The 109,715-nt window shown below is 63.6% G+C and carries 118 protein-coding genes (1 of these 118 running past the window's edge); 58 read left to right on the forward strand and 60 right to left on the reverse strand.

The window, feature by feature from the left end; translation table 11 throughout:
* Window positions 1-79 precede the first annotated feature (79 nt).
* From GGQ99_RS00300 to chrA, 3 genes are all read left to right on the forward strand, one after another.
* A complete protein-coding gene (locus GGQ99_RS00300; RefSeq protein ID WP_183259878.1) occupies window positions 80-844 on the forward strand; it encodes a sulfite exporter TauE/SafE family protein in 765 nt (254 codons plus the stop codon).
* 121 nt (window positions 845-965) lie between these two features.
* Complete coding sequence (locus GGQ99_RS00305) at window positions 966-1,769, forward strand: chromate resistance protein ChrB domain-containing protein (protein WP_425486786.1); 804 nt, start codon at window positions 966-968, stop codon at window positions 1,767-1,769.
* A gap of 1 nt (window position 1,770) precedes the next feature.
* Window positions 1,771-3,108 carry a chromate efflux transporter gene (gene chrA / locus GGQ99_RS00310; protein ID WP_183259881.1) on the forward strand — a complete coding sequence of 446 codons (1,338 nt, stop codon included), beginning with the start codon at window positions 1,771-1,773 and terminating at the stop codon, window positions 3,106-3,108.
* A gap of 88 nt (window positions 3,109-3,196) precedes the next feature.
* Here the strand turns inward: chrA and GGQ99_RS00315 are convergent, their stop codons facing one another.
* From GGQ99_RS00315 to GGQ99_RS00350, 8 genes are all read right to left on the reverse strand, one after another.
* Complete coding sequence (locus tag GGQ99_RS00315) at window positions 3,197-4,132, reverse strand: ribose-phosphate pyrophosphokinase (protein WP_108607316.1); 936 nt, start codon at window positions 4,130-4,132, stop codon at window positions 3,197-3,199.
* A gap of 113 nt (window positions 4,133-4,245) precedes the next feature.
* The gene (locus GGQ99_RS00320) at window positions 4,246-4,836 is read right to left on the reverse strand and encodes a hypothetical protein (protein ID WP_183259883.1); all 591 of its coding nucleotides are present in this window, start codon (window positions 4,834-4,836) and stop codon (window positions 4,246-4,248) included.
* Window positions 4,837-4,879: 43 nt separating this feature from the next.
* A complete protein-coding gene (locus GGQ99_RS00325) occupies window positions 4,880-6,031 on the reverse strand; it encodes a M24 family metallopeptidase (protein WP_183259885.1) in 1,152 nt (383 codons plus the stop codon).
* Window positions 6,032-6,035: 4 nt separating this feature from the next.
* Complete coding sequence (gene pgeF / locus GGQ99_RS00330; protein ID WP_183259888.1) at window positions 6,036-6,827, reverse strand: peptidoglycan editing factor PgeF; 792 nt, start codon at window positions 6,825-6,827, stop codon at window positions 6,036-6,038.
* A 106-nt stretch (window positions 6,828-6,933) separates the two neighbouring features.
* Entirely contained in the window at window positions 6,934-8,013 is a 1,080-nt protein-coding gene (locus GGQ99_RS00335; protein WP_183259890.1) for a class I SAM-dependent methyltransferase, read from the reverse strand.
* Window positions 8,010-8,864 carry a prolipoprotein diacylglyceryl transferase gene (gene lgt, locus GGQ99_RS00340; protein WP_183259891.1) on the reverse strand — a complete coding sequence of 285 codons (855 nt, stop codon included), beginning with the start codon at window positions 8,862-8,864 and terminating at the stop codon, window positions 8,010-8,012. The genes GGQ99_RS00335 and lgt overlap by 4 nt, the downstream gene beginning before the upstream one ends.
* A gap of 85 nt (window positions 8,865-8,949) precedes the next feature.
* Window positions 8,950-9,249 carry a type II toxin-antitoxin system RelE/ParE family toxin gene (locus tag GGQ99_RS00345; protein ID WP_183259893.1) on the reverse strand — a complete coding sequence of 100 codons (300 nt, stop codon included), beginning with the start codon at window positions 9,247-9,249 and terminating at the stop codon, window positions 8,950-8,952.
* A 7-nt stretch (window positions 9,250-9,256) separates the two neighbouring features.
* On the reverse strand, window positions 9,257-9,505 hold the full coding sequence (locus GGQ99_RS00350) for a type II toxin-antitoxin system ParD family antitoxin (protein WP_183259895.1): 249 nt from the start codon (window positions 9,503-9,505) through the stop codon (window positions 9,257-9,259).
* Window positions 9,506-9,665: 160 nt separating this feature from the next.
* On the opposite strand from GGQ99_RS00350, the gene GGQ99_RS00355 reads away from it, so the two are divergent.
* The 3 genes from GGQ99_RS00355 (at window position 9,666) to GGQ99_RS00365 (ending at window position 11,170) form a co-directional block, all read left to right on the forward strand.
* Entirely contained in the window at window positions 9,666-9,980 is a 315-nt protein-coding gene (locus GGQ99_RS00355) for an accessory factor UbiK family protein (RefSeq protein ID WP_108607321.1), read from the forward strand.
* A gap of 320 nt (window positions 9,981-10,300) precedes the next feature.
* A complete protein-coding gene (locus GGQ99_RS00360) occupies window positions 10,301-10,801 on the forward strand; it encodes a type III secretion system chaperone family protein (RefSeq protein ID WP_055970456.1) in 501 nt (166 codons plus the stop codon).
* A gap of 9 nt (window positions 10,802-10,810) precedes the next feature.
* Complete coding sequence (locus GGQ99_RS00365) at window positions 10,811-11,170, forward strand: tRNA-binding protein (RefSeq protein WP_183259897.1); 360 nt, start codon at window positions 10,811-10,813, stop codon at window positions 11,168-11,170.
* Between the two features lie 151 nt (window positions 11,171-11,321).
* On the opposite strand, the gene GGQ99_RS00370 is transcribed toward GGQ99_RS00365, so the two are convergent.
* Window positions 11,322-12,326, reverse strand: a complete 1,005-nt coding sequence (locus GGQ99_RS00370; RefSeq protein WP_183259899.1) for a glycosyltransferase family 4 protein — start codon at window positions 12,324-12,326, stop codon at window positions 11,322-11,324.
* A gap of 299 nt (window positions 12,327-12,625) precedes the next feature.
* On the opposite strand from GGQ99_RS00370, the gene GGQ99_RS00375 reads away from it, so the two are divergent.
* The 3 genes from GGQ99_RS00375 (at window position 12,626) to GGQ99_RS00385 (ending at window position 15,266) form a co-directional block, all read left to right on the forward strand.
* On the forward strand, window positions 12,626-13,474 hold the full coding sequence (locus GGQ99_RS00375; protein WP_183259901.1) for a MetQ/NlpA family ABC transporter substrate-binding protein: 849 nt from the start codon (window positions 12,626-12,628) through the stop codon (window positions 13,472-13,474).
* Between the two features lie 69 nt (window positions 13,475-13,543).
* The gene (locus tag GGQ99_RS00380; protein ID WP_183259903.1) at window positions 13,544-14,629 is read left to right on the forward strand and encodes a methionine ABC transporter ATP-binding protein; all 1,086 of its coding nucleotides are present in this window, start codon (window positions 13,544-13,546) and stop codon (window positions 14,627-14,629) included.
* Window positions 14,610-15,266 carry a methionine ABC transporter permease gene (locus tag GGQ99_RS00385; RefSeq protein ID WP_183259905.1) on the forward strand — a complete coding sequence of 219 codons (657 nt, stop codon included), beginning with the start codon at window positions 14,610-14,612 and terminating at the stop codon, window positions 15,264-15,266. The genes GGQ99_RS00380 and GGQ99_RS00385 overlap by 20 nt, the downstream gene beginning before the upstream one ends.
* A 7-nt stretch (window positions 15,267-15,273) precedes the next feature.
* On the opposite strand, the gene GGQ99_RS00390 is transcribed toward GGQ99_RS00385, so the two are convergent.
* The 4 genes from GGQ99_RS00390 to GGQ99_RS00405 all read right to left on the reverse strand — a co-directional run bounded on the left by GGQ99_RS00390 (window position 15,274) and on the right by GGQ99_RS00405 (window position 18,721).
* On the reverse strand, window positions 15,274-16,686 hold the full coding sequence (locus tag GGQ99_RS00390) for an ATP-binding protein (protein ID WP_108607326.1): 1,413 nt from the start codon (window positions 16,684-16,686) through the stop codon (window positions 15,274-15,276).
* A 426-nt stretch (window positions 16,687-17,112) separates the two neighbouring features.
* Window positions 17,113-17,352 (reverse strand): hypothetical protein, encoded by a 240-nt coding sequence (locus GGQ99_RS00395; protein WP_108607327.1) that lies wholly within the window; start codon window positions 17,350-17,352, stop codon window positions 17,113-17,115.
* 129 nt (window positions 17,353-17,481) lie between these two features.
* Window positions 17,482-18,201, reverse strand: a complete 720-nt coding sequence (locus GGQ99_RS00400) for a response regulator (protein WP_108607328.1) — start codon at window positions 18,199-18,201, stop codon at window positions 17,482-17,484.
* Window positions 18,191-18,721, reverse strand: coding sequence for a MarR family winged helix-turn-helix transcriptional regulator (locus GGQ99_RS00405; RefSeq protein WP_055970444.1), 531 nt, complete (start codon window positions 18,719-18,721; stop codon window positions 18,191-18,193). Before GGQ99_RS00405 ends, GGQ99_RS00400 begins: the two co-directional genes overlap by 11 nt.
* A 239-nt stretch (window positions 18,722-18,960) precedes the next feature.
* Between GGQ99_RS00405 and GGQ99_RS00410 the strand changes: the two genes are divergently transcribed.
* The 3 genes from GGQ99_RS00410 to GGQ99_RS00420 all read left to right on the forward strand — a co-directional run bounded on the left by GGQ99_RS00410 (window position 18,961) and on the right by GGQ99_RS00420 (window position 21,174).
* Complete coding sequence (locus tag GGQ99_RS00410) at window positions 18,961-19,854, forward strand: branched-chain amino acid aminotransferase (protein ID WP_108607329.1); 894 nt, start codon at window positions 18,961-18,963, stop codon at window positions 19,852-19,854.
* Window positions 19,855-20,005: 151 nt separating this feature from the next.
* On the forward strand, window positions 20,006-20,296 hold the full coding sequence (locus tag GGQ99_RS00415) for a hypothetical protein (RefSeq protein WP_108607330.1): 291 nt from the start codon (window positions 20,006-20,008) through the stop codon (window positions 20,294-20,296).
* 236 nt (window positions 20,297-20,532) lie between these two features.
* Window positions 20,533-21,174 carry an MBL fold metallo-hydrolase gene (locus GGQ99_RS00420; protein ID WP_108607331.1) on the forward strand — a complete coding sequence of 214 codons (642 nt, stop codon included), beginning with the start codon at window positions 20,533-20,535 and terminating at the stop codon, window positions 21,172-21,174.
* Between the two features lie 135 nt (window positions 21,175-21,309).
* On the opposite strand, the gene GGQ99_RS00425 is transcribed toward GGQ99_RS00420, so the two are convergent.
* The 4 genes from GGQ99_RS00425 to GGQ99_RS00440 form a co-directional block, all read right to left on the reverse strand.
* Window positions 21,310-21,738, reverse strand: a complete 429-nt coding sequence (locus tag GGQ99_RS00425) for a BA14K family protein (protein WP_108607332.1) — start codon at window positions 21,736-21,738, stop codon at window positions 21,310-21,312.
* 206 nt (window positions 21,739-21,944) lie between these two features.
* Window positions 21,945-22,157, reverse strand: coding sequence for a cold-shock protein (locus tag GGQ99_RS00430; protein WP_018428999.1), 213 nt, complete (start codon window positions 22,155-22,157; stop codon window positions 21,945-21,947).
* Between the two features lie 181 nt (window positions 22,158-22,338).
* Window positions 22,339-22,749, reverse strand: a complete 411-nt coding sequence (locus GGQ99_RS00435; protein ID WP_108607333.1) for a hypothetical protein — start codon at window positions 22,747-22,749, stop codon at window positions 22,339-22,341.
* A 207-nt stretch (window positions 22,750-22,956) separates the two neighbouring features.
* Window positions 22,957-23,169 (reverse strand): cold-shock protein, encoded by a 213-nt coding sequence (locus GGQ99_RS00440; protein ID WP_006202520.1) that lies wholly within the window; start codon window positions 23,167-23,169, stop codon window positions 22,957-22,959.
* A 435-nt stretch (window positions 23,170-23,604) separates the two neighbouring features.
* Between GGQ99_RS00440 and GGQ99_RS00445 the strand changes: the two genes are divergently transcribed.
* On the forward strand, window positions 23,605-24,054 hold the full coding sequence (locus tag GGQ99_RS00445; RefSeq protein ID WP_108607334.1) for a Kazal-type serine protease inhibitor family protein: 450 nt from the start codon (window positions 23,605-23,607) through the stop codon (window positions 24,052-24,054).
* Between the two features lie 52 nt (window positions 24,055-24,106).
* On the opposite strand, the gene GGQ99_RS00450 is transcribed toward GGQ99_RS00445, so the two are convergent.
* A complete protein-coding gene (locus GGQ99_RS00450; RefSeq protein WP_108607335.1) occupies window positions 24,107-24,475 on the reverse strand; it encodes a hypothetical protein in 369 nt (122 codons plus the stop codon).
* 411 nt (window positions 24,476-24,886) lie between these two features.
* Between GGQ99_RS00450 and GGQ99_RS00455 the strand changes: the two genes are divergently transcribed.
* From GGQ99_RS00455 to GGQ99_RS00480, 6 genes are all read left to right on the forward strand, one after another.
* Window positions 24,887-25,630, forward strand: a complete 744-nt coding sequence (locus GGQ99_RS00455; protein ID WP_183259906.1) for an outer membrane protein — start codon at window positions 24,887-24,889, stop codon at window positions 25,628-25,630.
* Between the two features lie 263 nt (window positions 25,631-25,893).
* A complete protein-coding gene (gene gfa / locus GGQ99_RS00460) occupies window positions 25,894-26,466 on the forward strand; it encodes an S-(hydroxymethyl)glutathione synthase (RefSeq protein ID WP_183259908.1) in 573 nt (190 codons plus the stop codon).
* 165 nt (window positions 26,467-26,631) lie between these two features.
* Complete coding sequence (locus tag GGQ99_RS00465; RefSeq protein ID WP_183259910.1) at window positions 26,632-26,925, forward strand: GYD domain-containing protein; 294 nt, start codon at window positions 26,632-26,634, stop codon at window positions 26,923-26,925.
* Window positions 26,926-27,087: 162 nt separating this feature from the next.
* On the forward strand, window positions 27,088-27,738 hold the full coding sequence (locus GGQ99_RS00470; protein WP_183262306.1) for a class I SAM-dependent methyltransferase: 651 nt from the start codon (window positions 27,088-27,090) through the stop codon (window positions 27,736-27,738).
* A gap of 104 nt (window positions 27,739-27,842) precedes the next feature.
* The gene (locus GGQ99_RS00475; RefSeq protein ID WP_183259913.1) at window positions 27,843-28,415 is read left to right on the forward strand and encodes a helix-turn-helix domain-containing protein; all 573 of its coding nucleotides are present in this window, start codon (window positions 27,843-27,845) and stop codon (window positions 28,413-28,415) included.
* 6 nt (window positions 28,416-28,421) lie between these two features.
* Entirely contained in the window at window positions 28,422-28,949 is a 528-nt protein-coding gene (locus tag GGQ99_RS00480) for a GNAT family N-acetyltransferase (RefSeq protein WP_183259915.1), read from the forward strand.
* Here the strand turns inward: GGQ99_RS00480 and GGQ99_RS00485 are convergent.
* Complete coding sequence (locus GGQ99_RS00485) at window positions 28,946-29,776, reverse strand: DUF2182 domain-containing protein (protein WP_183259917.1); 831 nt, start codon at window positions 29,774-29,776, stop codon at window positions 28,946-28,948. The two genes, GGQ99_RS00480 and GGQ99_RS00485, sit on opposite strands and share 4 nt — an antisense overlap.
* Window positions 29,773-30,417 carry a DUF1326 domain-containing protein gene (locus tag GGQ99_RS00490; RefSeq protein ID WP_108607342.1) on the reverse strand — a complete coding sequence of 215 codons (645 nt, stop codon included), beginning with the start codon at window positions 30,415-30,417 and terminating at the stop codon, window positions 29,773-29,775. The genes GGQ99_RS00485 and GGQ99_RS00490 overlap by 4 nt, the downstream gene beginning before the upstream one ends.
* Before the next feature lie 367 nt (window positions 30,418-30,784).
* On the opposite strand from GGQ99_RS00490, the gene GGQ99_RS00495 reads away from it, so the two are divergent.
* The 3 genes from GGQ99_RS00495 (at window position 30,785) to GGQ99_RS00505 (ending at window position 35,844) form a co-directional block, all read left to right on the forward strand.
* Entirely contained in the window at window positions 30,785-31,390 is a 606-nt protein-coding gene (locus GGQ99_RS00495) for a TetR/AcrR family transcriptional regulator (RefSeq protein WP_183259918.1), read from the forward strand.
* Between the two features lie 53 nt (window positions 31,391-31,443).
* Window positions 31,444-32,589: an efflux RND transporter periplasmic adaptor subunit gene (locus tag GGQ99_RS00500; RefSeq protein ID WP_183259920.1), complete on the forward strand. Its 1,146-nt coding sequence runs from the start codon at window positions 31,444-31,446 to the stop codon at window positions 32,587-32,589.
* Window positions 32,590-32,700: 111 nt separating this feature from the next.
* Window positions 32,701-35,844, forward strand: a complete 3,144-nt coding sequence (locus GGQ99_RS00505; RefSeq protein ID WP_183259922.1) for an efflux RND transporter permease subunit — start codon at window positions 32,701-32,703, stop codon at window positions 35,842-35,844.
* Window positions 35,845-35,849: 5 nt separating this feature from the next.
* Here GGQ99_RS00505 and GGQ99_RS00510 read toward each other — a convergent pair whose 3' ends face one another.
* From GGQ99_RS00510 to GGQ99_RS00520, 3 genes are all read right to left on the reverse strand, one after another.
* The gene (locus GGQ99_RS00510; RefSeq protein WP_425486767.1) at window positions 35,850-36,668 is read right to left on the reverse strand and encodes an alpha/beta fold hydrolase; all 819 of its coding nucleotides are present in this window, start codon (window positions 36,666-36,668) and stop codon (window positions 35,850-35,852) included.
* Between the two features lie 71 nt (window positions 36,669-36,739).
* Window positions 36,740-38,098 carry a serine hydrolase gene (locus GGQ99_RS00515; RefSeq protein ID WP_183259925.1) on the reverse strand — a complete coding sequence of 453 codons (1,359 nt, stop codon included), beginning with the start codon at window positions 38,096-38,098 and terminating at the stop codon, window positions 36,740-36,742.
* A 106-nt stretch (window positions 38,099-38,204) separates the two neighbouring features.
* Window positions 38,205-39,401: a diaminopropionate ammonia-lyase gene (locus GGQ99_RS00520; protein WP_183259927.1), complete on the reverse strand. Its 1,197-nt coding sequence runs from the start codon at window positions 39,399-39,401 to the stop codon at window positions 38,205-38,207.
* A gap of 99 nt (window positions 39,402-39,500) precedes the next feature.
* Here GGQ99_RS00520 and GGQ99_RS00525 point away from each other — a divergent pair, with 99 nt between their 5' ends.
* Window positions 39,501-39,980: an Lrp/AsnC family transcriptional regulator gene (locus tag GGQ99_RS00525; protein ID WP_183259929.1), complete on the forward strand. Its 480-nt coding sequence runs from the start codon at window positions 39,501-39,503 to the stop codon at window positions 39,978-39,980.
* A gap of 46 nt (window positions 39,981-40,026) precedes the next feature.
* On the opposite strand, the gene GGQ99_RS00530 is transcribed toward GGQ99_RS00525, so the two are convergent.
* Window positions 40,027-40,449, reverse strand: a complete 423-nt coding sequence (locus GGQ99_RS00530) for a VOC family protein (protein ID WP_108607349.1) — start codon at window positions 40,447-40,449, stop codon at window positions 40,027-40,029.
* A 244-nt stretch (window positions 40,450-40,693) separates the two neighbouring features.
* On the opposite strand from GGQ99_RS00530, the gene GGQ99_RS00535 reads away from it, so the two are divergent.
* A complete protein-coding gene (locus GGQ99_RS00535) occupies window positions 40,694-41,068 on the forward strand; it encodes a hypothetical protein (RefSeq protein WP_183259931.1) in 375 nt (124 codons plus the stop codon).
* Between the two features lie 50 nt (window positions 41,069-41,118).
* On the opposite strand, the gene GGQ99_RS00540 is transcribed toward GGQ99_RS00535, so the two are convergent.
* From GGQ99_RS00540 to GGQ99_RS00555, 4 genes are all read right to left on the reverse strand, one after another.
* On the reverse strand, window positions 41,119-41,373 hold the full coding sequence (locus GGQ99_RS00540) for a ParE family toxin-like protein (RefSeq protein WP_183259933.1): 255 nt from the start codon (window positions 41,371-41,373) through the stop codon (window positions 41,119-41,121).
* Window positions 41,370-41,570 carry a hypothetical protein gene (locus GGQ99_RS00545; protein WP_108607352.1) on the reverse strand — a complete coding sequence of 67 codons (201 nt, stop codon included), beginning with the start codon at window positions 41,568-41,570 and terminating at the stop codon, window positions 41,370-41,372. The genes GGQ99_RS00540 and GGQ99_RS00545 overlap by 4 nt, the downstream gene beginning before the upstream one ends.
* 42 nt (window positions 41,571-41,612) lie before the next feature.
* Window positions 41,613-44,666, reverse strand: coding sequence for an excinuclease ABC subunit UvrB (gene uvrB, locus GGQ99_RS00550; RefSeq protein WP_183259935.1), 3,054 nt, complete (start codon window positions 44,664-44,666; stop codon window positions 41,613-41,615).
* Between the two features lie 109 nt (window positions 44,667-44,775).
* Window positions 44,776-45,210 carry an SH3 domain-containing protein gene (locus GGQ99_RS00555; protein WP_183259937.1) on the reverse strand — a complete coding sequence of 145 codons (435 nt, stop codon included), beginning with the start codon at window positions 45,208-45,210 and terminating at the stop codon, window positions 44,776-44,778.
* Between the two features lie 284 nt (window positions 45,211-45,494).
* On the opposite strand from GGQ99_RS00555, the gene GGQ99_RS00560 reads away from it, so the two are divergent.
* The 3 genes from GGQ99_RS00560 (at window position 45,495) to GGQ99_RS00570 (ending at window position 48,843) form a co-directional block, all read left to right on the forward strand.
* Complete coding sequence (locus GGQ99_RS00560; RefSeq protein WP_183259940.1) at window positions 45,495-46,595, forward strand: glycosyltransferase family 4 protein; 1,101 nt, start codon at window positions 45,495-45,497, stop codon at window positions 46,593-46,595.
* 76 nt (window positions 46,596-46,671) lie between these two features.
* Complete coding sequence (locus GGQ99_RS00565) at window positions 46,672-47,718, forward strand: CapA family protein (RefSeq protein WP_343061622.1); 1,047 nt, start codon at window positions 46,672-46,674, stop codon at window positions 47,716-47,718.
* Window positions 47,719-47,895: 177 nt separating this feature from the next.
* Window positions 47,896-48,843: a DUF3137 domain-containing protein gene (locus tag GGQ99_RS00570; RefSeq protein ID WP_183259942.1), complete on the forward strand. Its 948-nt coding sequence runs from the start codon at window positions 47,896-47,898 to the stop codon at window positions 48,841-48,843.
* A gap of 16 nt (window positions 48,844-48,859) precedes the next feature.
* On the opposite strand, the gene GGQ99_RS00575 is transcribed toward GGQ99_RS00570, so the two are convergent.
* Window positions 48,860-49,117, reverse strand: a complete 258-nt coding sequence (locus GGQ99_RS00575) for a SemiSWEET family sugar transporter (RefSeq protein WP_108607358.1) — start codon at window positions 49,115-49,117, stop codon at window positions 48,860-48,862.
* Window positions 49,118-49,561: 444 nt separating this feature from the next.
* Here GGQ99_RS00575 and GGQ99_RS00580 point away from each other — a divergent pair, with 444 nt between their 5' ends.
* Window positions 49,562-49,804, forward strand: coding sequence for a DUF1344 domain-containing protein (locus tag GGQ99_RS00580; protein ID WP_183259943.1), 243 nt, complete (start codon window positions 49,562-49,564; stop codon window positions 49,802-49,804).
* A gap of 135 nt (window positions 49,805-49,939) precedes the next feature.
* Here GGQ99_RS00580 and GGQ99_RS00585 read toward each other — a convergent pair whose 3' ends face one another.
* The 3 genes from GGQ99_RS00585 to GGQ99_RS00595 all read right to left on the reverse strand — a co-directional run bounded on the left by GGQ99_RS00585 (window position 49,940) and on the right by GGQ99_RS00595 (window position 51,198).
* On the reverse strand, window positions 49,940-50,359 hold the full coding sequence (locus GGQ99_RS00585; RefSeq protein WP_183259945.1) for a hypothetical protein: 420 nt from the start codon (window positions 50,357-50,359) through the stop codon (window positions 49,940-49,942).
* 133 nt (window positions 50,360-50,492) lie between these two features.
* Window positions 50,493-50,807 (reverse strand): BrnA antitoxin family protein, encoded by a 315-nt coding sequence (locus tag GGQ99_RS00590; RefSeq protein ID WP_246389356.1) that lies wholly within the window; start codon window positions 50,805-50,807, stop codon window positions 50,493-50,495.
* The gene (locus GGQ99_RS00595) at window positions 50,791-51,198 is read right to left on the reverse strand and encodes a BrnT family toxin (RefSeq protein WP_210307717.1); all 408 of its coding nucleotides are present in this window, start codon (window positions 51,196-51,198) and stop codon (window positions 50,791-50,793) included. The genes GGQ99_RS00590 and GGQ99_RS00595 overlap by 17 nt, the downstream gene beginning before the upstream one ends.
* A gap of 49 nt (window positions 51,199-51,247) precedes the next feature.
* Here GGQ99_RS00595 and GGQ99_RS00600 point away from each other — a divergent pair, with 49 nt between their 5' ends.
* Window positions 51,248-52,186, forward strand: a complete 939-nt coding sequence (locus tag GGQ99_RS00600; protein WP_183262312.1) for a YegS/Rv2252/BmrU family lipid kinase — start codon at window positions 51,248-51,250, stop codon at window positions 52,184-52,186.
* A gap of 64 nt (window positions 52,187-52,250) precedes the next feature.
* Here GGQ99_RS00600 and GGQ99_RS00605 read toward each other — a convergent pair whose 3' ends face one another.
* The 4 genes from GGQ99_RS00605 to GGQ99_RS00620 form a co-directional block, all read right to left on the reverse strand.
* On the reverse strand, window positions 52,251-52,472 hold the full coding sequence (locus GGQ99_RS00605; protein WP_108607363.1) for a DUF6500 family protein: 222 nt from the start codon (window positions 52,470-52,472) through the stop codon (window positions 52,251-52,253).
* A 226-nt stretch (window positions 52,473-52,698) separates the two neighbouring features.
* Complete coding sequence (locus tag GGQ99_RS00610) at window positions 52,699-53,616, reverse strand: NAD(P)-binding domain-containing protein (protein ID WP_183259947.1); 918 nt, start codon at window positions 53,614-53,616, stop codon at window positions 52,699-52,701.
* Window positions 53,617-53,624: 8 nt separating this feature from the next.
* On the reverse strand, window positions 53,625-54,836 hold the full coding sequence (locus tag GGQ99_RS00615) for a mandelate racemase/muconate lactonizing enzyme family protein (RefSeq protein ID WP_183259949.1): 1,212 nt from the start codon (window positions 54,834-54,836) through the stop codon (window positions 53,625-53,627).
* Between the two features lie 178 nt (window positions 54,837-55,014).
* A complete protein-coding gene (locus GGQ99_RS00620; protein ID WP_183259951.1) occupies window positions 55,015-56,631 on the reverse strand; it encodes a GMC family oxidoreductase in 1,617 nt (538 codons plus the stop codon).
* A gap of 181 nt (window positions 56,632-56,812) precedes the next feature.
* Between GGQ99_RS00620 and GGQ99_RS00625 the strand changes: the two genes are divergently transcribed.
* A complete protein-coding gene (locus tag GGQ99_RS00625) occupies window positions 56,813-57,205 on the forward strand; it encodes an acyl-CoA thioesterase (protein ID WP_183262313.1) in 393 nt (130 codons plus the stop codon).
* 45 nt (window positions 57,206-57,250) lie between these two features.
* On the opposite strand, the gene GGQ99_RS00630 is transcribed toward GGQ99_RS00625, so the two are convergent.
* Window positions 57,251-57,619: a winged helix-turn-helix transcriptional regulator gene (locus GGQ99_RS00630; RefSeq protein ID WP_108607368.1), complete on the reverse strand. Its 369-nt coding sequence runs from the start codon at window positions 57,617-57,619 to the stop codon at window positions 57,251-57,253.
* Window positions 57,620-57,721: 102 nt separating this feature from the next.
* On the opposite strand from GGQ99_RS00630, the gene GGQ99_RS00635 reads away from it, so the two are divergent.
* Window positions 57,722-58,327 carry an NADPH-dependent FMN reductase gene (locus GGQ99_RS00635; RefSeq protein ID WP_183259953.1) on the forward strand — a complete coding sequence of 202 codons (606 nt, stop codon included), beginning with the start codon at window positions 57,722-57,724 and terminating at the stop codon, window positions 58,325-58,327.
* A gap of 69 nt (window positions 58,328-58,396) precedes the next feature.
* Here the strand turns inward: GGQ99_RS00635 and GGQ99_RS00640 are convergent, their stop codons facing one another.
* From GGQ99_RS00640 to GGQ99_RS00660, 5 genes are all read right to left on the reverse strand, one after another.
* Window positions 58,397-59,707 (reverse strand): hemolysin family protein, encoded by a 1,311-nt coding sequence (locus GGQ99_RS00640; protein WP_108607370.1) that lies wholly within the window; start codon window positions 59,705-59,707, stop codon window positions 58,397-58,399.
* Window positions 59,708-59,789: 82 nt separating this feature from the next.
* Window positions 59,790-60,497, reverse strand: a complete 708-nt coding sequence (locus GGQ99_RS00645; protein ID WP_183259955.1) for an LssY C-terminal domain-containing protein — start codon at window positions 60,495-60,497, stop codon at window positions 59,790-59,792.
* Between the two features lie 89 nt (window positions 60,498-60,586).
* Window positions 60,587-61,612 carry an extensin-like domain-containing protein gene (locus tag GGQ99_RS00650; RefSeq protein WP_245439757.1) on the reverse strand — a complete coding sequence of 342 codons (1,026 nt, stop codon included), beginning with the start codon at window positions 61,610-61,612 and terminating at the stop codon, window positions 60,587-60,589.
* A gap of 100 nt (window positions 61,613-61,712) precedes the next feature.
* A complete protein-coding gene (locus GGQ99_RS00655; RefSeq protein WP_183259957.1) occupies window positions 61,713-62,684 on the reverse strand; it encodes an extensin-like domain-containing protein in 972 nt (323 codons plus the stop codon).
* A 103-nt stretch (window positions 62,685-62,787) separates the two neighbouring features.
* Complete coding sequence (locus GGQ99_RS00660; RefSeq protein WP_108609800.1) at window positions 62,788-63,213, reverse strand: DUF3775 domain-containing protein; 426 nt, start codon at window positions 63,211-63,213, stop codon at window positions 62,788-62,790.
* Between the two features lie 154 nt (window positions 63,214-63,367).
* Here GGQ99_RS00660 and GGQ99_RS00665 point away from each other — a divergent pair, with 154 nt between their 5' ends.
* The 3 genes from GGQ99_RS00665 (at window position 63,368) to GGQ99_RS00675 (ending at window position 65,017) form a co-directional block, all read left to right on the forward strand.
* Entirely contained in the window at window positions 63,368-63,718 is a 351-nt protein-coding gene (locus GGQ99_RS00665; protein ID WP_108607373.1) for a DMT family protein, read from the forward strand.
* 63 nt (window positions 63,719-63,781) lie between these two features.
* Window positions 63,782-64,369 (forward strand): tetratricopeptide repeat protein, encoded by a 588-nt coding sequence (locus GGQ99_RS00670; protein WP_183259960.1) that lies wholly within the window; start codon window positions 63,782-63,784, stop codon window positions 64,367-64,369.
* A gap of 111 nt (window positions 64,370-64,480) precedes the next feature.
* Window positions 64,481-65,017, forward strand: a complete 537-nt coding sequence (locus tag GGQ99_RS00675; protein ID WP_183259962.1) for a tetratricopeptide repeat protein — start codon at window positions 64,481-64,483, stop codon at window positions 65,015-65,017.
* Window positions 65,018-65,092: 75 nt separating this feature from the next.
* Here the strand turns inward: GGQ99_RS00675 and GGQ99_RS00680 are convergent, their stop codons facing one another.
* On the reverse strand, window positions 65,093-66,226 hold the full coding sequence (locus tag GGQ99_RS00680) for a PQQ-dependent sugar dehydrogenase (protein ID WP_183259964.1): 1,134 nt from the start codon (window positions 66,224-66,226) through the stop codon (window positions 65,093-65,095).
* A 275-nt stretch (window positions 66,227-66,501) separates the two neighbouring features.
* Here GGQ99_RS00680 and greA point away from each other — a divergent pair, with 275 nt between their 5' ends.
* From greA to GGQ99_RS00695, 3 genes are all read left to right on the forward strand, one after another.
* Complete coding sequence (gene greA, locus GGQ99_RS00685) at window positions 66,502-66,975, forward strand: transcription elongation factor GreA (protein ID WP_055970348.1); 474 nt, start codon at window positions 66,502-66,504, stop codon at window positions 66,973-66,975.
* A gap of 43 nt (window positions 66,976-67,018) precedes the next feature.
* Window positions 67,019-68,107, forward strand: a complete 1,089-nt coding sequence (locus tag GGQ99_RS00690) for a glycosyltransferase family 4 protein (protein WP_246389358.1) — start codon at window positions 67,019-67,021, stop codon at window positions 68,105-68,107.
* Window positions 68,108-68,321: 214 nt separating this feature from the next.
* Window positions 68,322-69,281 (forward strand): glycosyltransferase family protein, encoded by a 960-nt coding sequence (locus GGQ99_RS00695; RefSeq protein WP_183259965.1) that lies wholly within the window; start codon window positions 68,322-68,324, stop codon window positions 69,279-69,281.
* Between the two features lie 77 nt (window positions 69,282-69,358).
* Here GGQ99_RS00695 and GGQ99_RS00700 read toward each other — a convergent pair whose 3' ends face one another.
* The 4 genes from GGQ99_RS00700 to GGQ99_RS00715 all read right to left on the reverse strand — a co-directional run bounded on the left by GGQ99_RS00700 (window position 69,359) and on the right by GGQ99_RS00715 (window position 72,611).
* Complete coding sequence (locus GGQ99_RS00700; protein ID WP_183259967.1) at window positions 69,359-70,225, reverse strand: glycosyltransferase family 2 protein; 867 nt, start codon at window positions 70,223-70,225, stop codon at window positions 69,359-69,361.
* Window positions 70,226-70,254: 29 nt separating this feature from the next.
* Window positions 70,255-71,136: a hypothetical protein gene (locus GGQ99_RS00705; RefSeq protein ID WP_210307720.1), complete on the reverse strand. Its 882-nt coding sequence runs from the start codon at window positions 71,134-71,136 to the stop codon at window positions 70,255-70,257.
* On the reverse strand, window positions 71,109-71,900 hold the full coding sequence (locus GGQ99_RS00710; RefSeq protein WP_199914593.1) for a hypothetical protein: 792 nt from the start codon (window positions 71,898-71,900) through the stop codon (window positions 71,109-71,111). The genes GGQ99_RS00705 and GGQ99_RS00710 overlap by 28 nt, the downstream gene beginning before the upstream one ends.
* A gap of 240 nt (window positions 71,901-72,140) precedes the next feature.
* Window positions 72,141-72,611 (reverse strand): Lrp/AsnC family transcriptional regulator, encoded by a 471-nt coding sequence (locus GGQ99_RS00715; RefSeq protein WP_055970335.1) that lies wholly within the window; start codon window positions 72,609-72,611, stop codon window positions 72,141-72,143.
* Between the two features lie 242 nt (window positions 72,612-72,853).
* Here GGQ99_RS00715 and trxB point away from each other — a divergent pair, with 242 nt between their 5' ends.
* Both trxB and GGQ99_RS00725 read left to right on the forward strand, forming a co-directional pair.
* A complete protein-coding gene (gene trxB, locus GGQ99_RS00720) occupies window positions 72,854-73,828 on the forward strand; it encodes a thioredoxin-disulfide reductase (protein ID WP_183259969.1) in 975 nt (324 codons plus the stop codon).
* A gap of 32 nt (window positions 73,829-73,860) precedes the next feature.
* Entirely contained in the window at window positions 73,861-74,757 is an 897-nt protein-coding gene (locus GGQ99_RS00725) for a LysR family transcriptional regulator (protein ID WP_108607380.1), read from the forward strand.
* A 22-nt stretch (window positions 74,758-74,779) separates the two neighbouring features.
* Here the strand turns inward: GGQ99_RS00725 and GGQ99_RS00730 are convergent, their stop codons facing one another.
* Window positions 74,780-75,280 (reverse strand): methyltransferase family protein, encoded by a 501-nt coding sequence (locus GGQ99_RS00730; protein WP_183259972.1) that lies wholly within the window; start codon window positions 75,278-75,280, stop codon window positions 74,780-74,782.
* A 786-nt stretch (window positions 75,281-76,066) separates the two neighbouring features.
* Here GGQ99_RS00730 and GGQ99_RS00735 point away from each other — a divergent pair.
* Window positions 76,067-76,474: a GFA family protein gene (locus GGQ99_RS00735; RefSeq protein WP_183259973.1), complete on the forward strand. Its 408-nt coding sequence runs from the start codon at window positions 76,067-76,069 to the stop codon at window positions 76,472-76,474.
* A 3-nt stretch (window positions 76,475-76,477) separates the two neighbouring features.
* Here the strand turns inward: GGQ99_RS00735 and msrP are convergent, their stop codons facing one another.
* From msrP to GGQ99_RS00765, 6 genes are all read right to left on the reverse strand, one after another.
* A complete protein-coding gene (msrP, locus tag GGQ99_RS00740; RefSeq protein WP_183259975.1) occupies window positions 76,478-77,437 on the reverse strand; it encodes a protein-methionine-sulfoxide reductase catalytic subunit MsrP in 960 nt (319 codons plus the stop codon).
* 178 nt (window positions 77,438-77,615) lie between these two features.
* Complete coding sequence (locus GGQ99_RS00745; protein WP_183259978.1) at window positions 77,616-79,667, reverse strand: elongation factor G; 2,052 nt, start codon at window positions 79,665-79,667, stop codon at window positions 77,616-77,618.
* A 273-nt stretch (window positions 79,668-79,940) separates the two neighbouring features.
* Window positions 79,941-81,830, reverse strand: coding sequence for an MFS transporter (locus tag GGQ99_RS00750; RefSeq protein ID WP_183259979.1), 1,890 nt, complete (start codon window positions 81,828-81,830; stop codon window positions 79,941-79,943).
* 322 nt (window positions 81,831-82,152) lie between these two features.
* Entirely contained in the window at window positions 82,153-82,323 is a 171-nt protein-coding gene (locus GGQ99_RS00755; RefSeq protein ID WP_018428911.1) for a type II toxin-antitoxin system antitoxin, read from the reverse strand.
* A gap of 120 nt (window positions 82,324-82,443) precedes the next feature.
* Window positions 82,444-82,791, reverse strand: a complete 348-nt coding sequence (locus GGQ99_RS00760) for a hypothetical protein (protein WP_183259981.1) — start codon at window positions 82,789-82,791, stop codon at window positions 82,444-82,446.
* Between the two features lie 267 nt (window positions 82,792-83,058).
* Complete coding sequence (locus GGQ99_RS00765) at window positions 83,059-84,261, reverse strand: pyridoxal phosphate-dependent aminotransferase (protein WP_108607386.1); 1,203 nt, start codon at window positions 84,259-84,261, stop codon at window positions 83,059-83,061.
* A 281-nt stretch (window positions 84,262-84,542) separates the two neighbouring features.
* On the opposite strand from GGQ99_RS00765, the gene GGQ99_RS00770 reads away from it, so the two are divergent.
* The 3 genes from GGQ99_RS00770 (at window position 84,543) to GGQ99_RS00780 (ending at window position 87,020) form a co-directional block, all read left to right on the forward strand.
* Entirely contained in the window at window positions 84,543-85,445 is a 903-nt protein-coding gene (locus tag GGQ99_RS00770) for an EAL domain-containing protein (RefSeq protein ID WP_183259983.1), read from the forward strand.
* Window positions 85,445-86,284, forward strand: coding sequence for an EAL domain-containing protein (locus GGQ99_RS00775; protein ID WP_183259984.1), 840 nt, complete (start codon window positions 85,445-85,447; stop codon window positions 86,282-86,284). Before GGQ99_RS00770 ends, GGQ99_RS00775 begins: the two co-directional genes overlap by 1 nt.
* 124 nt (window positions 86,285-86,408) lie before the next feature.
* The gene (locus GGQ99_RS00780) at window positions 86,409-87,020 is read left to right on the forward strand and encodes a glutathione S-transferase family protein (protein ID WP_183259986.1); all 612 of its coding nucleotides are present in this window, start codon (window positions 86,409-86,411) and stop codon (window positions 87,018-87,020) included.
* A 300-nt stretch (window positions 87,021-87,320) separates the two neighbouring features.
* On the opposite strand, the gene GGQ99_RS00785 is transcribed toward GGQ99_RS00780, so the two are convergent.
* Entirely contained in the window at window positions 87,321-87,530 is a 210-nt protein-coding gene (locus GGQ99_RS00785) for a cold-shock protein (RefSeq protein WP_055970634.1), read from the reverse strand.
* 383 nt (window positions 87,531-87,913) lie between these two features.
* Here GGQ99_RS00785 and GGQ99_RS00790 point away from each other — a divergent pair, with 383 nt between their 5' ends.
* A complete protein-coding gene (locus tag GGQ99_RS00790; protein ID WP_183259988.1) occupies window positions 87,914-88,243 on the forward strand; it encodes a hypothetical protein in 330 nt (109 codons plus the stop codon).
* Window positions 88,244-88,333: 90 nt separating this feature from the next.
* On the opposite strand, the gene GGQ99_RS00795 is transcribed toward GGQ99_RS00790, so the two are convergent.
* Window positions 88,334-88,858: a methylated-DNA--[protein]-cysteine S-methyltransferase gene (locus GGQ99_RS00795; protein ID WP_246389469.1), complete on the reverse strand. Its 525-nt coding sequence runs from the start codon at window positions 88,856-88,858 to the stop codon at window positions 88,334-88,336.
* A 236-nt stretch (window positions 88,859-89,094) separates the two neighbouring features.
* Here GGQ99_RS00795 and GGQ99_RS26040 point away from each other — a divergent pair, with 236 nt between their 5' ends.
* The 5 genes from GGQ99_RS26040 (at window position 89,095) to GGQ99_RS00820 (ending at window position 94,962) form a co-directional block, all read left to right on the forward strand.
* A complete protein-coding gene (locus GGQ99_RS26040) occupies window positions 89,095-90,105 on the forward strand; it encodes a lytic transglycosylase domain-containing protein (protein ID WP_246389360.1) in 1,011 nt (336 codons plus the stop codon).
* Window positions 90,106-90,108: 3 nt separating this feature from the next.
* Window positions 90,109-90,594, forward strand: coding sequence for a GNAT family N-acetyltransferase (locus tag GGQ99_RS00805; RefSeq protein WP_108607392.1), 486 nt, complete (start codon window positions 90,109-90,111; stop codon window positions 90,592-90,594).
* 107 nt (window positions 90,595-90,701) lie between these two features.
* Entirely contained in the window at window positions 90,702-92,348 is a 1,647-nt protein-coding gene (locus GGQ99_RS00810; protein WP_183259991.1) for a peroxidase family protein, read from the forward strand.
* An 833-nt stretch (window positions 92,349-93,181) separates the two neighbouring features.
* Window positions 93,182-93,778 (forward strand): hypothetical protein, encoded by a 597-nt coding sequence (locus GGQ99_RS00815; protein ID WP_183259993.1) that lies wholly within the window; start codon window positions 93,182-93,184, stop codon window positions 93,776-93,778.
* A gap of 65 nt (window positions 93,779-93,843) precedes the next feature.
* A complete protein-coding gene (locus GGQ99_RS00820) occupies window positions 93,844-94,962 on the forward strand; it encodes a helix-turn-helix domain-containing protein (protein ID WP_183259995.1) in 1,119 nt (372 codons plus the stop codon).
* A 16-nt stretch (window positions 94,963-94,978) separates the two neighbouring features.
* Here GGQ99_RS00820 and GGQ99_RS00825 read toward each other — a convergent pair whose 3' ends face one another.
* Window positions 94,979-95,362, reverse strand: a complete 384-nt coding sequence (locus GGQ99_RS00825; RefSeq protein WP_246389362.1) for a hypothetical protein — start codon at window positions 95,360-95,362, stop codon at window positions 94,979-94,981.
* 328 nt (window positions 95,363-95,690) lie between these two features.
* Between GGQ99_RS00825 and GGQ99_RS00830 the strand changes: the two genes are divergently transcribed.
* A complete protein-coding gene (locus tag GGQ99_RS00830; protein ID WP_108609806.1) occupies window positions 95,691-96,200 on the forward strand; it encodes a GrpB family protein in 510 nt (169 codons plus the stop codon).
* A 296-nt stretch (window positions 96,201-96,496) separates the two neighbouring features.
* On the opposite strand, the gene GGQ99_RS00835 is transcribed toward GGQ99_RS00830, so the two are convergent.
* From GGQ99_RS00835 to GGQ99_RS00845, 3 genes are all read right to left on the reverse strand, one after another.
* Window positions 96,497-96,871 carry a hypothetical protein gene (locus GGQ99_RS00835; protein ID WP_183259996.1) on the reverse strand — a complete coding sequence of 125 codons (375 nt, stop codon included), beginning with the start codon at window positions 96,869-96,871 and terminating at the stop codon, window positions 96,497-96,499.
* A 384-nt stretch (window positions 96,872-97,255) separates the two neighbouring features.
* Window positions 97,256-100,741 carry a carbamoyl-phosphate synthase large subunit gene (gene carB, locus GGQ99_RS00840; RefSeq protein ID WP_183260005.1) on the reverse strand — a complete coding sequence of 1,162 codons (3,486 nt, stop codon included), beginning with the start codon at window positions 100,739-100,741 and terminating at the stop codon, window positions 97,256-97,258.
* A 243-nt stretch (window positions 100,742-100,984) separates the two neighbouring features.
* On the reverse strand, window positions 100,985-101,326 hold the full coding sequence (locus tag GGQ99_RS00845; protein WP_108609807.1) for an ArsR/SmtB family transcription factor: 342 nt from the start codon (window positions 101,324-101,326) through the stop codon (window positions 100,985-100,987).
* Between the two features lie 145 nt (window positions 101,327-101,471).
* Between GGQ99_RS00845 and GGQ99_RS00850 the strand changes: the two genes are divergently transcribed.
* The 8 genes from GGQ99_RS00850 to GGQ99_RS00885 form a co-directional block, all read left to right on the forward strand.
* The gene (locus tag GGQ99_RS00850) at window positions 101,472-102,644 is read left to right on the forward strand and encodes an MFS transporter (RefSeq protein WP_183260007.1); all 1,173 of its coding nucleotides are present in this window, start codon (window positions 101,472-101,474) and stop codon (window positions 102,642-102,644) included.
* Window positions 102,645-102,719: 75 nt separating this feature from the next.
* Complete coding sequence (locus tag GGQ99_RS00855; protein ID WP_183260009.1) at window positions 102,720-103,469, forward strand: class I SAM-dependent methyltransferase; 750 nt, start codon at window positions 102,720-102,722, stop codon at window positions 103,467-103,469.
* A gap of 118 nt (window positions 103,470-103,587) precedes the next feature.
* On the forward strand, window positions 103,588-106,149 hold the full coding sequence (locus GGQ99_RS00860) for an AMP-binding protein (RefSeq protein WP_183260011.1): 2,562 nt from the start codon (window positions 103,588-103,590) through the stop codon (window positions 106,147-106,149).
* Window positions 106,150-106,252: 103 nt separating this feature from the next.
* Window positions 106,253-106,879 carry a TetR/AcrR family transcriptional regulator gene (locus GGQ99_RS00865; protein WP_108607401.1) on the forward strand — a complete coding sequence of 209 codons (627 nt, stop codon included), beginning with the start codon at window positions 106,253-106,255 and terminating at the stop codon, window positions 106,877-106,879.
* A gap of 5 nt (window positions 106,880-106,884) precedes the next feature.
* On the forward strand, window positions 106,885-108,084 hold the full coding sequence (locus GGQ99_RS00870) for a DUF418 domain-containing protein (protein ID WP_183260014.1): 1,200 nt from the start codon (window positions 106,885-106,887) through the stop codon (window positions 108,082-108,084).
* Between the two features lie 79 nt (window positions 108,085-108,163).
* Entirely contained in the window at window positions 108,164-108,352 is a 189-nt protein-coding gene (locus tag GGQ99_RS00875) for a hypothetical protein (protein WP_108607402.1), read from the forward strand.
* 122 nt (window positions 108,353-108,474) lie between these two features.
* The gene (ypfJ, locus tag GGQ99_RS00880; RefSeq protein WP_108607403.1) at window positions 108,475-109,380 is read left to right on the forward strand and encodes a KPN_02809 family neutral zinc metallopeptidase; all 906 of its coding nucleotides are present in this window, start codon (window positions 108,475-108,477) and stop codon (window positions 109,378-109,380) included.
* Window positions 109,380-109,715: the 5' end (the start) of an aldo/keto reductase gene (locus tag GGQ99_RS00885; protein ID WP_183260016.1), read on the forward strand. The gene runs 585 nt beyond the window's last position; 336 of the gene's 921 nt are visible here — the first part of the coding sequence; the start codon lies at window positions 109,380-109,382; its stop codon lies off the right edge, out of view. The genes ypfJ and GGQ99_RS00885 overlap by 1 nt, the downstream gene beginning before the upstream one ends.

Raw genomic sequence — 109,715 nt, forward strand, 5'->3', positions numbered from 1 at the left:
GGTGCCGCCGTGGCTGCTCGCGAAAACACCGCAGTGCCTGTATCACGCCCGTTCGAATCGTTCACGGTCGCAATCAGCCATGCAAGAATTTCTCCTGCTCGATCTCCCGGTGGGCACAATCCTGGTCCTCGTCGTCGTCGCCTTCGTCGCCGGCTGCGCGCGCGGCTTCTCGGGTTTCGGCGGTGCCCTGATCTTCGTGCCGGTGGCAAGCTCGCTGGTCGGTGCGAAGCTCGCCGTGCCGTTGCTGCTGATCGTCGACCTCGTGCTGACCCCGGGCCTCATCCCCAATGCCTGGCGCAACGCCGACCGCGCCAATGTCGGCGTCATGGCGCTCGGGGCGGCGGTTGGCGTGCCCACTGGCACCTACCTGCTCACCCAGCTCGACGGCGTGGTGATCCGCTGGGCCATCGTCGCCATCGTGGTTGCGCTGCTCGCGCTGCTGATGTCGGGATGGCGCTACCACGGCCGTCCCCACGCCACCATGACTGCCGCCGTCGGCATGACCTCGGGGCTGTTTTCCGGTGCGGCACAGGTCGGCGGGCCGCCGGTCGTTGCATACTGGCTCGGCGGCGCCTTCCTGCCGCAGACGGTGCGTGCCAACATCGTGCTCTATTTCGCGATTTCGAGCGTGCTGTCGATCGTGAGTTATCTTATCGCCGGGCTCCTGACCCTGGAGACGGTGGGGCTGTCGCTGACGATCGGGCCGACTTTCGCGCTGGGACTGTATATCGGCTCGCGCCTGTTCAGCCGCGCCAATGAGGCCACGTTCCGCCGCATCTGCTACGGGCTGATCGCGACGGCTGCGATCGTCGGCCTGCCCGCCCTGGATGGCGTGTTGAGATGATTGCAGCTGGCGCCGCTTTCAAATAGAATTCACGTATCGGGGGCATGGTGGACTCCCCGTGAGGCCAGGTGGCCCAAGTTCCGCCTTCGCCCATTTGTGCGGAGGAATTGCCATGCCCAGAATGATCTCATCGCAAGAATTGATCCGCCTCGTCGGCACTGACCGGTGCCCGACGGTCGTCGACGTGCGCAGGGAGACGGTCTTTGCTGCTGCTCCGACACGGATCGCCGGCGCGCTATGGCGCGACCACATGAGGGTCGACGACTGGCTGCCGCAACTGCCTGCAGGGCGCCGGATCGCCGTCTATTGCGCGCACGGCCACAATGTCAGCGAGATAGCGCTCGCCAAGCTGCTGGCCGCTGGCGCTGACACATCGATGCTTGAAGGCGGAATGGATGCCTGGCTGGCTGCCGGCGGTCCTGTCGTGGCACGCGAGGCGCCTGGTCTGGAGCCGGGGCTGCCGCGACCAAGCGAATGGGTGACGCGCGCGCGCCCCAAGATCGACCGCATCGCCTGTCCCTGGCTGATCCGGCGCTTCATCGATCCGCTGGCGGTTTTCCATTTCGTCTCGGCCGAATGGGTCAAGGACGTCGCCGACGAAACGGGTGCGATCCCCTATGACATCAAGGACGTGCACTATTCGCATCGCGGCGACGAGTGCACCTTCGATACCCTGATCTCGGAGTTCGGCCTGACCGATCCCGCACTTCTGCACCTCGCCCGCATCGTGCGCGGCGCCGACACGGCCCGGCTTGATCTCGAGCCGCAGGCGGCAGGACTGCTTGCGATATCGCTCGGCCTGTCGGCACTCGAAGAGGACGACCTCGCCCAGCTTGAGAAGGGCATGGCGATTTACGATGCGCTCTATGGCTGGTGCCGTTATGCAACTGGTGAAACCCACAACTGGCCGGCAAAGGCGATCTGACATGGACACGACGCCTCTGCGGGCCGCGCCTCCTTCATTCGCGGAGGCGACGCGGACCTTCGCCAGGATCGGCCTGTTGTCCTTCGGCGGGCCGGCCGGCCAGATCGCGCTGATGCACAAGATCCTCGTCGACGAGAAGCGCTGGCTCGACGAGCCGCGCTTCCTGCATGCGCTCAACTACTGCATGCTCTTGCCCGGGCCTGAGGCGATGCAGCTTGCGACCTATGCCGGCTGGCTCATGCACGGCGTCAAAGGCGGGCTGGTAGCCGGGCTGCTGTTCGTGTTGCCGGGGGCGCTGGTCATCACCGCACTGTCGGCGATCTATCTGACCGTCGGTCACGTCACGCTGGTGCAAGGGCTGCTGTTCGGGCTCAAGGCGGCGGTGCTTGCCGTCGTGCTCGAAGCGCTGATCAAGGTGTCGAAGCGGGCGCTGAAGAACGGCAGCATGGTCATCCTAGCCATCGCAGCATTCGTTGCCATTGCCTTCCTCAAGCTGCCGTTCCCGCTGATCGTGCTTGCTGCGGCCGCGATAGGGACACTGCTGCATCTGACGGGCTTTGCCGGCAATGCCGGCGCCAAGGCCGCCGACGAGGATGACGTCGCCTATGCCATGCCCGAATGGACGAAGCCGAGTGCGCGGCGCTTCATCACCACGTTGTCGATATGGCTCGCCATCTGGTTCGTGCCGCTGGTCCTGATGTGGCAACTTCTCGGACACGGCCACGTCTTCACCGCCGAAGCGACGTTCTTTTCCAAGATGGCGGCGGTGACCTTCGGCGGCGCCTATGCGGTGCTGGCCTATGTCGCCCAGCAGGCTGTCGAGGTGCATGGCTGGCTCAAGCCGGACGAGATGCTGACCGGCCTCGGCCTCGCCGAAACGACGCCGGGGCCGCTGATCCTGGTGCTGGTCTTCGTCGGGTTTCTCGGCGGGGCGCGATTGTCCAGCCTCGCCCCGCTGGCCGGAGGAATCGCAGGCGCGGCGGTGACGCTGTGGTTCACCTTCGTGCCCTGCTTCCTGTGGATCTTCGTCGGTGCGCCCTATGTCGAAACGGTGCGCAACGTGCGCTGGCTGGCCAGCGCGCTATCCGCAGTAACCGCTGCCGTCGTCGGCATCATCGCCAACCTTGCGGTGTGGTTCGCGCTTCACGTGCTGTTCGGCAATGTCGGGGAGACGGTGGTTGGGCCATTCTCGCTGCCGGTGCTGGATTTCGGCAGTTTCGACTGGCTTGCTGCGGTCATCGCCATCGTTGCGGGCGTGGCGCTGATCCGCTTCCACGCCAACATGATCGCCGTGCTGGCCGTCTCGGCGCTTGCCGGCATGGCCTGGCAGCTGACCTGAAACAGCGCCGGCGACATTGCGCGCACGAAAAAGCCCCGCCTGGGATTGCCGGGCGGGGCTTTGAAGTGGTCTGCACGGGGCAGAAGGCTCAGTCGAACAGGCTGGATACCGATTCCTCGGTTGCCGTGCGCGAGATCGCTTCGCCGATCAGATCGCCGATCGAGACGACGCGAATGTTGTGGGCGTCCATCACCGACTGGGTCGGCTGGATCGAGTCGGTGATGACCAGTTCCTGCAACTGCGAGCCGGCGATGCGGGCAGCAGCACCGCCTGAAAGCACGCCGTGGGTGATGTAGGCCGTAACGCTGGTGGCGCCTTTGGCCAGCAGTGCATCGGCTGCGTTGCACAGCGTGCCGCCGGAATCGACGATGTCGTCGATCAGCAGGCAGTCTTTGCCGTGGACTTCGCCGATGACGTTCATTACCTCGGATTCACCGGGGCGCTCGCGGCGCTTGTCGACGATGGCGAGCTGGGCGTCGATGCGCTTGGCCAGCGCACGGGCGCGAACCACGCCGCCGACGTCGGGCGAGACCACCATGACGTTGCCAAGTTGCTTGTACTTGGCCTTGACGTCGCGGGCCATGACCGGAACCGAGAACAGGTTGTCGGTCGGGATGTCGAAGAAGCCCTGGATCTGGCCGGCATGCAGGTCGAGCGTCAGCACGCGGTTGGCGCCGGCGCGGGCGATCATGTTGGCGACCAGCTTGGCCGAGATAGGCGTGCGGCCCGAAGCACGGCGATCCTGCCGGGCGTAGCCGAAATAGGGGATGACCGCCGTGATGCGCCGTGCCGACGAGCGCATGAAGGCGTCGATCATGATGAGCAGTTCCATCAGGTGATCGTTGGTCGGAAACGAGGTCGACTGGAGGATGAAGACATCCTCGCCGCGCACGTTCTCTTGAATCTCGACAAAGATCTCCTGGTCGGCGAAGCGCCTGACGCTGGCCTTGCCCAGGGGAATGTTGAGATAGCGAGCGACAGCTTCTGCTAGCACCCGGTTGGAATTGCCCGCGAAGAGTTTCATACGCCGATCCTGGAAGTGAATATGAGCGGGCTTTTAGCGGCCTTGAGCCGTATTGCAAGCGGACTCGCCGTTGAATCCCAAAAAAGCGACATCTTGGAACGGAATGTCGCGGCTCAGCCCGGTTTTGCCGCCAGCCAGTCGGTGAGCTGGTCGATGGTGCTGTCGGCTATCGACTGCATGGTTGCGGGCGCCACGACCGGCCAGCCGTCGCCGCTGCCGATGGAAGGCGCAGTCTGCTGGCCGTTGATGCGGTGGAGCCGGGTGCCTGCCGGGTCGTAGACGTCCCAGACATAGACGACAGTCGTATCCTTGCCTTCGGTCATGGCGGAGAAATAGCCGCGCATGATGATGCCGGGCGGCGTGGTGTCGGTGCTTCCGGCCAGCGTAATGCCGCGTTCGCGGGCGCGGATGCCGAGCCGCTGGGTGAGCGGGGTTGCCGCCTCGACCGGGGTGCCGACAATGGGGGCGAACTGGACGCGCGTCTTTGCGACGATTGCGGCAGCCTGGGGCGACAGTGGCGCAGGCGCTGTGGCAGCGGGGGCGATTGTTGGCGCGCCGACGTCCGTGCCTTCCGCATTGGCCAGCTCGTTCGACTGGTCCGTCGGGGCGATGGCCGAGGGCTCGAGCACGTCCTTGGAGCTGTTGCAGGCCGAAAGTGCGACGAGCGCGGCCAAGCTTGCCGCGGCCACAAACCAACGTTTCATCTGCCTGTACTCCATGGCAAACGCCCCCCAGCGCCCATCGCAGTCACCGCACGATCAAGTCGAGATCATGGCGGGAAAGTGGCTTGGGCAAAGAATCGGTGGTCAAGTAGGTGCGTCCCAGGGTCATCGCGGTTTCGGTTTCCGAATCCATGATGATCATGTGGGCGAACAAGGTCATGTTGGGCGCGATCGGCTCGGGATTGCCCTGGTAGAACATCGGCATGTCCATCCAGGACGGCGTGAATCGCGCGCCGACCGAATAGCCGCAGGCGTTGAGCCGGTGCTTGGTCAGCCCATGCGCCTCCAGTGTGCGGGCGTGGGCGTCGAAGACGTCGCCGAACGTGTTGCCCGGCGTCATCGCCTTTTCCACGCTGAGCAAGGCGTCGAGGGAGGCGTCGTAGAGCTCCTGGTGCCGCTTGGAGACTTTGCCGGTCAGGGCGGTCCGCATCATCGGCGCATGGTAATGGTTGAAGACGCCGGCCCATTCGAGCGTCAACTGGTCGTTCTTGTTGAGCTTGCGGCGTCCTGACTTGTAGCGGCAGAGCAGGGCATCGGCACCGGAGCCGATGATGAATTCGTTGGCCGGGTAGTCGCCGCCGCCGGAAAAGATAGCGCCCTGCATGGCGGCCAGGATCTTGGCCTCGTCGCCGCCCTGCTTGATCAGCGGTAGCGCCGCGTCGAGCGCGTCGTCGCCGAGGCTGGCGGCCTTTTCGGCCTTTTCGATCTCGGCCGGGCTCTTGAACAGGCGCAGCCGGCCGACAAGGCCCGAGGCATCGACGATCTGTCCGAAGGTCTGGAGCTGCTCGTCGAGGCGGCGGCCGTTGAAGGCGGTGAGGCCATGCGTGTCGTATTCGACGCCGATGCGCATGCCGAGCAGGCCAAGGTCGTTGAGCAGGTTGCGCAGGTCGAGCGTCGGGTTGGCGTTGTCGCGGTCGGTCCACAGGACGATATTTTCGATGATCGAGGTGTGGCGGGCCTGGCGCAGGTCGGCCGAACGCGTCAGCAGCGTCATCGAACCGTCGGCCTTGACGATCAGCGACTGGAAGAAGCAGAAGCCGAAGGTGTCGTAGCCGGTCAGCCAGTACATGCTCTCCTGCGCGAACAGCAGCACCGCATCGAGCTTCTTTTCGGCCATCTCGATCATCAGCCGGTCGCGTCGGGCGTCGAATTCGGTTCGTTCGAAATGCAGCGCCATGCTGTCAGTCCTCCAGTGCAATTGCCGAAATCTGCCGCCCGTAATCAGCTTCCTTGCGATGCGTGGTGCGCCGATAGGAATAGAAGAGGTCTTCTTCCGCATAGGTGCAGCGGTTCAGCGCCTCGGCCGTCACGCCCGCGCGCCGTAGCCTGTCGACGGTGTAGAGGTTGAGGTCGAACGTCGAATGGCCGGGGTTTTCGGACGGCGCGAAATAGCGCGCATTGTCGCCGTCAGCCTCGGTGAAGCGGGCGACGAACTCCGGGCCAACCTCGTAGTTGGCAGCACTGATCGACGGGCCGAGCACGGCCAGGATGCGCTCGCGCCTGGCACCGAGGCCCTCCATGGCGGTGACGGTGTTTTCGAGCACGCCTGACAAGGCGCCCTTCCAGCCGGCATGGGCAGCGCCGATGACGCGCGCCTCAGGATCGGCGAACAGTACCGGTCCGCAATCTGCCGACGAGGCGCCAAGGGCGATGCCGGGCCGGTCGGTGACGATGGCGTCGGCCTTGGGCCTGTCGCCGGAAAACGGGCCGGTGGCGACGATCACATCGGGCGAATGGACCTGGTAAAGGCTGAGCAGATGGTCTGCCGCAACGCCCATCCAACTGGCGACGCGGCGGCGATTCTCGGCCACGCGGACCTGGTCGTCGTCCGATCCGACACCGATGTTGAGGCCTTGGTAGATGCCTTCGGATACCCCGCCGATGCGGGTGAAATAACCGTGGCGGATGCCTTTGGCCTCCGCGCTGGCGAGCAAGTTGGACCGGATCGGGTCCGGTTTCGAGTCGTTCAGCATTGCCGCCTTGTCATCCCCGCATGCGATTTCGTCAAGGCCGGGCGCGGCGTCGCCGTTCCGCCTTGCTGTTGCGAGCGCGGACAGTGGGGCAGCGGCAAGCGTGCTGTCAACTGACGGCGGGGAAGGGAAGTTTTGTGCCAGCGGAAGCAATCGCGAGCACCTTGAACAGTGTGCCCATGGCATCGGGTCCGGCGAGGCGCTCGACTTCGCTGCCGATCTTTTCGCGCGTCGCCGCGTCCGCCGAAGCGCCGAGCCTGCCGGCGCGCTCGATCAGTCCAAGCGCCAGCAGGAACTCACCCTGCGCCGCCATATGCGCGTCGAGACCGTGCAGGCGGGCGGCAGTGGCAAGAGCGGCGAAATCGACATGCGAGGTCAGGTCCGCTTCGCCGGGATGGGCGAGCACGTCGTCATACTTGTGCTTGCGCAGGGCCTGCAGCGTGTCGCCGATGCCCGGCTCGATGTGGCCGTAGTCGAAGAACAGGCCGGCACCGCCCGAGGCTTCGATGCGCTCGGCCATTGCTTCCATGGTGGCGGTCCTTGCCGGGGCAAACTCGAAGATCGCGCCTTCGGGAGCCGTCGCGGCCTCGGCCGGCAGCAAGGTCGCCGCGATGGTCGCCGGACCGGCAACGAAGGCCAGTTCGCCGTCCTCGCCGATGCCGACGGCGCGCTCGTGCCAGGCGGCGCCGATCTTGACGAACTGGCGCGTCGGGATGGCGTCGAACAACTCGTTGCCTACGATGAACAAAGGAGCCTGGGGCAGGGTGGCGACGCTTTCGTGCCAGGCGATGTTCGTGCCGCTGGCGGCCAGCGTCTGCTTCTGGACTTTACGCAGCCGCGGGCTTGTCTCGATCATGGCGACATCGGCGGCGAAGGCCGGGTCGAGCTTCTGCAGCACCCGCAGCATGTCCTTCATCAGCGTGCCGCGACCGGGGCCGATCTCGGCGAGCAGCGCACCTCGTGGGCTGCCGGCGGCCTGCCAGGCCGCGTAGAGCCAGACGGCGACGAGTTCGCCGAACATCTGGCTGATCTCTGGCGCGGTGGTGAAGTCACCGACCGCGCCGAAGGGTTCACGCGTGGTGTAGTAGCCGTCCGCGGGATCGAACAGGCACAGCGCCATGTAGTCGGCGATACCAATCGGCCCCGATGCGGCGATCAGGTTTGAAATGCGCTTCTTGAGCGCGGTCATGCCGGCTTTGCGGCTTGGGTCACCTGTTTGGCCGACAGCATCGCCCATACCCCGATCAGCACCATCGGCACCGACAGCACCATGCCCATGGTCAGCCAGCCGCCAAGGAGATAGCCGATCTGCTGGTCGGGTTCGCGGAAGAACTCGACGATGATGCGCGACAGGCCGTAACCGCAGACGAAGGCGCCGGCGACGAAGCGCGGCGTCTTGAGCTTCAGCCCGGAGTGGGTAAGGAAGCGCAGCACGAGGAACAGCACCAGGCCTTCGAGCAGGGCTTCGTAGATCTGGCTCGGATGGCGCAGGAACGGTCCCCCGGTGGGAAACTCGACCGCCCAGGGCACGTCTGTGACCCGCCCCCACAGCTCGGAATTGATGAAGTTGGCGACACGAACGAGCCCCAGGCCGACCGGCACGCCGGCGGCAACCACGTCGATCAGCGACCAGACAAGGATGCCGTGCTTGCGGGCGAACAGGAACATGGCGATCGTCACGCCGAGCAGGCCGCCATGGAACGACATGCCGCCTTGCCAGACGGCGAGTATGTCGAGCGGATTGGAGATGTAGCGGGCGAGGTCGTAAAACAGGATGTAGCCGATGCGGCCGCCAAGCACGACGCCGGCCGCAGCCCAGACCAGGAAGTCGTCGAGGGCTTCTGGCTTCATCGGCAGGATGCCGTTCGGCCACAGGCGGGAGTTGGTCACAAGCCGCTTGCCATACCACCAGGCAAACAGGATGCCGACGACATAACCCAGCCCATACCAGTGGATGGCGAGCGGCCCGATCTGGACGATGACCGGATCGATGTTCGGAAAGGACAGGGCTGCCAGAGGCAGGGCAAGATATTCAGTCAATTCTATCTCCGGTCGAAGCGGTGGCGCAGACCATGCGGCAGCGCTTTGGCAGGGTCAAGGCAAGGGGCAGCCGCTCACCGAGATGTCATTCGTCTGCGGCAAACAGGCGTTCGTAGTCCATCGCGCCGTGGAGGATACGCAGAACCTCGATCCGCTCATCCTGCACACGGTAGAAGATCAGGTAGTTGCCATGGACGCGGCGCCGAATGTCGCTGCCAGAAAGCCTTCTAGCGACTGCATAGCCGAATGGCAGTTCGGCAAGTCCAACGCAGCTTTCGCGCAGTTCCAGAACAAAGCTCAGCGCTCTGGATGGATTGTCTTGTGCGATGTGATCGACAATGGCTTCGAGGTCGGTTTCGGCTGCGTGCGCGAAAACGACCTGCATGATACCATCAGCCTTGGGCGCGGAGCTTGGATTTAAGGCGAGCGAATACGTCTTCGGCGGGCACCAGACGGCCAGCGTCGGCGTCGCTGAGCCCCTGGGCCAGCGCTGCATCCAGTGCGGCAAGGCGCTTTTCGCGTTCTTCAACGAGGCGGATCCCTTCGCGCAGGACCTCGCTCTTGGAGTTGTAGCGCCCGGTACTGACGAGTTGGTTCACGACCTCTTCGAGGTGTGCACCGAGATCGGCACTGATGGCCATGGCGATGCTCCTGAATTCAGCGTCTTCAATCTAATAATAGTTATTGGTTGCTGCAAGCCCGGAATGCGGCGCGATGGCGCAAACAGAGCGGCAAGGACTTCACGCCCTTGCATTCGGGCCTTTGCCCTACTACGTCGAATGGACAACGCGAGGGTTTGCCATGACGACCGGACCGAACCGCATCCTGGATGAGTTTGCCAAGCTGATGACCGATGCCGCGGGTGCCGCGCAGGGCGTCAAGCGCGAGGTCGAGACCGCGTTCCGTTCGCAAGCCGAACGGGCGATGAATACGCTTGAGCTGGTGCAGCGCGAGGAGTTCGAAGCGGTCCGCGACATGGCGATCAAGGCGCGCGCCGAGAACAAGGCGATGGCCGTCCGCATCGAGGCACTCGAGTCGAAGCTCGCAGCCCTTGGCGGCGAAGATGCCGGCAAGGCCTCACCGGCGGCGTCGCCGAAGCCTCGTACAAAGAAATAATTCGTTAACTTTTCCACAAAGCGCCATCCGAAAAAGTGCTTTGTCGTGAATCGCTTACCGGCGCTTGATGAATGTGCGCCGCAGCCAGTTTCCACACCCGAATGCGGCAGTGCGAAAAATTGGGCTGTTCACGCGACTCCTGATCAATACACTGAATTTGTTGCATGATTCTTAGTGGGGTCACGCACCGGATGGCGCGGTCCGGCTGGGGGGTATTGAGTCCGGCAGCGCTGGTCGTCCGAGTTCAAGAATAAGTTTGTTCGTCGTGTGTGCCCTTTGCGCGGAGCGCGATGGCGCTCCCGGAACGACAGGAAGCATTTATGGAACTTCTCGAACTCGAGTTCTCGCGCGAAATCCATCCGGTGGATGTTATCGAGCAGGTGGCTCACAACAACGACTGGTCATTCGAGCGTGCCGGCGACGACGAAATCTCGATCTCTGTCGTCGGCAACTGGACCGACTACCAGATTTCCTTCTCCTGGATGGAAGACTTCGAGGCCCTGCACTTGGCCTGCGCCTTCGACATCAAGGTGCCGGAAAGCCGTACGCTGGAGATCCTGCGGCTGCTGTCGCTGATCAACGAGCAGATGCTGTTCGGCCATTTCGACCTGTGGGAGCAGGAGGGCGCAATCATGTTCCGCCAGTCGCTGCTGCTCGCCGGCGGCGTCGAGCCGACCAGCCAGCAGGTTGAGGTGCTGTTGTCTTCGGCGCTCGAAGCCTGCGAATGCTACTTCCAGGCATTCCAGTTCGTCGTCTGGTCGGGCACCTCGGCCAAGGATGCGCTGGCCAGCGTCCTGTTCGAGACGCACGGAAACGCCTGAGACTGCCGCATGAGTTCGCATCACGAGCGCAAGCCCGAAATCACCTTTGCCGACTTCGACAAGGTGGACATCCGCACCGGTACGATCGTCGAGGTCGAGCCGTTTCCCGAGGCGCGCAAACCGGCGTTCAAGCTGAAGATCGATTTCGGCGCCGGGATCGGCATCAAGAAATCCTCGGCGCAGATCACCAAATATTATGCGCCGGAGACGCTTCTGGGCCGGCAGGTGTTTGCCGTGGTCAATTTCCCGCCGCGCCAGATCGGGCCGTTCATGTCGGAAGTGCTGACGCTCGGCTTCCCGGATGCCGAAGGCGACGTCGTGCTCGGCGCTATCGAGCGCAAGGTTCCCGACGGCGGCCGCCTGTTTTAGGACACGCCGCAATTCAGGGTGATGCCGGCCTGCAAATGGCGATTTCCTGCGCTTCCGGTACTCACGTACCCAAATGTGCGCTCTGTTCCGGTTCTCGGAACTCACCATTTTCGACTCGGCCTGACCTGAATTGTCGACGTGTCCTGGCCGTCTACGCGGTGTACGCCGCCTTCACATTGTCCAGGAACATCTCGGCACAGGCCGTCCAGGTGTAGCGCATGGCGCGTTCGCGCGCTTCGGCACGGTCGACCTTGAGCGCGGCGAGCGCGGCTTGCTGCAAGTCCTCCGAAACCACGCCGCCGACACCGTCGCCGACGATGTCGATCGGGCCCGTGACTGGATAAGCGGCAACAGGCGTGCCGCTGGCCAGCGCTTCGATGATGACATTGCCGAAGGTGTCGGTGCGGCTCGGGAAGACGAAGACGTCGGCCGAGGCATAAATCTCGGCCAGTTCGTCGCTCGGGCGCCGGCCGAGGAAATGCGCCTCGGGGTACTTTGCCTTCAGCCGTTCGATCTCGGGCCCGTCGCCGACCAGCACCTTGGAGCCGGGCAGGTCGAGGTCGAGGAAGGCGGGCAGGTTCTTTTCCACTGCGATGCGGCCGACGCAGAGGAATATCGGCCGGGGCAGGTCGAGATCGACCTTCTTGCCGGGGTGGAAGTGGTTGATGTCGACACCGCGTGTCCAGGGCCGGAGCTTCTCGAAGCCGCGCGAGGCAAGATCGTCGGCGAGCGACTTGGTCGCCACCATGCAGCCCTGGCCGGAATTGTGGAAGCTGCGCAGCAGGCCGTAAGTCCAGCTTTCGGGCAGCGGCAGGCGGGCGCTGACATATTCGGGAAACCGCGTGTGGTAGCTGGTGGTGAAGGGGCGGCCGTTGGCCCGGCAATAGCGTCGCGCCATCATGCCGAGCGGCCCTTCGGTGACGATGTGGACATGATCGGGTCGGCGCTGTTCGATGATGCGCGCGATGTTGCCGGGCGTGGTCAGCGCGAGACGGATATCGGGATAGGTCGGCATCGGCAGCGTGCGGAAGAGGTTCGGGGTCAGGAAATCGGCCTCGGCACCGAAGTCGCCAAGTGTTTCGGCAAGCCGTTCGAGTGTGTGCACGACGCCGTTGATCTGCGGTTTCCAGGCGTCGGTGACCATCAGGATGCGCAAGAGATGTCTTCCCTGTTGCCCGTATCTCGATCAGCCAGGAATCGGCGAGCTTCCCGTTCGATGCGGCCGCCTTTGAGCAGATTGGCATGACACGCCGATGACGCCCGTTCTTCTCGCAGTTGCGAGGACGAGGTTGCTTCTGCCCGAACAAGCATTTTCTTTGAGACGATTTTCCTGCCCACGCGCTCGGCGCGAAATCCGATCCTTTGTCGAAGCGGGAGTGTTTGCCGAGGATATGGCCAAGCTTCGCATGTCGCGGAGCGAGCCATCCTCCCAACGGCTCTCAGCGAGACACCGAAATGACCGAGACCATCAATTCGATTTCCCACCGCAGCGCGATCAGCCGGCGCACGGCCTTTGCAGCCCTTTTCGCCTCCGTCGTCACCGTCATCAGCTTCACCGTCCCGCACCAGGCCTTTGCCGAGGACAAGTCCGCGATCAAGGTCGGCATCATCTCCGGCGAGGACGAGGATGTCTGGCGCGTGGTCAAGGCCGAGGCGGCCAAGCAGGGGCTGAGCGTCGAGACGGTCGTTTTCAACGACTATACCCAGCCGAACGAGGCGCTGGAGCGCGGCGAGATCGACGCCAATGCCTTCCAGCACCAGCCCTATCTCGACAACCAGATCAAGACGCAGGGCTACCACATCACTCCGGTCGGCTACACCGGGCTGTGGCCGATCGGGCTCTACTCCAAGAAGCACGCCAAGATCGAGGACCTGCCGGAAGCGGCGGTCATCGGCGTGCCCAACGATCCGTCCAACGAGGGCAGGGCGCTGCGGGTGCTGGCCGATGCCGGCCTGATCAAGCTCAAGGACGGCACCGGCATCCTGGCGACCGTCACTGATGTCGTCGACAATCCGAAGAAGTTCGAGATCAAGGAACTCGACGCCGGCATCGTCGGCCGTTCGGTCGAGGACCTCGACGCCGCTGTCGTCAACACCGACTGGGCGCTGAAGAGTGGACTGAGCGCCGACAACCGCATTGCCCAGGAACCCGTGGCCGACAATCCCTACCGCAACTTCATCGCGGTCAAGACCGGCAACGAGAACGAGGCTTGGGTCAAAAAGCTGGTCGCCGCCTACCAGAACGAGACGGTCAAGGCCGAGTTCGACCGCGTCTACAAAGGCACCGGCGTCGCCGCCTACTGAGCGCGGGGGGCCATCGACAACAGGCGGCTCGCTCATGGCGGGCCGCCTTCCGCTTTGCGGGGAGATTTCATGAACCAGCATTTCAGTTCCGCCGGCGCGACGTTGCCACCTGGCGATGTTGCGCCCGCCGGCGATGTCGTGCGCATTGTCGACCTCAAGCGTCGGTTCGGCCGGACGCCGGCGGTCGACGGCGTGTCGCTGACGGTGCGCAAGGGCGAGATCCTCGGCATCATCGGCCGCAGCGGCGCTGGCAAGTCGACACTGATTCGCTGCCTCAACGGGCTGGAGCGTCCCGACGCCGGGCAGATCTTCGTCGAGGGGCGCGAGATCACCGGGTTGAGCGAGCGCGATCTGCAGCCGCTGCGCCGTCGCATCGGCATGATTTTCCAGCACTTCAACCTGCTCTCGGCGAAAACCGTCGAGGACAATGTCGCCCTGCCGCTGAAAATCGAGGGCAGGTCGAAGGCCGAGCGGCTCGCCCGTGCCGCCGAATTGCTCGACCTCGTCGGCCTCGCCGACAAGACCAAGGCCTATCCGGCGTCGCTGTCCGGCGGGCAGAAGCAGCGCGTCGGCATCGCGCGCGCGCTTGCCGCGCGTCCGGCGCTGCTGCTCTCCGACGAGGCGACGTCGGCGCTCGACCCGGAAACGACGCGCTCGATTCTTTCGTTGCTCAAGGACATCAACCAGAAGCTCGGCCTGACGATCCTGCTGATCACCCACGAAATGGAAGTGATCCGCACCATTGCCGACCGCATCGCCGTTCTCGATGCCGGCCGCATCATCGAGGAGGGGCCGGTGTGGTCCGTCTTTGCCGACCCGCAGTCGGAGGTGACGCGCAGCCTGCTCGGGGGCATCCGGCCGCAACTGCCCGCAGCGATCGCCGGACGCTTCGCGCGTTCAGGGCGCGAGGCGATCCTGCGCATCGACATTGCAGGAGAGGCGGCGCGGCGTCCGCTGTTGCAGGAACTCGCCGCGGCCGTTCCCGGCCGCTACCGCCTTGTCCATGGCGGCATCGACCACATCCAGGGCGAGCCGGTCGGAACGCTTTTCCTCGGTGCCGCGACACCGGCCGGCCGTCTCGCCGAAGTCGTCGATTTTCTCAATGCCCGGGGCGCCCGGGTCGAGGTGCTTGGCCATGTCACCGATGATGTTTGAACTTCTCCTGCGCTCGCTTTGGGAAACGGTGCTGATGACGGCGGCATCGGGCCTGATCTCGCTGATCTTCGGCCTGCCGCTCGGCCTGGCGCTTGTCGCCACCGATCGCGGTGGCATCGCCGAGCAACTGTGGCTGAACCGTATCCTCGGCGGCATCGTCAACGGCTTCCGCTCGGTGCCGTTCATCATCCTGCTCGTCGCGCTGATCCCGCTGACGCGGCTTATCGTCGGCACCTCAATCGGCACCTGGGCGGCGATCGTGCCGCTGGCGATTGCCGCGACGCCCTATTATGCGCGCATCGCCGAAGTGTCGTTGCGCGAGGTCGACCGGGGCCTGATCGAGGCCGTGCGCGCCATGGGCGGCGGACGCTGGGCGATCATCCGCGAGGTGCTGGTGCCGGAGGCGCTGCCGGGCATCGTCGCCGGCTTCACCGTCACTTTGGTGACGTTGGTCGGCGCCTCGGCCATGGCGGGCGCGATCGGTGCCGGCGGTCTCGGCGACCTCGCCATCCGCTACGGCTACCAGCGTTTCGAGACGGCGGTGATGGTTGCAGTGGTGATCGTGCTCATCGTGCTCGTCTGCGGCATCCAATGGGTCGGCGACAGGCTGGTGACGCGGCTCGACCGGCGCGGCTGAAGTCCGGTCAGGCCGGCACGCGGATCATGGCGCGCAGGCCGCCAAGCGGGCTGTCGCTCAACTTGATGTCGCCGCCATGGCTGCGGGCGATGTCGCGGGCGACCGCCAGCCCGAGCCCGGTGCCGGTCGAATCGAGGTTGCGCGCCTCATCGAGGCGATAGAACGGCTTGAACACCTCTTCGCGCTTCTCTTCCGGGATACCGGGGCCGTTGTCGTCGACCATGACCACCAGCATGCCGCGGTCATGGACGGCCTTGACCTCGACTTCCTTGGCATAGCGGAAAGCGTTGCCGACGACGTTCTGCAGCAGGCGGGCGAAGGCGTTGGGGCGGACATGCACTTCGGGCTCGCCGACCAGCGTGACCTTGAGCTTGCGCTTGCGCAGCTTGGCTTCCTCGCCAAGCTTGTCGAGATAACTGGTGAGATCGAAGCGCCCCGGATCCTCGGCCGCCTCGCCGCGGGCGAAGGCGAGATAGGCCTCGAGCATCGATTGCATGTCGTCGATGTCCTGGCTGAGCGCCTCGCGATCGATCTTGTTGCCCGACAGCGCAAGCTGCAGCTTGAAGCGGGTCAGGATAGTGCGAAGGTCGTGGCTGACACCGGTCAGCATCGCTGTACGCTGGTCGATCTGGCGCTCGATGCGCTCGCGCATCTGGATGAAGGCAAAGCCGGCGCGGCGCACTTCCTCGGCACCGCGCGGACGGAAATTCGCAGGCATCGGCCGCCCCTTGCCGAAGCTCTCCGCCGCCTCGGTCAGTTGCAGGATCGGGCGGATCTGGTTGCGCAGGAAGGGGATGGCGATGGTCAGCAGCACCAGCGAGGTGCCGACCATCCACAACAGGAAGATGTGGGTGTTCGAGGCGTAGGCCTGGCTGCGGCGAACGAAGATGCGCAGCACCTTGTCGTCGAGCTGGACGCGCACTTCGACGACGTTCGAGTTGCCGACCGTATCGAGCCAGAACGGCTTGTTGATCTGCCTGCGGATTTCAGTTGAGAGCGCCTGGTCGAGAATGGAGAAGAACGGTTTGGGGCCGGGCGGGGGTAGCGGTTCGGGCGGCAGCAGGTCGATCTTCAGCAGCATGCGCTCCTGGGCGATGCGGATGATCTGGGCGTAGTTCTCCGGCTGCGGGAAGGTGTCGAGCAGGTCGATGATGCCGGCAATGTCGCGGGTCACCGCTTGCGACAGGCGCACCGTCACCGTCTGCCAGTGGCGCTCCATGAAGACGAAGGCGACGACCGACTGCAAGAGGATCATCGGGGTGATGACGATGAGCAGGGAGCGGGCGTAGAGCCGCTTCGGCATGTAGAGCGCAACCCGCCGCCAGAAGCGGTTCCAGCTTCTCGGCACGGCCGTCAGCGCACGCCATGCACGTGTGCCGATACCGCCTCCGCCGGGCCCTTCCATGTCGGTGGTTGCCATCCGCCCTTCCGTTTCGCCGCCAGCCGGACTTCGTCCCGCTCGGCCTGCGTTGATCCTAGTGCACGCTCGACAGTTCTGAAACTGTCTTTGAAGTTCAACAGCTTACGTTGTCAAACGTTGCGTTGTCCCGTGCTGAAAACATAGGGATTTTTCTTGAGTTTCCAAATGTCAGGCCGTTCGTCGTCGCCGAAAGACGATTGACGGGAACTGCGCCGACACTATGTCGGGTCACTTGCGTGGAGATGATCAAGGCACGCCCCGGCGTCCCGCGTCCAAGCGGGCGCGGCACCGCGGGTTGTAGCCGGTGCCGGCGGCTTGGCCGAGGGTTTTCGCAGGCCACGAGCCGAGCCGCGCACGGCAAATCCGGGCCAGGCGTCGCCTTTGCAGCGGCGCCTGGAGGATGAACGAGGACGACGAAGCGGTCGCTTAGATGCCGAGCAACGTCTTGGCTTCGTTGAGCGCAGCCTCCGATCCGGCGTGATCTCCGGCGGCATGCAGTTGCTCGCCCTTGGTGCGCAACTCCTTGACCTTTGTCATGTCCGCCTCCGCGAGTGTCGAAGCGGGCAGCGCTGCGTCGATCGCAGCCATGATGCTCGGGCAGGAATTGGCGAAAGCGGTTGCTGGAAAGACTGACAGGGCAAATGCAAGCGTAATTGCGCGTAACATGGCTGTTTCTCCCATGCCGGGCCGCGGAATGCGGCACGTCTGTCGCCGGCGCGCGCGATACTACAATGGAGGGGCCGGTCTCAACAACCGGCCGATGCTCGGAAGGTTCGCTGCGCAGGCTGGAGACCGTTATTCCACGCTCAGCCGATAGCCGATGCCGCGCACCGTCTGCAGCCAGACGGGGTTGGCCGGGTCGCGCTCGATCTTGCGCCGCAGGCGATTGATCTGGACGTCGATGGTGCGCTCGCCGACTTCGGAATCGCCGGTCACCAACTCGTGGCGGGGGATGGTCTCGCCGGCGCGCGCGGCAAAGATGGCAAGGATTTCCTGTTCGCGGTCGGTCAGCTTGAGGGCTTCGCCGCCACGCTTGAGTTCGCGGCGCGCGATCTGGAAGGTGTAGGGGCCGAACACCAGCTGCTCGACCTTCGGCGTCGTTGCCGGCCCGCCTCGGCGCAGGATGTTGTTGATCCTGAGGATCAGCTCGCGCGGGTCGAATGGCTTGGGCAGGTAGTCGTCGGCGCCGGCCTCCAGGCCGGTGATGCGGCTGTCTGTCTCGGAAAGTGCGGTCAGCATCAGGATCGGCACGTCCTTCTGGTCGCGCAGCGATCTGGTCAGTTCGACGCCGGTCTCGCCCGGCATCATCACGTCGAGGATGAGAAGGTCGAAGTCGAGGCCCGCCAGCTTGCGGCGTGCCTCGTCGGCATTGCCGGCGACCGTCACGCGAAAGCCGTTCTCGGTCAGGTATTGCTTGAGCAGGTTTCGGATGCGCGTGTCGTCGTCGACCACGAGCAGGTGCGGAGCATCATCGCCCAGCGTGGCCGGATTGGCCGTCTTGTCGTTATTCTCCATGGTCTTTCCCCGGCGTGTTTCCGGGCAGATGATCAATCTGCGCCCTTAATTCGGGATTGACCATCGCCTTGAGGAATCGTTCGATCCAGGCGCGTTCGGTCTCTCCCGCGCCCTCCAGTGCCGCATCGATGCGGCGTGACTGTGGCCGCGCCAGCGCCAGGGTCAGCGTCCGGCCTTTCGGCGTGGGATAAAGCTCGCGCTGACGGCGGTCGCGCGGACCCTGGACCTGGACGATATAGCCCGCATCGATCAGCTGCTTGAGAACCCGCGCAAGGCTCTGCTTGGTGATCTTCAGCACGTCGAGCAACTCGGCGACGGTCAGCCCCGGCATGCGGTTGACGAAGTGCAGCACGCGGTGGTGCGCACGACCGAAACCGTACTCGGCAAGTATCTGATCCGGGTCCGAAGTGAAATCGCGATAGGCGAAGTAAAGCAACTCGATGATCGAGAAGTCGATGCCGTCGTCGGCCGTCACTGCGGTTCGGATCGGTTGGGCGGCTGCGCCGCTGCGTTGTGCCATAGAGTTCCTGCTCGTCAATTTATGTCAGCACTGTTGACATAAATTAGGTGCGATGGTAATTTTTGCCAAGCTTTTCGGCGGATTGCGAATGAAAAGGCAAGGTACGGTGGTTTTTTCCGAAACATCGTGAGTTTGCTTTGGTATTCTAGCCCGCCTACGCTTTATCCAGCAGGCCCCTTACGGGCCATTAAGAACGATACGAAACGATAGGCAGGCTCCCGCCTGCGGGAAGGTTTACCATGGCATCCGTTCCTTTCGACCAACTCGATGGCTTCATCTGGATGAACGGCGAGTTCGTCCAATGGGCCGACGCCAAGATTCACGTACTAACCCATGGCCTGCACTATGCAAGCGCGGTGTTCGAAGGCGAACGCGCCTATGGCGGCGAGATCTTCAAGCTGACGGAGCACACCGAGCGCCTGCATGAATCGGCCCGGCTCCTTGGCTTCACCATTCCCTATTCGGTGGACGTGATCGACGATGCCTGCCGCGAGCTGCTGAAGAAGCAGGGCTTCAAGGACGCCTATGTGCGCCCGATCGCCTGGCGCGGCAGCGAGGAAATGGGCGTCGCCGCCCACAAGAACCGCATCAACGTTGCCGTCGCCATCTGGCAGTGGCCGAGCTATTTCGACCCGGCGCAGAAGCTGAAGGGCATCCGCCTCGACATCGCCGAATGGCGCCGTCCCGACCCGCGCACAGCACCTTCGAAGTCGAAGGCGGCCGGCCTCTACATGATCTGCACGCTGTCCAAGCATGCGGCCGAGGCCAAGGGTTATGCCGATGCGATGATGCTCGACTGGCGCGGCCAGGTCGCCGAGGCGACCGGCGCCAACATCTTCTTCGTCAAGGACGGCAAGGTCCACACGCCGACGCCGGATTGCTTCCTCGACGGCATCACCCGCCGCACGGTGATCGGGCTTGCCAAGGATCGCGGCATCGAGGTGATCGAACGCGCCATCATGCCGGAAGAACTGGCAGGCTTCGAGCAGTGCTTCCTGTCCGGCACGGCAGCCGAAGTGACGCCGGTTTCGGAGATCGGCCAGTACCGATTCGAGGTCGGCGAAATCGCCAAGACGCTGATGAACGACTATTCGGCAGCGGTTCAGCCCAAGCATGCCATTGCTGCGGAATAACCAGCAAATACAATAGCTAAGGATTGCAAGGGGGCGGTTTTCGGACCGCCCCTTTTGCTTGCCTCGTGGCGCATTTGACATTCGCCGATTTCAGCGTCTCATGTTGACGTCGGCAGACTGAGGGCCGGCATGCAATTTGGAGGGAATTGTTATGGAATCGCTTCTTCCGATCATCATACAGATTGTAACCGGCGTAATCGGTGGACAGGCCGTCGGCGCGGCGATCAAGACAGCTGCGATGGGGCAGGTGACGAAGCTGATCGCAGGCGGCGTCGGTGGTATTGCAGGCGGCCAGATCCTCGGCAGTCTCCTTGGCGGCGCTGCTGATCCGGCAACCGCCGGCGCGCTCAGCGGCATCCTTGGCGACGTGGTCGGCGGCGCAGGCGGCGGCGCCATCCTGACGGCGATCGTTGGCGCCGTCATGGGCGCGATGAAGAAGTAAAAGCGTTTCAGACGGAATTCGGATTGGGCGGCTGCGGCCGCCCATTTCATTTTTGACAGAGGCTGCCAGGCTGATCGCTGTGGACGAATGTCGCGACTGACCCAACAGCGCCGCGCATCCAATTGGACGCGCAAAGGACGCTGTAAATATTGAATTGGTGCATGATCCTTTCCGAAAATCCATTCCGATTTTCGGGGTCATGCACTATGTCGGGGCAAAGATCAGAAAGGACAGCCATGGGACAGCTCAATGCCGGGATCGTGCCGGTCACGCCCTTCCAGCAGAATTGCACGATCCTCTTCGACACCGAAGACAAGACCGGCGTCGTCGTCGATCCGGGCGGGGACGTCGACACCATCCTTTCGGTGCTCAAGGATAACGGCATCAACATCACGGCCATCTGGCTGACGCACGGCCATATCGACCATGCCGGCGGGGCGATGGAGCTCAAGGACGCGCTCGGCGTCGACATCATCGGACCGCATGAGGCCGACAAGCCGCTGCTCGACAACCTCGTCACGCAGGCGCAGAAATTCGGCATGGGCGGCTCGGTGCGCAATTGCGTGCCCGACCGGTTCCTGACCGAAGGCGAGACGGTCTCGTTCGGCAGCCATGTGTTCGAGGTGCTGCACTGCCCTGGCCACGCGCCCGGCCACGTCGTCTACTACAATCGCGAGGCAAAGTTCGCCCATGTCGGCGACGTGCTGTTCCAGGGCTCGGTCGGCCGCACGGACCTCTATGGCGGCGACCATGCGACGCTGATCCGCTCGATCAAGGAGAAGCTCTTGCCGCTCGGCGACGAGATCGGCTTCATCTGCGGTCACGGGCCCGGCAGCCGTTTCGGTGACGAGCGCCGGAGCAATCCCTATCTGGTCTGAGACCGCGGGTGTCCCGACCGGCGCGAAATGAAAAACGGCGCCAACCGCAAGGCTGGTGCCGTTTGTTATTGTCGTCGCGTCGGGCTGCTTTCGAACGGCCGGGCAGGGAAGGCCGTTCGACGAAGCCCGTGAACGTTAGTTGGCGGTGCAGAAATGCTCCAGCCCGTCATAGCCGGTGAAGGTGCCGCTGCGCGGCTTGAAGCTGCGGTACCGATCCGAGCAGTAGCTGTACCATTCCGGGCTCCACGGCTCGATTGCGTAGCTGTTGCGGTAGACCACGCGGCGCTGCACCGGGGCAGGGCGGTAATAGTCCTCGCGATAGACGCGGCGCGGCTGCGGCTCGTAGTCGTAATAGTCGTCGTAGACCGGCTGCGAACGGTTGCCATTGCCGGCGATGACCGCACCGGCGATCAGGCCAAGCGCGCCGGCGGCGACGATCGCGCCGGTGTTGTCGTGGCGGTTGTGGCGGCGCCAGCGCTCACCGGCCTCGGCCACCGGCAGGGTGGCGAGCGTGGTGGCGGCAACGGCTGCCGAAAGGACGAGGGTCTTGATGGTGCGGTTCATGTCGGGTCTCCTTCGCCGTCCGGCCCGTATCGAGGCAGGAAATGAGCGTCGACAACATGTCTAGGGGACCGAGGCTGAACGCAGCCTGAACAGACTTTCGGCGAAACATTCGAGCCGATCGAAGCCGACAGACGCCATGCGGCGCGGCGTCAGGCACTGCTGCGCAAATGTGGCCGGTGCTCAAGCCCGGCCCGGATCGCGGGCTCTCAGCCTACGGTCAGATTGACTGCCTTCGGGCCCTTGCCGCGCTTGTCCGGCTCGGTGTCGAAAGAAACCTTCTGCCCATCCTCAAGACCGGGAAGGCCTGACGCCTGCACAGCCGAGATGTGGACGAAGACATCCTTCGCCCCGTCGTCCGGCGTGATGAAGCCGAAGCCTTTGGCATGATTGAAGAACTTGACGGTGCCGGTCTGCGGCATGGGAAACTCCTCTGATCCCATCAATTCCAGTTCTTCGGGCCGGCAAATGCCCGAAGTGGAAATTTGTCGTTCATTTTTGGGCCATCGGCAAGCAAAAGTTTTGCTCTCCGGCGCCGCCCGAAAGCGGCGCCTGGCCCGCAAAAACACGGCTTTCAGCGGTGCCTGGGCGACGTTTTCCGGCTCAGTATTCGCAGTAGCGGATCGGCCCGATCTGGATGCAAGAAGGTGGCCGTGGGCGGTGCGGATCGAACCTGCTGTAGACCCGTACGCGGCAGTTGGGGCCGATATGGCGGTGGGGCACGTTGCCGTAGCGCGGCAGGAAGTGCCGGCGAACATCGCGGTGGCAGTCGCGCACCTGGATCGGCGGGCGGACTCGGACCGGCCGGCAGTCGGGCCGCCGGTGGACATGCCATTCGGTACGGCCGAATTGCGGAACGAAGTGGCGCTGGGGATCGCCGTGGCAGCCACGGACCTGGACCAGCAGGCCGGGGCCGGCTTGCGGCATGTCACTTGTCGGCATGGCCGCAGCGGGGCCGCCGTAGCCCAGGCCTGCAACAAGCAGCGCCGCGCTCAGAGCATTCAGGAATTTCATCGTCGGCCTCCTCCAGGGCGGGGCGGTTTCAGCTCCCGGCGTAGGAATATGCCATGATTGTCACGGCCTCGCCAGACCGTGGCGAGCCGCGCAGGCGCTGCTATCTCCTTGATTGGCCGAGTGATATTCGGAATTGTATGGACGAAAAGGAAAGGGCGCGACGGTTGCCCATCGCGCCCTTCAATCACAACTGCAACCTTGCTTGGCTTAAGCCGCGCGGAGGTTGACCGCCTTGGGACCCTTGCCCATGCGGTCAGGCTCGACGTCGAAGGTGACCTTCTGGCCATCGACGAGCGTGCGCAGGCCGGAAGCCTCGATAGCGGAGATGTGGACGAAAACGTCCTTGGCGCCGCCATCCGGCGTAATGAAGCCGAAGCCTTTGGTTGCGTTGAAGAATTTTACGGTACCGGTCTGGGCCATTGGGAGAACTCCTTCACCCGTTCAGTGGTCTGGACCTGCCAGCCGCCTGGCGTCGGCGGCAAGTCGGTGGTTTTGCTTGGCGGTCATGCATTCGCGCACGATAAAAACCCCCCGCCGAGTCACGGGGTCGTCAGAGATTCACAGTATCGGGGAAAGGGTCGTGCAAAACGTTCCAGTCTCCGGGTCAGCAAACGCCCGAACTGGATGTGATATTGCATGGAAACGCGTAGGTTGCAAGATGTCGCGGCCAATGGCCGATGGCACTTCGCAGCGTCGCATCAATATACGACATTCTGAAAACAGCCATTGGCCAGATTGCCGCGTCTGATGGGGCAGTTCGCCCTTGACGGATTGCTTTCGTTGACAGAATCGCGAGGATCGGGGCAGGGGCTGAAACAATTCCCGCAGAGGCGGGAACGAGAGGGAGCTAATTCCATGGTGTTTTCGGCAAAGACCTTTGCGCGAAGAGCAACGGTCGCCTCGTTGCTGTCGCTGATGCTCGCATCCTGCGTGGTGGTGGAAGAGGGGCCTGGGCCTGGCCCGCGGCCGCCGCGTCCGGAGCCCGGACCTCAGTTCTGCACGCGCGAATATGATCCGGTCTGCGCGCGGCGGGGAAATGATCGCCAGACCTTCGCAAACTCCTGCATGGCGGAGGCCGCCGGCTACCGCATCATCCGCGGCGGCGAGTGCCGTGGCGGTGGCGGCGACGGCGGCTGGAACGGCGGTGGCGGTGGCTGGAATGGCGGCGGGGGCGGCAACCAGCAATTCTGCACCAGGGAATACCGGCCGGTCTGCGGCCAGCGCGGCGGTTCCTTGCGTACGTTCCCCAATGCCTGCGAGGCTGATTCCGCCGGCTTCCGCGTCGTCGACAACGGCCCCTGCTAGAACAGCGGCCAGCCTCCCGGCTGTCGGCGCAGGGAGGCTGGTCCCATTAGGATCAGTTCGGCGAAAAGTCGTTTGCGCGCCTGACTTCGCGCACGCGGCAATCGTCGCCGACATGGCGATGGCGCAAGACGATGCCATCGACGCGGTGCGTACGCACATCGCGGTGGCAGTCCGCTGATCGGCGCGCGGGTTGCTGCCGGCCGCCGACCAGCACCGGCCGGCAACTGTCGTGCTCGTGGTAGTGCGACGCGCGCCGGCCGATCTCGGGGATATACGAGTCACGCACGTCTTCGTGGCAGCCGCCGACTTTGAAGACGAGGCCAACGATCGCCGGCTGGAACGGCGTCGAAAGCGGCGCGGCAGAGGCAGGCAAGATCGCTGCTGCCAACAAAGTGGCGAGCGAAACGGCCAGGAATTTCATCCGGCTTCTCCTTGGGTGGCACAACCAGCCAGCAGATTGCGCTGCGCGCAGCCAACTTCAATGGCTTGTGGTGGCCGTGAAGCCATTTCGCCTTGGCAGGGTTACCGCTTTCTTGCTGCGGCTATTTCCGTTGGCCGGTCGCGCAACTTGCGCCGCGAAACGCAGGAGCGCTTCGAGGAGATCCTGCGCCAGGCGACTGCTGGCCCCTTCTATGTTCTCGACGACGGCGCAATGACAGGTGGCGGGTGGGGGCAAGTGTCCTGCGATCGTGCAATTCCGGGGTCTTGCGCGCTGGAAAAGTTTATCGAAAGTAAACTCAAGTAAATAAAGAATACGTAATTTCTAGTATAGCATTCATGATGGAATCTTGCTATCTGCGTATGCATATCCATTGAATAGGGATTGCATATAATGTTTCTCGTGAAGGCTGGTGCGGCGCTAGCCGTTTCATTGTTGTTTAGCTCTGCGGCATATGCGGCGGATACAGTTGCACATGAGGCCACTGATCTTTCGGTAAACTGGACTGGCGGATATGTCGGCGTTCATGCCGGTTATGGCTGGGGTACCGTCCTCGACGTCAACAACCCGAATGCCACGGAGCAGGACATCGACGGCGGATTCGGCGGTATCCAGGCCGGCTACAATCACCAGTTCTCGAACAATGTCGTTCTCGGCGTCGAAGCTGACGTTTCGCTGGGCAATGTGAGCGGCGCCTTCGACGGCCGGACGATCAGCGTGTACAACGGCTACTACACCGAGGATGAAATAACCGCCCTCGGTACGCTCCGCGCGCGCCTCGGCTATTCCGCCGGCCGCTTCCTGCCTTTTGTCACGGGCGGCCTGGCTTGGGCCAATGTCGATCACATGCTTGGCTGTGACCGGGCTCGCGTTGTTGGGGCTCCCCTTCCGCCCACCGGTTGCGCTACCAAGTTTGAAACATCCAAGTCGGATATCGCAGTCGGCTGGACGGTTGGGGCTGGTGCCGAATATGCACTTACGGACAAGTGGTCGCTGAAGGGCGAGTACCTGTATACCGATCTCGGCAAGAACAGGGTCATGCTCGTCGATGCGAACTTCCCGGGAAATCCGGTCAACAACCGCAATTTCGACATGCAGTTCAGCGCTGTTAAACTCGGCTTGAACTACCGGTTCTAATCGTTCCATCAGAACGAACCCAAGCCCCGCCGTTACTGGCGGGGTTTTTGCTTGTCTGGACATGCGCAAGACCAAGCAATCGGCGCCGTGCCGGCAGGTTCGGGCGAAGGCCCGTTTCATGCCACAGCTGTCCGACCGGATCGGAACGGCGGATATGCACAAAAGCCTCCGCGACATGTATCGTATGGGACCAGCCGAATAGAGTTCTGCCGCATAGCGTTTGACGGCGTCCGGGCGGACGCCACAACTGGGAGGAACAGGTCATGGCTTCAGTATCGATACATCCAGCACTCGATGGCGGCGTCAAACCGGGCAGCGCCAGCTTCAGCGGCGGCACGCTGGTCTGCGCCTGCGCCGACCGCCCGGTGAAGGTGGCGATCAAGGGGCAGGTCGCCCACAACCACGCCTGCGGCTGCACCAAGTGCTGGAAGCCCGACGGCGCCAGGTTTTCGGTGGTGGCCGTCACGGCCCATGAAAACGTCACCGTGCTGGAAAACGGCGACAAGCTCGCCGTGGTCGACCCGAGCGCACTGATCCTGCGCCACGCCTGCAAGGGCTGCGGCGTGCACATGTACGGCCCGGTCGAGCGCGACCACGCCTTCAAGGGCCTCGACTTCATCCATCCTGAGCGCTTCCAGGAAGCAGGCTGGGCCGAACCGGGCTTTGCCGCCTTCGTCTCGTCGATCATCGAGGCAGGTGTCGATCCCTCCGAGATGGATGGCGTGCGTGCCCGGCTGAAGGAACTCGGCCTCGAGCCCTATGATTGCCTGTCGCCGGCGCTGATGGATTACATCGCCACCTGGGTGGCGAAGAAGTCGGGTGTGCTGAAGGGCTGACCCAGCCGCAGCCAAGGGGGAAGGGCCGGCCTTAGCTCGTAAAGCCTATGCCAGGCCGCCCTTCCGTCTACATGATCGCCAGACGAACCGTGCTATCGTGCGGACGGGAGAAACGGCGGCAACGCCAGATGCGCCCGCACGCCTCCGCAATCGAGGGAGGTCGAAATGGCATATTACGTTTTCCTGGTGAACTTTACTGACCAAGGGGCTCGCAGCGTACGGGACACGACGAAGCGGGCCGACGCATTCAGGGCGATGGCGGAAAAGGGTGGCGCCAAGGTGCACACGCTGTTGTGGACGCTCGGCAAATACGACGTGATCAGCATTACCGAGGCGCCCGATGACTTGACCGCGACAGCGCTTAGCCTGTCGATATCGGAACTCGGCAATGTCAGAGCCCAGACACTCAAGGCGTTCGACGCTGGAGAGATGCGCCAGATCATAGCCAAGATGGCTTGATTTCGTTCCCCATGCGGGACGGGAGCCCCGGTGCTTGCCGGGCTTCTGTCCCGATCGACGCCAGAGGCGGGCTTGCGCTGGACGCGAAGTCGGCCATTGTGCGCAGCAGTCAAGCGCGCGGCGTGGGAACGGACTTTGAATCGTCAAAACTCAACACACGAGATGCATCCGGATCCGGCGGAATTCATCCGGGCCAACATGCGCATCGCCACAGTGCCCTCGGTGCCCGAGATCCGTCTCTACAGTGCCCATCCGGCAAGCGGGCTGTGGCGGCTTGCTGCCGATGCGGACGAAGCAGGCGAGGATCCGGCGCCGCCCTACTGGGCTTACCAGTGGGCCGGCGGGCTGGTGCTTGCCCGTCACATCCTCGACCGGCCGGAGACGGTGCGGGGGCGGCGCGTGCTCGACCTGGGCGCCGGCTCGGGACTGGTCGGCATCGCCGCGGCGAAAGCCGGGGCGCGATCGGTGCTGGCGGCCGAGACAGACCGCAACGGCGTCGCTGCGATCCGCCTCAATGCCGAGTTCAACGATGTGCATGTCAGCACGGCGGCCGCCGACCTGACCGGTGGCGCGGCGCCGGATGTCGACCTGGTGCTCGTCGGCGATCTTTTCTACGCCGCCGATCTTGCAAGCCGCGTCACCGCCTTCCTCGACCGATGCGTAGTCCAAGGCATCGACGTGCTTGTCGGCGACCCCGGCCGCGCGCACCTGCCGCATACGCGGCTGAGGCTGGTCGCCGAACATGCGGTGGCCGATGTCGGTACAGGCAGTGCGGTGGCGTTGAAGCCGAGCGCTGTGTTTTCGTTCGGGTAAAGGCCCTTCGCCCTTCATTCCGGAAGACGAGCGCAGTGGATGACGAACGACGCGATGTGAGCGCTATCTTGACATCATCCCTGTTGTGAGAATATTTCTCATATATGGAAAGTTCACTCCTCGATGAAACCGGCATCGACCGGCGTATCGCCCAGCGGCTGCGGTCGTTGCGGGCCGAGCGCGGCTGGTCGCTGGATGAACTGGCCAAGCGCAGCGGCGTCAGCCGGGCAACGCTGTCGCGGCTGGAAAACGCCGAGGTCAGCCCGACCGCCAGCGTGCTCGGCAAGCTGTGTGCCGCCTATGGGCTGACAATGTCGCGGCTGATGCACATGGTCGAAGGCGAGTTCGCGCCGGTCGTGCGCCGCGACGTGCAGGCCACCTGGTCGGACCCCGAAATCGGTTTTCGTCGACGTTCGATCTCGCCGCCGGCGCAGACGCTGGCCGGGGAGGCGTTGGAGTGTGAGCTCGATGCGGACGTGAGGATAAGCTACGACGCGCCGCCACGGCCGGGCCTCGAGCACCATCTGCTTCTTGTCACCGGGCGGCTGGCCGTGACGGTTGACGGCAGGACGCACGAACTCGGTGCCGGCGACTGCCTGCGCTACCAGCTGTTCGGGCCGAGCGCCTTTGCCACGCCTGAAGAGATGGGCGCGAAGTATCTCTTGTTTATCGTGTGAGGCATCATGACCGTCGTCATCACGACCTTTTCCGCCGACGACATCGAAAGCCACCTCGGCGCCTTGGGCGCACTCCTGCACGCCTGTGTGCATGACGGCGCAAGCATCGGCTTCGTGTTGCCCTATGCGCATGCCGAGGCCGAGGGGTTCTGGACAGGCAAGGTGCTGCCCGGGGTGCGCGACGGCACGCGGATCATGCTGGTGGCAAGCAAGGACGACAGGATCGCCGGCACCGTCCAGCTCGGCTGCGATACCATGCCCAACCAGCCGCACCGTGCCGACGTCAACAAGCTGATGGTGCATCCCGGCTTCCGTCGCCAGGGCATCGCGCAACTGCTGATGAAAGAACTCGAGGTGCGGGCGCGGGAATTGGGACGCAGCCTGATGACGCTGGACACGCGTACCGGCGACAATGCCGAACCGCTCTATACAGCGCTGGGCTACCGGACTGTCGGCGTCATCCCAGGTTTCGCCCGCGATCCGATGGGCGGGGATCGTCTCGATCCGACGACGATCATGTACAAGACGCTCTAGAGCAGCATCCAGACGCCGGCGCCGATCAGCACGGTGCCTGCCGCGCGCGACAGCAGGCGGCCAGGAACGATGATTTTTTCCAGCAGGATGAAAGCGGCGATTGCCGCGACCCAGAGCAGGTTCATGATGCCGACGACGAACAGGATCGCCATCAGTGCCCAACAGCATCCGATGCAATAGGTGCCGTGCTCGACCCCGAGATTGATCGCGCCGCGGGGATCGGAGCGGAAGCCGCCATGGCGCATGATGAACTGCATCGGGCTCTGGCAGGTAGACAGGCAGACGTCCTTGAGCGGTGTGCACTGGTAGATGCCGGCCGCGATGAGCACGACGCCGCCAATCCTTGTGCCGAGGCCCGTCATCGGCGTCAGCAGCAGGACGCTTTCCAGTATCCATTGAGCCGATGTGGCAATCATGGAGAAGGCAACCCAGGCAAGCAGGTAGCCGGCGGCGAACCAAGCGGTCGCGGCGAAGGGCTTGCCCTGTGAGCCGGCCTGGCGCCCCACGCCGGCATAGACAAGCAGCATGGGCCCCACGGAGGGCAGCATCATGCCGATCATCATGATTGCCCACATGGCGAACATGAAGGCGAAGTCGCCGACGCTCCAGCCCCGCAGGGCAGGGGCGAGCGTGCCGCCCATGTCCATTCCAGGCATGTCCATCCCGGGCATGTCCATGCCGGGGATGTCAGTGCCTGAAGGCGCTGCTCCCATGTTCGCAGCAAGCCAGATCACATAGGCCCATGCCAGCGCGGCAATGGCCACGATGGCGGCCAGGACGACCGCCCGATCTCGCTTCAACAGGAGTTCGAGGCGAGTGGCGCTCATTGAGTCGGGCGGACAACCCCGCTTTCAGTCATGTGCATCCGGGCGAAATGCGCATGGGAATCCTTGAGGTCGAGCTCGATCGCGCCTGACGTCTTGACCCAGCCACGGCCGACTTCGGCGACGGTGTATTCGAAGCCGTTGGGAAGGTTGATGCGTGCCCGATGGGCCTCTGATGTCACCGGGTTCAGGATCGGCTCGCCGCGAGCCTCCATGACGCCGGGAATGTTCACACGCGCGGTGCGCCCGTCGATGTCGACCTGAATGTCGATCTTGGCGAAGACCGGGTCGTGGACCTTCTCGAAGGTCGTCGAAAAGACCTGGAAGAAGGTCGCGCCGGGTTCGGTATCCTCACCTGTCATGATCCTGAGCAGCGCTTCCCGTTGCTCAGGCGTCGCCCGTTCGTCGACGATCGCAACAACCTGGCCGTGGCCGTGATGGATCGCGCCTGGCCAGGCCACGATCATGGCGATGCGCAACCCGTCGAGCTTGGTGGTGCCATGATGACCCTGCTCGATATCGATCGCGCCGATGGCGCGGCAGTGGCCTTGGGTGGGGAGCGCATTGAACTGGCAGGGGCAGCCATAGGCGCAGTTGCAGTGCAGGAATTCACGTCCCTTGATGGTCCATTTGACGGCCGACATCTTCACCTCCTTGCGTTTGCAAGTCTCGGCAAGTCGTTTGCGGATTCGTCCCAGGTAGCTGGAATAGCCACGCCGGAACGTTCGGCACCGTCCCCAGAAGCCACGTAGTGTAGCAGAAATCGGCGGTCTCCATAACCGGCCTAAGGAGCGATTGCCGCCTCGCCAATTTCCCAGTGTGACGCCCAAGGACTGCATCGCCATACAACGAAGCTCGAAGGCCAGTGCGCGGGCGCAACGGGCTCCCGGGTTCCTGCCAGATGGCAGCTTATGTCAGTTTTTGCAGTGCAGCGGATTGACGGCAGACGAATAAAGTTTTACGACTGACGAAATTAGAAATTCGTCAGTCGTAAAATCGAGCGACCTGAACATGAACGACGTTGCTGAAAGCCCCGTGGATCTAGCGCGACAGGAGACTGTCGGGCGCATCCTCGATTCCGCCGAGCGGCTGTTCAGGCACTACGGCTACACCAAGACCAATGTGGCCGACATTGCCCGCGACCTCGGCATGTCGCCGGCCAATATCTACCGGTTCTTCGCCTCCAAGGTCGAAATCCACCAGGCGATCTGCGGCCGTATGCTCGGCGCGGTCTACCAGATGGCCTGCGAAATCCTGCGTGCTGAAGGCAGCGCCAGCGATCGTTTGCGCCGCTTCATCTATGCCCAGCACAACCTGACCGTCGAGACCATGCTCGACCAGGAAAAGGTGCATGAGATGGTCGTCGTCGCGCTGGAGCGCGACTGGCACGTCATTGAAAAGCACATTGACCGGCTGCACGACCTGATTGCGGAAGTCATCGCGCAGGGCATCGCCACCGGCGAGTTCTCCAAGCAGGATCCGCAGATTGCCGCGCGCTGCTTCGGTGCTGCAACGGCGACACTGTGCCACCCGCAGATGGTGTCGCAGTGCGTCAACAAACCGAACCGCGCGACGTTCGAGGAACTTACGGAATACGCCCTGAGGGCGCTGAAGTAACAAGCGGCCGACGGGCCGGCATCCAGATAAACAGACAACCAGGAGTGCGAACGATGATTTCGTTCAAGACCTTCAATGCGAACCTGCGTCCTCTGGCCAGCCTGGCTTTGGTGTCGCTGCTTGGCGTTGGCCTTTCCGCCTGCTCTGAAGCCAAGACCGAGACCGTCGAGGCCATTCGCCCGGTCAAGGTGGTGCAGATCGCCAGCACGGATGCGACACGCGAACTCGACTATTCCGGCGCCGTAAAGGCGCGGACCGAGATGAACCTCGGCTTCCGCGTCGCCGGCAAGATCACCGAACGGGTGGTCAATATCGGCGACAAGGTAAAGCCGGGCGACCTTCTCGCTCGCATCGATCCGACCGACTACCAACTTGGCGAGAGCAGCGCCGAGGCGAGCCTCCAGGCTGCCGAAAAGCAGGTCGAGACCGCCCGCCTGGCCGATGAACGCGCCGATCAGCTGTTTGCCAAGAAATTCGCCTCCGAGGCGCAGCGCGAGCAGGCGGCACTTGCCTACAAGCAGGCATCGTCACAGCGCGACGCGGCCCTTTCGTCGCTGCGCCAGGCCAGGAACCAGGTCGGCTATGCTGATCTTCGTGCCGACCAGAGCGGCATCGTCACCTCCGTCAGCGCCGATACCGGCCAGGTGGTTGGCGCCGGGACGCCGGTCGTCGCGGTCGCGGTAGATGGCGACAAGGAAGTGCAGATCGCCGTCCCCGAACTGGAGATCGCCCAGTTCCAGCCCGGCAAGCCGGTCAAGGTGAGCTTCTGGTCGGACGACAAGCTCGTGCTCGACGGCAAGGTGCGCGAGGTCGCCGGCAGTGCCGATCCGCAGTCGCGGACCTTCTCGGTGCGGGTCAGCCTGCCTGACGACAGCCGTGTCCTGCTCGGCATGAGCGCCACCATCGAGGCGTCAGTCCAGAGCGGCAAGGCGGTCGTGTCGATCCCGCTCAGCGCACTGGCCAAGCAGGACGGCAAGGAGATCGTCTGGGTGGTCAACAACGACCGGGAAACCGTGCATGCGCGTGGCATCAAGATGGCCAGCTTCGCCGCCGACGGCGTGCAGGTGGCCGAAGGCTTGAAGCCGGGCGACATCGTGGTGGCAGCCGGCACGCAGTTCATGACCGAAAACCTGAAGGTCAAGCTGCCGACGCCAGAACAGCGCGCGGCGGCGAACGAAGCCACCGCGGCAATTCGCTAAGAACAGTGCCCGCTGCGGCGGCCGATGGGCCGCCGCCAACGCCATTCAACATTGAACCTGCGCATCTGCTGTGCCGGATCCCGGTCGCGTGCGCCAATTGGAACCACGGCCATGGACAATTCCAGCCAGGACAAGAAGCCCTTCAACCTGTCGCGTTGGGCGATCGGGCATCCGAGCATTGCGCGTTTCCTGTTCGGCCTGATCATCATCACCGGCGCGCTCGGCCTGATGCGCATGGGCCAGAGCGAGGACCCGGAATTCACCTTCCGCGTCATGGTGGTACAGGCGATCTGGCCCGGCGCCTCGATCGAGGAGATGCAGGACCAGGTCGTCAACAAGATCGAGCGCAAGCTGCAGGAAACCCCGCATCTCGACTGGGTGAAGTCCTACACCCGCGCCGGCAGCGCCATCATCACCGTCCAGGTGAAGGGCGACACCGACACCGCCGAGGTCAAGGACGCGTTCTATCAGGTGCGCAAGAAGGTCGGCGACATCTCCAGCGAGCTGCCGCAGGGCCTGCTCGGGCCGTTCTTCAATGACGAGTTCGGCGACACCTTCATCACGCTGCATTCGATTGCCGGCGAGGGCTACAGCTATCCCGAGCTGAAGGCGCAGGCGATCAAGGCGCGCGACATGCTCTTGACGACGCCCGGCGTCGAAAAGGCCGTCATCCTCGGCGACCAGCCGCAGCGTATCTATATCGACGTTTCGTCCAAGGCATTGGCCGAACGCGGGCTTACGCTGAACGACGTGCGCAACACGATTGCCGGCCAGAACAACATCGACCCGGCGGGCGCGGTGGACACCGGCACGCATTCGGTACGCATCTCGGTCGAGGGCGATCTCTCCAAGACGGCCGACATCCGCGAGCTTAGGCTGCGCGCCGGCGACCAGATCACCCGGCTTGGCGACATCGCCACCGTGACGACTGGCCTCGAAGATCCCTATCAGCGCAAGTTCCGCTACAACGGCCAGGACAGCGTCCAGGTCGGCGTGGTGATGGCCAAGGGTTTCAAGGTCACCGATGTCGGCCATGCCGTCGAGGAGACCTACAAGCGTTTCGAGGAATCTCTGCCCTACGGCGTCTCCGTCGACCAGATCTCCAACCAGCCGGAGGTCGTCACCGAAGCCATCGGCGAGTTCATGAAGGCGCTGATCGAGGCGCTGCTGATCGTGCTCGTGGTGTCGTTCTTGTCGATCGGCTGGCGCTCGGGCCTGGTGATCGCGATCACCATCCCGCTGGTGCTCGCCGCCACCTTCGCCATCATGTACGAACTCGGCATCGACCTGCAGCGCATCTCGCTCGGCGCGCTGATCATCGCGCTGGGCCTGCTCGTCGACGACGCCATGATCGTCGTCGAGATGATGGAACGAAAGCTCGAGGAAGGCCTGGTCAAGGTCGAGGCGGCGAGCTTCGCCTACACCTCGACGGCCTTTCCGATGCTGACCGGCACCCTGATCACCACGGCCGGCTTCATCCCCGTCGGTTTTGCTGAATCGACGGCAGGCGAATATGTGCGCTCGCTGTTTTATGTCGTCGGCATCGCGCTGGTGATCTCGTGGCTCGTTGCAGTCTATTTCACGCCATGGCTCGGCAACATGATCCTCAAGCAGCGCAATCACGCCGGCAGCCATCACGACGCATTCGACACCAGCTTCTACCGCCGGCTGCGCGCGACGGTCAGCTGGGCCGTGCGCCACCGCATCATCGTTCTGGCCCTGACGCTGGTGACCTTCTTCGGCAGCCTGTTCGCTTTCCAGTTCATTCCGCAGAACTTCTTCCCGCAGTCGTCGCGGCCGGAAATCCTGGTCGACCTGTGGCTGCCGGAAGGCACCAGCATCAAGGAGGTGGAAAAGCAGGCCGAGGCGCTGGAAGCGCGGATGATGGACAATCCGGACAAGAAGTTCATCGCCACCTATATCGGCGAGGGCGCGCCGCGCTTCTTCCTGCCGCTCGACCAGCAGCTGCGCAATCCGAACTTCGCCCAGTTGCTGATCATGGCCAATGACGAGCCGGCGCGCGAAAGGCTGATCGTCAAGCTGCGCACCATCCTGGCCGAGGATTTCCCCTCGATCCGCGGCAAGGTCGACCGCCTGTTCCTCGGGCCGCCCACCGGCTGGCCGGTGCAGTTGCGCGTTGTCGGTCCGGACCGTACCGAAGTGCGGCGCATCGCCGACGAGGTGAAGGCCAAGTTCGCGGCGACGCCCGAACTCGACGCCATTCACGACGACTGGCTCGAGCCGGTGCCGGCGATGAAGCTGGTGATCGACCAGGACCGGGCGCGCGCACTGGGCGTTTCCTCGCAGCGCATTCGCCAGATGCTGCAGGCGGCGATGCAGGGTGCGCCGCTGGACGACTTCCGCGACGGCGAGGAGACGGTGTCGATCGTTGCCCGCGAGCCGGCTGCCAATCGCCAGCTGCTGTCGGCGGTCAACTCCGTCTATGTGCCGACCGACTTCGGTGGCTTCGTGCCGGTGTCGCAGGTGGCCAAGGTGCTGCCCGTCATGGAGCAGGGCATCGAATGGCGCCGCGACCGCCTGCCGACGATTACGGTGAGGGCGACCTTGCCGGACGGCGTGCAGCCGAATGACGTGACGATGAAGCTGTTCAACGAACTCAAGCCGCTGCGCGACAGCTTGGCTGCCGGCTACAAGGTCGAGATCCAGGGCGGTGCCGAGGATGCGGCCGAAAGCCAGGCCTCGATCGCCGCCAAGGCGCCGGTCATGCTGCTGGTGATCGTCCTTCTGCTGATGGTGCAACTCCAGCACTTCGGCAAGGCGATGCTGGTGCTGGCGACCGGTCCGCTCGGCATCATCGGGGCAGCGGCGGCGCTGCTGATATCGGGCGCGCCCTTCGGCTTCGTCGCCATCCTCGGCGTGATCGCGCTGCTCGGCATCATCATCCGCAACTCGATCATCCTCGTCGACCAGATCGACCAGGACATCGCCGCCGGCATGGAGCGCTACGAGGCGATCATCGGAGCTGCCGTGCGACGCTTCCGGCCGATCATGCTGACGGCGATGACGGCCGTGCTGGCGCTGATCCCGATCTCGCGCGGCGTGTTCTGGGGCCCGCTCGCCTACGCCATGATGGGCGGCATCCTGGTGGCGACCGTCTTGACCATCCTGGTTCTGCCGGCCGGATATGCGCTCTTCTTCGGCAAGGAGCCGAAGAAGAAGCAGGCAGAGCCCGAGGGCGAGGATCGCGGCAATGTCGCCGAGATTGCGCACAGGCCGGCACTGGCGGCGGAATAGGCGGCTTACGGCGCCTGGAGAAAAGCACTGATGCGCCCGGCCACAAGGCCGGGCGCCTCCCAGTGCATGTTGTGGCCGAGGCCGGGCAACGTGATCAACCGGGCGCCACCGATCGCGCCCAGCATCTGGGCCTGATGTTCCGCCGTGGCGATGTCGTCGTGCTCGCCGCGCATCATGAGTGTGGGGGCGGAGATGTCCTGCAGCAGCGGGAAGGGGTCGTAGGCCGTCTGCTCGTAGTGGATCGAATGCCAGATGCGGGCCGGAACCGAGGCGCATTCCCGCCGGACATGGGAGAGGAATGCCCCGTCGACCGGGACCGCGCCGGCGCACCAGGCCCGGATGAACGCGGATTCCGGATCGATGGGGTCGCGCAGTGCGAGGATGTTTTCCCACAGCCAGCCGGCGCGTTCGCGCGGCACTGCGGAGGTCGACATCAGCACGATCTTCCCGACCACCTGCGGCCAGCGCTCGGCGAGGGCCTGCGCGAGCCGCCCGCCCAACGAATGGCCGACGACATGGGCTTGCGCGATGCCGAGCTGGGCGAGGAAAAGCCTGATATCATGGGCCATTTCGGGGATGGTGTAGCAGCCCTCCGGCCTGTCGGAACGGCCATGGCCGCGCAAATCCGGTGCGACGAGCCGAAGGCCACCGGCAAGATGGGGTGCAATCAGGCTCCAGCTTCGCGCGCTGTCGGTGAAGCCGTGGAGGAGCAGCACAGGTGTTCCGCGCGCTTCGCCCTTTTCGACATAGGCAAGGCGGATGCCGTTCGGCAGCAGGCAATCCTGCTTCGAAGCGGCGAAATCATCCTGGGACAGCCGTTGCATCAGGGACCGGACCCATCGCGCCGAAGCATCGGCTTCGACGCGGGCAGGATAGCCGGTCCGTCGGCTGGCGGCTATCCCGTCACGCGCTGCGCCGGCATGTCCCGGCCATTCTGATGCAGCGTCAGGCCTGACGCCCGGCCGCTGCCGTCGACGTCGAAGCTGATCTGGGCGTCGACGACCTTGTAGAAAAAATGCACTTCGCTTTCCGGGTAAATCTCGGCCTTGCCTTGGCCGGTCGCCTGCGCGAACAGTTGTTCGCCTTCGCGCGTAACGGTCAGCACGAAGTCCGGCGCCAAAGGGTAATTGCCGACATAGCCGTCATAGATCGCCGGATCGACGGCCACCGCAACGCGCACCTTCGGCGGCGGGGCGAGCGGGCTGTCGCGGTTGAGCAGGTGAGCACCGATGTCGTCGACACCGACCTCGGTCGAGGTGTTGGACAGGGCAACGACTCCCATGCCCTTGGCCGGCAGGAAGCCGAGGAAGGAACGATAGCCGCCGGTGCCGCCATTGTGCCAGATCATCTGGTCGTCGCCGCTGCCTGAAATGACCCAGCCGAGCCCGGTCTCGTCGGTGCCGAGGCCCATCGGGCGGCGTGTCGCCAAGGTTGTGGCGAGTGCCGAGGAAAGCGGCGAGGCGCGCGCGCCCGGCAGCATCTCGAGAAAATTCAGCAGGTCGTTTGCCGTGGACAAAAGCGCGCCGGCGCCGGCGAGCGTCGGCAGATCCCAACAGGAAACGGGAGCGAGGGTGTGGCCATGGCCGTTGGCGAGCCGGTGCTTCATGTCGCGAAGGACGGCGTCGGCCGTCGACGACATGCCGAGGGGCGCAAGGATACGCTCGCGGACCAGGCTTCCATAGTCCTTGCCAGCGCGCAGCGCGAGCGCATGACCAAGGAGGCCCATCGCCAGGTTGGAATATTCGTACTGGCTGCCGATGTCTCGGGGCAAGGTGTAGCCGGACAGAAACGCGTGGAGCTGCTCGACCGTGTAGTCGGCATAGGGGTTTTCCTCGTTGGCCGGCGCGAAATTGTCGGGCAGGCGCGGCAGCCCCGAGGTATGGGTCGCCAGGTCGAAAAGGGTGATCTGCCTGCCGTCGCGTTCCGGCACGGCGACGTCTGCGGGCAGGTAGCTTGCGACCGGGTCATCGAGCCCGACCTCGCCGCGCCCGGCCATCTCGGCGAGCAGCAGGGCGGTGAAAACCTTGGTGATCGAGCCGATCTCGAAGACAGTGTCGCCGTCGACCGGGCGGGCATGAAAGGCGCCGAATTGGCCATGGGCTATGATGCGACGCCCTGCTGCGCCGAAGGTGCCGACGACGATGCCGAGGCTCTGCCGCTGCAGGTCGATGCGCTCGATGAGGATGCGCCTGATCTCGGCATCGGACGGAAATTGCGCTCTGGATGAAGCGTCCACAGGAACAGAAACGGTCATCGGTCGATTGGCCCTCATGCCAGATGCGGATGGCGGCTGATACCGGTCGGACATTACGCCAGCATGGCGGGCTCACCTTCTCCCCTGTGGGAGAAGGCACGGTCCGTCACTTGCCTTCGCTGGTCAGATCTGCCGGCGGCAGACCGACGAGTTCGCGGTAGCGGTCAGGATCGGTGGCGCCTTCGGTGACGACCAATAGAACACGTGAGGTGGCATCGAGGCCGATCGCTGTGCGCATTTCCGGATCGCGCGTGGCGGTGAGCAGTCCGGCCAGACCGGCGCCGCCGCTTTCGCCCGCGACCACCACCGGGTCGTGGCCGAGCGGGCGGGCGAGGCGGTTCATGACCTCGATGGCCGTTTCGTCCTCGACGGTCATGAAGGCGTCGGTGACACGCGACAGGATGCGCCAGGCAAGCGGCGAGGGTTCGTAGCATTCGAGCATCGCCATGACGGTCGGCTCGCCGTGCTGGAGTTTGACCGGGTGTCCTGTCCGCGCGGTCTCGAAGATGCAGGCGGCGCGTGCCGGATCGACGACCACGAAGGTCGGGCGGTTCTCGCCGAAGCGGCTCGAAAGATAGGCGGCGGCAGCGGCAGCGATGCCGCCGACGCCGGCCTGGACGAAGACATGGGTCGGCGGCGCCGGCAGCTTCTCCAGTGCCTCGCGCATTATCGCGGTGTAGCCCTGCATGACGAGGCCGGGGATGCGCTCGTAGCCGGGCCACGACGTGTCGGAAACGACGGTCCAGCCGTTTTCGGCGCAGACCCGCGCGGCCTCGGAGACCGAATCGTCATAGGTGCCGGCAACACGCACCATCTCGGCGCCGTAGCGGGCGATGGCGGCGACACGTGCGTCGCTGACGCCGCCATGGACGAAGATCACCGAACGGGCGCCGACAAGCTGTGCCCCTTGCGCGACCGAGCGGCCATGGTTGCCGTCCGTGGCGCAGCCGAAGGTCATGGCTGACGAAATCTTTGCCACTTCAGGGCTGTGCAGTTCGGCCATGCCGACCGGGCGGCCGAGCTGGCTTTCCGCCGCTTCCAGTACCAGGCGGATGACGGCATAGGCGCCGCCAAGCGCCTTGAAGCTGCCGAGGCCGAGGCGATAACCCTCGTCCTTGAGGTGGATGGCGCCGAGGCCGAGGTCAGCGGCAAGCGCAGGCAGCGACCGCAGCGGCGTCGGCTTGTGGTTGGGCCGGTGCGACAGAAAGCGTTCGACGGCCTCTGCGGCCTCGACACCAAGCGTCTCGACGTCGATTGGCTCGAGCGGCCGGCGATAGTCCGGGTGCTGGTTGCGAATAAGCATGGGCCGATGTCTCCTCTTTCGGCGCATTTATATTGCAGCGCCGGCGAGAAATGCGCTCTATTCTGGCGTCGTTGGTGCAAGTTTGTTTCGCGAGGGATGATGGACAGGCAGGCGGTACCGGGTCTCGATGAATTCGACCTGAAGATCCTGGCCGTTCTTCAACGCGACAATACCACGCCGCAACGCGAGATCGGCGAAGCGATCAGCCTGTCGGCGCCGGCGGTGCAGCGGCGCATCAAGCGCATGGAAGAGGGCGGCGTGATCTCTGCCAATGTCGCGGTGATCGACCCCGAAAAGGTCGGACGACCAATCACCGTCATCGTCGAGATCGCGGTGGAGAGCGAGCGCGTCGACCTGCTCGATGCAGCAAAGGCGAGCTTTGCCGCCGCGCCCGAGGTGCAGCAGTGCTACTACGTCACCGGCGAGGCCGATTTCGTGCTGGTGGTCACGGTCGCAAGCATGGCCGAATACGAGGCGCTGACGCGGCGGCTGTTCTTCGCTAATCCCAACATCAGGCGGTTTCGCACGCTGGTGGCGATGGACCGGGTGAAGGCCGAGCTGACCGTGCCGGTTGGCTGAACGCCCCGTCCGCCGCCCGGCGGACGGGTTTCATCTATGAAGGCCGCTACTTCTTGACCGGTGCGTTCATGGCCCAGGAGACGCCGAAGGGATCGCGCAACTGGCCCCAGCGGTCGCCCCAGAACATGACGTCGAGCGGCACGACGACCTCGCAGCCGGCATCGACGGCGCGCTTCCACCAGGCATCGATGTTGTCGCCGAGGATGAGCTGCATGGTGTAGCCCTGCGCCTTCTCGTGCGGATGGCCGTGCTCCGGATAGGCGTCGCAAAGCATCATCGAGCTGCCGTTGACGTAGAGGTGGATGTGCATGGTCCGGCCCTGCTCGTCCGGCGGGATGGCGAAGGCCGTCTCGGCGCCGAAGGCGCGCGTGTAGAATTCGGCCGCCTTGCTGGCGCCGTCGACCTGCAGATAGGCGATCAGGCCGCCGAGAACCGGGGGAGCGGCGGTCGGTGCAGTGCTGTCGGGCATTTTTCTCTCCGTTCGTTGATGGCCGTTGCCGCCGGCGAAAGCGTGCGACTCGGCTGTTCAGGCATCGAACCGGGTGCGTGTCGCGCTCGGCGGTTGGATGCCTTGAACTGAAGACGAACGAAGCCTGCCGGAACCTACATGTCCGGCCAATATTTTTCGCGAACAACCGGAGGCACCGCCCCGAGCTCTTCCTGGGTTGCAAGCTAGCGGTGCTGGCAGGCGTGAGCCGGTTCAGTTCGAGTTCGTGTTCGAATTGCTCGACGAACTGGTGCTCGTCGAGGTGCTGGTCGACGAACTGGTGCCGGTGTTGCTCTGGGAGTCGCTGTCGGTGGTGCAACTGCCGTTGGAGCAGCTCCTGGAGCGCGAGCTCGACTTGCTCGTCGACTTGGAGACCGTGACCGACCGGCTGCCGATCAGGATGGGAGCACTGCCGACGGTGGCGAACGGCACCATCGCCGGTCTCGACGCCGGTAGCGGGCCCGCTTCCGCGGCGGAGAAGGTCAGGACCGCGCTTGCGAAGATCGCGGCCGAGGCGAAGCGCTGGAACCTTGCCATTGCACATGCTCCTTTGCGTGGCACACCAAAACGCCATTTGAACATGGCGATGCGTGGCGCGTGAATTCGTCAATTGGAGCTAGACGGGTCGGCACGGCCAGGGGCAATCAAGCTTCAACGAAGAAGCTTGTCGTATTCTGCGTGCTTCCCAATCCAGAACCAGACGAGGTCGTGCTCCAGTCTGACGGCGACCGCGCGATGGTCACGCCCGACACGCACCGACCAATAGCGGCCGACAGACTTCAGATGCAGTGAAGGGTGGTGCGGGTCTGCGCGAAGCAAGGCAAAATTCTTGTCGGCCAATTGCTGCACAGGCTCAGGGAGAAGATCGTATGCCGCCCAGAACCTTGAGCTGGCATGATGGTTCAAAGCGGCCGCGTCCGTCCGGACTTGAGTTCAGCCAAGGCTTCTTCCGCAAACCTGTCCAACTTGCCGGCGGCGACGTCTTCCTCGATCTGTCGGTCCCAGCGTTCGGCCTGCAGTTCTGCGAACCACGCGGCGAACTCCTTCAGCTCGTCCTTGGACAGAGACTCAACCGACTTTTCGATCTGCTCGAGCTTGGTCATGCTGACAAGATAACATGATGCCAATCGGGGGCAACGGCCGGCCTATTTCCCCGGCCGTCCTGATTTGCCCGGCTTCTTCTTTGCGCGCGCGGCTTCGGCCGGATCCTCGTAGGAGCCGGCACCGATCTTGGCGCGCTTGACCGGCTTGACGCCTTCGACCGGCTTTTCGGTGCGGCGGACGGTCATCTCGTCGAGGCTGTTCTTCTTGAACAGCGAATTGCCGTCTTCGGGGACGCCGTAGTCCGAACCATGGGCTTCGGCTGCCGACTGCTTCTTGAACAACGAGCGTGACACGGCACCTGCGGGCGTCGTCATGTCGGTGCCTGGCCCCATGTCGTCGATATGAGGCTTGGCGAACAGCGACTTGCCTGCGGGCACAGTGCCATCGGCACCCATTTTGTCGAGGTCCGGCTTGCGGAACAGGTTCGGACGGGCAGCCTTGGCTGCCTCCTCGGCGGCGCGTGCCTCGTCGAGCTTGCGGAAGCGTTCCTGCTCCTCAACCGTGCGATGCTTGGCCACGCCCTTGTTGTGCTTGCCCTTTTCGCGCCCCGACGCCGGACTTTCCATATCGGCATATTTGGCCATCGGATCGTCCGAGATGGCCAGTTCCATCTCGCGCAGGCGCTTGATCTCGTCGCGGATGCGGGCGGCCTTCTCGAAGTCGAGGTCGGTGGCGGCATTGCGCATCTGCTTTTCGAGCGCATCGAGATGGGCCTTGAGGTTGTTGCCCATCATCGCACCGGCATTGTCGGTGAACTGCGAGATGTCGGCGCGGACGTGGTCCTTCTCGTAGACCGACTCGAGGATGTCGGAAATGCGCGACTTGACGCTTTCGGGCGTGATGCCGTTGGCCTCGTTCCACAACATCTGCTTTTCGCGGCGGCGCGATGTCTCGGCCATGGCGCGTTCCATCGAGCCGGTGATCTGGTCGGCGTAGAGGATTACTTTGCCATCGACGTTTCTTGCCGCGCGGCCGATGGTCTGGATGAGCGAGGTCTCGGAGCGCAAGAAGCCTTCCTTGTCGGCGTCGAGAATGGCGACGAAACCGCATTCGGGAATGTCGAGGCCTTCGCGCAGAAGGTTGATGCCGACCAGCACATCGAATGCGCCGAGCCGGAGGTCGCGGAGAATTTCGATGCGCTCCAGCGTGTCGATGTCGGAGTGCATGTAGCGGACGCGGACGCCGTGCTCGTGCAGATATTCGGTCAGGTCTTCGGCCATGCGCTTGGTCAGCACGGTGACGAGGGTACGGTAGCCGGCCTTCGTCGTCTCGCGGATTTCGCCTACGACATCGTCGACTTGGGTCTTGGCCGGGCGCACCTCGACCGGCGGGTCGATCAGGCCGGTCGGGCGGATAACCTGCTCGGCAAAGACGCCGCCGGCCTCTTCCATCTCCCAGTTGCCGGGCGTCGCCGACACGGCGACGGAGAGCGGGCGCATGGCGTCCCATTCCTCGAAGCGCAGCGGCCGGTTGTCCATGCACGACGGCAGGCGGAAGCCGTATTCGGCCAGCGTCGCCTTGCGCCTGAAGTCGCCCCGGTACATGCCGCCGATCTGCGGCACAGTGACATGGCTTTCGTCGATGAAGACGAGCGCGTTGTCGGGGATATATTCGAACAGGGTGGGCGGCGGATCGCCGGGGCGGCGGCCGGTGAGATAGCGCGAATAGTTCTCGATGCCGGCGCAGGAGCCGGTCGCCTCGAGCATCTCGAGGTCGAAACGGGTGCGCTGTTCCAGGCGCTGAGCCTCAAGCAGACGGCCAGCCTTTTCAAGCTCTTGCAGGCGATGCTGCAGCTCTTCCTTGATCGACTTGATGGCCTGATTCAAGGTCGGGCGCGGCGTCACATAGTGCGAGTTGGCGTAGATTTTTACGCTTTTGAGGTCGCCGGTCTTCTGGCCGGTGAGCGGATCGAATTCGGTGATGGAATCGATCTCGTCGCCGAACAGCGAAATACGCCAGGCGCTGTCTTCCAAGTGGGCCGGGAAGATTTCGATGGTGTCGCCGCGGACGCGGAACGAGCCGCGGACGAAATTGATGTCCTGGCGCTTGTATTGCTGGGCGACGAGGTCGGCGAGCAGCTGGCGCTGGTCGAGCCGGTCGCCGACCGCCATCTGGAAGGTCATGGCGGTATAGGTTTCGACCGAGCCGATACCGTAGATGCACGAGACCGAGGCGACGATGATGACGTCGTCTCGTTCGAGCAGCGAGCGCGTCGCCGAGTGGCGCATACGGTCGATCTGCTCGTTGATGGTCGATTCCTTCTCGATGTAGGTGTCGGTGCGCGGGACGTAGGCCTCGGGCTGGAAGTAGTCGTAATAGGAGACGAAATACTCGACCGCGTTGTCGGGGAAGAACTTCTTGAATTCGGAATAGAGCTGGGCGGCCAGCGTCTTGTTGGGCGCCAGGATCAGCGCCGGGCGCTGCGTCTCTTCGATCACCTTGGCCATGGTGAAGGTCTTGCCCGAGCCAGTGACGCCGAGCAGCACCTGGGTGCGCTCGGTCGAATTGACGCCTTCGACGAGATCCTTGATGGCGGTGGGCTGGTCGCCGGCCGGCTCGAACTCCGACTGCATGACGATCTGGATGCCGCCCTCGGATTTCTCCGGCCGGGCAGGGCGGTGGGGAACCCAGATCTCGCCGTTTTTATGCAGCGGGTTGCCGCTTTCGATTAGGGCCGACAGGGCGGCAACGGTCGCGGTGACGCCAGAATTGGACAGCGAGGCGGCGTCCTCGAGCGAGATGTCGAGGCCGGCGACCGGGTTGAGGCCGGCGGCGGCGCGATCCTTGGCCGAGGCGGCACCGCCCATCGAGGTGCCGCGCGCCGAGCGTGTGGGTGCAGAGCTCTTTTCGGGGATCTTCTTGGCCTTTGGCTGCGGCTTCTCCGCCTCTCTGGCGATCTCTTCGGCCCAGTCGGAAATCGAGCCGGACAGCGGCGCGCCTGAAAGTTCCGCCTGTGGCGCTTCGCCGAAGCCGGGCCGATGCAATGGCTCGGACGCGCCGAGAAAATCGGTCACGCCATTGCCGCCGCGCTTGCGCGGCGCGGCACGGTTGTCGCTTCCCGAGGCGGGCGATTTCTTGTCAGCAGATTTGGCCATGAGCGGAATATGGGCGGTATCAGCAGAAATGGAAAGGGCACGGGCGCCGGAATGCCGGACCGGCGACCGCGACGGTTTGTGCTCCTGACATCAGGCTGTCAGGAAGTCGTCAACGGGGGCAGGGGAAGCCCGGGGCGATCTTGCAGTTGGCGCCGGGCGGGCGCGGCCTTGGCGGCCGTGGCTTGGGAGGACGATTCCAGTGTGGAGGCCGGTTCCAGTGCGGTGGACGGTAATGCGGCGGACGCACGACGATTGTCGGCGCCACGACGACTGCCGGCGGACGGCCGACATAGTCGGAGAGATAGTTGGCCGAGACCCAGCCCCTCAGCCGGGAACCGTAGACATTGCACCAGTTGCCTTCGCAGCCACGCAGGTCGACGCGCGTACCTTCGTAGAGCATCCCGATCTTGGCATAGCCGGTGCCGGGGCCGCTGCGCACATTGACGTTGCCGGTGGTGTAGGCGTCGGCGGCGAGCGCCGCGGCAGGCAGCGCCATCATCCCGGCCAGAATGGCCGCTGTGATGCCAAGTCTTCGAAATATCATGGGCAGTCCTCCAGACCGAATTTCATTTCGAAACGACCCAAACTACAGTCTGTCTTGCCACGCGCCAGTATACTGGTGCGATTATCCTTTATGCCTGGGTAATGGGCATGGGTTAGGGCCGTGACACCGCCGGGCGTAGCCACGACGGGGGTGTGCACTGCCGCACTTGCCGTAGCGTCAATTGGCCGATATGGCGTCGGTCCAATCGTCTCTCAACCAGGGCGTCGGTTCGCGGTCGTCGACACGCATCTGTCCGGAAACACAGCATCAATGGAAATGGGGCGATGAGGATCACGCATGTGGTGGGCCATGCCGGGCTGAACGGTGTCGCGACCAGCTCGAGGATGTTGATCCAGGCGCAGCTCGATGCCGGGCACGACGTGTTGCTGGTGCATTCGCGGAATTCCTGGATCGAACACCAGAAATTCGACGGTCCGCTCGAGAAGATGGGTTCGGATTTTGCCACCACTCCGGCCGAGTTGCGCCGCGTCGGCTACGCCGCGCGCGACTGGGGCGTGGACGTGGTGCATGCCCATGGCAGTCGCGGCAACAAGTTCGGTCTGGTGTTCCGATGTTCCGCCGGCACGCCCATCGTCATGACTGCGCATACCCGCCAGTTGCAGCTGCCGTGGCTGTTTGCCCATGCGGTGATCGCGCCGAGCCAGCAGACCGCCGACTATTATCTGTCGCGTCGGTTGGTGCGGCGGCGGAACATGCATCTGGTGCGGCACATGTTCGACGTCGCGACTGTCATGGCAGCGACGCCCACGAGCCGAAGTGCTGCGCGGGCGGAGCTGGGGATCAAGGCGTCTTCCTTCGTCATTGGTTCGGTCGGCGAAATCGACGCGCGCAAGAACCAGATCGAAATGGTGCGCGTGCTGAAAGGGCTGATCGGACGAGGCATTGACGCCCAACTGCTGCTGATCGGCGAGAATCGCAACATGGCCGGCGATGCGCAATGGAGCGCTGCCGCTTCCGACCCGCAGATCAAAGGCCGCCTTCACCTGCCGGGCGAACGGCAGGATGCGACCCGGTTGCTGCACGCCATGGACGTCTATCTCTGTACGTCGAAGATGGAGGAGGGCCCGATCGCCACGCTCGAGGCAATGGCCACGGCGCTGCCGGTGCTGTCCGCGAATGTCGGCTACTCCTCGGCACTGCTGCGCGACGGCATCAATGGCTGGATCTTCCCGCAAGGCGATGTCGAGCGGATGACCGAAACCGCGTCGATGCTTGCCCGTGACGCAGCGTTGCGCCAGTCGATCGGAACGGCGGCGAGGCAGACGATCGCCGACCAACTGGCGCCGCAGGCGATCGTGCCGGAAATAGACACGGTCTACCGGCAGGCCATCGAACGCGCCGGAAAGAAGCTGCCGCAAAAATAGCCGGGGGCAGCCGTGTCGCGCCAGCCGCGTACAGTGATTTGCTGCTAGGGTGCGGGCGATCAATTTCGGGCGACGCGTGTCCAGCAATTATCCCTTCGCCTACAAGGCCTCCTGGCCGGCCCGGTTTCTGAAGCCGTCGTTGCGCGGTAGCATTTCGGCGCCGGTGCCTGCCGAGGCAGTGCTGTTGCCCAGGCCGGAAAAGAGCGTGCGACTGGCTTTCGTCGGCGACATCTCGGCGGTCGCCAACCGGCGGTCGCCGGTTTGCGACGGGGAACTGAAGGCGCTGCTCGCCTCCGCCGATCTGGTGGTCGGCAATTGCGAAAGCCCCGTGGTGCGGCGTCCTAGAGCGCGTTTCGGGACGCGGCTCGGAACGCATCATGCCATGACGTGCGAATTCCTGGCCGGCGCGCTGGAAGCCACAGGAATGACGCCGCAGCGGCTGGTGCTGTCTTTGGCCAACAACCACGTGCTCGACCAGGGGATCGAAGGTTTTGACGAGACGCTGTCGACCCTTGGTGCGCTCGGCATTGCGACGATAGGCACCTCGACGGCTGTGACCAAGGTGGCCGTCGGACCGCTCAGGCTCGGGCTTGTCGCGTTCACGCAATGGCGCAACGCCGCGGCAGCGGAGTTTGCCGGTCGGGTGGCTATGGCCGAGGGCTTTTTCGCCGACAGCCGCGATGGAATGGCGGGCGCGCAAGGCGTCGACCTGATGTGCGCGGTGCCGCACTGGGACTGGGAGTTCCGGCATTTTCCGCGCGATCAAACACAGGCCTGGGCGGAACGTCTGGCCGAGCTCGGTATCGGTCTGGTGGCCGGGCACCATGCCCATGTCGTGCAGCCGATGGCGCGGATCCGCGAGACGCTCGTCGCCTACGGGCTTGGCGATTTCTTCGGTACGGCGCTGGCGCGCCAGCCCTGGCCGGGGCGGCTCGGGGCGATCCTCATGGCCGAGGTCAGTGCCGATGCCTCGACGCGCGGCCGGATCGCCAGCTACCGGCTGGTGCCGTTCATGCGCCTGCGCGACGGAGACCGCGAAACGCTGGTGCCGCTCGACAAGGTCGAAGGCAGGCCAGGCGTCCAGGCGCGGGCACGCTGGGAAGCAGTCTGCCAAGGCGGCTGAGCAGCCCTCACATGTTGATTCTGGTTGTTGCGCCATCCCCTTGTTTGCGCCGCGACATTTGCCGAAAAGCCGCTATCATCCGGCCAGCCGCCGGCGCACCATGCATCCGGTGCATCGGTCTAGATTGCGGCGTCCCTAACGCGACAACTGGTTGCGCGACGCCGCCGGGGAGCACCTATGAGCGCAGGTTTCATGCCCGACGAATCTGTCATCGCCGGCATCAGGCGGGACCTTGACGCCTACGAGGCGCGGCGCAAGGCAGCCAAGCGCTCGGTGCTGTGGCGCGTGCCGTTGTTCCTGGGCCTGCTGGCGCTGGCAGTCGTGGTGCTAGCGGTGGTGTTCAATCTTGCCGCCGACCCCGCAGAGACTTGGGTTTCGACGCCGCATCTCTATCTCTACGCGGTTGCCTTCATCGCCTCGTTCTTTGTCTATTTCCGCGCGGCCAAGCCGGCGGGTGATCTGCAGGCGTCGTTGCGCGAAAAGTTGCTGCCGATCGTGTTCGGGTTCGTCGGGGACATGCGGCTGGCAAAAGGCGAGACGCCCGGGAGCTTTGCGCGTCTGCCGCGCGAGACTATCGGCGATTACAGCGACAGCCATTTCGACGACATCGTCTCGGGCACATATGAGGGCTTTTCGTTCGAGCTCTACGAGACCGCGTTGTGGCGACGGGTGGATAAGTCGGACGTCACCCTGTTCGACGGCATCATCGTGGCGTTCGACATCGCGAAGCCCTTTCCGGGTACGCTGGTGGCGACACTGAAGACCAACACGGTGATGGGCTTCTTCCGCGAGATGTTCGGCGGCGGGCTGCAGGAGATTTCGTCAGGCGGCGAACTCGACAAGGCCTATGACTTCCGCACCGACAACGTCGAGGCGGCGCAGCCGCTCGTGTCGGGACAGATGGCGCAGGCGCTGAACTGGCTCAAGGAAGCGTGGCCGGGCGAGCCGGCGCGGATCGCACTGACCGAGCGTGACGGATTCCTGCTCCTGCCGCACAAGAAGGAGTTCTTCGAGCTGCCGGCCTCGACCGTCGTGCTCGACTACAAGGCCCATATCGAGCCGATGATAGCCGACATGGCGACGATCCTGGCGACCGCAGCACTGGTACGCAAGATCGGCACCTGAACCCGTCGGCCGTTCGTTATCCGAAGCGCAGCTTCAGCCCGACGATGGCGAGGATGAAGACCAGCGTGATCGAGTTGGAGAGGATGACCGGCAGCGAGCCGAGCGCCACGCCATAGACGATCCATAGCGAGATGCCGGTGGCAAGCGCCGCGTTGGTGCCAAGCGAGATGTCGCCTGTCTTGCGCTCGCGCAGGATCTTCATGATCTGCGGCAGCCAGGCGAGCGTGGTCAGGATGGCGGCCGCGGCACCGACGATTTCGAACAGGGGGTTCAAGGCGGGAGCTCTCGAAAAAGCACAAGACGTGCAGCGCGAGCTATGCCAGATCGGCGGGCGGCTGTGAAGCGGATGCACAAGGCTGGCCCAACGAAACGACGGCGCAAAACGTCGCGGGACATTGCCGTCGTGCCGCGGAATATCTCCCGTTTCGTGATCGGCCGGCGAAAAATCCGACCATCGGATGGCTGCGCGATGACGGCGATGTGACGGCCTCCACGCCATGGCAGGCAAGGCGATCCTAACTGCTGCAAGGGTGGCAAATCACTCGGCGCAGTGCAGGCTGCTTTCGAATATGGCAGAAATAAGCCGCTGATTCTGTTCGATAATTTCACGCAACGTGATTTGCGTGCGGCTGGCCCGGCGGTCAATCTCCAGGTCGTTCGGCGGGCATTGCTGAGAGGGTGAAGCCCGCGAGGACGAGAAAGAACCGGAGTACCAGACATGAACAAGTTTCTTGCAACGGCCGCCGCTTCGCTTGCCTTCATCGGTGCCGCTTATGCCGCCGACATCGAAGGCACCGTGCAGTCGGTCGACCCGGCGACGCGTTCCATCACGCTGGAGGACGGCAAGATCTATGTCATCCCCGAGACCATCAAGGTCGACGAGTTGGCCGCTGGCGCCAAGGTGAAGGTGACCGTGGACGACACGACAGGTGCAGTGACCGCGATCGAAAAGGCCTCCTAAGGCCGGTTCGCGAAGGCGCCCTGCCGGCCCCAACATTGGCCAACGGCAGGCGCGTGACATTCTCGACACCTTCCAAGCTACCTTTTGGCCGGCCCTTCGCGGGTCGGCCATTCTTTTTCCGAGGCGTTTGACGCGTCAGAAAGCGATGGGAAAGTTCTCCGCGAGCCAATTCGTCGAGCGCTTGGCGGCGGCCAGCGTGCCGTTGGCGGCGTGGCCGAGACCGGAACGGACCAGCGCGTAGCCATTGGCTGTGCGGTAAAGCACGGACTGGCCGCCCTCGACGATGCCGGAATAGGCGGTGGGCCGGATTTCAGGCTGGGCCGGCGGCGTGGCCGGAACTGATGCGAGCTGCGGCTCGGCAAAGACGGTGGTGCGGCAGATGCCTGTCACCAGCGGGTAGTCGTGATTGCCTTCGCGCAGGATGCGGCTCTTCATCGCCGCCTCGCAATCGGCGACCGAATTCCACTGCGCCGGCGTCTCGCCGATATATTCGCAGAGCTTGGCATCGCAGTCGCAGCCGACGATGGTCATGGCGACAAGGGCAGACTTGATCACGGTCCGAATCCTCAGGGATTGTTGACGCCGTGATTTTTCCGCTTCGAACGCGGCGCCAGTTGGCCGCAATCATGGCATGACCGTGGCTGTGGCATTTCTATCTGCGGGTGTGCAGAAGGCGCGCTTGCTTCGTCTACCTGTCGAGCCCAGCGGCCTTGCGAAGAGCATCGTTCATGCGGGTCTGCCAGCCTTCGCCATCGGCCTTGAAGCGGGCGACCACATCGGGGTCGAGCCTGAGCAAAATAGATTGCTTCTTGTTCAGTGAAGGAGGACGCCCAATCTTGCGACGAAACAGCTCATCAGCGGGCTGTGCGTCGGGGTCGGCAACGGCATCGGCCGTGATGGCGCGGTCTTCCTCGTCGGAAATCTCTTCGAGCGAAATCAAGGCACGTCGACGTGCTTCCGCCATCCTGGCTTTTTCCGAGGCCGATCTAGAAACTTTGGACATAGATATCGATCTCCCGTCTGTTGGCCTTGCGCAGCGAGATGACACGACACGTGTCGCCTCGCTCGGTGTAGACGATCACATGGACACGGCTGCCAATGAGGCCAATGGCGACGAGGCGGGTTTCGCCATAGTCGGCCCTGTCGTCCTCAACGATCAGAGCGGTGTCGAATTCGAATGCGCGCGCACGCTCGAACGAAACGCCGTGCTTCGCTTCGTTGGTCTCAGCCTTTGCCTGATCCCATTCGAGCTTTATGTGTCCGCCCCTCCAGACAATTAACGTATATACGAAAACATTCCTTAGGGCAAGAATTTCTGTATATACGCTAATGTCATGTCTGTTTCGGATGTGAACTTCGCAATCTTTCCCTTGCGCATTCGCCTGCGCGGCCAACAATAAGCGGGGAGGCGGCGGCGCATATGCCGTCGGGAGGGTGCGTTTGGTGAAGATCGGAGTGGTCAGAAACCCGGTGGCTGGCGGTGGCCGGCTGGACGCGCATTGGACGGAGATTGCGGCAGCTCTTTCCGAGCGCTTTGGCGACGTCGAATTTCGTGAGACGGACGAACCTGGCGACGGCTCGGCGATCGCCCGCGACCTCGTGGCGCTCGGTTGCGAGCTGGTGGTTGCAGCGGGCGGCGACGGCACGATCAGCGAAGTCGCCGACGGGTTGCTGCAAATGCAGGCGGAGACCGGGACCGTCGCGGCGCTCGGCGTCGTGCCATGCGGTACCGGTTCGGATTTTGCCCGAGGCATGGGCATTCCGACGGACGCCAAGGCGGCTGTCTCGCGGATTGCCGAGGGCGAGGACCGGATCATCGATGCTGGCCTCATTTCGTTCATCGACGAGCACGGCCGCCTGGCCAGCCGGCATTTCGTCAACATTGCCAGCCTCGGCATGTCGGGTGCGACGGTGCGGGCGGTGAATGCCGACCGGCGCAAGCGGTGGGTCTCGGCCAAGACGCTGTTCTTCTGGCGCACGGTGACCGAATTCGTGCGCTACCGTTTCCAGGACGTCCGCATCACAGTCGACGACGGCGAACCGGTCGAGGCCAAGGTGGCAATGGTGGCGGTGGCCAATGAAAGGTTCTTCGGCGGCGGCATGATGATCGCACCCGATGCCAAACCCGACGACGGGCTGTTCGACATCGTCATCCTGCGCGCGGCGAGCAAGCTGAAGCTGATCTTCGACCTGCGCCTGCTCTATGGTGGGCGCCACCGCAACCATCCCGCCATCACCATCCTGCGCGGACGAAAGGTCGTGGTCGAACCGCTGGGCGATCCGCTCGCCAATGCCGCGCTCGTCGACATAGACGGGGAATCGCCGGGGCACATTCCGGCGACCTACGAGATGATGGCGAGGGCGTTGAAGGTCAGGTGTTGATTCAGGTGGCTCGGAATCTGAGTCTAGGAACTGGCGTAGGCTGCTGAAATCATAGGGGCGAGGGTTAGGCGTCCATCTCCCTGACCATTGCCTCGATCTTTGCGGCCTTCTCGAAATGGTCGAGCTTGTGGGTGCGGATCCACCATTCGGCGGCTTCCATCAGAAGCTCCGGGTCGTCGTTCTTGTTGGCGAAAAACGCGTAGAACGACAGCCCTACTTCGGGGCCTTTGGCGGCGATCTTGCGCGCGCAGACGTCGAGTATTTTTGCTCTCAGGCTCGGCCGCATCGGAGAATCCTTCAGATGGATGGTCAGCGCTATCTCAGGCTGAGGCCGGGTGTCAAAGGCCGGGAATAGGGCAGGCTGTGCCGGGCGTTACCCTCCCCTTTGTGGGGAGGGTGGCCCGCAGGGCCGGGTGGGGGTACTCACCAAACTCTGTGCTTGCCGACCCCCACCCCGCTCCGCTTCGCGGATCGACCCTCACCACTTGGGGAAGGGTAACGTGCGCGTTCCGTCACAGCTTCGCCGGAAAACCCGGCGCGCGCAGGTCCGTGCCAACGGCATCCTCCAGCAGCTTGACGATCATCGTCGACCAGGCGTCGCCGCCATAGGCAGCCTTGCCCTGTTCGAAGATGGTGGCGACCCGGGAAGCAAGGTCGAGCGGCACGCCGAATTCCTGGCCCATGCCGAGCGCGAAGCCTAGATCCTTGAGCGCCAGGTCCATGGTGAAGCCGATGTCGTAGGAGCCGTTGAGCACCAACTGGCTTTCGGTTTCGTGGACGAAGCTGTTGCCGGAGGAAGCTGATATGGCGTGATAGGCCTGGGCGAGGTCGAGGCCGCCCTTCCTGGCCAGCATCAGCGCCTCACCGGCGGCGACGAGGTGGATGAAGGCCAGCATGTTGGTGATGACCTTGATCACTGCCGCCGAGCCGATCGGCCCCATCAGGAAGGCGCGGGCGCACATTGCCTGGATGGCCGGGCGGTGGCGCTCGTAGAGGCCGGCATCGCCGCCGACCAGTGCGGTGATGTTGCCTGACGCAGCCAAATGGACGCCGCCGGTGACGGGACATTCGAGCGTGTAAACGCCGGCCTCGGCGGCAAGATCGGCAAGCCGGAGAATCTCGTCACGGCCGTTGGTCGACATCTCGATCCAGGTGCCGCCCTTGGGCAGGCCGGCGAGCAGCCCGTCGGGCCCTGCCAGCACCGCCTCGCTGACCTTGGGCGATGGCAGGCAGGTGATGGCGTTGCCGGCGCGGGCGGCGGCGTCTGCCGGGCTCGATGCGGCGAGGGCACCCAGCGCCACGAGACGTTCGACGGCTTCGGGGTTGCGGTCATAGACGGCGACCTCGAAGCCGCCGCGCACAAGGCACGCCGCGAGGTTGGTGCCGAGATGGCCGAGGCCGATGAAGGCGTAGGCGAGGGGCTCGGTCACAGCAATTCTCAGGGCATCAACGGCGTCTGGACCATCTGCAAATGCAGGTGGGGACCGTCATAGGGGTTCGCCTCGCACACCGCCTCGTCGAGCTCGACGCCGAGGCCCGGTTCCTTCGACGGGATGACATGGCCGTCCTGCCATTCGATCTTCTTCTTCAGCAGCTTGGCGTGGAAGCCGTCCCACTGCTTGAGCGACTCGAGGATGAGGAAGTTGGGCAGGGTGACGGCGAGCTGGATGTTGGCCGCACCCACGATCGGGCCGCAATAGCAGTGCGGTGCGATCTGGATGTGATAGGCCTCGGCCATGGCGGCGATCTTCTTGGTCTCGAGGATGCCGCCCGAGCGGCCGAGGTCGGGCTGCAGGATGGTGGCGGCGCGGTTCTCGATGACGCGGGCAAACTCGAATTTTGTCGTCAGCCGCTCGCCGGTGGCGATGGGGATCGAGGTGCCGCGCGCCACCTCGGCCATGATTTCTGGCATGTCCGGCGGCACCGGCTCCTCGAACCAGAGCGGATCGTAGGGTTCGATGGCGCGCGCCATGCGCAGCGCGCCCGACGCGGTGAACTGGCCGTGCGTGCCGAACAATATGTCGGCGCGGGTGCCGACGGCTTCGCGGATGGCCTTCATCATCCGCACCGAAAGGTCGATGTCGATCAGCCGGGGCTGGTGGCCGTCGAAGGCGGTCCAGGGGCCGGCCGGGTCGAGCTTCACGGCGTTGAAGCCCTGGTCGACATAAAGAGCGGCGCATTCGGCAGCCATGTCGGGGTCGTTGTAGACGTTCTTGGGTGCCACGTCCTCGGTGTGGACGCTGCCGGTGTGCGGGTAGAGATAGGTATAGGAGCGCAGCGTCTCGTGCACCTGGCCGCCGAGCAGCTTGTAGACCGGCTTGCCGGCCTCCTTGCCGATGATGTCCCAGCAGGCGATTTCCAGCGCCGAAAAGCAGCCCATGGCGGAGACGTCGGGTCGCTGGGTGAAGCCGGAGGAATAGCAGCGGCGGAACAGGTTCTCGATGTCGTGCGGATCCTGTCCCACGAGATAGCGCTCGGCCATGTCCTCGATCATCCGCGCCGTCACATGGGCCGAGAAGGTGGCGTTGTAGGCCTCGCCATAGCCTGTGACGCCGCCGTCTGTGGTGAGCTTGACGAAGATGAAGTACTTGCCGCCGATGCCGGGCGGCGGGTTGTTGACCACGAAGGTCTTGACGTCGGTGATCTTCATCGATGCTCCTCCCGGTAGCGTGAAATCGTTGACGTCTGGGGCTGCTCCTCATCCCCTGCCGGACCTTCTCCCCGTAAGAACGGGGAGAAGGAGGCCAGCCGCAATGCTGGCAACCCCTCTCCCCGTCCTTCACGGGGAGAGGGTAAGGGTGAGGGGCGGCGCTGACAGTCGAACTTGTTCAACCCACATCCTCCAGCACCAGTTCGGCGCCCTTCCAGCCGGTCATGATCGCGGCGGCGTTGGTGTTGCCGGTGATGTTGTCGGGGAAGATCGAGGCGTCGATGACGCGCAGGCCGGAGATGCCGTGGACGCGCAGGCGCGGGTCGACGACCGAGATGGCCGGGTCCGGCCCCATGCGGCAGGTCGAAACCGGATGGTAGACGGTGCCCGAGCGCCTGCGGAAATCCTGAATCAGGTCGGTGTCGGAAGTGATTGACGGGCCTGGCAAAACCTCTTCCGCAATGATGTCCGACATGGGCGACTGCGCGGCGAGCTTGCGCAGGAATTTCACCGCATCCAGCATCTCGGCGACGTCGCTTTCGGTCGAGTAGGCGTTGACCGTGATACTGGGATGCACAGTCGGGTCGGCGGAGCGGATCAGGATCTCGCCGCGGCTCGACGGGCGGCAGTTGGACAAGCCGATGGAAAAGCCGGGGAAGGGATCGGGCGACAGGATCGGCCGCTCGCCGGCCTTGGGCAGCACGGTCGAAAAGACCTGGAAATAGAGCTGCATGTTGGGCCGGGCGCGCGACGGATCAGAGCGGAAGAAGCCGCCGCCCTGGTTCATGCTCATCGACAGCGGGCCAGTGCGCAGCAAGAGATACTGCATGCCCGCCAGCGCCTTGCCCCACCAGGGGCGCAGGACCTGGTTGAGCGTCGGCACCCTGGCCTTCCAGGTATAGTTGATGCCCTGATGGTCCTGAAGGTTGCGGCCGACATGCTCGTTGGCGTGCAGCACCGGGATGCCGAATTCGCCGAGCACCGCCGCCGGGCCGATGCCCGAGAGCTGCAGCAGTTGCGGCGTGTTGACCGAGCCGCCAGACAGGATAACCTCGCGGCCGGCGCGGGCCGTCTTCTTGGCGCCGTTCTGTAGATACTCGACGCCCACCGCGCGCTTGCCCTCGAACAGGACTTTGGTCGCCAGCGCATCGGTCTCGACGCGGACATTGGGACGCTTCATCGCGGGACGGAGGAAGCCGCGCGCGGCCGACATGCGGCGGCCGTCTTTGGTGGTGATTTGATAAACGCCGACACCCTCTTGAGCCTCGCCGTTGAAGTCCTGATTCAACGGCAGCCCCGCCTGCTGGCCCGCCGCAAGGAAGCGGTGGGTCAGCGGGTGAACGTTTTTCCTGTTGTCGGTGACATGGATAGGGCCGCCGGTGCCGCGCAGGTCGGTGCTGCCTGCCTGGTTGTCCTCGATCGCCTTGAAGGCCGGCAGCAAATCGTCGAAGCCCCAGCCGGGATTGCCGGCGTCACGCCAGGCATCGAAATCCTCGGCATCACCGCGGATCCACACCATGGCGTTAATGGAGCTGGAGCCGCCGAGAATCTTGCCGCGCGGCCAGTGATCCTTGTTGCCGGCTAGGCCGGGGTCGGCCTCGGCGGCGTAGTTCCAGTTCACCGCTGGGTCGAAGAAGGTCTTGCCGTAGCCGAGCGGCATCTGGACGAAGAAGCGGCGGTCGGTGCCGCCGGCCTCGAGCACCAGCACGGAATGACGCCCGCTTGCCGACAGCCGCTCGGCCACCACCGACCCGGCGGAACCGGAACCGACAACAATGAAATCGAACGTCTGCATGCTGATGGCGGCCTGTCGGAATTCCACGAAGCGGCCAGACTATCGCCTTAGCGAAAGGCTTCGGCGTCGGTTACGGCATGGCCTGTGAAAAATACGACCGGCCGATGCAACAGATGCGGCGTTGACGCGACTGCTGCCGCAAAGTTACGGGTGGGGAGGAGAACGGTACAGGGAAATGACGATGGTTCAGTATGCCGATGGCCAACCGACGGGCGAACTCACGCTGAGGACGCTGGCGATGCCGGCCGATGCCAATGCCGCCGGCGACATCTTCGGCGGCTGGGTGATGGCGCAGATGGACCTTGCCTGCGGCATCCGCGCCGCCGAGCGTGCGCGGGGCCGTGTGGTGACGGCGGCGGTCAAGGAAATGGCCTTCGCCAAGCCGATGAAGATCGGCGATACGCTGTGCATCTACACCCATGTCGAGCGCGTCGGCCGCACCTCGATGACACTCAAGGTCGAGGCCTGGGCGCAGCGCTATCTCTCCGACATGATGGAGAAGGTGACCGACGCCGATTTCATCATGGTGGCGCTGGATGGCGAAGGCAAGCCCAAGCCGGTGCCAGCGGAGTAGACGTGCGGGGGCGAGCCTCGAAGGACACACCACAAACACAGCCCTTCACTCAGCCGCTGCGTCAAACCTCATGCGCGCCTCGGCGACGCGGCCCTGATTGTGCCGTGCCCATTCGCCCAGCGCAAAGACCGGAACCAGCAACTCGCGGCCGAGGTCGGTCAACTCATAGTCGACGCGCGGCGGAATGGTCGGGAAGACCGTGCGGGTGAGGAAGCCGTCGCGCTCGAGCCCGCGCAGGGTGGTGGTCAGCATCTTCTGGGAAATGCCGCCGACGGCGTGGCGCAACTCGTTGAAGCGCATGGGGCCATCGCCGAGCTTGCCGACGACGAGCACGGTCCATTTGTCGCCGACACGCTGCAGGATATCGCTGACGGCGCGGCAATCCTCGGTGCGGTGCGGGTGCCTCGGTATCAAAAAAGTGCCTCCTTGTGCGCGTGAAATACAGTCACCTATATAGCGTCGGTATCCATCAGTTACCAGTATCGCTTCGATACCCACGCCCGAAAGGTTCCTGTCATGTCCAAACCCAAGATCGCCATAGTCGTCGGCTCGACGCGCGCCGCCCGCTTCGCCGACACACCGGTGGAGTGGATCTCCAAGATCGCAAAATCCCATGCGGATATCGAGGTCGAAGTTGTCGACCTGAGAGATTTCCCGCTGCCCTTCTTCGATGAGGTCGCCTCGTCTGCCTGGGTGCCGTCGCAGAGCGACGTGGCTCAACGCTGGCAAAAGAAGGTCGCCGAGTTCGACGGCTTCATCTTCACCGCCGCCGAATACAACCACGGCCCGACGGCGGTGCTGAAGAACGCGCTCGATTACGCCGCCAAGGAGTGGAACAAGAAGCCCGCCGGCTTCGTCGGTTATGGCGGCGTCGGTGGTGCGCGCGCGGTAGAGCAGTTGCGCATGCATGCGGTGGAACTGCAGATGGCGCCGACCAAGGCTGCCGTGCACATCGTCTGGGCCGATTTCCTGGCAGTGCGCCAGGGCGAGAAGAAGCTCTCGGACATCGAGCATCTCAACCAGGCAGCCAACGGGCTGATCGAAGAGATCACCTGGTGGGCGAAGGCGCTGAAGATCGCGCGTGAGGCGGATGTCCTGGCTGAGGAAGCCAAGGCTGCCTGAGCAACACGTGAACGACATTCCTCCCAGGGAATTGAGGGCGGCCTTGAGCCGCCCTTTTTTAATGCTGGCTCAGTGCCCCGACTTGCCGTGGCTGCCGGGCAGGCGGGAGGCCAGGACCTTGTCGATGCGGCGCCCGTCGAGGTCGACGACCTCGAAGCGCCAGCCCTGCGCGTCGACGCATTCGCCCGTCGTCGGCAAATGGTGCATGTGCGACAGCACATAGCCGGCGACGGTTTCGTAGTCGCGGTTCTCGGGCAGGTCGATGCTGAGCTGGTCCGCCATCTCGTCGGCCTGCATGTAGCCGGCAAGCAGCCACGAGCCGTCCTCACGCTGGACGGCATTGTCGACGTCGTCCTCGTCGAGATCGGAGCGGAACACGCCGGTGATCGCCTCGAGGATGTCGGCCGGCGAAACGATGCCTTCGAAATGGCCGTATTCGTCATGGACCAGCGCCATGGGCACTTCCGACTGCTTGAGCGTGGCGAGCACGTCGAGCGCGTCGGCCTGGTCGTGGGCAATCGGGGCGGTGCGCACATGCTTGCGCGGATCGAAGGCACGGCCGGCCAGGAGCGATGCGAGGATTTCCCGGGTCTGGACGACGCCGACCATGGCATCGACCGAGCCTTCGCCGGCGGGCAGGCGCGAATGCTGGGTTTCCATCAACAGCTTGCGGGTGGCAGCCTCGTCGGCCTGCAGGTTGATCCAGTCGACCTCGGTACGCGGGGTCATGACGGCGCGCACGGCGCGGTCGCCCAGGCGCATGACGCCGGCGATCATGCGGCGCTCGTCGGATTCGATGGTGCCGTGATGCTCGGCCTCGGCGACGAGCATCTTGATCTCCTCGTCGGTGACCTTTTCTTCGCTTTCGCCGCGCTGGCCGAGCAGCCACAACACGCCGCGACCCGAGATGTCGAGCAGCCAGACCAGGGGGGCGGCGACCTTGGCCAGCAGCGCCATGGCGGGCGCAACACGGACGGCGACGCCTTCGGGGTCGCGAAGTGCGATCTGCTTGGGCACGAGTTCGCCGATGATCAGCGAGCCATAGGTGATGGCGGCAACGACGATGCCGACGCCGAGTGCGTCGGCGGCGCCGGCGCGCACGCCATATTCTGCAAGGACGCCGCTCAGCCGCTGGCCCAGCGTGGCGCCGGAGAAGGCGCCGGAAAGCACGCCGACAAGCGTGATGCCGATCTGCACCGAGGACAGGAACCTGCCCGGGTTGGCGCCCAGTTCAAGCGCGCGACCAGCACCCGTGATGTTGCGGTCGATCATCGCCTTGAGGCGAGCTGGGCGGGAGGAGACGATGGCAAGTTCGGACATTGCCAGGAGGCCGTTCACACAGATGAGGACGACCACGATACCGATTTCAGCGTAAAGCATAATGATCGCTGCATAGCATTGCTTCCGCCCCTTCGAAAAGACGGCAGCGAAAATACTCTTACGTCAGGGCAGGACGCGGCGGCTATTCGTGCGGCGCAAGTACCGCAACCTTGACCTTGCCGTCGGTAAAGTAGGGGTCGCCACCGCCGTTGCGGCCTGTCTTGGTGAGCCCGATGCCGGGAACCGTCTCGACCGACAGGACGCGTCCGGCTGTGGTGAGATCGCGGATCACCTGGTCGCGCTCGGCGTCTATGTCGGGGGCGATGTGGTGCGTGATCTCGCCGGTGTCATGGCTGACGCCGACGCCGCGGTCGAAGCTCGCGGCGCCGTACCAGGTCGGCCGGCCGTCGGGTCCGAGGGCGAATGTCAGCCAGAGGCGAATGTGATGGCGGGTGTCGGGGCTCTTGCCGGCCGGCTTTTCGAAAGCGATGTCCTGAGGGCGGCCGTCGAGCAGCAGGGTGGATACAGGGGCATCGCGATAGGACCGGTCGAGCAGCACGCTTTCGCCGATTTCGAGCGACGATTTGAGGGAAAGGCCATCGGCGCGGTTCCAGCCTGCCGCAGCGAAAGCCCCGAGCAGATCGGCCTCGGTGCCGACAAGGCCGACATTGATGGGGTCGCCGGGGATGCCTTGCGGCGTGGTGGTCAGCAGGGCCGGGGGCTTGAGGCCATCGCGCAGGATGCGGAACGACCAGAATTCGGGCGCTGCAAAATAGGCAAGCGCGATATAGCTCGCGCACAAGGCCGCAAACCACAGGGTCGCCTGTCTGTGCAGTTTGCCCCTTGCCATCAGATGCTGCCGCCGGAGATGGATGAAGCCGGATTTCTATCCCTATTCAGGGTCGGGAGCAAACCGGAGCGCCGTGCAGCGATGCCGCGTCAGCGGCAGGCGCGATAGCCGTTGCGGCGCTGCTTGATGTCGAAATGGAAGTGGTTGCGGTGGTCGTAGTTGTAGCCGGGACCGAGCACCGTGTTGAAGTAGCTGCAGCCGTCGGCACGGATGGTGTTGAGGAAGCCACGGGTGCGGAAGGCAAACAGGCCCGGCTTTTCGACGTCAATGTCGCGGCCGTTGTTGAGCTCGATGCGCATGATGTCGAGCGCATTGCCCTTGCCGTGTTCCGACAAGGTGCGCGAGCCGGCAATCTTGCGACAGGAATAGCTCGAACCCTGATGGATCGTCTTGACGCCGGAGAAATAGCGCAGGCGCGCGGCCGGCACCAGGTCACGCTTGGTCCAGGCCGCGAAGCTGGCTGCCATCTGGCAGGTGACGGTGGCTGCCGGCTTCATCTGCACCGAACCGATGGCCGAGACCTTGACCGGATAGTCGATGCCGCAGGCAGCACCGTTGCTGATCGACGGCAGGTCGCGATACTGCACGTCGAGCTTCTTGAGGTCGGCGCGGCAATCGACCTCGTCGGCCGGCATGACTGCCGGTCGCATCGGCGCCGTCTGCGGCTGGTTCGAAGGATCGTCGAGCCTGGGATAGGCGACCATGGAGGGATTGGAGGGCACAAGCGTCTGCAGCCCACGGGCCGGGACAAGGGCTGCGGTCCTTACCGGCTGCGGCTGCTGCGGCTCGATCTGGCCGAGATTTTCGGCCTGTGCGTCCAGTGTCGGTTCGATAGCCGGGGGAACCGACGCCATCGTCGGATCGGACATGTCATAGGTCAGGTCGGCGGCATCTGCGGGCGCGGCATTTGCTTGCGGAATGGCTTCGACAGGCGCCAGCGAGGCGGTCTGCGAGCCGACATCGACGGCCGGCTGGAGCGCGAAGACGTCGCCCGACGTGCAGGAGCTGACACCCAGGCCGACCACGACAAGCGTCGTGGCAAGCAGCAAGGCGCGCCGGCGCGAGGCACGGCGCGATGGTTCGGCTGGGCTGGCGGCGCGCGAATCTGCGGCCATGCGAAGGCTCCTGTCCCCTTGAGGGACTAAGCCTAGCTGCCAACGGTAAAGGAAAGATCAGCGCTGCGATTCACAGCTGCGGCCAAATTGCGGCGCGGGCCTATTGGCAGAAGGTGCCGCCGTTGCGCCGAGGGGCGAGGTCGAAGTGGAAATGCAGGGCGTGGTCAGCATCGCTGCCGGGGCCAAGCACGGTCTTGAACGGGCCGCAGGCGGCCTTGCGGATTTGAGAGAGGAACTTGGCATTCTTCGCTGGCGGTGCCGGCTCGACATCAATGGCTGTGCCCTTGGTCAGGGTGAAGCGGGATATGTCGAGCGCATTGCCGAAGGCGTGTTCCGACAGCTTCCTGGTGCCGTTGCGCGGGCGGCAGACATAGGCCGAGGCCTGGCCGACCGTTGCCAGCTCTTCGCCGAACTCGGCCTTTGCCGCCGGTGAGATGACGTTTGTGGCAAAGCGCGCCGAGGCTTCGGCGGCGGCACAGTTGATGACGGCGTCGGGCGCAATGTCGATCGAGGCGGCAAGCCGCTTCAGCTTGAGCGGAAAGGGCAGCGCGCAGCCATCGGCATTGCTCTGTGGCGCTGCCTCTTCGAACTCGGCGCCAAGCAGCTTGAGGCGCGCCCGACAAGCCGTCTCGTCGGCAGGCATGGTGGTGGGCCGCTCTGCATGGGAGCGCTTGTCGGGCAGCATCTTCGGCGCTGGTGGGCCGAACATCTCCCCGGTGGAGGGTTTGCCGGACGCCCGACCGGGACGCACAGGTGGAACGGGCACGGCGGCCGGTACAGCTTCGGCATGCAGCGGCGTTTCAGGCAGTGGCGGGCCGAACATCGGGCGCTCTGGTCGCTGGGCCGCCGGCGGGCGCGGCCGGGGTGTCGGGATCGCGGCCTGCCCCGTCGCCTGCACTTCGGCCGCCGGCGATAGTTCGGGCAGGGGCGGTGCAGGGGCAGCCTGCGGCACCGGTGCGCGAACGGGCAAGGCGGGCCTTCCGCTATCGGCAAAGCCGTGCGGCATCACGGCGAAAGTCGCCAGCGGCAGTATCAGGATCAGGGAAAACAGGCGGCGCTTGCATGTGTGCATCGACGCTCAACGCCACCGGCCGGCCGCGGGTTGCCGAAACAACAGGGGCAGGGCCATCAAATTCGGTGACGGGACTGTCATCAATGAAGGCAGGCAAGGCCGCTCACGCGCCCAGCGCCTCAAGCCCTTCTTCGAGCCAGTCGCCCAGCATCGGCATGCCAAGCAAATATTTGGCGGTGCGGCGGTTGCCCCGCTGCCGCGCTTCGGCGACCGCGTCCGACCATTCCGCGGCGTCGTAGTCGCCGCGCCCGACCCAGGCGAGTGCCACGAGCTCAGCCGCCTGGTCGACATTGAGGTCGGCGATCAGCCCGCGCAGCTCTTTTTCCGTGAGGTTTTCCGCCTCTTCCTCGGCGAGCCCGTCATGACGATGGTTGTCGTGGGTGTCGCCGTCATATTCGATCTCGTGTTCGGCGCCGTCCTCGTAATCCTCATTGACGCCGGCGCTGATCGCCTTGGCCTTGAGGATGAACAGCCTGACGGTGTCCGGGCCGATGGTCAGGTCCCACTCTTTTTCGCGCCGCTGCTGCACGAGCGTGCTCCTGTTGCCTTCCCCCGGCTGATGATAGCGCATTTGGCGGCAACGTCACTGCCTCGATATTCGCGGCGTGGTTGCCGTGGTTGACATGACTTTAGGAGAGGCGGATATAGCGCGCCTTCCTCCCCCCTCCAGACGGTATTTCCCCATGGCTTTTCTGCTTTCGCCCAAGGTTCTTCCTGTGCTGATGCTGATCGCGTCCAACGTGTTCATGACGTTCGCCTGGTACGGGCACCTGAAGTTCAAGGCGGCTCCGCTCTATGCGGCGGTCATTTTCTCCTGGCTGATCGCCTTCTTCGAATACTGGCTGGCGGTGCCGGCCAACCGCATTGGCCACGAGTTTTATACGGCGGCGGAACTGAAGACGATTCAGGAGGTGGTCACGCTCAGTGTCTTCGTGATCTTCTCGGTGTTCTATCTCAAGGAAGGCATCACCTGGAACCACGCCATGGGCTTCGCTTTGATCGCCGGCGGGGCGGCGCTGATTTTCCGCGGCTGAGGCAGGACGAAATGCTGCCTTCGATGCGTTGACCTTGTCGAGGACGCATCGGTGGAGGTAGCCATGCAGACGCGATTTCTGAGACTTCTGGCAGGGGCGCTGGTGTCCTTGCCGCTGTTTGCCGTTCCCGCATTCTCCGCCGATGGTGGCGGAGGCGGCAATTCAGGCGGCGGCAATTCCGGCGGGGGTATGGGCGGTGGCGGTGGCAACGGCGGCGACCAGGTGAAGTGCCGCACCGGCCTCGTCTACAACAAGAAGACCAAGAAGTGCGAAGCGCCCAAGGCCGGCATGATCGACGACGACAGCCTGTACCTGGCGGGCCGGGCGCTTGCGATGGACGGCCGGTATGACGACGCGATCAAGGTGCTGACGCTCGCCGCCGACAAGACCGATGCGCGCATCCTCAACTATCTCGGCTATTCGCACCGCAAGGCCGGGCGAATCCTGGTCGGGCTCGGCTATTACCAGGAGGCGATACTCAACGATCCCGACTACATGCCGGTGCGCGAATATATGGGCGAGGCGCACCTGACGCTCGGCGACGTCGGCGGGGCGCGGCTGCAATTGTCGGAGATCGAGAAGCGCTGCGGGGCGGGCTGCCGCGAATACGGCCTGCTGGCCGAGCAGATCGAAACCTATCTCAAGAGCTAGGCTTGGAATGCTGCTCGGAGCCGGCATTCATGCAGCTCCGGCAACATGGCTCGGATGAAATGCGGCCTCAAATGCGTTACTCTGGCGATGGGCACATTTTAGGAGGTAGCGATGCAGACCCGAATTGCGAAAGTGCTTGCTGGCGTTGTCGTGTCGCTGCCCTTGCTGGCGGCGCCGGTGTTCTCGGCCGATAGCGGCGGGAGCAGCAGCGGCGACGAGGTGAAATGCAACAACGGCATGGTCTACAACAAGAAGACCAAGAAATGCGAACCGCCCAAGGCCGGCATGATCGACGACGACAGCCTCTATTCGGCGGGCCGTGCACTTGCCATGGACGGCAAGTATGACGAGGCGATCAAGGTGCTGACGCTTGCCGCCGACAAGGCCGACCCGCGCATCCTCAACTATCTCGGCTATTCGCACCGCAAGGCCGGCCGCGTGCTCGTCGGCCTCGGCTACTACCAGGAAGCGCTGCGCAACAATCCCGACTACACGCTGGTGCGCGAATACATGGGCGAGGCGCACCTGATGCTCGGCGATGTCGCGGCTGCCCGCGTGCAACTGTCGGAGATCGGGAAGCGCTGCGGCAAGGGCTGCCGCGAATACGGCCTGCTGGAACAACAGATCGACGCCTATCTGCGGGGGTAGCCGGCGCTGTAAGGCAGTAGGGCTCTAGGGCAAATACTGACTGCCCTATTCCCCTACTGCCTTATTGCCTTGCCCCTAATCCCCCCGCGACAGCCTGACGATGGTGCCGTTGCTTTCGTCGGTGAGCAGCCAGACCGAGCCATCCGGGGCGACGTTGACATCCCTGATTCGGCCGAACGCGCCGTCGAGCATCCGTTCCTCGTCGAGAACGTTGCCCTTGGCGTCGCGGTCGAGGCGGCTCAGCAACTCGAATTTCAGCGACCCGACGAGAAGGTCGCCTTTCCATTCCGGGAACATGTCGCCCTGATAGCTGGCGAGCCCGGAAGGAGCGATCGACGGGTCCCAGTAATACAGCGGTTGCTCGTAACCCTTGGCTGATGTGCCGACGCCGATCTTTTCGCCGGAATAGTCCCTGCCGTAGGTGATGACCGGCCAGCCATAATTCCTGCCGGCCAGCGGGCGGTTCAATTCGTCGCCACCCTGGGCACCATGCTCGACGGTGATCAGCCCGCCCAGCACCGGATCGAAGGTTGCACCTTGCAGGTTGCGATGGCCCTTGGACCATATTTCCGGCGCCATGACCTTGCCGTCGGGCGAGGGATTGTCGGCCGGAACCGAGCCGTCGGCATTGATGCGGATGACGGCGCCGGCGTGATCGTGCATGTCCTGGGCGCGGTTGCCATCGCCGCGGTCGCCGGTGGTGACGAACAGCGTGCCGTCGTCGTTGACGACGATTCGCGAGCCGAAATGCTGTCCGGCATTGCTCTTGCGGTTCATCGAAAAGATGACTTTCACCTCTTCGAGCCGTGCGGCAGCACCTTCCCGGACCAGCTTCGCCCGGGCAAGGGCCGTGCCCGCGCCGCCGCGTCCGGGCTCGGAGAAGCTGAAGAAGATGGTGCCGGAACGTTCGAAGTCGCGTGCGACGGCGATGTCGAGCAGGCCGCCCTGGCCGCGGACCTGGACCTTCGGCACTCCAGCCACCGGCGCCGACAGTCCGTCCTGCGACAGGATGCGGATATTGCCGGAGCGTTCGGTGACGATGGCTTCGTTGCCCGGCAGGAAGTCGAGCCCCCAGGGGTGGTCGAGCCCATCGGTAATGACGTCGGCGCGCAGCGTGACGTTGTCTGTGTTGTAGCTTTGGCTCTCGGCGAGGGCCGGCGAACCAACCAGGGCGAACATGAATGCGAGTAGCGGCGTGCTGTTGCTCATCTATCGGACATAGGTGGAAAGGCCGGCGCGGCAACGGGGATAGAGCATCAAAGCAATCACAAGCGGGTGAAGCGGGGACGGCTCAGGTTGTCTGCACCAACAGGTCTATGGTGGTAAACGAATTTTTTGACGTGAATTCTGCGGCAGGATTGCTATATTCGCCGGAGATAGAGGTGAGACGGTTCCGTTAGCCGAGGCTGCCGGACCGTTTTCTTTTTTTGTGCCTCGCGGCAGCAATAGGCAAGCCGCGCGGCAAAGGCCAGGAGAGGTCGACTATGAACAAGGTTCCGATGACGGCGGGTGGATTCGTCGCGCTGAAGGAAGAGCTGCGCTGGCGCCAGCAGGAAGAGCGTCCGCGCATCATCGAGGCCATTGCCGAGGCGCGCTCGCATGGCGACCTTTCGGAGAATGCCGAATACCATGCCGCCAAGGAATCGCAGAGCCTCAACGAGGGCCGGGTCAACGAACTCGAGGACCTGATCGCGCGCGCCGAGGTGATCGATGTCACCAAGCTGAACGGCGACAAGATCAAGTTCGGCGCCACCGTTGTGCTCGTCGACGACGATACCGAGGAAAAAAAGACCTACCAGATCGTCGGCGACCAGGAAGCCGACGTGAAGTCGGGCCGCATCTCGATCTCCTCGCCGATCGCGCGCGCGCTGATCGGCAAGGAAGTCGGCGACGCCATCGAGGTCAACGCGCCGGGCGGCGCACGCGGCTACGAAATCGTCCAGGTGCAGTTCATCTGAGGCAACAGGCGGCATTGGCTGTGGCGATGCCGGATCAGACACGATGAACAAAGCAAACAACCGCGCCGAAAAATCCGGCGCGGTCGACATGGCGCGCATCGAGGTGATCGCGCCCAATCTCAAGAAGCGGCTTTCGGGCGTCACCAGCACCATCGTGCAACTGGTGCCGGTGCAGGCGCGCGACCTCGGCATCGCCGTGTTCGGGCCGGGCCTGCCCGACAGCCTGCCGACCATGCGCTGGTGGCAGTTGCCGTCGCTACTGAGGCGTCCGGCCTCGCGGCGGCCGCGCATCTGGCACGCGAGGCGCAATATCGAGATGGTGGCGGGCCTAGTGCTGCGCCACGTCTTTCGGGCGCCGCTCAGGCTGGTGTTCACCTCCGCCGCCCAGCGCGACCATCGGCCCTTCACCAAATGGTTGATCCGCAGGATGGATGGCGTGATCGCCACCAGCCGGCTGTCGGGAGGCTTCCTCGAAGTGCCGCACAAGGTCGTAATGCATGGCGTGGACCTTGAAAAATTTCATCCCGCGCGCACGGCGGATGATGCGTTTTCCGCTGCCGGCTTGCCCGGCCAACGTGCGATCGGCTGCTTCGGCCGGGTCCGTCACTCCAAGGGCACCGACCTGTTCGTCGATGCGATGATTGCGCTTCTGCCCGATCATCCGCAATGGACGGCCGTGATCACCGGCCGCGTGACATCGGAGCACAAGGGCTTCGCCGACGAACTCAAGCAGCGCATCGCTGCGGCCGGACTGTCCGACCGGATCCTGTTCCTCGGCGAGGTGCCTGATGTCGCCGTGTGGTACCGCAGGGTGACGCTCTATGTCGCGCCCTCGCGCAATGAAGGGTTCGGCCTGACGCCGCTGGAGGCGATGGCCTCGCGCACGGCGGTGGTGGCAAGCGATGCCGGGTCCTATTCCGAAATCGTGACGCCCGGCAGCACGGGCGTCGTGGTGCAGGCCGGCGATGGCAACGCGCTGCGAGAGGCGATCAGGCCATATCTCGGCGATCCGGCGTTGGCCGAGGCGCATGGGGCTGCGGGGAGCGAGGATGTGGCGAGAAGATTCCGCCTCGAGGACGAAGCCGCGGGAATATGTGAGGTCTACGAGCGAGTGTGGGCCGGCCGCGGATGAAGCCTGAAACCGTGCGGTTCGCTTGCAGCGGATGGTTGGCATGGCGAGAACTGGGTGAAGAAGCACGATGAGCAGCAGCAGTCGCTGAAATCAGGCCTTTTCCGAACGGATCGATCACAAGCGTGTCGGGAAAGGTCGGAGAAATAGTTGGACTGAAAAAGCTGTTGCGAGCGCCTGTTGAGCGTGGTCAAATTAAGCGGAAGTAGGTAATATCTTGCCGTTGAATCTGGATAAAATATTGCGAAAGGCCAGAGGTATCCGGCCCTTTGGTGACGTTTATTTCAAACGATTATACAGAAAGATCGAACGATCAGAGTTTATTTTCATCCATTCAATTACCAATAATATTGGCGACCTCATGTCATGCCCGGTAAGGTATTTTGATAGGTTTACGGCTCATAACTCTATCGAATTGAGCAGCAAGGAAATATTGGAAGTATCTAAATTTGGCGGGTCTGAATTTCTTTTGAAGCTCCTTGAGGGGAAAATTGTCTGTTTTGGCGGCGGTGGCCTAATTGGACTGGACCGTCACGATGTACACGACAAGGTCATTGAATTTCTGACTATGTTCGCTGATCGTGGAGGCGACGTGGTTGTATGGGGCGCTGGCCATAACAGGACTGTGGGATTTCGCGAATGGTTGGACGGGGTTGGTTCCAGCCCTTATCCATCATCGTTTGAGAAGTTTCGGCTGGTTGGACTCCGTGATTACCCAAACCCATACGATTGGGTTCCCTGTGTAAGTTGCTTGCATCCTGTATTTGACGAAAAAATTCCTAGTCAATACGAGTGTGTCGCGTTTCTTCACGGTCACGAATCTAGTCAATTTGGAGATGAATTCTCAAGCGTTCCAAATATCTATAATATTAGCAAAGGAAGCAAGGATAATTCTGAAAGTTACTTCTTAAAATGCATTAATATAATTGGATCCGGTGATAATGTTGTAACAAACAGTTATCACGGGTTGTATTGGGCGACATTGCTCGGGAAGAAAGTGATTGCTATTCAAAACTCTAGCAAATTCTTAGACTTTAGATACAAATACGAGAATTGCTTGGATTTTAAGGATTGGAGGAAACATGTCGGAAAGGGAAATCTTCACCAGAGTGCACTAATGGATTGCAGAAGTGCGAATACGGAATTCCTGAAGAAATTTGAACTTCTAATGAATTAATAAAGATGAACGATCCGCGAGTATTCGGTTTCGTTTTTGAATATTTCATCTCTGATTTTGCGACACTGCCCTGTCTTTCAGAAGCGTGTAAGCCGATCATCTCTCAAGAGCGTCGCGCGATTGCTTGAATCAAGCCATTGGCTCAAGCCCCGTTCAGCCCAGGTCAGCCTATTGTGGCGGGTATTTTCCTTGACCCCATGGCTCCGCTCTTTCATCCCCTGAGTGACGTAGCCATGGCCATGATGGAGATGGAGGGCAATGGCGGAGTAGCGGATGTGCCGGGGTTCTATGCCGACATGCCGCAGACGAAGGCCGAATTCCACGTCGAGGCCGCCATATTGCATGTCCTCGTTGAAGCCGTTGATCTGGATCGCCTGGCTCCTAAGGCATGACGCACTGTGGCCGTTCCAGGTCGGCCGTGCCGGTGATAGCCGGTTCAGCCATTCGTCGAACGGACTTGTGGCTACTACTTTCAGCAGCTTAGAGGTGAAGGGAAGCCCGTGCCGCATCAACCAGAAGGCGTTGAACGCCTGCTGTCCGGCAATGTCGTCTTGCGTCAATGCCTTGGACACGTTGGGCGGAAGCTTGAAATAGCCGCCGGTCAGGAAGCGATCCGGTTGCGCCAACCGCGTGTGCACCTCCACGAAGTCCCGGCGCGGCACGCAGTCGCCATCGGTGAGCAGGATGCGTTCGCCTTGCGCTACAGCGATCGCCTTGTTCAGTATCCGGCATTTCTGGAAACCTTCATCGGGCTGCCAGACGTGTGCGATCGGGACCGGACTGTTGGGCGCCATCGCCGCGAGCATTTCGCGGGTTTCGTCACTGGAGCCGTCATCGGCAATCACGAGTTCGAAATCATGGCGGTCCTGGGCGAAATAGCCCCACAGCACCTTCTGGAGCCAGAGCGGTGAATTGTAGGTGGAGATGATGACGCTTGTCTGCATGCTTTTCGTCCTGGTTCGCTCCAAACCTGTCAGCTCGAACGCGGAAACCCGTATTTCCTGACCATATTCTGGATGCACCGGTCGTTCGCGCCGCCGATGAGGTTCTCGGCCTGCAATGACGTCGTCTGGCTGCCTGGCCAGTCTATGATCTTGGCCTTTCCCGGCAGCTTTTCGCCGACATGTCCGTTCATCCGCCACATCCAATATAGCCATACGTCGTCGGCGCTCGGGCTCAACTCCGAGAAGAGCGCGACGTTACATACGTCCTCATGGAAGGCGTCCGGCGGGTAGAGAACTCCCATCACGCCCGTCGGAAAGATGAGCGGAGAGGTTGCGGCCGGTGCGATATCCCGTCGCCAATCCACGTAGGGTGCTGGATCACCATTGCCTGTCACAGCGATCCGGTGCGCGCGATGGCATATGACATGCCTCTTGGAAGGATTGTATGCGACTGTGAGCTTTTCGACGCAATCCGCCCGGTAGTAGACGTCGTCGTCCACGGTGATGACGAAGCAATCCTTGTGGTTTTGCAGTGTGGGTATGATTTTCGTGTAGGCCCGCATGTCGGTGCAGGTGGCGATTTCAAGGCCGTGCCCGCGCAGTTCGAGAACGTTCTCGGGTACCAGCGGGTAATCCTCGTGGGATACCCACAGGATGGTCGTGTCTGGTCGGACAGTCTGAAAAAGGATCGACTTCAGCGTGAGCGCCAACGTGTCGAAGCGCCCCGGGTAGCTCGTCAGAGAGACAATCAGAGGCTTCGGCAGGCCGTGTGTCCGGGCCCCCCCAAGGGACGCTGACCGGTCATCAATCTCCTTCAATGCCCGTTTGAGCCTGACGCTCTTCTTCAGCGCTTTGAATTTTGCCGGGATATTGAGCATGGCGCCTAGCTTTCCCAATGCTTTCGCAGCCATTCCGTGTCGCCGATCCGGCGATACCAGCGCTGTCCGCCGCCGGCCAGAACCTCGCTCATCTTCGGGCTGCCAGCGAAGACGACGATGCGCGCTCCTGGCGGCACGGTCGGGTCCTGCAGGAAGCTCTTGAAGTGGCGAGGCACGCAATGGTTTTTGTAGCTGACGCACCATTCGCGTGGCCAGTATTGCAGGTTGCCATGCGCCGCAAGCTGCGCGCTCTGGAATTGCTGGGAGATCTCGTACCGGTCGAGCGCGCCGGCCGGATCGGCGACGTATGCGTCGAGAATATAGGCATGGGCGCCGATCTCGTAGCGAAACACGGAACTGTTGCCTACGGACGCAAGGAAGCGATCGCGCTTTCGATTGAGCTTGCGCAGCGGCTTGCTCCGGAAAAGATCATCGTCACGGATGATGAGGAATTCGCCCGGCTGCTCGAAGAAGGGGTCGAGATCATCAACGACCACGAGGTCGAGGTCGAGGAAAAGTGTCGTGCCTTGCAGGTCGGCCAGATCGCGGCGGAAAAGAGCGAGCTTGCGCCAACGTCTGTCTTGTCGGCCGGTGGGCAAGTCCAGAGTGGGGAGCGGCAACGCCTCGATATCTTTGTCCAACCCGGTGGTATCGTCCGTGAAGCAGACGAAGCGATGCGGACGCTTCAGATGCTTAGCGACGCCGCGGCGCAGATTGTTGACGTATTCCGGGCCGTAGAGCGATCCCCATTTTATGCAGATCACATTGACTGCATTGTCCAGACCTGAATTCGGCATCTTACCGTTCTGCTCCGCTCTCAGCCTGTTCGCCAAATACGTTCATGAATACACTTGTAACTCACTGCGAACCACATTCTAACCTTGGGAGCCGAGCCAATGACCATTTCGTCCGGTTTCTTCTAGCCGGAAACGGCCCAACTTCCATCGTGGTGAAATTATCGCCTGAGGAGCAGGCGACCTTCTAGATGAGACCGCCGTCCATGTCCATTCGGACGCTGCCGAAGGAGCGTCCCGCCCCTAAATCCCCACCAGTCCTTCATCCTTCACCTGCCGGATCGTCAGTGCGGTGCGCACCGTATCGACGTTGGGTGACGAGGTCAGTTCCTCGATGACGAAAGTCTGGAAGGTGCCGAGATCGGGAGCCAGGCAGTGCAGCATGAAGTCGGATTCGCCCGAGACCATCCAGGCGCTGCGCACGATCGGCCAGTTGCGCGTGCGGTCGGCGAAGGCCTTGAGGTCGACTTCGGACTGGCGGTTGAGGCCGACGAGGCAGAAGGCGACGACGTCCATGCCGAGAGCAGGGGCGTTGAGCAAGGCGCGGTAGCGCTGGATGATGCCTTCGTCCTCCAGCCGCTTGACCCGGCGCAGGCAGGGCGGCGCCGAGATGCCGACGCGGCGCGACAGTTCGACATTGGTCATGCGGCCGTCATCCTGCAACTCGCGCAGGATCTTCCAGTCGATGGCGTCGAGGTCGGCCTTGATCGGCATGTTCGCTCCAGGTCTTGCGCAAGAATCTTGCGCATCCTTGTAATTAAACTACTCGCAGCCATTGGGAAGCCCAAGCTTCAGAAATCGCCGCGGGGCATGGGCGCGTTCCCTCGGAGATCAAGCTTTCGGGGGAGTAACATCTTGTCGCCTTGCGCGGGGCAGGGGTGAACACCTAGATTAGAGGCGATCTGCGCCCCGTCTTGCGGGGTGCTGCTTTTTTCATCGACCACGAAGGCCCCACGATGACCGCCAAACATGCGCCAGTCCTCATCATCGGTTCGGGTCCTGCCGGATACACGGCAGCGATCTATGCGGCGCGCGCCATGCTCAAGCCGATGCTCGTCGCTGGCATGCAGCAGGGCGGCCAGTTGATGATAACCACCGACGTCGAGAACTATCCGGGCTTCGCCGAACCGATCCAGGGGCCCTGGCTGATGGAGCAGATGCGGGCGCAGGCCGAGCATGTCGGCACCGAGATGGTCCACGACATCATCACCGAGGTCGATCTCGACGTGCGGCCGTTCCGCGCCAAGGGCGATTCCGGCACGATCTACACGGCCGACGCGCTGATCATCGCCACCGGGGCTCAGGCCAAATGGCTCGGCCTACCGAGCGAGCAGGTGTTCCAGGGCTTTGGCGTTTCGGCATGCGCCACCTGCGACGGCTTCTTCTACCGCGGCAAGGACGTGGTGGTGGTCGGCGGCGGCAACTCGGCGGTTGAGGAGGCACTCTACCTCTCCAATCTCGCCAAGACGGTGACGGTGGTTCACCGGCGCGACCATTTCCGCGCCGAGCGCATCCTGCAGGAGCGGCTGTTTGCCAAGGACAATATCAAGGTGATCTGGGATCACGCAGTCGAAGAGATCGTCGGTGCTGCGGCGCAGAAGCCGCTGCCGCCTTCGGTCAACGGTATCAGGCTCAAGAACGTACACACGGGTGCTGTCACCGAAATGGCGACCGACGGCGTATTCGTGGCGATCGGCCATGCGCCGGCGGTCGAGCTGTTCGTCGGCAAGCTGAAGCAGAAGCCGAACGGCTATCTCTGGACCGAGGCGAACTCGACGCGCACCAACGTGCCGGGCGTGTTCGCCGCCGGCGACGTGACCGACGACATCTATCGCCAGGCGGTGACGGCTGCGGGCCTTGGCTGCATGGCCGCCCTCGAAGCTGAAAAGTATCTCGCGGGAATTGAAGTGCATCGCGAAGCGGCCGAATAGGCCGGCCAGACGCCTGACATAAGAGGGGAAAAATGGCGTTGGATTGGGATAAGTTGCGCGTGTTTCACGCAGCGGCGGAGGCTGGCTCTTTCACGCATGCGGCGGAGACGCTGAGGCTGTCGCAGTCGGCCATCTCACGCCAGGTCAGCGCGCTCGAGCACGACATCGGCGTGCCTCTGTTCCACCGCCACGCGCGCGGCCTGGTGCTGACCGAGCAGGGCGAGATGCTGTTCCGCACCGCCCACGACGTGCTGATGAAGCTCGAGACGATCAAGACCAGGCTGACCGAGACCAAGGACAGGCCGTCGGGCGTGTTACGCGTGACGACAACGGTCGGCCTCGGCGCCGGCTGGCTGACCGAGCGCATCCAGGAGTTCCTCGCACTCTATCCCGACATCCAGCTGCAGCTGATCCTCGCCAACGAGGAGCTCGACCTGACCATGCGCCAGGCCGACTGCGCCATCCGCCTGCGCCAGCCGCAGCAGCCCGACCTGATCCAGCGCCGGCTGTTCACCGTGCATTTCCACCTCTATGCCTCGCCGGCCTACGTCAACAAATTTGGCAAGCCGGCGTCGATCGCCGAGCTCAAGAGCCACCGCATCGTCACCTTCGGCCTGCCGGTGCCGACGCATCTGAGCGAACTCAACTGGCTGGAGACGGTCGGTGACTTCGAGGGCGGTCAGCGCGTGCCGACGCTGCAGATCAACGACATCCTGTCGATCAAGAAGGCGGTGCAGACCGGTGCCGGCATCGCCATGCTGCCCGACTATGTCGTGGGCAAGGACGACGGGCTGGTGCAGCTCCTGCCCGAAACCGAGGTGCCGTCCTTCGACACCTATTTCGCCTATCCCGACACGATGAAGGAACAGGCCAAGCTGCACGTGTTCCGCGACTTCGTCATCTCCAAGGCACGCAGCTGGGCCTTCTGAGGCCCGGTTCCCAGGCACGGCATCAGCCATCGCCGCGCCACGGCGTGAGGCGCGGCAGCCAGCCGGGCACGTTGTTGCGGTAGGCTTGGTATTGCGCGCCATAGCGGCGCGTCAGGACCGGCTCTTCATAGAAACGCACGAAGGCGGCCATGGCGGCGCCGATGGCAATCGCATAGGCAACGAGCGGCCCGTGCGCGAAGATCAGCGCCTGGCCGAGGATGATCGCCAGTACGGCGACATACATCGGGTTGCGGACGTGGCGATAGGCGCCGCCGATGACCAGCCGTTCGGTCGGCGCGACCGGGGCAGGCGTGCCCGAACCCTCCACAGCGAAGCGGGCGAAGGCATGCAGCAGCACGCCGAGCCCGACCGCGACGAGCATTGAACCTGAGATGACGAACGCCGCGCTGGCCAGGGGCAGGCCATGGTTTGCCGTGAGCAGCCAGGGAACCAGGCCGGCAACGATGCCGGGTGCGGCCAGGAAGAAGACGGCGCTGCCGAGCACTGCGGATGGTTTGCGCAAAGCCTGCACTCCCATTGATCGTGTTGCTTGGAGATTGCGCATGGTGCCGTTTCTGCCGCAACAATGGCCTGGTGCTGCCCGAACCGGCGCCATTGCACTGCAGCATGGAATTCGGTGGCACTTTCGCTGAAAATCCCCGCTCCAAAGTGCGTTGCAGCATCGACATCTTGCGTATTTCGCCGCAAATTCTGGTCCTATCGGGCCTCTAACATTGTTGGACCACAGCTCGTGCCTTTTTGCATGCGTGCGTTGCAAAATAGATGCTTGTTTGTTGGGCATGGAGAGCACATATATTGATCATCTCCAGGGCGCGTTCCTCCTCCCATTAGCGCCCTCGAGTGTTCCCCTCTGGAGGTTAGCCTTAATCGGCACTTCCAAACAAACTCAGCCGGATCTTCTTGGATCCGGCTTTTTTGTTGCCCGCTTCCAGGCGATCCAGCCCACGTAACAGTGACATGTAACCCCGGGTAACGTTCCCCGAACACACTGACGCGCCTAGTTTTTGCTTGGACGCGGTGATGGCGCGCCGGGAGATGGGGGCATCACCCGTGCGAGCCAGGGCTCAGGCAAAGCGCCGCGTCCAGCAGATTGCCAACGACCCAAGACGTTGGCCACGTAGCGGCGGACCTGCCGTCCCGCCTCCCGCGGAACGGTCCGCAAAAAAGCGGTGCCCGAGGATTGCCTCGGGCACCGCTTTTGTTTTTTCCGGGACGTGTGTTTTACGTCGGGCGAGAGCCTGTGATTCCGTTTTCCTGATCACTGGCAGAAGCATTCGTGGGGGACAGCATGAGCAAGGTATCGGCAGCAAAGCTGCCAACCTATTCCGGCGGCTGCCTTTGCGGTGCCGTTCGCTTCGAGGCTCTCGGGCGTGCCGCCAAGCCGCACACATGTTCATGCCGTTCCTGCCAGCGCCACACCGGTGCGTTGACCGCCTCCTGGGTTGAGTTTGCCAGCGGGGAGGTCAGGTGGACCGGACCTGGTGGTGTGCCATCGCTCTATCGCTCTTCGGACTATTCGAGCCGCGCCTTTTGTCCCGCCTGCGGCAGTTCGCTTGGCGCAGTCGACGATGAACCCGTCGTGGCATTGTTGCTCGGTGTCTTCGACAAGCCTGGCGCGGTTGAGCTGATGCCGACCGCCCATTCGTTCGAGGACGGGCGGCCGAAATGGTGGCACGTCGAGGTCGAGGCCGGGTAGGGCTCACATGTAGAGCTTGGCCGGGTCCTTGCCGGCGTAAAGCTGGCCGACCTCGGCGCCATAGCCGTTGAACAACTGGGTCGGCACCAGTTCTCCGGTGTGAAGCACACGCTCCCTGGCCTGGCTCCAGCGCGGATGCGGCACCTCGGGGTTCACGTTTGCCCAGAAGCCGTATTCGCTCGGCTGGATCGCTTCCCAGAGACCGACAGGCTGCTCGGCAACGAAGTCGATCTTGCGGATCGACTTGATCGACTTGAAGCCATACTTCCACGGCAGCGCGAGACGTAGCGGCGCGCCGAACTGCTTGCCCAGGGGTTTGTCATAAGCGCCGGTGACGAGGAAGGGCAGGTCGAGTGCCGCCTCCTCGATGGTAACACCTTCGACATAGGGCCATGGGTAGACGAAGTCGTTCTGGCCGGGCGCCATCTCTGGATCGAGAAAGGTCTCGAAGCGGATGAACTTTGCATCTGCCTTGGGACTGGCGAGCGCCACCAGTGCCTTGAGCGGAAAACCGCTCCACGGAATGGTCATCGACCAGGCCTCGACGCAGCGGTGGCGGTAGAGCCGCGTCTCCAGCGGGAATTTTCGGATCAGGTCGTCGATGCCGAGCGTCATCGGCTTGTCGACCAGCCCGCCGATCTGCACCTCCCAGGGCCGCGTCTTGAGCTGCTGTGCGTTGGCGGCGATCTCCTTGTAGGTGCCGTATTCATAGAAGTTGTTGTAGTTGGCGTTGATCTCTTCGGGCGTCAGCGAGCGGTCGAGCTTGTAGGTTGTGTTCGGCTTGGCCGGATAGAGGTCGGCGGTCGGGTCCTTGTCCTCGGCGCGAGCCGGCCGCGGCAGCGTGGCGGCTGCAAGGCCGAGCCCCATGCCGGCGAGAATCGAGCGGCGGTTGAGGAACATCTCCTCGGGCGTGGCCTGAGCCTCGCTGATTGCCCAGGACGGGCGGCGGTGTACGAATGCCATGCTCGGTTCTCCAAAAGTCGGCTCGCAAGGTCGCCCCTGCGGACCGCGAAATCAACGTGGTCACGTTCACATACGTATGCGAACGCTGCCGCGTTTCAGTGTCTTGCCCAATCCAAGATCAACAGAGCGTGAGCAGCAAGGACCGGACGGCCGCTGGCGCCGTCCGGTCCTTGCAATGTCACGCCGCCTTGCCGGCCGACTGCATCGCCTCGTCGGCGAGGCGGCCGGTCAGTTCTGCCATGTGGTCGAACTCGGCGCGGTAGGTGGCAGCACCCGCGGTCGCCGAGCGCAGCTCGATGATCAGGTCGCTGATTTCGGATTGCGGCATCGTCGCCTCGACCACGTCCCAGCCCGGCCAGTCGGCGCGCGCGTCGTAGCCGAGGATCTGGCCGCGGCGCTGGGGCACGAGCGCGATGATGCGCGCGGTGGCATCCGACGGCGTGAAGATCTCGACCTTCATGACAGGTTCGAGCAGAACCGGCGAACAGCTTGGCATGCCCTCCTTCATCGCGATCTTGGCCGCCATCTGGAAAGCCATGTCGGAGGAATCGACGCTGTGGAACGAGCCGTCCGACAGGTTGACGGCGATGTCGACGACCGGAAAGCCGAGCGGGCCGATCTTGAGGAAGTCGCGCGCACCGGCCTCCACCGACTGGATATACTGCTTGGGCACGACGCCGCCGGTGATGGTGTCGGTGAACTCGAAACCCGAGCCGCGCGGCAGCGGCTTGATCTCGATGACGACGTCGCCGAACTGGCCGTGGCCGCCCGACTGCTTCTTGTGGCGGCCGCGCTGCTGGACGGCCTTGCGGATCGTCTCGCGATAGGGCACCGCCGGCGCATAGCCTTCGACGGCGATCTGGTTGCGGCCTTCGAGACGCTCGCGCACGACCCTGAGATGCATTTCACCATGGCCCGACAGCACCGTTTCGGCCGAGTCCTGGTTGTGATGCAGGGTCAGCGAGGGGTCTTCCTCGGCGAGGCGCTGGATGGCGGCCGACATCTTGACCTCGTCCTTGCGCTCCTTGGGCCGCAGCGCGAAGGCATAGACCGGTTTCGGCGGCTCGAGCCTGACGAGGGGCTTCATGCCGCCCTTGGCCGATGTCAGCGTCTGGCCGGTGGCAACGTTGTCGAGCTTGCCGAGCGCCACGGTATCGCCGGCGCCGGCGTTGGAGAGCTTGGACTGGTCCTTGCCAAGCATGCGATAGATGCCGGAAACCTTCGCTGTGTCGGTGGTGTTGAGCCAGAGCTCGGCGCCGTCGGTGACCTGGCCGGACAGGATGCGCGATACCGACAGCTTGCCGGCATGCGAGGTGTGGATGGTCTTCATCACCTGCACTATGGCTGCACTGCCCTCTGCTATTCCGAGCCGCTTGCGGGTCGCCTCGACGTCGGGGGCGTCGTGGCGGATGGCCTTCAACAGCCTGAGCGCGCCATTGCCCTTTTCGGCCGAGCCGATCAGCACCGGGGTGACGGCGCCATCGCGCAGGTCGGCGGCAAGGTCGTCGAAAATCTCGTCCTTCGGCGGCTCGATCTCTTCAAGCAACTGCTCCATCAGCTGGTCGTCGTGGTCGGCGAGCGTCTCGAGCATGGCGAAACGGGCTTCGAGTTCGCGCGCCTTCTCGTCGCCGGGGATCTCGGCGATCTCGCTCTCAGCATATTCGCGGTAGATGTAGGCGCGTTCCAGCGCGAGGTCGATCGAGCCGACGACGGCGCCGTCCTTGCGCAGCGGGATCTGGCGCAGCAGCAAGGGCGTGCGGCTGACCGGCTGCAGCAGCTTGAGCGCATCGCGCACGCCTGATGTCGCCTTGTCGATCTTGTTGAGGAACAGGATGCGTGGCACGCCGAGATCGTCAAGCTTGCGCATGATCAGCTGCAAGGCGGGGATCTTCTTTTCGTCAGGCTCGGCGACCACGACCGCCAGGTCGCAGGCGGCAAGGATCGGGTCAGCCTCGAAGGCGAACTCGACCGAGCCGGGGCAATCGACGAAGGTGATGCTCTCGCCCATGAACTGCGTGGTGGCGAAGACCGCGTCGACGCTCATGGCGTGAGCCCGGGCCTCGGCCGAATGGTCGGAGACGGTGTTGCCCGACGATACTGGTTGCTGCTTGGGAATGGCGCCCGTGCGGGCGAGAAGGGCTTCAAGAAGAGTGGTTTTACCGCTGGCAAAGGGACCGACGATGGCGATGCATTTCGGTCCCGTGCGTCTTCCTCCGGCGCGACTACCCATGAGAGCTGACCTCCACTCAGGCATTTTTCCCTGAATGCGGCGGCCGGCCTGTTCGGCCGTCGCGGGCAATGACGTGTGGTGTTTTCCTCCCGGTCGAACATATCGTCACACGGCTTTGCGGGGAGGGCAAGGGGAAGGGCGCCCGGGGCCCGACCTTTGAAGCAGGCAAGATGCGGGGAGGGCCTTGCCGGTGCGAAGCGACGCCATCCCCAGAAAACAAAAAAAGCCCGGCAGGTTGGCACCTGCCGGGCTTTTTAGCGTTTGTGCCGAGGATCAGTCCTTGGCGTTGAGGTCGGTGCCGAGCGTGTCCTTGACGAACAGCGTGCCGATGATCAGCGTCATGGCGGCAATCGCGATCGGGTACCAGAGGCCGTAGTAGATGTCGCCGGCCGCAGCACTCATGGCGAATGCGGTTGCCGGCAGCAGGCCGCCGAACCAGCCGTTGCCGATGTGGTAGGGCAGCGACATGCCGGTGTAGCGGATGCGGGTCGGGAACATCTCGACCAGGATCGCGGCGATCGGGCCGTAGACCATGGTCACGTAGATGACCAGCACGGTGAGGATGGCGATGACCATCGGCCAGCTCACTGCTGCCGGATCGGCGACCATGGCGAAGGAGCCGCCGGCGGGGATGTTGAAGAAGCCGACTTCCGGAGCACCGGCTGCCTCTTCAGCGGTAACGATCTTGTCCTTGATCGCCTGTTCGGTCGGAACGGTGGTCTTTTCGCCGGCGCGGATGGCGGCGGCGTCGAGCTTGAGCTCGGGGTTGGCGGCAATGAAGGCGTCGAGCTTCTGGTCGGCAACCTTGGCAGCACCACGGACCAGCGGGTAACCGCCGTCGTGAAGGGCGATGTTGACTGCCTTGACGAAGGCAGCGTCGCTCGCCTTGGCAGCATCGCCCGCGGCGATGGCGTCATAGGAGGTGACGGTCTCGTCGCCGATCTTGACCGAAGCAGGCGTGCCCGGAGCCGCCGTGGTGACGACGTCATAAGGAACCGAGTTCTTGGTCAGGAACGACGTCGCGATATCGCAGGAAGTGGTGAATTTCGCGGTGCCCACCGGGTTGAACTGGAACTTGCAGTCGCCAGGAGCGGCGGTGACGGTGGCGCGAACGTTCTGCTGGGCGGTGGCGAGTGCCGGGTTTGCGGCCCAGGTCAGAGCCTTGAACAGCGGGAAGTAGGTGACGATGGCGAGTGCCAGGCCAGCCATGATGATCGGCTTGCGGCCGATCTTGTCGGACAGCCAGCCGAACAGCACGAAAAAGCCGGTGCCGAGCAGTAGCGAAATCGCGATCATGATGTTGACGGCCTGGGCGTCGACCTTGAGCACGTTCTGCAGGAAGAACAGTGCGTAGAACTGGCCCGAGTACCACACCACGGCCTGGCCGGCGGTGAGGCCGAACAGCGCGAGCAGCGCGATCTTGGCGTTCTTCCACTGACCGAAGGCTTCCGACAGCGGTGCCTTGGAACCCTTGCCCTCTTCCTTCATGCGCTGGAAGGTCGGCGATTCCGAAAGCGACAGACGGATCCACACCGAGATGCCGAGCAGGATGAAGGAGAGCAGGAACGGAACGCGCCAGCCCCAGGCGGCGAAGGCTTCCTTGCCGAGCCAGGTCTGCACCACCAGGATGACGACCAGCGACAGGAACAGGCCGAGCGTCGCGGTGGTCTGGATCCACGAGGTGTAGTAGCCGCGGCGGTCATCGGGGGCGTGCTCGGCGACATAGGTCGCAGCACCGCCATACTCACCGCCGAGCGCCAGGCCCTGCAGCATGCGCAGCGCGATCAGGATGACCGGAGCGGCGATGCCGATCGTGGCGGAACCGGGCAGCAGGCCGACGAAGAAGGTCGACAGGCCCATGATCAGGATGGTGACGAGGAAGGTGTATTTGCGGCCGACGAGGTCGCCGATGCGGCCGAAGACGAGCGCGCCGAACGGACGCACCAGGAAGCCGGCAGCGAAAGCAAGCAGCGCGAAGATATTACGCGTCGCCTCGGGGTAGGAGGCGAAGAAGGTCGCGCCGATGAAGGCTGCGAGTGAACCGTAAAGGTAGAAATCGTACCATTCGAACACGGTGCCGAGCGAAGAAGCGAAGATGACTTTCTTCTCTTCTCGCGTCATGCCTCGCCCGCGGCGGGCGTCGGCGGTTGCCGAAATTGCCATAATTGTCTCCTCCCAGAGTGCCGGCGGTAAAGGCCTGGAGAGCAATCTCCGGGGGAATCCGCCGAACCTAACCACGGTCGAAGTGATAACGCCGGGAGGCGGGCGTTATCCATCGCTGCTTTGGGATTATGACCTTAGTCGTAGAAGCAGCCGCGAAGTGTTCGAAGCCATTGATGCTGCATCGCAAAAGCGATGCGTGGCTGGCGCCAGAACAGTCTGGCTCCTTGTTCGAACTCGTCGGCGTGCGCAGGCGGAAAGCTATTGGCGGATGCTGCCCGGCGGCACGATTGCGCCGCCGAGCCATTTGCCGGGAAGTGCGGGCTCAGGCGGCCCGTTCTTCCTTCTCGACGAGGTAGCCGCGGTCTCGCAGCCACCGGGCGATGATGATTTCGACCATCGACGACACCGAACGGTGATCGTCCTTGGCCGCCTTGACGAGCGCTTCCTTGAGGTCGCGTTCGATACGGAATCCGAGTGGGTGAGTCTTAGACATGACAATTCCTGAGACTTGTCGGGACGTGTAGTCCCGTGGGAGGACGACCGGTGTGCGACGAGCCTATGAATGTGTCGCGAGTTGACCGGTCATGCGGCGCAGGTGGGGCGCGTTGCGCCGTCAGGCCTGGGCTGGCGGTGCGCGGGGTGCGCTCGTTCGTGCGCGCAGGAAATTGAAAGGCGAGCCGGCCGGCGATGCGGCGCTGTCGATGGCCGCGATCGGCAGGCCGTGAGCAGCCCGAAGCAAGCCGTTGTCATCCGCGAGGTCGCAATTGCCCTCAGCCAGCGTGACGCATGAATCGCTCCACATCGGAAGCGCGAAAGGATCTGCGGGTTCCGTGTAGGGCGCGTCGCCGGCGGAAAGCTGAGGGCTTTCGTCTTGATTGCTGAAATGCGCGTGACTCGATGCAACCGAGGCCGTGAGGGCAGCAAAAACCGGTAGCAGCAGCAAGAACAAGTGCGCGAGCAAACTTCTGCTCCTTCGCCCCTGCTGCTGCTGTCTATGCTGATACAATTGCTGCCTCTGGACGCCTCTGCATACGTCCGCCCGCTACGGCGGATATAGTTACTTTAGATTAACAGAGTTCGGGCCGGCACGGCAATATGCAAATGTATAACAGCGTATGAGAATCGAAGATTCCTGCCGGCAACCTCATGACAGTTTCGGTCGATTCGCACAGCCGGCAAAGAAAAACCCGGCCGGAGCCGGGTTTTTCCAACAGTCAGATATGTGAGCTCAGACGAGAGAGGCGGTAAAGCGCTGGATGCGCGTGCAGGCCTCTTCGAGAATCTTCTCCGAGGTGGCGTAGGAGATGCGGAAATTCGGACCGAGGCCGAATGCCGAACCCTGGACCACTGCCACGCCTTCGGCCTCGAGCAGCTCCGAGGTGAAGACCGCATCGTCGGTGATGACCGTGCCGCCTTGCGTCTTCTTGCCGATCAGCCCGGCGCAGGACGGATAGACGTAGAAGGCGCCTTCCGGCGACGGGCAAGAGATGCCGCGCGCTTGGTTGAGCATCGACACGACCAGGTCGCGGCGGGCCTGGAAGATCGCCTTGTTCTTGGCGATGAAGTCCTGCGGGCCGTTGAGTGCTTCGACCGAAGCCCACTGGGCGATGGTGCAGGCACCCGAGGTCTGCTGGCCCTGGATCATGTCCATCGCCTTGATCAGCTGGATCGGACCGGCGGCGTAGCCGATGCGCCAGCCGGTCATGGCATAGGCCTTCGACACGCCGTTCATGGTCAGCGTGCGGTCGTAGAGTTTCGGCTCGACCTCGGCGATGGTCTTGAAGACGAAGTCGCCATAGGTCAGGTGCTCGTACATGTCGTCGGTCAGCACCCAGACATGCGGATGCTTGAGCAGCACGTCTGCGATGGCGCGCAGCTCGGCCTCGCTATAGGCGGCGCCCGAGGGGTTGGACGGCGAGTTCATGACCAGCCACTTCGACTTCGGCGTGATCGCCTTTGCCAGCGCATCCGCCGTCAGCTTGAAGCCGTTGTCGATGCTGGTCTCGGCATAGGTCGGCGTGCCGCCGCAGATCGCCACCATCTCGGGGTAGCTGACCCAGTAGGGCCGGGGGATGATGACCTCGTCGCCGGGGTTCAGCGTTGCCATGAAGGCGTTGAACAGGATCTGCTTGCCGCCGGTGCCGACGATGGTCTGCTCCGGCTTGTAGTCGAGATTGTTCTCGCGCTTGAACTTCTTGGCGATGGCTTCGCGCAGGGGCGCAATGCCGGAAACCGGAGGATACTTGGTCTCGCCGCGGCGAATGGCTTCGATCGCCGCATTCTTGATATTGTCCGGCGTGTCGAAGTCAGGCTCGCCTGCGCCCAGGCCGATGACGTCGCGGCCGGCGTTTTTCAGCTCGCGCGCTTTCTGCGTGACCGCGATGGTCGCGGAAGGCTTAACGCGGGAAAGGGCATCGGCAAGAAAGGCCATGACTTCAGGTCTCCGGTTCGGAAAAACACGCGGTCGCGCGACCGCTTTTGCGCGTCCAACGGAACGCGCGGCGCTGTAATGTCGCATGACGCAGGGAATCGCAAGCATATTGACGCCTTGGCGTGCCGGATGTGCTGGGCCAGAGACCTGGTGAAGCTGTGCATAAGCAGGCGGCTGCCGGCACGTGGGTCAAGTTTGAGACATTCCGTTAACCGGCGATCAAATCTTCGATGAGATTTTGGCGGAGCAATTTCGCCAGCATTCCGGAAATAGGACGGACCGTGTCGAAGAGCATCGGGCTCGCCCATATCATCCGGCACGACGACGGTTCTGCGACCGGAGTCTGGGGCGTGCACGCGCTGCACAGCGCGTTCCAGCCGATTTTTGCCTTTCAGTCGGGCCGTTTGCTGGTCACGGCCTTCGAAGGGCTGATCAGGCCGTTTCGTGGAGCGGACGCGGTGCCCCCGGGTATGTTCTTCGCCGTCGTGGACAGTGCAGAGCGACTGCAGGTCGAGACCCTGACGCGGACGCTGCATTTGCTCAACGCCGCGACGTTCGTGCCCAAGGCTGCGTCGATCTTCATCAATTTCGATCCGTCGGTGTTTCTCGACCGCTCGATTTCGGAACACGCGCTGCGCGACATGCGCCAGGTTCTCAACGAGACCGGCATCGATCCACGCCGCATCGTCTGCGAAGTGACCGAGAAGCCGGCCTCGGAAGAGGCACTGTTCGATTTCGTCCGGGCCCTCAAGGCAAACGGCTTGCGCATCGCCGTGGATGATTTCGGCTCGGCCGAATCCGACATCAAGCGGATCCGCGACATCAAGCCCGACATCGTCAAGTTCGATGCCCACTGGATCAGCCGCCTCATGGAATCCGGTGCAGGCTTCGCCCTGCTCAAGGAAATGGTGGCGAACTTCGAAGAGAAGGGGATTCGCACCGTCTTCGAGGGGCTCGAGGAGAGCTGGCAACTGCAACTGGCCGAGCGCTCCGGCGCCTCGATGGTGCAGGGGTTCGTGCTGGCAATGCCGGAGATCGTGCCGGCGGATTTTTCGCATTTCGAGCCGGCAGCACTCGAAGCCGCCGGCAAGCAACAGGGGTCCCCGGCCGTGGCCGGAGACGCTGGCCCGCTGGCAGGCAGCGCGCCGAGAACAGGCCGAAGTTTCGGCAAAAGGACATCGTGATGAGTGACGGGTTTTTCGGCTTTGGCGCACTGCCGGCGGATCTCGCTGCCAAGATCGTCGCCGACGAGGTTGGGCTGGAGTACGGCATCCATGGCGATTTCCGCCTGCGCTGCGCCATGCAGCCGATCTTCAGGCATGAGCAGGGCCGGCTGACGCCGGTGACCGCCGATGCGCATGTCGTGCCTTACCTGCAGGGCCAGCCGGTCCCGATGCTCGAATTCCTCGCTGAAGTGGCTGCCGAAGATCGCGCGATCGTCGGGCGCATGATCGAGGTCCTGCCGCTCGCCAATGTCCACAATATCGGCGTCGAAGGCGTTTCGTTGCTGTTCCGTCACAATGGAAGCGGTGGCAGCGAAGCCATGGACGACCTGCGCTTCATGGTGCGGGGCCTTGAGGACGAAGGTTTCGATGTGTCGCAGCTGGTATGCGAAATCGATGGGGTCGACGAGCGCCTTGCCGACGCCTTGCGTGAACTGGGCCTGCGTGTCGCGCTTGCTCATCGTGGGGTAGAGCAGCCGGATGCGCATGCAGCCTGTCGGGTGAATGCCGACATCGTCAGGCTCGATCGGGTGTCGTTCGAGCGTTTCTGCGCCGACGCCGCTACCGGCCGGCTGTTGCGGCCCGTGGTCTCGGAGTTCAAGGCGCAAGGGGCAGCGGTGTTGGTCGAGGGCATCGACAGCGAAAGCCGTCTTGAAATAGCCCTTGGTGCCGGCGTCGAGCTGTTCCAGGGCGACCTGCTCGAGCCGGCAATGCTGGTCGGCAGCGTCTTTGCCGACGGACCGCGCGAGGCGTCGCAATATCGCCGCGGCGAATGTGTCGTTGTTCCATTGTTTGGCTGACACCTAGCCGCTGTTCGGCTGATGCCTGGCGAAGCATCACAAATGCTGATGTTTCGCAGCAGAACAAATCGCTGGTCTGACGTTTCCGCGCGGTGATAATCGCGGTCGAACAAGGGCCAGCGCAATGACCACGATCTACGGAATGACCGACAGCGGCAATTGCTACAAGCCACGCCTGCTCATGGCAAAGCTTGGGCGGCCTTTCACCCATGTCGAAACCAGTTCGCGTGACGGCACAACGCGTTCACCCGGCTATCTTGCCAAGAACGCCAACGGCAAGGTGCCGCTGCTCGAGCTGGACGACGGCCGCTTTCTTGCCGAATCGAATGCCATCCTGCTGCATCTGGCCGAGGGCACCCGGCTGTTGCCGGCCGATGCCTATGAGCGGGCGCTCGTCTACCAATGGCTGTTTTTCGAGCAATACAGCCATGAGCCCTATGTCGCGGTACGGCGCTCGCTGTACGTTTATCCCGAGCGGGCGGCGCAGGCGACGCCGGAACGCCTGGCGTCTTTGCTGGAGAGCGGCAACAAGGCGCTCGGCGTGATGGAAGTCCAACTGGCCAAGACGCCGTTCCTGGCGAGCAATGCTATAAGCGTCGCCGACATCGCGCTCTACGCCTACACGCATGATGCTGGCACGGGCGGCTTTGAGTTGGCGAATTTCCCGGCGGTGAGTGCCTGGCTTGACCGCGTCCGGGCCGACCCTGGCCACGTGCCGATCGGCTGGCTGCCCTGATCAGGCTTGGTGCTGCAAATAAGAAGGCCCGGAGATCGGTTCGATCTCCGGGCCTTTCGTATCTCCGGTGAGACTGGCTCGCGCTAATCCGCAATCCTTGCCCTGTCCGTCAAAAACAAAAAGGCGGGGTGTAACCCCGCCTTCCGCTGTCAGCAGCTGATCCTGGATCCTTTGGCCCGTGGCTCACGGCAATCTGCCGCATCGTCCTTCAGGTTTTGGGTCCGGCGCGCTTGTCGCGCTGCCGCCAGTACATCCGTGACTTGCTACGCAATCGGAGCTTTCGCTCCCGCGCGCCTTAAATCAGACTGCCTTGAGAGCTCCGGCAGACGAGCGGCCCGTACGACGGTCCTGCTCGATCTCGAAGCTGATCTTCTGGCCATCGGCCAGCGAGCCCATGCCCGAACGCTCGACAGCGGAGATGTGGACGAATACGTCCGCGCCACCTGCGTCGGGCTGAATGAAGCCGAAGCCCTTGGTTGCGTTGAACCACTTAACGGTGCCAGTTGCCATTGCGATAATCCTTGTCGTCTGCAGTTTGGTCTTGATCAAGCTATGTGCCCGACCCGTGATATCGAAATTTTGGAGATAGACGTCTGCAAACGCGAGTGTGTCGCGGGGCACGGATCTGTCGGCCGAAATATCAACGGGAGCGATATACGGGCAATTGTCGTTCAACGCAAGCCCTTCCTGTTGCGGGATGCTCGAAAGCGGCATCAATAGTCATGCAACCATGGCGGGCGAAAAGTGTTATATTGCTTGGCGTTACAGCGTCGTGGATTGGAGAATGCGCAAGCCACGCTGCAGCCCCTTGTATCGCAGCATCAACCTGAAATCCGATTCCCGTCATCGGGTTGATGCGTGAGTGCCGCTGCCGAAGTCTTCGGAGAACTGTCATGAAAATCATTCTGCTTGCTGCTTGCCTGACTCTGTTTGCGGCCGAGGCCCAGGCCGTCTCGCGCTATATTTCGACCAGCATGAGCTGCGCCCAGGTGCAGGGCGCCGTGCGCGGCGAAGGCGTGGCGATCCTGCGCTGGACGTCGCCAACCTCGGGTGTGCCGCGCTACGACCGCTATGTCAGGAACGACCGCTTCTGCCCGTCGGGCCAGGAGGCGCGGCGGGCCTATGTGCCAACCGCCGATGCGAGATCGTGCCCGGTCTACAATTGCAAGCAGATTGAGCGCGATCGATTCTTCTTCAAGCGCCGGCTGTTCCCGCACAATTGAGCGCCGGCTCCGTGCCGAGGTAGCCTTGCCCATTCCGCTCCGACCGGGATGGGCGCGCTACCGTGCATATGCATGACCCTGTTTGCGATCTTAGAAGCCGAACGATGCCTGTGCTGCCGGCGGCGGGCCGACGTGGACGCCTTCCAGCACCAGCATCTTTTCCTTCATCAGCGAGCCGCCGGTTGCCGAGAAGCCGCCGATCTTGCCGCCGGCCGCCAGGATGCGGTGGCACGGGATGACCAGGGGGATCGGATTGCTGCCGAGTGCTGCGCCGGTTTCGCGAAACAGGCCCTTGTGCCCGGCCTTCTCGGCCAGCCCGCCATAGGTGGTGGTTTCGCCGTGATGGAGATTTCTGGCTGCGGCATAGATATCCTTGCGAAAATCGTCGACGCCGGCGAGGTCGACCGGTACGTCGGAGAAATCGACATCGGTGCCTTCGGCATAGCGCCTGATGTCGGCGACGAGAGCAGCAATCCATGCCGGAGCAATTCGGTCAGTGTCGAGGGTTGCTGCGTCCGTGCCGGCCAGGCGCAACAAGCGCCGTTCGGCTGCCGCATGGGTCTTTTCGGGCAGGCAGACGCGGGTCAGGCCGGCATCGCTCCAGGCGAGCGCCATGAAGCCGAGCGCTGTTTCGAACACCGCATGACCGGGCAAGGGCAAGGAAATGGCGCTGTCCACATCAGTTCCTTTCGTCGAAGCATTCGTTGCGAAATCGGTACATATCGGGAACATTTTCGCACGATCTGCGGCCCTATGCCACCCGAAAACCGCATCCGCCTGTGGATTGCCCGGGCCGGGGCCTTCATGTAAGGAGGTTCGGGCGGGACGAAATCATTAACCAGAGTGTGCATTTGCCGGCGATAAAGACCCATCTGCTGATCTCGGCGGCATTGGCGACGGCTCTGCTGTCGGGCTGCCAGACAAACACAGCGGCGCTTTCCACAGACCTTTCGACAGGCGCGGACGTTGCCTTGAGCGCCGATACGAGCCTTGCCCCATCTACCGGGGCCGATCTCGCTCTGCCTGAGACGGTTGCCGTGGTGCCGACCTCGTTTGCCGCGGTCGAAGCGTCGCCGGCAACGGCCGTGCTTGCAGCTGCAGCGATCGAGCCCGATGCATCGGATGTCACCGTTGCCGCTGCCGCGACCGCCCCGGCGGCTGGGAGCGTCGCCGTCGCAACTGCATCTGAAGCCGCCAAGACACCGGCGACCACTGCACCGGCACCTGCCGCTGCGCCCGTCGTTGCTGCTGCCAAGGCTCCGGTCGACCCGATGACAGCGCCGATGGCCGGTGGCGATATCGTTGCCGCCGCCAGCGACCCCAAGCTTTCCGGCGCGTTCCCGCCGGCGCCGACGCTTGCCGACTACGCCCTGCCGGCCAAGGCGCCGGTGCCGAAGAGCTATCAGGTGGCGTCGCTCGGCACTGTCGCGCCCGAAAGCTTCGCCACCTCGTCCTATGCCGCGCCCGACAGCCCGGCGCTGGCCTCGCGCGGCAAGATCGATGAACTGATCTCGAAATACGCGGCCCTTTACGAAGTGCCGGAGAAGCTGGTGCGGCGTGTCGTCAACCGCGAGAGCACCTTCAATCCGCTGGCCTATAACAGGGGTCACTGGGGGCTGATGCAGATCAAGCACGCGACGGCGCGCGGCATGGGCTATGACGGCCCGGCCAACGGCCTGCTCGACGCCGAGACCAACCTGAAATTCGCCGTCAAATACCTGCGCGGCGCCTTCATGGTCGCCGACGGCAATGAGGACCAGGCCGACAAGCTCTACCAGAGCGGCTATTATTACCACGCCAAGCGCAAGGGCCTGCTCGACGAGACCGGGCTCGGCCGCGACCGCGCGCGCCACCGCGGCTGACACATGCCTTCGCCGCAAGGTGACAACGACGTTCGCCTGCGCAAGGTGCTGGGCGGCGAACCGTATACCCCGCAATGGCCCGACGGTTTTGCGATGCGGACGTTCCAGGCGTCCGACGCCCGGGCTTTGCACGATCTGCTCGAGCTTGCCTTCGACGACGGCTTGAACGGCCCGTTCGATGTCTGGTGGCCCAGGCTCGCCGATGACGCTGAGTTCGATCCCGGCCTGTGTTTCCTCGTCCACGACAGCAGCGGGCGGCTGGCCGGTGCGGCACAATGCTGGAACGGCGGCTTCGTCAAGGACCTTGCCGTGCACCCCGACTTTCGCGGCAAGGGCATTGCCGAGGCGCTGATGCGGCAGGTGTTTGCGGCCTTCGCGGCGCGCGGGACCGGCCATGTCGACCTCAAGACCAACCGCTTCGGCAACGCCGCCGCCTATCGGCTCTATCTCCGGCTCGGCATGACCGAGGTCGACTGGTCGGGAGAGTAACGTACAACCATTAGTATACATCAATTGATATATGCTATTCTAGATTGCGATAATTCGCGATCGGCATTACGCTGTTCCCCTTCACGCCAGTCAGGGGAGGCACTTTCATGGCCGGGCCGAATCTCAGGGAGCGTAGCAGGCACGGCTTCGTCAGCCGGCAGATCTTGGCGGAGGGCGCGGTCATTGCCGCGGCGCGAGCGGCGCCGGCCGCGGTGTCGCCGCTGGCCGTCGGCGGCGCGCAGGGCGAAACCTTCTTCGACTTCATGTTCGGCGAGCTGCGCGGCCAGGGGCTGACCGCCACGGACGCCGACCTGCTCGCACTCGCCAACGCCATGGTGGAGCCGGACCTCGCCCCCGGCGACCCCGCTCAGGCGGGGCTCGACAATCCCGACATTCCCGCCGGCTTTACCTATCTCGGCCAGTTCGTCGACCACGACATCACGCTGGACCTGACGCCGCTGAGCGAGGCGATGGCGGACCCCGAGATGACGCGCAACTTCCGCACGCCGGGGCTCGACCTCGACTGCGTCTATGGCGCCGGGCCGGGGCCGCACCGCTTCCTGTTTGCGCGGGGGCCAAATGCCGACGGCCAGGTGGTCGATACGCCGAAGCTGCTGCTCGGCGCTGCCGAGGTGTCGATCGAGAATCCCGACCGGCCCGGCCAGCAGGTGCCGCAGCTGCCCAACGACCTGCAGCGCAACGCGCAGGGCGTGGCGCTGATCGGCGATCACCGCAACGACGAGAACCTGATCGTCGCGCAGATCCATCTCGCCTTCCTGAAGTTCCACAACGCTGTGGTCGACCACCTCAAGGGCACGGTGCCCGACGACAGGCTGTTTGCCGAGGCGGCGCGGACGGTGCGCTGGCACTACCAGTGGATGGTGCTGCACGACTGGGTCGAGCGGCTGACCGAGCCGGGCATCGTCGCCCGGATCCTGCATGAGGGGCGAAAATTCTACCGCTTCAAGACCAAGCCGTTCATGCCGTGGGAGTTTTCCGGCGCCGTCTACCGGCTCGGCCATTCGATGGTCAGGCCGCGCTACAACCACAACCGCATCTTCCGCACGCCCGAGCCGCACCTGGCCGAAGGCACGTTCAATTTCTTCTTCCGCTTCACCAACCTGTCGGGCGGGCTCGACAGCGGCACGCCGGGGCAGGGCACGTTCCCGAGCAACTGGGTGATCGACTGGCGGCGCTATTTCGACCTGCCGGCGCCCGACGCCATCAAGGCCGAGTTCAATCATTCGCGCCGGCTGGATCCGCTGCTGGCCGGCGCGTTGCACCGGCTGCCCGGGGCGGAGTCCGGCTCGGCCAAGGCAAGCCTTGCCTTCCGCAACCTCAGGCGCGGGGTGCAGATCGGGCTGCCGTCGGGCCAGGCCGTGGCCGCGCTGATACGCCGGAAGATCGCCTTCGACCCGATCTCGCCGGCCGAGATCGCCACCGGGCCGGACGGCGCGGTGGCGAAGTCGCTCGGCTTCGACGCCAAGACGCCGCTCTGGTACTACATCCTCAAGGAAGCCGAGCTGCGCGGCGCGGGCAGGCGGCTCGGCCCGGTGGGCGGACGCATCGTCGCCGAGGTGTTTATCGGCCTCGTCCAGGGCGACGAGGGATCCTATCTCTCCGACCCCGCATGGACGCCGCATCTGCCGGCTGATGTGCCCGGCACGTTCTTCATGGCCGATTTGCTGAAGTTCGTCGCTGCCTGGGAGAGCCCCGCCGACCCGGACAAGAGCCTGAACCCGGTGGGTGACTGAGGGGTGACATGTCCGTTCCTTCTCCCCGTGTGGGAGAAGGTGCCTGAACGAAGTGAAGGCGGATGAGGGGTGCTGGGCGGAGTGGGGCGTTTCCGAACTCCCGACGAAATCCATTTCTCCATCCTCTCATTCCTTCCAACACCCCTCATCCGACCTCGCTTCGCTCGGCCACCACCCGGCCTTCCGCTATGGCTTCGGGCGTTCGTCGTTGGAAAAGCCAAATCGTTGGCTTTTCCTGGCCTTCGGCCACCACTCCTCACCCCACAAGGGGAGACGGGGAGTTCGCGCACTTCATCCGCGCCACGCTCGCCTTCGCGCCTGGCCATTGTCATCCTTCGACAAGCTCAGGATGAGGAAGTTCGGGAAGCGGGGCGCGGGGCCGTGCCTGCCGAATGCTAAATGGTGGCGCGAACCCGCGCACCGCCGGCGATTTCCGTTCCCGTCCGTTCCGCTTCCGGGGCATCGGGCATTTTCGCCCATGCCCCCACTAGCGCATCGTCCAGCGCACCCGGGCCGTAGTGCCCGAGGGGGAACCCTTGGACGGAACCTCCCCGGACCATGAGCCACGTTAGCCCACAATCGGAGGCGCCGGTTCCTCCCCGCATGCCACCGTCGCGACCGGCGTTCCCGCGGGAGGAACTGGCGATGATTGTACGGGAGGTTCTTGGGGCGTGGAAAAGAGGGGTGGGTCTATCCACGCGGATTGCTGACAGATGGTGACAAGGGCAGCACGGTATGCTGACATTTTTGGCTCAAGCTTACTTTTCTCGGTCTTGTTGACATAATTAAGAAAATGCCTGAAGGTGACCCGGTAGATTCGGAGCAATTGAGATATGACCGGTGTTCTGCCTTGGGAAATGCATCCTGACCTGACTGAAGATCGCTTGGCTAAGGTGGCCGAATTGATCTGTCGGGGACGAAATGATGCCGTGCTATGGCAAAATGAAGAAATTGGCGATGATAGCTGGGTGCTCGGATGTCGGGCATTTCAAGCATGCCGACATCAAATTATTTCTGCCGAAGCTAATGGTGATTTCCCATGGCTGTCAGTTGCGGACAATTCAAAGCATCTTGTCTTTAGTATAGGCGCGGTTCCAGTTCGCTTCTACCGTGGATTAGCTGAGGAACCGACGTCTAGAACAATGCGTCAATCTTTCCCAGAGCTGCAGCAAATGTCAATGTTATTTCCTGGTGAGGAGGCCGGTCAGCTTCTTTATCGCTTTGCTGTTGAGACTGATATTGACGGCACTGTGACCTCAATCAAGTTCGTTGGTCTGCTCGGGGAAACCGCAAAACTAATTTGGGAGGTACCATTAGTTGCTAGCGTTGGCGCTCCAATTTCGATAAACGCGCCTGCTGACGGCGTGGAGCTGGACTCGCCAGTTGTCGGTCTACCCAAGACTGACGCAGGCACGGCGGCCGCTGGTTAGGCTGCTAAGCGGCAATTCAAGATCAGCTGAGTGATGAGAAATCATCTGACTGTCAGGCACTACGAATGCAACACAATGGGCTCAGGTTCGACGGCGAACAACTGCGATTGGCTCGGCTCACGTTTGGCTTGTCGTTGGAGCAAATCGCAACTGAAGTGTCGGCGACGCGGCAGTACATCCACCAGCTAGAGACTGGAGCAAGGTCACCTGCGGACGGAATGATCGAGGCGCTTGCTGATGCTCTCGGAGTGCAGTCCAAGTTCTTCTTTATGACCGGGGCCTCCAACGTAGGGCCCGAGCAATGCCATTTTCGGAAACAACTTACCACGCCAGCTTCGGTGACCAGTCAAGTATTGGCGCGTGGTACACTGCTGGATAGGCTTGCTGAGCAATTGGGCCACCGACTCAGCCTCCCTTCGGTGAACTTTCCTGACATTCCGGTAGACAGTCTGGACGACGTTGAGCGTGCGGCTGAAGAAACGCGACGGTATTGGCGCTTGGGTTCCGACGGCCCGATCACAAACATGACTCGTGTTGTGGAAAATGCTGGAGCTATCGTCACCTACTTCCATGGCCTGTCGGAACGTGTGGATGCTCTATCCATGGATCGCCCGAGGCCAATTATTGTCAGGAGCGACGCCAAGGCGAGTCTATGTCGACAGCGTTTCGATCTCGCGCACGAGTGTGGCCACTTGGTTATGCATCGTGGGGTGGAAACGGGTGACAAGAGAACCGAGACTCAGGCGCATTTTTTCGCAGGTGCGTTCCTTTTTCCTCGTGGCGCCTTTTTGCGCGACTATCCACGAGGCCGATCGCTGAATTGGGCGGTTTTGTTCCAGCTAAAATTACGTTGGAAAATTTCAGTTCGAGCTATGGTCCGAAGAGCATTTGATCTTGGAGTGATTGATGCCGCTCAATATAGAACGGCGAACATTCAGATTGTTAAGACAGGTCAGGCAAAAAATGAGAAATACGATGACAAATTGCCACTCGATCAGCCAGAGCTGCTCGATAAGGCTATAGATTTTCTAAGTAAAAATAGCCATCATGGCCTTCATACTTTGGCGGATGACATGGGGTTTGCAAGTGGAATGTTTAAATTACTGACTGGAAATTCTCTTCATTCTGTGCGCCCAATTTTTGATGATCCAAAGGTGATCATGCTGGATTCCCGCAAGAGATAGTTAAGAAGGCCGGCGTTCAGGTTCGGTCAGACGGTGCGCTGCGCCGTCCCAGCCGCCCCTTCATCTCCAGCGCCCACGCCCGCCCTTCATCGCCGCCCCAGAGCAGCCAGGCGACGTAGCCGGCTGAGGGGTTCTGCTCGTTGCCGTAGTTCTTGCCGCGCTTGTCGACCTCGTGGCGGGCGAAGTAGCTGACCAGGCGCTTGATAGTGTGGGGTGAAAGCTCGGTGCGGGCGACAAGCTCCTCGGCGCGGGCGACGCCGATCTCGGTGCCGCCGCGTCCGAATTGTTTTCTGAGCGCAAGTCCCTTGGCGGCGTTGTCGGCTACCACCTGTGGCGGGATCAGGCTTGTGCCCGATGCCTCGCGGCGGATCTCGTCGAACGGGTCGTAGGCGATGGGCATGCGGCGATTCCTGCGTTTGGGGCAGGGTAGCCGGATGGGAGTGGGATGGGGAGAGTGGGGCGCGTGGTGGCAACTGCCTCTATACGCAAATAGGGGGGCACTAGGTCGCAAAGATCACAAAAAGCAACGTATCTAATTGAATTGATTGAGAAAATCGCGTCCGTAAGGATGTATCAAGACGTTTGCCAGGTTTAACTGCGAGCCCAGTACGTGTCTTCAGTGGCTTTGTCCGGATATCTCTACAAGCGGTCATCCTGTTCGGACAGCGGGTGACTTGTAGGGCATCAATAAGTTAGCGTTGTGCTTTCCGCGTCTGAGGATGATGCCGATGCCAACTTTGGTCGAACTCGTTCCTTATGATCCGAATTGGGCGAAGCACTTTTCCGATGCTGAAGCGGTGTTAAGAGCAACGCTCGGCTCCAGCGTTGTGGCTATTGACCACGTTGGAAGTACTGCGATTCCAGGCATCCCCGCCAAGCCTATCATTGATATCGACGTCACATTGTCGAGTTTGTCAGCAATTCCCCGTGGCAGCGCGGGCTTGGTCAATGCGGGATATGAGCCTCGGGGAAATCGGTACGACGATGACGTTTGGGCGTTCTTGTTGAAAAGCTCGGCCCCTCAACTTCGAGTCTATCTTTGTCCCGAGGGAAATCGCACTCATGAACGCCGGTTGGTGTTTCGCGAATACCTCCGCCACCACGATGATGCTGCGAAGGAGTATTCATTCTTGAAGAGGCGGCTTGCTGCACAGTTTCCATATGATGGAGATCGTTACACCTCAGAAAAAAGCCAGTTTGTTCAGGGGATAGTAGAGATAGCGCTGGGATACGTTTGATGACTTTGGTTGACAGCAGAAGATGCGCTTGCCTCTTGCAATGCTCTGCCTTTCTGTTGGTTTTCGATGGTCCGAGGCTCCGTTTTCACCGGAACCAAGGTAGTCGCGATGCGATCATAGGTCTGGTGATTTTTGCTACCGAATGCCGCAAATAGGCGCGGTGATCCGCTGCGCTCGCGGAATACCCCCACCCTCAATCCCTCCCCACAAGGGGGAGGGAGGTCTAATCGCGCTATTCGGCCCATGTGATGGAGGGCAAGGGCAGTGAACTTATCGGCGCTGTGAGAAGCGCCAGTTCACTTCGAGGCGTAGATGGCGCACTTGCCCGTGGTCTTCATCTTGTACGTCTTGCCGACCGAGTTGCAGCGCTCCAGCGCCTGCTTTTCGGCGGCCGCCTGGGACGGTGCGTTGAGGGAGGCGCCGCAGTAGAAGGCTTCGACGGCGCCTAGGTGCGTCTGCGCGTAGGCCGAGTGGCCGGATGCGGCGACATATTTCTTGTAGCCGTCCTTGCAGGGGCCCGTCGTCTGTCCAAACTGCAGCGGATAGCGCTTGTTGCCTGCCTCGCCGGCCAGCGAACCCTTGTCCTTGGCCATCGCCGCGCCGGGCACGGCCGCGACCAACAGTCCCGCCAGCACCGATGCCAGTGCCAGCCGCATAGTGTTCAGCTTCATTCTCAAATACTCCCCACCCGATCGTGAAGAGTTACCTGCAATCTATGCGGGTGAAAAGGTGGAGGTGAAGAAATATCGAAGTACCGCGAAAAGAAGGCGGTCTTGTTTTAGCTTCTGCTTGCGCATTGATGCTCGGTTTCAAGCCGCGCGTCTGAGCCGGCTAGTGGCTTTGCTGGGGCTGTTCCGGCGTGTGCCGGCGAGCTGAACGGCGGGGGGCGGATGGAGCTGAGCGCAAAAGCGGGGGGAGGTCGCGATCCTTTGCACCTCCCTCTGGCCTACCGGCGTTCGATGCTAGAAAAGCCAAGCAATTGGCTTTTCTTCCGCCATGCGGACCGCATCTCACCCCCCACAAGGGGGGTGATCAGCAGTTTTGGTGTAGCGCGGTTACTTGAAGTAGTCCTGCAGCGGACGCACCTCGAGCGAGCCGGCCTTGAGCGCGGCGATGGCTTCGGCAACCGCCGCGGCGCCCGACAGCGTGGTGTAGTAGGGCACCTTCTGCATCAGCGTGGCGCGGCGGATCGACTTCGAGTCCGACACCGCCTTCTGGCCGTCGGTGGTGTTGAAGACGATCTGGATCTGGCGGTTGCGGATGGCGTCCTCGATGTGCGGACGGCCTTCGAGCACCTTGTTGATCTTTTCGGCCGGCACGCCGTTTTCATTCAGGAAACGCGCGGTGCCGGAGGTGGCGAGAACCTTGAAGCCGAGGCCGGAGAGGCGCTGGACAGCGCCCAGGATGCCGGCCTTGTCCTCGTCGCGGACCGAGACGAACAACGTGCCCGAGCGCGGCAGGTCGACGCCGGCGCCGAGCTGGGCCTTGGCGAAGGCGAGTGCATAGTCGCGGTCGAGGCCCATGACCTCGCCGGTCGACTTCATCTCCGGCCCGAGCAGGATGTCGACGCCGGGGAAGCGGGCGAACGGGAACACCGCTTCCTTGACGGCGATGTGGCCGGGATTGCGCGCATCGGGCTTGGCGCCGTAGTGGGCGAAGGCGTCGTCGAGGCTCTCGCCCGACATGATGCGGGCGGCGATCTTGGCGATCGGCTTGCCGACGGTCTTGGCGACGAAGGGCACGGTGCGCGAGGCGCGCGGGTTGACCTCAAGCACGTAGATCACGCCATCCTTGATGGCATATTGGACGTTCATCAGGCCGCCGACATTGAGCGCACGCGCCATGGCCGAGGTCTGGCGCTCGAGCTCGTCGACGAGTTCGGTGGAGAGCGAGTGCACCGGCAGCGAGCAGGCGCTGTCGCCCGAGTGGATGCCGGCTTCCTCGATGTGCTCCATGATGCCGGAGACGAAGGTGTCCTTGCCGTCGCAGAGGCAGTCGACGTCGACCTCGATGGCGCCCGAGAGATAGGTGTCGAACAAAAGCGGGTTCTTGCCGAGCAGGGTGTTGATCTGGCCGGTCTTGTCGTTGGGGTACTTCTGCTTGATGTCCTCGGGCACCAGGCCCGGCACGGTGTCGAGCAGGTAGGACTGCAGCATGCCCTCGTTGTGGATGATCTGCATGGCGCGGCCGCCGAGCACGTAGGACGGGCGCACGACCAGCGGGAAGCCGAGTTCGCCGGCAACGGTGCGGGCCTGCTCGACGGAGTAGGCGATGCCGTTCTTGGGCTGGGTCAGGTCGAGCTTTTTAAGCAGCTTCTGGAAGCGGTCGCGGTCCTCGGCGAGGTCGATCATGTCGGGCGAGGTGCCGAGGATCGGGATGCCGGCCTTTTCGAGCGCGTCGGCAAGCTTGAGCGGGGTCTGGCCGCCGAACTGGACGATGACGCCGTGCAGCGTGCCGGCGGCCTGTTCGACGCGCAGGATTTCGAGCACGTCCTCGGCCGTCAGCGGCTCGAAATAAAGCCGGTCGGAGGTGTCGTAGTCGGTCGACACGGTCTCGGGGTTGCAGTTGATCATGATCGATTCGTAGCCGGCCTCGCGCAGCGCGTAGGCGGCGTGGACGCAGCAATAGTCGAACTCGATGCCCTGGCCGATGCGGTTGGGGCCGCCGCCGAGGATGACGACCTTCTTGGCGGACGAGACCTGGGCCTCGTCGGCGAGGCTGCCGGCAAAGGGCACCTCATAGGTCGAATACATGTAGGCGGTGGGCGAGGCGAACTCGGCAGCACAGGTGTCGATGCGCTTGTAGACCGGGTGGACGCCGAGCTTTTGGCGAGTCTTATGAACGGCTTCGGGCTCGCTCTTCGTAAGCGAGGCGAGGCGGGCGTCGGAGAAGCCCATCGACTTCAGCATGCGCAGGTTGTCGGCATCCTCGGGCAGGCCGTGCTCGCGCACGCGGGCCTCCATGGCGATGATGCCGGCGATCTGCTCGAGGAACCACGGGTCGATCTTGCACATGGCGTGCACGTCTTCGAGCGAGGTGCCCATGCGGATGGCCTGGGCGACCATGCGCAGGCGGTCGGGGGTGGGCGTGCCGAGGGCGGCGCGGATGGCGTTGCGGTCGTCGCCGTCGGTGCCGATGCCGGGGATCTCGATCTCGTCGAGGCCGGTGAGGCCGGTTTCAAGGCCGCGGAGCGCCTTCTGCAGCGATTCCTGGAAGGTGCGGCCGATGGCCATGACCTCGCCAACCGACTTCATGGCGGTGGTGAGCACGGGCGAGGCGCCGGGGAACTTTTCGAAGGCAAAGCGCGGAATCTTGGTGACGACGTAGTCGATCGACGGCTCGAAGGAAGCGGGCGTCGCGCCGCCGGTGATGTCGTTTTCGAGCTCGTCAAGCGTGTAGCCGACGGCGAGCTTGGCGGCGATCTTGGCGATCGGGAAGCCGGTGGCCTTGGACGCAAGAGCAGACGAGCGCGAGACGCGCGGGTTCATCTCGATGACGACGAGGCGGCCGTCGGCCGGGTTGACGGCGAACTGGACGTTGGAGCCGCCGGTCTCGACGCCGATCTCGCGCAGCACCGCGATCGAGGCGTTGCGCATGATCTGGTATTCCTTGTCGGTCAAGGTCAGCGCGGGGGCTACCGTGATCGAATCGCCGGTGTGCACGCCCATCGGGTCGATGTTTTCGATCGAGCAGATGATGATGCAGTTGTCGGCGCGGTCGCGCACGACCTCCATCTCGTATTCCTTCCAGCCAAGCACCGATTCCTCGATCAGCACTTCGGTGGTGGGGGAGGCGTCGAGGCCGGACTGGACGATGTCGAAGAATTCCTGGCGGTTGAAGGCGATGCCGCCGCCGGTGCCGCCCATGGTAAAGGACGGGCGGATGATGGCGGGCAGGCCGACATGGTCGAGCGCCTGGGCGCCGATCGCCATGCCGTGGTTGATGTAGCGCTGCTTGCGGTCGCCTTCGCCGAGGTTCCACTGGGTTTCGAGCGCGTCGAGCGCGGCGTCGAGATCGGCTGGGGCCTCGAGCTTGAGGGCGGCGCGCTCGGCCTCGTGCTTCTTGCGGTCGGCGTCCTTGACGTCGGAGGCGTTGGCCAGCATCGACTTCGGCGTCTCCAGGCCGATCTTGGCCATGGCCTCGCGGAACAGCGAGCGGTCCTCGGCCTTGTCGATGGCGTGCGCGTCGGCGCCGATCATCTCGACATTGTAGCGTTCGAGCACGCCCATGCGGCGCAGCGAAAGCGCGGTGTTGAGCGCGGTCTGGCCGCCCATGGTCGGCAGCAGCGCGTCGGGGCGCTCCTTGGCGATGATCTTGGCGACCACTTCAGGCGTGATCGGCTCGATGTAGGTGGCGTCGGCCAGCTCCGGGTCGGTCATGATGGTGGCCGGGTTGGAGTTGACCAGGATGACGCGGTAGCCCTCCTCCTTCAGCGCCTTGCAGGCCTGGGTGCCGGAGTAGTCGAACTCGCAGGCCTGGCCGATGACAATAGGACCGGCACCAATGATCAGGATGGACTTGATGTCGGTGCGTCTTGGCATGGCGTGCGTCCGTCAGTAGGCCTGCGCGAAGAACCGGGACGGGGCAATGCCCGGGCCGGTGCGCAAGTGAGATTCAAGTATCAGGCTAGGCGCGCCTTATAGGGGAAGGACGGGGAGGGGGGAACCCCGAAAATAGCATTTAAGCCATTGTAGACAGGCAAGAATGACTCCGGTGCGCGCGGTTCGTCGTGCGAGGGCGCTTCGAGGTGCGGCCGGTGCGTGTCCGCTTCGAACTTTGGAGGTTCAGCTATCTTCCCTGAGCCGCTCCAACTGGGGCAGGCCGCGGGCGGCGGTGACGATCGAATCGAGCAGGCCGGGGAAGCGGCTGTCGAGGTCGTCGCGGCGCAGCGAGATCAGCCGGCTGGTGCCGGAAACCTCGGTGCGGGTGATACCGGCCTCGCGCAGCTTGGCGAGGTGGTAGCTGAGATTGGTCTTGGAGCCGAAATCGAGGAACTGGCCGCAGCTCATCGCCACGCCTTCGTTGCGGGCGAGATAGCCGACGATGGCGAGCCGGGTCTGGTCGCCGAGCACGGCAAGCACGTTGGCGAGGCTGATCTGGTCGGGATTGGGGTGCGGCAATGACATGGTTCGAAGGTAGCGGCGCTGTCCGGTCGGTTCAAGGTTTGCGCGGCCTGCCGACACCACGATGGCAGGAGCGCGTTCGAAGCAGATTGACATGACGCAGCGACAAGTTCAATAGTTCAACATATTTTGAACTAAGGACAGCGTCATGGACAAGCGCCTTATCTGGCTGGCGGTCGGCTCGTTTGCGATGAGCACAGTCGGCTTCGTGTTCTCCAGCCTTCTGCCGGCGATCGCCGGCGACGCCCATGTCTCGGTGCCCTTCGCAGGTTACCTGATCATGGCGTTTTCGCTTGCCTATGCCGTCGGCGCTCCCGTCCTGTCGGCGCTGGCAGGCGAGATCGACCGCCGCCGCGTGCTGGCGGCAACGATGCTGGTGTTCGTCGCCGGCAACATCATTGCGGCGACGAGTTCGTCCTTCGGCGGGCTGCTGGTGGCACAGATCGTGATGGGCATGGCGGCCGGGCTCTATGCGGCCACCGCGCAGGCGACCGCGGTGTCGCTGGCCGGGCCCGAACATCGGGCGCGCGCCATTGCCGTCGTCGTCGGCGGCACGACGTTTGCGGTGGCGCTCGGCGCGCCGGTAGGCTCGCTGATCGCGACGATGTGGGGCTGGCGCGGCACCTTCGTGGCGATTGCGCTGCTCAGCATATCCTGTGCGGCGATCCTGTGGGTGCGGTTGCCCAGGGGTTCGCGCGGCATCAAGCTGACGCTGGGCGAGCGCTTCACGGCCATCGCGAGGCCCGGCATCCTGCCGTCGTTGCTGGTGACGCTGCTTTATCTCGCCGGTGGTTTCACCGTCATTTCCTATATCGCGCCGCTGGCGCTGGAGGGGGCGGGGCTGCCGGCCATCGCCCTGCCGGGCATGCTGCTGGCCTTCGGCGCGGGTGCGGTCATCGGTAATTTGTCGAGCGGCTACCTCGCCGACCGGATCGGGGCGACGCGCATGGTGGTGCTGTCGCTCTTGATGTCGTCGGGCTTCTGCCTGGCGATCGCGCTGACGCTGAAGCTGTTGCCGCATCACATCGCCGGGCCGGTGCTGATCGGCCTGATGGTGCCGTGGGGTATCATCGGCTGGGCCTTCCCGCCGGCGCAGGCGAGCCGCATCGTCGGTTTCGCACCCGAGCTCGCGCATCTGACGCTGTCGCTCAACGCTTCGGCGCTCTATTTCGGCATCGCCTTCGGCACCGTCATCGGCGGGCGGGTGCTGGAATTCGCCACGCCTTCGGATCTCGGTCTTGTCGCGGCGGCCTTCCCGCTGGTGGCGCTGGCCGTGCTGGCACTGTCGCGCCGTTCGGCTCGGCTAGCGGTGGCACGGTGATTTGCGCGCCGGTGGCCATGGGTGCTCGCCGTCTTGGATGGCATAAGCGCTGCCTTCTAAGCGAGCGAGGCAGCGATGAAACAGGACGAGAGACACTGGACCGGCGTGGCCGAGCAATGGATCGCGTGGGCCCGCGCGCCCGGCCATGACGCCTTCTGGGCCTATCGCAAGGGACTCGTGGATTTCATCGGCAAGGGATCTGGCCGCGCGCTGGAGGTTGGTTGCGGCGAGGGCCGCGTGTCGCGCGAACTCAAGGCGCTCGGCTACCATGTGACTGCGACCGATGCCGTCGCCGCCATGGTGGAAGCGGCCCGTGAGGCCAAGTCGGCCGACGACTATCGTGTCGCCGGTGTCGGCGACCTGCCTTTCGAGGACGGCTCGTTCGACCTGGTGATGGCCTACAACGTGCTGATGGACGTCCAGGACGTGCCGGCAGCGGCGCGCGAAATCCGCCGCGTCTTGAAGCCGGGCGGGACGCTGTTTGTTTCGCTGGTTCACCCGTTCCGCGACCGCGGCCGCTTTGCCGGGCGTGAGGCGGACGCGCCGTTCGTCATCGACGGCAGCTATTACGGCCGGGAGTATTTCGAGGGCGAGGAGCAGCGTGACGGCCTGACGATGCAGTTTGCCGGCTGGTCGCAGCCGCTCGAAGACTACATGGCAGCGTTCGAGGCTGCGGGACTGGCAATCACGGCGCTGCGTGAGCCCACTCCCGACACAGCTGATACAGACCAATTGCGCCAGTGGTCGCGCATCCCGCTGTTCCTGTGGCTTAAGGCGCGCATCCTGGCCCGAGGTCGCAATGGTCGCCTGACACCGGTCCGTTAAGGGCGGTCAGCCGGCACATATTAGAGGTCTCGCATTTTCTTGATGCAAATTATCAGGAATAAGGCTATCGGCTCGCGCGTTCAGGTGGCTGCATCGGAAGCGGCGGGGCGAGCGAAGAATGGAATTCCTGCAGAAACTGGCGACGCATGGCGACCGTGCCGCCCTGATTTTCCCGGGTCGCCCCGCCATCAGCTATGCCGAGCTGGCACGCTGCGCAGCCGAGATGGCCGCAAGTTTCGGCAACGGCCGGAAACTGGTGGCCATCGAGGCGGCGAACTCCGAACACGCCATCACAGCCTATCTCGCGGCACGCGCCGGGGACCATGCCGTGGCGCTGCTGGCGCCGGGTGATGCCAGGGCCTTTGCCGACTTCGAAGAAGACTTCCGCCCCCACGCGAGCGTGCGGCTGTTCGACGGGCGCTGGCGCGTGGTCGAGCACGAGGGGGCAGGAGAGGCATTGCACGGGGACCTCGCCGTGCTGCTGGCGACGTCGGGCAGCACCGGCAAGAGCCGCTTCGTCAGGCTGTCGCGCAAGAACATCGACAGCAATGCCGACGCTATCGCTTCTTATCTGGGGCTAGCGGCGGACGACCGGGCGGCACTGCTCCTGCCGTTCCACTATTCCTATGGCCTGTCGGTGCTCAACTCGCACCTGGCTGTCGGTGCCAGCGTGTTCGTCTCGGCCAAGGGCGTGGCGGACAAGGGATTTGCCGACGACCTGCGCGCGGCCGAGGCGACCAACATCAGCGGCGTGCCCTATTCCTACGAACTGATGGAAAAGACCGGGTTCCAGCCCGAGGAACTGCCGTCGCTGCGTTTCATGACAGTGGCGGGCGGGCGCATTCCCGCCGGGCTTGCCGACACTTTTCGGCGCAAGCTCGAGCAAGACGGCCGCCGCCTTTTTCTGATGTACGGCCAGACGGAAGCGACTGCCCGGATCGCCTATGTGCCGCCGGAGGCGCTTGCGGCGAACCCCGACAGCATAGGCATTGCCATTCCGGGTGGCGAACTGATGCTGGTCGGCGACGATGGCGCGCAGATCGAGGCATCGGGTGCTGCGGGCGAACTCGTCTATCGCGGCCCGAACGTGATGATGGGCTATGCCGAGAGCCGGGCCGATCTGGCGCGCGGTGACGAGGTCGAGGAACTGCGCACCGGCGATGTCGCCGAACGCTGTGAGAACGGCTTCTTCCGCGTCGTCGGGCGGCTCAAGCGCATGTCGAAGATCGCCGGCCTCAGGATCAGCCACGAGGCGGTGGAGCATGCGCTGGCGCAGCGTGGCATCGTGGCGGCTGTGACGGGCTGTGACCGGCGGCTGGTGGCGGCCTATTCTTCCGGCGAGGCGCCCGAGGACGTCTGCAAGCTGATGATCGCGGCGAGCGGCCTGACGCCGCTGCATGTCGAGGCGGTGGCGGTGGAAGCCCTGCCGCGGCTGGCATCGGGCAAGGTCGACTATCCGGCGGTGGCGCAGCGCGCACGACAGGCGGGGAAAACCGACCCCGGCATTGTCGAGGCGTTCAGCCGGGCCTTCTATCCGCGCAAGGTGACGCCGGCCGACAGCTTCGAGGCGCTGGGCGGCGACTCGCTGTTGTTCGTGCAGCTGTCGCTGACGCTCGAGCGCAAGCTGGGACGTATCCCCGAGGAATGGGAGAAGATGCCTGTGGGCACGCTGGCAAGGCTCGGGCGCCAGACCAGCGGTTTGCGCGTGGTCGATTCCGATCTCCTGATGCGGGCAATGGCGATCCTGCTCGTCGTGCTCCACCATGCCACGCTGTGGCCCATCCCCGGCGGGGCTGCGGCGCTGGTGATGCTGGTCGGCTACGGGCTGGCGCGTTTCCATGGCGCAGCCCTGATGCGCGGGGAGACGACGCGGCTGCTCAGGACGCTGGCCGCAAACCTGGCCGTCTATGCGCCGATCGTCGCCACATATTCGATCGCGCGCGGCGAGATGCTGTGGCCGTCGGTCTTCCTGGTCGGCAATCTCGGCATTTTCGATCCCAAGCACATGCTGCCCCATCTCTACTGGTTCGTGGAGGCCTACGCGCAGGTCATGCTGATCGTCGCCGGGCTGTTCTCGCTGCCGGCTGTGCGACGGCGGGTGGCCAAGAATCCCTTCGGCGTCGGCATGGCGGCGCTCGTCGTGGCGGTGGCGATCAAGTTCCTGGCGCCCAAGGTCTGGGCGGTCGGGGCGGTGCAGATCTTCACCGTGTCGGACGTGTTCTATCTCGCTGCCTTCGGCTGGTGCGTGTTCCACGCCCGAACAGCGCGGCAGCGCCTGCTGGTGCTGGCGGCTGCGACGCTGGCGTTTCCCGTCATGGCGTATTGGGGCGGCAACTGGACCGGGTCCTGGGTCAAGTTCATGCTGCAACTGGCCTGCGTGACCGTGCTGCTCTACATGCCGCGCGTGGCCGTGCCGAAGCAACTCGCCGCCGTCGCCCTGCCAGTGGCTGCTGCGGGCTATCACATCTACCTGTTCCATCGCCTGCTGCCGGAGCTGTTGGCGCCACACGTCAAGCCGCTGATCTCGTGGCCGGTGGCGACCGCGCTGAGCGTGGCAATCGGCATCCTGACGGGGATCGCGGCATTCCATGCCCAAAAGGCGCTCGCCGCCTGGCTGGCGGACCGACGCAGCCCGCGGGCCGATGCTCCGCTGGGGGCACACGCCGCGCCGGCGGAGTAGCTTTTCCCTTTCCGCATCCTGCTGCCGCCGCACCCGGTTGACTGCACGGGGCTTGGCAATTAATAGATCGACTAGTCTATTAATTAATGAAGCGAGTGAACCGATGCGGAAGGTCGATCCTGAAAAGCACGCCGCCAGGCGGCAGGCGATCCTCGATGCGGCAAGGACCTGCTTCGCCAGGAAGGGTTTCCACCAGACCAGCACCGCCGAGATCTGCGCGGCGGTCGGTATGAGCCCGGGCAATCTGTTCCACTATTTCCCCAACAAGCAGGAGATCATCGGCGCGATCGTCGACCAGGAAGGCGAGGAGACGGCGGCATTCTTCCAGACGTTGGGTGCGCGCGACGACCTCCATGCCGCGCTGCTCGATTTCATGGACCTGGTGCTGGAATTGGCTGCCGATGCCGAGTTCTCGTCTCTGGCGCTGGAGATCGCCGCCGAAGCGGGGCGGGACCCGGCGATCGCCATGCGCGTGGGCCGCAATGACCGCGAATTGCGCTCGGCGCTGCAAGGCCTGCTGGCCGAGGCGGCGGCGCGCGGACAGGCCGACGCCACGCTCGACATGGCCGATGCGGCGACCTGGGTGGCGGCGCTGATCGACGGCATCTTCAGCCGCGTCGCGGTCGATGGCGAGTTCAAGCCCAAGAACCAGCACGCAACGATGCGCGTCCTGCTGGGGCGGTTCCTGCGGCCGCAGGCGGATGCCTCGACCGTGACGGCGGGGGCATGAGAGCAATGACTGCGAAATCGGTTCAACAAGAGCGGATCACCAACGTCGATGCGCTGCGCGGCTTTGCGCTGCTGGGCATATTGGTGGTCAACATCACGGCATTTTCCTCGCCTTACTACGGGCTCGGCGTTGCCGATCCGGCATTTGCCGCGCCGCTCGACCAGGCGGTGCGGTTCGTCGTCGCCTTCCTGTTCGAAACCAAGTTCTACCTGCTGTTCTCGTTCCTGTTCGGCTACAGCTTCACGCTGCAGATGGCCTCGGCGGAGCGCGCCGGCGAGGCCTTCGTGCCGCGCCTGCTGCGGCGCCAGGCCGGGTTGTGGGCGATCGGGCTGGCGCATGCGGTGCTGCTGTTCCACGGCGACATCCTGACGACCTATGCGGTGCTGGGCATGGTGCTGCTCGTGCTGCGCAACATCGAGGAGAAGACCGCGCTTCGGCTCGCCTTCTGGCTGGTCGTCGTCACGGCATTGGGCTGGGCAGCGCTTGGCGCACTGGCGACACTGGATCCGATGCCGCTGGATGCAGCGGCGTTGCTCGCCGAAGGCGAGGCGGCAAAGTCGGCCTATCTCGCCACGCCGGGCAGCGTCATCGCCCAGCACCTCGCCGAACTGAGCAATGTCTGGGTGGTGATCGGCCTGATGCAGGGGCCATGCGCGCTGGCGATGTTCCTGGTCGGCCTCGTCGCCGGCAAGCGCCAGCTGTTCGTGCAGCTTGACGACTATCAGCCGTTGCTGCGCCGCCTGCTCGCTGCCGGCATGACCGTCGGCCTCGCCGGCGCGGCGTTCTACGGCTGGACTTCGGTCTACGGGATCGGCACCGGCTGGGAACTGCCCGGGCTGGCGGTTGGCCTGCTGACCGCACCGCTGCTGACCGGGGCCTATGTGGCGCTGGCGATGCTGGCCTTCCAGCGGTTCAGGCGCCTGCCCGAAATGCTGGCGCCGGCCGGGCGCATGGCCTTGTCCAACTACCTGTTCCAGTCGCTGGTCTGTTCGGTGCTGTTTTATGCCTATGGCCTCAGGCTGATGGGGGAGGTGCCGCCGCTGGGCGCGCAACTGATCGCCGTTGCGATCTTCGCCGGGCAGCTGGCGCTCAGCCGCTGGTGGATGGGCCGTTTCGCCTATGGCCCGCTGGAATGGCTGCTGCGCGCGGTGACCGTCGCCGCCTGGCCGCGATGGCGCAGGGACGCGGCGCCCGTCCGGCAATGACGAACCCGGCGGGAACAAGCGCGGCCCGCCTGCGTTAGCCTGAGCGCCAGCTAGGACCGGCGCCCGGGAGGAAGCGACAATGGCCATCACACAAGCCCCGACGCCGAAGGGCAAGGCAGCCGCCAAGGGCCTGCGCCAAGCAGCGGCCAGGGAAGAGCGCAAGGTCGAGGCCAAGACCGGCCAGGACTTCAAGAAGGGCGAGAAGCGCTTCGAGGAGCGCTCGAAAAGCTCGGACGGCAAGAGCGCCGGCACCAAGCAGAAGAGCTGACCGCCAGCGGTTGCGCGCCCGGGTGGCACAACCAAAAACCCTGTGACTTGAATCAAGCGTTGGGCTAATTGTCTCCCTGAGCGGAGCCAAGCCCGCGACGACGAACATTGAGGGATATGCCCATGCGTTGGAGAGGCCGTCGCCAGAGTGACAATGTCCAGGATGCGCGCGGCCAGGGCGGCGGCGGGCTGGGCGGTGGCTTCGGCCGCGGCAGCGGACGCCTGCCGATCGGACCGCGCATCGGCGGCGGCGGTGGACTTTCCGGCATCATCATTCTCGTCGTGCTGTTCTTTGCGCTGCGCGCCTGCGGCATCGACCCGATGCAGATCCTGGCCGGCGGCGACGGCTCGCCGGGCGGGGGCCAGGTGACCGAAGGCGGCGCGCCGGCAAACGACGAGATGACCCAGTTCGTCTCGACCGTGCTGGCCGAGACCGAAGACACCTGGAACGGCATCTTCCAGGCCGAGGGGCTGAAATACGAGGAGCCCAAGCTGCTGCTGTTTTCGGGCCAGGTCTCGTCGGCCTGCGGCTACGCCTCGTCGGCCTCGGGGCCATTCTATTGCCCCGGCGACAAGAAGGTTTATCTCGACACCTCGTTCTTCAACCAGTTGGCCAAGCAGTTCGGCGCCGCCGGCGACTTCGCCCAGGCCTATGTGATTGCCCACGAGGTCGGCCACCACGTGCAGAACCTGACCGGCATCCTGCCCAAGTTCAACCAGATGCGGCAGCGCATGAGCGAGGCCGACGCCAACCAGATGTCGATGCGCGTCGAGCTGCAGGCCGACTGCTTCGCCGGCGTCTGGGGCCACTACACCGCCCAGAAGGGACTGCTCGAAGAGGGCGACATCCAGGAGGCGCTCAACGCCGCGCAGCAGATCGGCGACGACACGTTGCAGAAGCGCATGCAGGGCTATGTCGTGCCGGAAAGCTTCAACCACGGCACCTCCGACCAGCGCCAGCGCTGGTTTGCCGCCGGCTTCAAGAGCGGCAAGCTGTCGTCCTGCGATACGTTCAACAATCCGATCTGATGGCTTCGGACAAGCGCATCGAACTGGTGCCGGGCGGCCCGTCGCTGTCGCGGCTGGTGTTCGGCGCCTGGCGCTTGCTCGATGGTGGAGCGAAGCCGGACGCCGAGGCAGTAGCCCGGCTGATCGACATGTCGGTCGATCTCGGCATCACCAGCTTCGACCACGCCGACATCTATGGCGGCTACGAGGTCGAGGAGGCCTTCGGCGCGGGACTGGCGCGCTGGAAGGGCCGGCGCGACAGCATCGAGCTGATCAGCAAATGCGGCATCATGCTGAAGTCGCCGCAGCGGCCGGCAAACCGGCTGAAGCATTACGACACGGGTGCCGCCCATATC

This window comes from Aminobacter niigataensis (assembly GCF_014200015.1).
GTDB classification, from domain to species: Bacteria; Pseudomonadota; Alphaproteobacteria; order Rhizobiales; family Rhizobiaceae; genus Aminobacter; species Aminobacter niigataensis.

Coding starts and splice junctions, on each gene's coding strand:
- GGQ99_RS00300 (WP_183259878.1), top strand. CDS start 80: ATGCAAGAATTTCTCCTGCTCGATCTCCCGGTGGGCACAATCCTGGTC.
- GGQ99_RS00305 (WP_425486786.1), top strand. CDS start 966: ATGATCTCATCGCAAGAATTGATCCGCCTCGTCGGCACTGACCGGTGC.
- chrA (WP_183259881.1), top strand. CDS start 1,771: ATGGACACGACGCCTCTGCGGGCCGCGCCTCCTTCATTCGCGGAGGCG.
- GGQ99_RS00315 (WP_108607316.1), bottom strand. CDS start 4,132: ATGAAACTCTTCGCGGGCAATTCCAACCGGGTGCTAGCAGAAGCTGTC.
- GGQ99_RS00320 (WP_183259883.1), bottom strand. CDS start 4,836: ATGAAACGTTGGTTTGTGGCCGCGGCAAGCTTGGCCGCGCTCGTCGCA.
- GGQ99_RS00325 (WP_183259885.1), bottom strand. CDS start 6,031: ATGGCGCTGCATTTCGAACGAACCGAATTCGACGCCCGACGCGACCGG.
- pgeF (WP_183259888.1), bottom strand. CDS start 6,827: ATGCTGAACGACTCGAAACCGGACCCGATCCGGTCCAACTTGCTCGCC.
- GGQ99_RS00335 (WP_183259890.1), bottom strand. CDS start 8,013: ATGACCGCGCTCAAGAAGCGCATTTCAAACCTGATCGCCGCATCGGGG.
- GGQ99_RS00345 (WP_183259893.1), bottom strand. CDS start 9,249: ATGCAGGTCGTTTTCGCGCACGCAGCCGAAACCGACCTCGAAGCCATT.
- GGQ99_RS00350 (WP_183259895.1), bottom strand. CDS start 9,505: ATGGCCATCAGTGCCGATCTCGGTGCACACCTCGAAGAGGTCGTGAAC.
- GGQ99_RS00355 (WP_108607321.1), top strand. CDS start 9,666: ATGACGACCGGACCGAACCGCATCCTGGATGAGTTTGCCAAGCTGATG.
- GGQ99_RS00360 (WP_055970456.1), top strand. CDS start 10,301: ATGGAACTTCTCGAACTCGAGTTCTCGCGCGAAATCCATCCGGTGGAT.
- GGQ99_RS00365 (WP_183259897.1), top strand. CDS start 10,811: ATGAGTTCGCATCACGAGCGCAAGCCCGAAATCACCTTTGCCGACTTC.
- GGQ99_RS00375 (WP_183259901.1), top strand. CDS start 12,626: ATGACCGAGACCATCAATTCGATTTCCCACCGCAGCGCGATCAGCCGG.
- GGQ99_RS00380 (WP_183259903.1), top strand. CDS start 13,544: ATGAACCAGCATTTCAGTTCCGCCGGCGCGACGTTGCCACCTGGCGAT.
- GGQ99_RS00385 (WP_183259905.1), top strand. CDS start 14,610: ATGTCACCGATGATGTTTGAACTTCTCCTGCGCTCGCTTTGGGAAACG.
- GGQ99_RS00390 (WP_108607326.1), bottom strand. CDS start 16,686: ATGGCAACCACCGACATGGAAGGGCCCGGCGGAGGCGGTATCGGCACA.
- GGQ99_RS00395 (WP_108607327.1), bottom strand. CDS start 17,352: ATGTTACGCGCAATTACGCTTGCATTTGCCCTGTCAGTCTTTCCAGCA.
- GGQ99_RS00400 (WP_108607328.1), bottom strand. CDS start 18,201: ATGGAGAATAACGACAAGACGGCCAATCCGGCCACGCTGGGCGATGAT.
- GGQ99_RS00405 (WP_055970444.1), bottom strand. CDS start 18,721: ATGGCACAACGCAGCGGCGCAGCCGCCCAACCGATCCGAACCGCAGTG.
- GGQ99_RS00410 (WP_108607329.1), top strand. CDS start 18,961: ATGGCATCCGTTCCTTTCGACCAACTCGATGGCTTCATCTGGATGAAC.
- GGQ99_RS00415 (WP_108607330.1), top strand. CDS start 20,006: ATGGAATCGCTTCTTCCGATCATCATACAGATTGTAACCGGCGTAATC.
- GGQ99_RS00420 (WP_108607331.1), top strand. CDS start 20,533: ATGGGACAGCTCAATGCCGGGATCGTGCCGGTCACGCCCTTCCAGCAG.
- GGQ99_RS00425 (WP_108607332.1), bottom strand. CDS start 21,738: ATGAACCGCACCATCAAGACCCTCGTCCTTTCGGCAGCCGTTGCCGCC.
- GGQ99_RS00430 (WP_018428999.1), bottom strand. CDS start 22,157: ATGCCGCAGACCGGCACCGTCAAGTTCTTCAATCATGCCAAAGGCTTC.
- GGQ99_RS00435 (WP_108607333.1), bottom strand. CDS start 22,749: ATGAAATTCCTGAATGCTCTGAGCGCGGCGCTGCTTGTTGCAGGCCTG.
- GGQ99_RS00440 (WP_006202520.1), bottom strand. CDS start 23,169: ATGGCCCAGACCGGTACCGTAAAATTCTTCAACGCAACCAAAGGCTTC.
- GGQ99_RS00445 (WP_108607334.1), top strand. CDS start 23,605: ATGGTGTTTTCGGCAAAGACCTTTGCGCGAAGAGCAACGGTCGCCTCG.
- GGQ99_RS00450 (WP_108607335.1), bottom strand. CDS start 24,475: ATGAAATTCCTGGCCGTTTCGCTCGCCACTTTGTTGGCAGCAGCGATC.
- GGQ99_RS00455 (WP_183259906.1), top strand. CDS start 24,887: ATGTTTCTCGTGAAGGCTGGTGCGGCGCTAGCCGTTTCATTGTTGTTT.
- gfa (WP_183259908.1), top strand. CDS start 25,894: ATGGCTTCAGTATCGATACATCCAGCACTCGATGGCGGCGTCAAACCG.
- GGQ99_RS00465 (WP_183259910.1), top strand. CDS start 26,632: ATGGCATATTACGTTTTCCTGGTGAACTTTACTGACCAAGGGGCTCGC.
- GGQ99_RS00470 (WP_183262306.1), top strand. CDS start 27,088: ATGCATCCGGATCCGGCGGAATTCATCCGGGCCAACATGCGCATCGCC.
- GGQ99_RS00475 (WP_183259913.1), top strand. CDS start 27,843: ATGGAAAGTTCACTCCTCGATGAAACCGGCATCGACCGGCGTATCGCC.
- GGQ99_RS00480 (WP_183259915.1), top strand. CDS start 28,422: ATGACCGTCGTCATCACGACCTTTTCCGCCGACGACATCGAAAGCCAC.
- GGQ99_RS00485 (WP_183259917.1), bottom strand. CDS start 29,776: ATGAGCGCCACTCGCCTCGAACTCCTGTTGAAGCGAGATCGGGCGGTC.
- GGQ99_RS00490 (WP_108607342.1), bottom strand. CDS start 30,417: ATGTCGGCCGTCAAATGGACCATCAAGGGACGTGAATTCCTGCACTGC.
- GGQ99_RS00495 (WP_183259918.1), top strand. CDS start 30,785: ATGAACGACGTTGCTGAAAGCCCCGTGGATCTAGCGCGACAGGAGACT.
- GGQ99_RS00500 (WP_183259920.1), top strand. CDS start 31,444: ATGATTTCGTTCAAGACCTTCAATGCGAACCTGCGTCCTCTGGCCAGC.
- GGQ99_RS00505 (WP_183259922.1), top strand. CDS start 32,701: ATGGACAATTCCAGCCAGGACAAGAAGCCCTTCAACCTGTCGCGTTGG.
- GGQ99_RS00510 (WP_425486767.1), bottom strand. CDS start 36,668: ATGCAACGGCTGTCCCAGGATGATTTCGCCGCTTCGAAGCAGGATTGC.
- GGQ99_RS00515 (WP_183259925.1), bottom strand. CDS start 38,098: ATGACCGTTTCTGTTCCTGTGGACGCTTCATCCAGAGCGCAATTTCCG.
- GGQ99_RS00520 (WP_183259927.1), bottom strand. CDS start 39,401: ATGCTTATTCGCAACCAGCACCCGGACTATCGCCGGCCGCTCGAGCCA.
- GGQ99_RS00525 (WP_183259929.1), top strand. CDS start 39,501: ATGGACAGGCAGGCGGTACCGGGTCTCGATGAATTCGACCTGAAGATC.
- GGQ99_RS00530 (WP_108607349.1), bottom strand. CDS start 40,449: ATGCCCGACAGCACTGCACCGACCGCCGCTCCCCCGGTTCTCGGCGGC.
- GGQ99_RS00545 (WP_108607352.1), bottom strand. CDS start 41,570: ATGACCAAGCTCGAGCAGATCGAAAAGTCGGTTGAGTCTCTGTCCAAG.
- uvrB (WP_183259935.1), bottom strand. CDS start 44,666: ATGGCCAAATCTGCTGACAAGAAATCGCCCGCCTCGGGAAGCGACAAC.
- GGQ99_RS00555 (WP_183259937.1), bottom strand. CDS start 45,210: ATGATATTTCGAAGACTTGGCATCACAGCGGCCATTCTGGCCGGGATG.
- GGQ99_RS00560 (WP_183259940.1), top strand. CDS start 45,495: ATGAGGATCACGCATGTGGTGGGCCATGCCGGGCTGAACGGTGTCGCG.
- GGQ99_RS00570 (WP_183259942.1), top strand. CDS start 47,896: ATGAGCGCAGGTTTCATGCCCGACGAATCTGTCATCGCCGGCATCAGG.
- GGQ99_RS00580 (WP_183259943.1), top strand. CDS start 49,562: ATGAACAAGTTTCTTGCAACGGCCGCCGCTTCGCTTGCCTTCATCGGT.
- GGQ99_RS00590 (WP_246389356.1), bottom strand. CDS start 50,807: ATGTCCAAAGTTTCTAGATCGGCCTCGGAAAAAGCCAGGATGGCGGAA.
- GGQ99_RS00605 (WP_108607363.1), bottom strand. CDS start 52,472: ATGCGGCCGAGCCTGAGAGCAAAAATACTCGACGTCTGCGCGCGCAAG.
- GGQ99_RS00615 (WP_183259949.1), bottom strand. CDS start 54,836: ATGAAGATCACCGACGTCAAGACCTTCGTGGTCAACAACCCGCCGCCC.
- GGQ99_RS00620 (WP_183259951.1), bottom strand. CDS start 56,631: ATGCAGACGTTCGATTTCATTGTTGTCGGTTCCGGTTCCGCCGGGTCG.
- GGQ99_RS00625 (WP_183262313.1), top strand. CDS start 56,813: ATGGTTCAGTATGCCGATGGCCAACCGACGGGCGAACTCACGCTGAGG.
- GGQ99_RS00635 (WP_183259953.1), top strand. CDS start 57,722: ATGTCCAAACCCAAGATCGCCATAGTCGTCGGCTCGACGCGCGCCGCC.
- GGQ99_RS00640 (WP_108607370.1), bottom strand. CDS start 59,707: ATGCTTTACGCTGAAATCGGTATCGTGGTCGTCCTCATCTGTGTGAAC.
- GGQ99_RS00645 (WP_183259955.1), bottom strand. CDS start 60,497: ATGGCAAGGGGCAAACTGCACAGACAGGCGACCCTGTGGTTTGCGGCC.
- GGQ99_RS00650 (WP_245439757.1), bottom strand. CDS start 61,612: ATGGCCGCAGATTCGCGCGCCGCCAGCCCAGCCGAACCATCGCGCCGT.
- GGQ99_RS00655 (WP_183259957.1), bottom strand. CDS start 62,684: ATGCACACATGCAAGCGCCGCCTGTTTTCCCTGATCCTGATACTGCCG.
- GGQ99_RS00665 (WP_108607373.1), top strand. CDS start 63,368: ATGGCTTTTCTGCTTTCGCCCAAGGTTCTTCCTGTGCTGATGCTGATC.
- GGQ99_RS00670 (WP_183259960.1), top strand. CDS start 63,782: ATGCAGACGCGATTTCTGAGACTTCTGGCAGGGGCGCTGGTGTCCTTG.
- GGQ99_RS00675 (WP_183259962.1), top strand. CDS start 64,481: ATGCAGACCCGAATTGCGAAAGTGCTTGCTGGCGTTGTCGTGTCGCTG.
- GGQ99_RS00680 (WP_183259964.1), bottom strand. CDS start 66,226: ATGAGCAACAGCACGCCGCTACTCGCATTCATGTTCGCCCTGGTTGGT.
- greA (WP_055970348.1), top strand. CDS start 66,502: ATGAACAAGGTTCCGATGACGGCGGGTGGATTCGTCGCGCTGAAGGAA.
- GGQ99_RS00690 (WP_246389358.1), top strand. CDS start 67,019: ATGAACAAAGCAAACAACCGCGCCGAAAAATCCGGCGCGGTCGACATG.
- GGQ99_RS00700 (WP_183259967.1), bottom strand. CDS start 70,225: ATGCAGACAAGCGTCATCATCTCCACCTACAATTCACCGCTCTGGCTC.
- GGQ99_RS00705 (WP_210307720.1), bottom strand. CDS start 71,136: ATGGCTGCGAAAGCATTGGGAAAGCTAGGCGCCATGCTCAATATCCCG.
- GGQ99_RS00710 (WP_199914593.1), bottom strand. CDS start 71,900: ATGCCGAATTCAGGTCTGGACAATGCAGTCAATGTGATCTGCATAAAA.
- GGQ99_RS00715 (WP_055970335.1), bottom strand. CDS start 72,611: ATGCCGATCAAGGCCGACCTCGACGCCATCGACTGGAAGATCCTGCGC.
- trxB (WP_183259969.1), top strand. CDS start 72,854: ATGACCGCCAAACATGCGCCAGTCCTCATCATCGGTTCGGGTCCTGCC.
- GGQ99_RS00725 (WP_108607380.1), top strand. CDS start 73,861: ATGGCGTTGGATTGGGATAAGTTGCGCGTGTTTCACGCAGCGGCGGAG.
- GGQ99_RS00735 (WP_183259973.1), top strand. CDS start 76,067: ATGAGCAAGGTATCGGCAGCAAAGCTGCCAACCTATTCCGGCGGCTGC.
- msrP (WP_183259975.1), bottom strand. CDS start 77,437: ATGGCATTCGTACACCGCCGCCCGTCCTGGGCAATCAGCGAGGCTCAG.
- GGQ99_RS00745 (WP_183259978.1), bottom strand. CDS start 79,667: ATGGGTAGTCGCGCCGGAGGAAGACGCACGGGACCGAAATGCATCGCC.
- GGQ99_RS00750 (WP_183259979.1), bottom strand. CDS start 81,830: ATGGCAATTTCGGCAACCGCCGACGCCCGCCGCGGGCGAGGCATGACG.
- GGQ99_RS00755 (WP_018428911.1), bottom strand. CDS start 82,323: ATGTCTAAGACTCACCCACTCGGATTCCGTATCGAACGCGACCTCAAG.
- GGQ99_RS00765 (WP_108607386.1), bottom strand. CDS start 84,261: ATGGCCTTTCTTGCCGATGCCCTTTCCCGCGTTAAGCCTTCCGCGACC.
- GGQ99_RS00775 (WP_183259984.1), top strand. CDS start 85,445: ATGAGTGACGGGTTTTTCGGCTTTGGCGCACTGCCGGCGGATCTCGCT.
- GGQ99_RS00780 (WP_183259986.1), top strand. CDS start 86,409: ATGACCACGATCTACGGAATGACCGACAGCGGCAATTGCTACAAGCCA.
- GGQ99_RS00785 (WP_055970634.1), bottom strand. CDS start 87,530: ATGGCAACTGGCACCGTTAAGTGGTTCAACGCAACCAAGGGCTTCGGC.
- GGQ99_RS00790 (WP_183259988.1), top strand. CDS start 87,914: ATGAAAATCATTCTGCTTGCTGCTTGCCTGACTCTGTTTGCGGCCGAG.
- GGQ99_RS00795 (WP_246389469.1), bottom strand. CDS start 88,858: ATGGCGCTCGCCTGGAGCGATGCCGGCCTGACCCGCGTCTGCCTGCCC.
- GGQ99_RS00805 (WP_108607392.1), top strand. CDS start 90,109: ATGCCTTCGCCGCAAGGTGACAACGACGTTCGCCTGCGCAAGGTGCTG.
- GGQ99_RS00810 (WP_183259991.1), top strand. CDS start 90,702: ATGGCCGGGCCGAATCTCAGGGAGCGTAGCAGGCACGGCTTCGTCAGC.
- GGQ99_RS00815 (WP_183259993.1), top strand. CDS start 93,182: ATGACCGGTGTTCTGCCTTGGGAAATGCATCCTGACCTGACTGAAGAT.
- GGQ99_RS00820 (WP_183259995.1), top strand. CDS start 93,844: ATGCAACACAATGGGCTCAGGTTCGACGGCGAACAACTGCGATTGGCT.
- GGQ99_RS00825 (WP_246389362.1), bottom strand. CDS start 95,362: ATGCCCATCGCCTACGACCCGTTCGACGAGATCCGCCGCGAGGCATCG.
- GGQ99_RS00830 (WP_108609806.1), top strand. CDS start 95,691: ATGCCAACTTTGGTCGAACTCGTTCCTTATGATCCGAATTGGGCGAAG.
- GGQ99_RS00835 (WP_183259996.1), bottom strand. CDS start 96,871: ATGAAGCTGAACACTATGCGGCTGGCACTGGCATCGGTGCTGGCGGGA.
- carB (WP_183260005.1), bottom strand. CDS start 100,741: ATGCCAAGACGCACCGACATCAAGTCCATCCTGATCATTGGTGCCGGT.
- GGQ99_RS00845 (WP_108609807.1), bottom strand. CDS start 101,326: ATGTCATTGCCGCACCCCAATCCCGACCAGATCAGCCTCGCCAACGTG.
- GGQ99_RS00850 (WP_183260007.1), top strand. CDS start 101,472: ATGGACAAGCGCCTTATCTGGCTGGCGGTCGGCTCGTTTGCGATGAGC.
- GGQ99_RS00855 (WP_183260009.1), top strand. CDS start 102,720: ATGAAACAGGACGAGAGACACTGGACCGGCGTGGCCGAGCAATGGATC.
- GGQ99_RS00860 (WP_183260011.1), top strand. CDS start 103,588: ATGGAATTCCTGCAGAAACTGGCGACGCATGGCGACCGTGCCGCCCTG.
- GGQ99_RS00865 (WP_108607401.1), top strand. CDS start 106,253: ATGCGGAAGGTCGATCCTGAAAAGCACGCCGCCAGGCGGCAGGCGATC.
- GGQ99_RS00870 (WP_183260014.1), top strand. CDS start 106,885: ATGACTGCGAAATCGGTTCAACAAGAGCGGATCACCAACGTCGATGCG.
- GGQ99_RS00875 (WP_108607402.1), top strand. CDS start 108,164: ATGGCCATCACACAAGCCCCGACGCCGAAGGGCAAGGCAGCCGCCAAG.
- ypfJ (WP_108607403.1), top strand. CDS start 108,475: ATGCGTTGGAGAGGCCGTCGCCAGAGTGACAATGTCCAGGATGCGCGC.